At 71.3% G+C, this 115,343-nt stretch carries 95 protein-coding genes, 5 tRNA genes, 2 pseudogenes and 1 riboswitch (2 of these 103 cut by a window edge); of the genes and pseudogenes, 71 read left to right on the top strand and 31 right to left on the bottom strand.

Annotated features, from left to right (window positions below; all coding sequences use genetic code 11):
• From IH50_RS0124955 to gcvT, 4 genes are all read right to left on the bottom strand, one after another.
• Nucleotides 1–856: the 5' portion of an L-serine ammonia-lyase gene (locus IH50_RS0124955; protein WP_030866460.1), read on the bottom strand. 512 nt of this gene lie to the left of the window's left edge; the window shows 856 of its 1,368 coding nt (coding positions 1–856); its start codon is at nt 854–856; its stop codon lies off the left edge, out of view.
• Nucleotides 857–1,016: 160 nt separating this feature from the next.
• Nucleotides 1,017–2,276 (bottom strand): serine hydroxymethyltransferase, encoded by a 1,260-nt coding sequence (gene glyA, locus IH50_RS0124950; protein WP_030866459.1) that lies wholly within the window; start codon nt 2,274–2,276, stop codon nt 1,017–1,019.
• A gap of 14 nt (nt 2,277–2,290) precedes the next feature.
• Nucleotides 2,291–2,668 carry a glycine cleavage system protein GcvH gene (gcvH, locus tag IH50_RS0124945; protein WP_030866455.1) on the bottom strand — a complete coding sequence of 126 codons (378 nt, stop codon included), beginning with the start codon at nt 2,666–2,668 and terminating at the stop codon, nt 2,291–2,293.
• Between the two features lie 115 nt (nt 2,669–2,783).
• The gene (gcvT, locus tag IH50_RS0124940; protein WP_030866452.1) at nt 2,784–3,902 is read right to left on the bottom strand and encodes a glycine cleavage system aminomethyltransferase GcvT; all 1,119 of its coding nucleotides are present in this window, start codon (nt 3,900–3,902) and stop codon (nt 2,784–2,786) included.
• Nucleotides 3,903–4,104: 202 nt separating this feature from the next.
• Nucleotides 4,105–4,205, bottom strand: a riboswitch (glycine riboswitch).
• A gap of 223 nt (nt 4,206–4,428) precedes the next feature.
• On the opposite strand from gcvT, the gene IH50_RS0124935 reads away from it, so the two are divergent.
• The 10 genes from IH50_RS0124935 (at nt 4,429) to IH50_RS0124890 (ending at nt 15,549) form a co-directional block, all read left to right on the top strand.
• A complete protein-coding gene (locus IH50_RS0124935) occupies nt 4,429–5,097 on the top strand; it encodes an AAA family ATPase (RefSeq protein WP_030866448.1) in 669 nt (222 codons plus the stop codon).
• Nucleotides 5,098–5,149: 52 nt separating this feature from the next.
• Nucleotides 5,150–5,929 carry an enhanced serine sensitivity protein SseB gene (locus tag IH50_RS0124930; RefSeq protein WP_030866445.1) on the top strand — a complete coding sequence of 260 codons (780 nt, stop codon included), beginning with the start codon at nt 5,150–5,152 and terminating at the stop codon, nt 5,927–5,929.
• Nucleotides 5,930–6,128: 199 nt separating this feature from the next.
• Entirely contained in the window at nt 6,129–6,923 is a 795-nt protein-coding gene (locus IH50_RS0124925; protein ID WP_030866442.1) for an enhanced serine sensitivity protein SseB C-terminal domain-containing protein, read from the top strand.
• A gap of 356 nt (nt 6,924–7,279) precedes the next feature.
• Nucleotides 7,280–8,278, top strand: coding sequence for an ABC transporter permease (locus tag IH50_RS0124920; RefSeq protein ID WP_030866439.1), 999 nt, complete (start codon nt 7,280–7,282; stop codon nt 8,276–8,278).
• Between the two features lie 37 nt (nt 8,279–8,315).
• A complete protein-coding gene (locus tag IH50_RS0124915) occupies nt 8,316–10,088 on the top strand; it encodes an ABC transporter substrate-binding protein (protein WP_030866435.1) in 1,773 nt (590 codons plus the stop codon).
• Nucleotides 10,089–10,157: 69 nt separating this feature from the next.
• The gene (locus tag IH50_RS0124910; RefSeq protein ID WP_030866432.1) at nt 10,158–11,165 is read left to right on the top strand and encodes an ABC transporter permease; all 1,008 of its coding nucleotides are present in this window, start codon (nt 10,158–10,160) and stop codon (nt 11,163–11,165) included.
• On the top strand, nt 11,162–12,259 hold the full coding sequence (locus IH50_RS0124905; RefSeq protein ID WP_030866430.1) for an ABC transporter ATP-binding protein: 1,098 nt from the start codon (nt 11,162–11,164) through the stop codon (nt 12,257–12,259). Before IH50_RS0124910 ends, IH50_RS0124905 begins: the two co-directional genes overlap by 4 nt.
• Nucleotides 12,256–13,908, top strand: a complete 1,653-nt coding sequence (locus tag IH50_RS42735; RefSeq protein ID WP_030866427.1) for a dipeptide ABC transporter ATP-binding protein — start codon at nt 12,256–12,258, stop codon at nt 13,906–13,908. The genes IH50_RS0124905 and IH50_RS42735 overlap by 4 nt, the downstream gene beginning before the upstream one ends.
• Nucleotides 13,909–13,977: 69 nt before the next feature.
• The gene (locus IH50_RS0124895) at nt 13,978–14,634 is read left to right on the top strand and encodes a trimeric intracellular cation channel family protein (RefSeq protein WP_030866424.1); all 657 of its coding nucleotides are present in this window, start codon (nt 13,978–13,980) and stop codon (nt 14,632–14,634) included.
• A gap of 57 nt (nt 14,635–14,691) precedes the next feature.
• The gene (locus tag IH50_RS0124890) at nt 14,692–15,549 is read left to right on the top strand and encodes a thioesterase family protein (protein WP_030866421.1); all 858 of its coding nucleotides are present in this window, start codon (nt 14,692–14,694) and stop codon (nt 15,547–15,549) included.
• An 81-nt stretch (nt 15,550–15,630) separates the two neighbouring features.
• On the opposite strand, the gene IH50_RS0124885 is transcribed toward IH50_RS0124890, so the two are convergent.
• Complete coding sequence (locus IH50_RS0124885; protein WP_030866417.1) at nt 15,631–16,275, bottom strand: TetR family transcriptional regulator; 645 nt, start codon at nt 16,273–16,275, stop codon at nt 15,631–15,633.
• Nucleotides 16,276–16,388: 113 nt separating this feature from the next.
• Here IH50_RS0124885 and IH50_RS42105 point away from each other — a divergent pair, with 113 nt between their 5' ends.
• From IH50_RS42105 to IH50_RS0124870, 3 genes are all read left to right on the top strand, one after another.
• Entirely contained in the window at nt 16,389–16,556 is a 168-nt protein-coding gene (locus IH50_RS42105) for a hypothetical protein (RefSeq protein WP_030866415.1), read from the top strand.
• Between the two features lie 52 nt (nt 16,557–16,608).
• The gene (locus IH50_RS0124875; RefSeq protein ID WP_030866411.1) at nt 16,609–16,875 is read left to right on the top strand and encodes a hypothetical protein; all 267 of its coding nucleotides are present in this window, start codon (nt 16,609–16,611) and stop codon (nt 16,873–16,875) included.
• Nucleotides 16,876–16,944: 69 nt separating this feature from the next.
• Entirely contained in the window at nt 16,945–18,114 is a 1,170-nt protein-coding gene (locus tag IH50_RS0124870; protein ID WP_030866407.1) for a cysteine desulfurase family protein, read from the top strand.
• Here IH50_RS0124870 and IH50_RS0124865 read toward each other — a convergent pair.
• Entirely contained in the window at nt 18,111–18,809 is a 699-nt protein-coding gene (locus tag IH50_RS0124865; protein WP_030866404.1) for an N-acetylmuramoyl-L-alanine amidase, read from the bottom strand. The two genes, IH50_RS0124870 and IH50_RS0124865, sit on opposite strands and share 4 nt — an antisense overlap.
• Before the next feature lie 60 nt (nt 18,810–18,869).
• Between IH50_RS0124865 and mnmA the strand changes: the two genes are divergently transcribed.
• The 5 genes from mnmA (at nt 18,870) to IH50_RS41720 (ending at nt 26,253) form a co-directional block, all read left to right on the top strand.
• Nucleotides 18,870–20,000: a tRNA 2-thiouridine(34) synthase MnmA gene (gene mnmA / locus IH50_RS0124860; protein ID WP_030866400.1), complete on the top strand. Its 1,131-nt coding sequence runs from the start codon at nt 18,870–18,872 to the stop codon at nt 19,998–20,000.
• Between the two features lie 159 nt (nt 20,001–20,159).
• Nucleotides 20,160–21,440 carry an AAA family ATPase gene (locus IH50_RS0124855; RefSeq protein ID WP_030866397.1) on the top strand — a complete coding sequence of 427 codons (1,281 nt, stop codon included), beginning with the start codon at nt 20,160–20,162 and terminating at the stop codon, nt 21,438–21,440.
• Nucleotides 21,437–22,273, top strand: a complete 837-nt coding sequence (locus IH50_RS38855; RefSeq protein WP_030866395.1) for an RloB family protein — start codon at nt 21,437–21,439, stop codon at nt 22,271–22,273. The genes IH50_RS0124855 and IH50_RS38855 overlap by 4 nt, the downstream gene beginning before the upstream one ends.
• A 106-nt stretch (nt 22,274–22,379) precedes the next feature.
• Nucleotides 22,380–25,010 carry an N-6 DNA methylase gene (locus tag IH50_RS0124845; RefSeq protein ID WP_030866392.1) on the top strand — a complete coding sequence of 877 codons (2,631 nt, stop codon included), beginning with the start codon at nt 22,380–22,382 and terminating at the stop codon, nt 25,008–25,010.
• Complete coding sequence (locus tag IH50_RS41720; RefSeq protein WP_158801297.1) at nt 25,000–26,253, top strand: hypothetical protein; 1,254 nt, start codon at nt 25,000–25,002, stop codon at nt 26,251–26,253. The genes IH50_RS0124845 and IH50_RS41720 overlap by 11 nt, the downstream gene beginning before the upstream one ends.
• On the opposite strand, the gene IH50_RS40040 is transcribed toward IH50_RS41720, so the two are convergent.
• Both IH50_RS40040 and IH50_RS0124835 read right to left on the bottom strand, forming a co-directional pair.
• A complete protein-coding gene (locus IH50_RS40040) occupies nt 26,226–26,417 on the bottom strand; it encodes a DUF397 domain-containing protein (RefSeq protein WP_078914086.1) in 192 nt (63 codons plus the stop codon). The genes IH50_RS41720 and IH50_RS40040 overlap by 28 nt on opposite strands.
• Nucleotides 26,418–26,430: 13 nt before the next feature.
• Nucleotides 26,431–27,285, bottom strand: coding sequence for a helix-turn-helix domain-containing protein (locus tag IH50_RS0124835; protein WP_030866384.1), 855 nt, complete (start codon nt 27,283–27,285; stop codon nt 26,431–26,433).
• A gap of 344 nt (nt 27,286–27,629) precedes the next feature.
• Between IH50_RS0124835 and IH50_RS0124830 the strand changes: the two genes are divergently transcribed.
• From IH50_RS0124830 to IH50_RS0124820, 3 genes are all read left to right on the top strand, one after another.
• Entirely contained in the window at nt 27,630–28,196 is a 567-nt protein-coding gene (locus IH50_RS0124830) for an ATP-binding protein (protein WP_234328234.1), read from the top strand.
• Between the two features lie 222 nt (nt 28,197–28,418).
• Nucleotides 28,419–31,988: a type I restriction endonuclease subunit R gene (locus IH50_RS0124825; RefSeq protein ID WP_030866376.1), complete on the top strand. Its 3,570-nt coding sequence runs from the start codon at nt 28,419–28,421 to the stop codon at nt 31,986–31,988.
• A gap of 53 nt (nt 31,989–32,041) precedes the next feature.
• Nucleotides 32,042–32,785, top strand: coding sequence for a M48 family metallopeptidase (locus tag IH50_RS0124820; RefSeq protein WP_051767433.1), 744 nt, complete (start codon nt 32,042–32,044; stop codon nt 32,783–32,785).
• A gap of 36 nt (nt 32,786–32,821) precedes the next feature.
• Here IH50_RS0124820 and IH50_RS0124815 read toward each other — a convergent pair whose 3' ends face one another.
• Both IH50_RS0124815 and IH50_RS0124810 read right to left on the bottom strand, forming a co-directional pair.
• The gene (locus tag IH50_RS0124815) at nt 32,822–33,601 is read right to left on the bottom strand and encodes an alpha/beta fold hydrolase (RefSeq protein WP_030866370.1); all 780 of its coding nucleotides are present in this window, start codon (nt 33,599–33,601) and stop codon (nt 32,822–32,824) included.
• Between the two features lie 80 nt (nt 33,602–33,681).
• Complete coding sequence (locus IH50_RS0124810) at nt 33,682–34,005, bottom strand: DUF427 domain-containing protein (protein ID WP_030866368.1); 324 nt, start codon at nt 34,003–34,005, stop codon at nt 33,682–33,684.
• A gap of 107 nt (nt 34,006–34,112) precedes the next feature.
• Between IH50_RS0124810 and IH50_RS0124805 the strand changes: the two genes are divergently transcribed.
• The 9 genes from IH50_RS0124805 (at nt 34,113) to gatB (ending at nt 45,404) form a co-directional block, all read left to right on the top strand.
• Nucleotides 34,113–34,652 (top strand): TIGR00730 family Rossman fold protein, encoded by a 540-nt coding sequence (locus IH50_RS0124805; RefSeq protein WP_030866365.1) that lies wholly within the window; start codon nt 34,113–34,115, stop codon nt 34,650–34,652.
• A gap of 27 nt (nt 34,653–34,679) precedes the next feature.
• Nucleotides 34,680–35,369, top strand: coding sequence for an SDR family oxidoreductase (locus tag IH50_RS0124800; RefSeq protein WP_199822128.1), 690 nt, complete (start codon nt 34,680–34,682; stop codon nt 35,367–35,369).
• 156 nt (nt 35,370–35,525) lie between these two features.
• Entirely contained in the window at nt 35,526–36,533 is a 1,008-nt protein-coding gene (locus tag IH50_RS0124795) for a methionine synthase (protein WP_030866361.1), read from the top strand.
• Nucleotides 36,534–36,547: 14 nt separating this feature from the next.
• Nucleotides 36,548–38,743, top strand: a complete 2,196-nt coding sequence (gene ligA / locus IH50_RS0124790; RefSeq protein ID WP_030866359.1) for an NAD-dependent DNA ligase LigA — start codon at nt 36,548–36,550, stop codon at nt 38,741–38,743.
• 260 nt (nt 38,744–39,003) lie between these two features.
• Entirely contained in the window at nt 39,004–41,274 is a 2,271-nt protein-coding gene (locus IH50_RS0124785) for a putative bifunctional diguanylate cyclase/phosphodiesterase (RefSeq protein WP_030866356.1), read from the top strand.
• A 564-nt stretch (nt 41,275–41,838) separates the two neighbouring features.
• Nucleotides 41,839–42,135, top strand: coding sequence for an Asp-tRNA(Asn)/Glu-tRNA(Gln) amidotransferase subunit GatC (gene gatC, locus IH50_RS0124780; protein ID WP_004925108.1), 297 nt, complete (start codon nt 41,839–41,841; stop codon nt 42,133–42,135).
• A gap of 6 nt (nt 42,136–42,141) precedes the next feature.
• Nucleotides 42,142–43,638 carry an Asp-tRNA(Asn)/Glu-tRNA(Gln) amidotransferase subunit GatA gene (gene gatA / locus IH50_RS0124775; RefSeq protein WP_030866353.1) on the top strand — a complete coding sequence of 499 codons (1,497 nt, stop codon included), beginning with the start codon at nt 42,142–42,144 and terminating at the stop codon, nt 43,636–43,638.
• On the top strand, nt 43,635–43,874 hold the full coding sequence (locus IH50_RS0124770; RefSeq protein WP_030866351.1) for a hypothetical protein: 240 nt from the start codon (nt 43,635–43,637) through the stop codon (nt 43,872–43,874). The genes gatA and IH50_RS0124770 overlap by 4 nt, the downstream gene beginning before the upstream one ends.
• 15 nt (nt 43,875–43,889) lie before the next feature.
• Nucleotides 43,890–45,404, top strand: coding sequence for an Asp-tRNA(Asn)/Glu-tRNA(Gln) amidotransferase subunit GatB (gene gatB / locus IH50_RS0124765; protein WP_030866348.1), 1,515 nt, complete (start codon nt 43,890–43,892; stop codon nt 45,402–45,404).
• Nucleotides 45,405–45,478: 74 nt separating this feature from the next.
• On the opposite strand, the gene IH50_RS0124760 is transcribed toward gatB, so the two are convergent.
• A complete protein-coding gene (locus tag IH50_RS0124760; protein WP_030866345.1) occupies nt 45,479–46,282 on the bottom strand; it encodes an SAM-dependent methyltransferase in 804 nt (267 codons plus the stop codon).
• 187 nt (nt 46,283–46,469) lie between these two features.
• Between IH50_RS0124760 and IH50_RS0124755 the strand changes: the two genes are divergently transcribed.
• From IH50_RS0124755 to IH50_RS0124740, 4 genes are all read left to right on the top strand, one after another.
• Nucleotides 46,470–46,793, top strand: a complete 324-nt coding sequence (locus IH50_RS0124755; protein WP_030866343.1) for a hypothetical protein — start codon at nt 46,470–46,472, stop codon at nt 46,791–46,793.
• 184 nt (nt 46,794–46,977) lie between these two features.
• Entirely contained in the window at nt 46,978–49,224 is a 2,247-nt protein-coding gene (locus tag IH50_RS0124750; RefSeq protein ID WP_030866341.1) for an MMPL family transporter, read from the top strand.
• On the top strand, nt 49,202–49,762 hold the full coding sequence (locus tag IH50_RS0124745; RefSeq protein ID WP_030866339.1) for a GNAT family N-acetyltransferase: 561 nt from the start codon (nt 49,202–49,204) through the stop codon (nt 49,760–49,762). The genes IH50_RS0124750 and IH50_RS0124745 overlap by 23 nt, the downstream gene beginning before the upstream one ends.
• A gap of 35 nt (nt 49,763–49,797) precedes the next feature.
• A complete protein-coding gene (locus tag IH50_RS0124740; RefSeq protein ID WP_030866337.1) occupies nt 49,798–50,334 on the top strand; it encodes a hypothetical protein in 537 nt (178 codons plus the stop codon).
• Between the two features lie 51 nt (nt 50,335–50,385).
• Here IH50_RS0124740 and IH50_RS0124735 read toward each other — a convergent pair whose 3' ends face one another.
• Genes IH50_RS0124735 through IH50_RS0124720 form a run of 4 tightly spaced genes read right to left on the bottom strand, consistent with a single transcriptional unit; the run spans nt 50,386 to nt 54,650 of the window.
• Nucleotides 50,386–51,342 (bottom strand): 5-dehydro-4-deoxyglucarate dehydratase, encoded by a 957-nt coding sequence (locus IH50_RS0124735; protein WP_267883277.1) that lies wholly within the window; start codon nt 51,340–51,342, stop codon nt 50,386–50,388.
• Nucleotides 51,339–52,322: a 2-hydroxyacid dehydrogenase gene (locus IH50_RS0124730; RefSeq protein ID WP_030866332.1), complete on the bottom strand. Its 984-nt coding sequence runs from the start codon at nt 52,320–52,322 to the stop codon at nt 51,339–51,341. Before IH50_RS0124730 ends, IH50_RS0124735 begins: the two co-directional genes overlap by 4 nt.
• A gap of 7 nt (nt 52,323–52,329) precedes the next feature.
• Nucleotides 52,330–53,604 (bottom strand): glucarate dehydratase family protein, encoded by a 1,275-nt coding sequence (locus IH50_RS0124725; RefSeq protein ID WP_234328233.1) that lies wholly within the window; start codon nt 53,602–53,604, stop codon nt 52,330–52,332.
• 59 nt (nt 53,605–53,663) lie between these two features.
• Nucleotides 53,664–54,650 carry a 2-hydroxyacid dehydrogenase gene (locus tag IH50_RS0124720; protein WP_051767432.1) on the bottom strand — a complete coding sequence of 329 codons (987 nt, stop codon included), beginning with the start codon at nt 54,648–54,650 and terminating at the stop codon, nt 53,664–53,666.
• Nucleotides 54,651–54,907: 257 nt separating this feature from the next.
• Here IH50_RS0124720 and IH50_RS0124715 point away from each other — a divergent pair, with 257 nt between their 5' ends.
• The 9 genes from IH50_RS0124715 (at nt 54,908) to IH50_RS0124675 (ending at nt 65,104) form a co-directional block, all read left to right on the top strand.
• On the top strand, nt 54,908–56,500 hold the full coding sequence (locus IH50_RS0124715; protein WP_051767431.1) for an ABC transporter substrate-binding protein: 1,593 nt from the start codon (nt 54,908–54,910) through the stop codon (nt 56,498–56,500).
• Nucleotide 56,501: 1 nt separating this feature from the next.
• Nucleotides 56,502–57,431, top strand: coding sequence for an ABC transporter permease (locus IH50_RS0124710; protein ID WP_030866326.1), 930 nt, complete (start codon nt 56,502–56,504; stop codon nt 57,429–57,431).
• 14 nt (nt 57,432–57,445) lie between these two features.
• Nucleotides 57,446–58,405 (top strand): ABC transporter permease, encoded by a 960-nt coding sequence (locus IH50_RS0124705; RefSeq protein WP_030866324.1) that lies wholly within the window; start codon nt 57,446–57,448, stop codon nt 58,403–58,405.
• A complete protein-coding gene (locus IH50_RS0124700; protein ID WP_030866322.1) occupies nt 58,402–59,412 on the top strand; it encodes an ABC transporter ATP-binding protein in 1,011 nt (336 codons plus the stop codon). Before IH50_RS0124705 ends, IH50_RS0124700 begins: the two co-directional genes overlap by 4 nt.
• On the top strand, nt 59,405–60,448 hold the full coding sequence (locus IH50_RS0124695) for an ABC transporter ATP-binding protein (protein WP_051767430.1): 1,044 nt from the start codon (nt 59,405–59,407) through the stop codon (nt 60,446–60,448). Before IH50_RS0124700 ends, IH50_RS0124695 begins: the two co-directional genes overlap by 8 nt.
• Nucleotides 60,439–61,164 carry a sulfite exporter TauE/SafE family protein gene (locus IH50_RS0124690; RefSeq protein WP_107062134.1) on the top strand — a complete coding sequence of 242 codons (726 nt, stop codon included), beginning with the start codon at nt 60,439–60,441 and terminating at the stop codon, nt 61,162–61,164. The genes IH50_RS0124695 and IH50_RS0124690 overlap by 10 nt, the downstream gene beginning before the upstream one ends.
• A 139-nt stretch (nt 61,165–61,303) precedes the next feature.
• Nucleotides 61,304–61,474: a hypothetical protein gene (locus tag IH50_RS42100; protein WP_199822127.1), complete on the top strand. Its 171-nt coding sequence runs from the start codon at nt 61,304–61,306 to the stop codon at nt 61,472–61,474.
• A gap of 329 nt (nt 61,475–61,803) precedes the next feature.
• Nucleotides 61,804–64,881, top strand: coding sequence for a helix-turn-helix transcriptional regulator (locus IH50_RS0124680; RefSeq protein ID WP_030866312.1), 3,078 nt, complete (start codon nt 61,804–61,806; stop codon nt 64,879–64,881).
• 34 nt (nt 64,882–64,915) lie between these two features.
• On the top strand, nt 64,916–65,104 hold the full coding sequence (locus IH50_RS0124675; protein WP_030866308.1) for a DUF6191 domain-containing protein: 189 nt from the start codon (nt 64,916–64,918) through the stop codon (nt 65,102–65,104).
• 7 nt (nt 65,105–65,111) lie between these two features.
• Here the strand turns inward: IH50_RS0124675 and IH50_RS0124670 are convergent, their stop codons facing one another.
• Both IH50_RS0124670 and IH50_RS0124665 read right to left on the bottom strand, forming a co-directional pair.
• Nucleotides 65,112–66,278, bottom strand: a complete 1,167-nt coding sequence (locus IH50_RS0124670; RefSeq protein ID WP_234328232.1) for a PQQ-dependent sugar dehydrogenase — start codon at nt 66,276–66,278, stop codon at nt 65,112–65,114.
• A 107-nt stretch (nt 66,279–66,385) separates the two neighbouring features.
• A complete protein-coding gene (locus IH50_RS0124665) occupies nt 66,386–67,384 on the bottom strand; it encodes an aldo/keto reductase (protein WP_030866304.1) in 999 nt (332 codons plus the stop codon).
• Nucleotides 67,385–67,458: 74 nt separating this feature from the next.
• Between IH50_RS0124665 and IH50_RS0124660 the strand changes: the two genes are divergently transcribed.
• From IH50_RS0124660 to serA, 6 genes are all read left to right on the top strand, one after another.
• Nucleotides 67,459–68,412: a 2-hydroxyacid dehydrogenase gene (locus IH50_RS0124660; RefSeq protein ID WP_030866303.1), complete on the top strand. Its 954-nt coding sequence runs from the start codon at nt 67,459–67,461 to the stop codon at nt 68,410–68,412.
• Between the two features lie 524 nt (nt 68,413–68,936).
• On the top strand, nt 68,937–71,927 hold the full coding sequence (locus tag IH50_RS0124655; RefSeq protein ID WP_030866300.1) for a putative bifunctional diguanylate cyclase/phosphodiesterase: 2,991 nt from the start codon (nt 68,937–68,939) through the stop codon (nt 71,925–71,927).
• A gap of 230 nt (nt 71,928–72,157) precedes the next feature.
• Nucleotides 72,158–74,008 (top strand): acetolactate synthase large subunit, encoded by a 1,851-nt coding sequence (locus tag IH50_RS0124650; RefSeq protein WP_030866297.1) that lies wholly within the window; start codon nt 72,158–72,160, stop codon nt 74,006–74,008.
• A gap of 35 nt (nt 74,009–74,043) precedes the next feature.
• Complete coding sequence (ilvN, locus tag IH50_RS0124645; RefSeq protein WP_030866294.1) at nt 74,044–74,568, top strand: acetolactate synthase small subunit; 525 nt, start codon at nt 74,044–74,046, stop codon at nt 74,566–74,568.
• Between the two features lie 124 nt (nt 74,569–74,692).
• Entirely contained in the window at nt 74,693–75,691 is a 999-nt protein-coding gene (gene ilvC / locus IH50_RS0124640) for a ketol-acid reductoisomerase (protein WP_030866292.1), read from the top strand.
• Nucleotides 75,692–75,956: 265 nt separating this feature from the next.
• Nucleotides 75,957–77,546: a phosphoglycerate dehydrogenase gene (serA, locus tag IH50_RS0124635; RefSeq protein ID WP_030866290.1), complete on the top strand. Its 1,590-nt coding sequence runs from the start codon at nt 75,957–75,959 to the stop codon at nt 77,544–77,546.
• A 47-nt stretch (nt 77,547–77,593) separates the two neighbouring features.
• On the opposite strand, the gene IH50_RS0124630 is transcribed toward serA, so the two are convergent.
• Nucleotides 77,594–79,135: an MFS transporter gene (locus IH50_RS0124630; protein WP_030866288.1), complete on the bottom strand. Its 1,542-nt coding sequence runs from the start codon at nt 79,133–79,135 to the stop codon at nt 77,594–77,596.
• 84 nt (nt 79,136–79,219) lie between these two features.
• On the opposite strand from IH50_RS0124630, the gene IH50_RS0124625 reads away from it, so the two are divergent.
• The gene (locus tag IH50_RS0124625; protein WP_030866285.1) at nt 79,220–79,810 is read left to right on the top strand and encodes a TetR/AcrR family transcriptional regulator; all 591 of its coding nucleotides are present in this window, start codon (nt 79,220–79,222) and stop codon (nt 79,808–79,810) included.
• Here the strand turns inward: IH50_RS0124625 and IH50_RS0124620 are convergent.
• Complete coding sequence (locus IH50_RS0124620) at nt 79,791–81,008, bottom strand: PucR family transcriptional regulator (RefSeq protein WP_199822130.1); 1,218 nt, start codon at nt 81,006–81,008, stop codon at nt 79,791–79,793. The genes IH50_RS0124625 and IH50_RS0124620 overlap by 20 nt on opposite strands.
• 138 nt (nt 81,009–81,146) lie before the next feature.
• Here IH50_RS0124620 and IH50_RS0124615 point away from each other — a divergent pair, with 138 nt between their 5' ends.
• From IH50_RS0124615 to IH50_RS0124585, 7 genes are all read left to right on the top strand, one after another.
• Nucleotides 81,147–82,073, top strand: coding sequence for a proline dehydrogenase family protein (locus IH50_RS0124615; RefSeq protein ID WP_030866281.1), 927 nt, complete (start codon nt 81,147–81,149; stop codon nt 82,071–82,073).
• 173 nt (nt 82,074–82,246) lie between these two features.
• On the top strand, nt 82,247–83,878 hold the full coding sequence (pruA, locus tag IH50_RS0124610) for an L-glutamate gamma-semialdehyde dehydrogenase (protein WP_030866279.1): 1,632 nt from the start codon (nt 82,247–82,249) through the stop codon (nt 83,876–83,878).
• A gap of 303 nt (nt 83,879–84,181) precedes the next feature.
• A complete protein-coding gene (locus IH50_RS43185; protein ID WP_107062132.1) occupies nt 84,182–84,313 on the top strand; it encodes a hypothetical protein in 132 nt (43 codons plus the stop codon).
• Nucleotides 84,314–84,380: 67 nt separating this feature from the next.
• Nucleotides 84,381–85,424, top strand: coding sequence for a 3-isopropylmalate dehydrogenase (locus tag IH50_RS0124600; RefSeq protein WP_030866277.1), 1,044 nt, complete (start codon nt 84,381–84,383; stop codon nt 85,422–85,424).
• A gap of 247 nt (nt 85,425–85,671) precedes the next feature.
• On the top strand, nt 85,672–86,760 hold the full coding sequence (locus IH50_RS0124595) for a branched-chain amino acid aminotransferase (protein ID WP_030866275.1): 1,089 nt from the start codon (nt 85,672–85,674) through the stop codon (nt 86,758–86,760).
• 318 nt (nt 86,761–87,078) lie between these two features.
• The gene (cimA, locus tag IH50_RS0124590) at nt 87,079–88,683 is read left to right on the top strand and encodes a citramalate synthase (protein WP_030866272.1); all 1,605 of its coding nucleotides are present in this window, start codon (nt 87,079–87,081) and stop codon (nt 88,681–88,683) included.
• A gap of 120 nt (nt 88,684–88,803) precedes the next feature.
• Nucleotides 88,804–90,171, top strand: a complete 1,368-nt coding sequence (locus IH50_RS0124585) for a hypothetical protein (protein ID WP_030866269.1) — start codon at nt 88,804–88,806, stop codon at nt 90,169–90,171.
• Nucleotides 90,172–90,655: 484 nt separating this feature from the next.
• On the opposite strand, the gene IH50_RS0124580 is transcribed toward IH50_RS0124585, so the two are convergent.
• Complete coding sequence (locus tag IH50_RS0124580) at nt 90,656–91,261, bottom strand: YceI family protein (RefSeq protein ID WP_030866266.1); 606 nt, start codon at nt 91,259–91,261, stop codon at nt 90,656–90,658.
• Nucleotides 91,262–91,398: 137 nt separating this feature from the next.
• On the opposite strand from IH50_RS0124580, the gene IH50_RS0124575 reads away from it, so the two are divergent.
• Entirely contained in the window at nt 91,399–92,694 is a 1,296-nt protein-coding gene (locus tag IH50_RS0124575; protein WP_030866262.1) for a glycosyltransferase, read from the top strand.
• Nucleotides 92,695–92,858: 164 nt separating this feature from the next.
• On the opposite strand, the gene IH50_RS37945 is transcribed toward IH50_RS0124575, so the two are convergent.
• Both IH50_RS37945 and hpnR read right to left on the bottom strand, forming a co-directional pair.
• On the bottom strand, nt 92,859–93,737 hold the full coding sequence (locus IH50_RS37945) for a DMT family transporter (protein WP_037872819.1): 879 nt from the start codon (nt 93,735–93,737) through the stop codon (nt 92,859–92,861).
• 23 nt (nt 93,738–93,760) lie between these two features.
• Nucleotides 93,761–95,260 carry a hopanoid C-3 methylase HpnR gene (gene hpnR, locus IH50_RS0124565; RefSeq protein WP_030866254.1) on the bottom strand — a complete coding sequence of 500 codons (1,500 nt, stop codon included), beginning with the start codon at nt 95,258–95,260 and terminating at the stop codon, nt 93,761–93,763.
• Between the two features lie 284 nt (nt 95,261–95,544).
• Here hpnR and IH50_RS0124560 point away from each other — a divergent pair, with 284 nt between their 5' ends.
• From IH50_RS0124560 to IH50_RS0124550, 3 genes and pseudogenes are all read left to right on the top strand, one after another.
• Nucleotides 95,545–96,399 (top strand): SDR family NAD(P)-dependent oxidoreductase, encoded by an 855-nt coding sequence (locus IH50_RS0124560; protein WP_030866253.1) that lies wholly within the window; start codon nt 95,545–95,547, stop codon nt 96,397–96,399.
• A gap of 259 nt (nt 96,400–96,658) precedes the next feature.
• A pseudogene (locus IH50_RS37940) lies at nt 96,659–98,001 on the top strand (acyl-CoA carboxylase subunit beta).
• A gap of 35 nt (nt 98,002–98,036) precedes the next feature.
• Nucleotides 98,037–98,225 (top strand): acyl-CoA carboxylase subunit epsilon, encoded by a 189-nt coding sequence (locus tag IH50_RS0124550; protein WP_030866250.1) that lies wholly within the window; start codon nt 98,037–98,039, stop codon nt 98,223–98,225.
• Between the two features lie 295 nt (nt 98,226–98,520).
• On the opposite strand, the gene IH50_RS0124545 is transcribed toward IH50_RS0124550, so the two are convergent.
• The 8 genes and pseudogenes from IH50_RS0124545 to IH50_RS0124510 form a co-directional block, all read right to left on the bottom strand.
• Nucleotides 98,521–98,901: an ATP/GTP-binding protein gene (locus tag IH50_RS0124545; RefSeq protein ID WP_030866247.1), complete on the bottom strand. Its 381-nt coding sequence runs from the start codon at nt 98,899–98,901 to the stop codon at nt 98,521–98,523.
• Entirely contained in the window at nt 98,882–99,454 is a 573-nt protein-coding gene (locus IH50_RS0124540) for a DUF742 domain-containing protein (RefSeq protein ID WP_030866244.1), read from the bottom strand. Before IH50_RS0124540 ends, IH50_RS0124545 begins: the two co-directional genes overlap by 20 nt.
• A gap of 94 nt (nt 99,455–99,548) precedes the next feature.
• Nucleotides 99,549–99,962 (bottom strand): roadblock/LC7 domain-containing protein, encoded by a 414-nt coding sequence (locus tag IH50_RS0124535; RefSeq protein ID WP_004983065.1) that lies wholly within the window; start codon nt 99,960–99,962, stop codon nt 99,549–99,551.
• A gap of 10 nt (nt 99,963–99,972) precedes the next feature.
• Nucleotides 99,973–103,209, bottom strand: a complete 3,237-nt coding sequence (locus IH50_RS0124530; protein WP_030866241.1) for a nitrate- and nitrite sensing domain-containing protein — start codon at nt 103,207–103,209, stop codon at nt 99,973–99,975.
• A gap of 440 nt (nt 103,210–103,649) precedes the next feature.
• Nucleotides 103,650–103,892, bottom strand: a pseudogene (locus IH50_RS0124525) (ATP/GTP-binding protein); the annotation flags it as partial.
• Entirely contained in the window at nt 103,873–104,268 is a 396-nt protein-coding gene (locus tag IH50_RS0124520) for a DUF742 domain-containing protein (RefSeq protein WP_004924977.1), read from the bottom strand. The gene IH50_RS0124520 and the pseudogene IH50_RS0124525, both read right to left, overlap by 20 nt.
• Nucleotides 104,269–104,379: 111 nt before the next feature.
• Nucleotides 104,380–104,793, bottom strand: coding sequence for a roadblock/LC7 domain-containing protein (locus tag IH50_RS0124515; protein WP_003993189.1), 414 nt, complete (start codon nt 104,791–104,793; stop codon nt 104,380–104,382).
• A 9-nt stretch (nt 104,794–104,802) separates the two neighbouring features.
• Nucleotides 104,803–108,753, bottom strand: coding sequence for a nitrate- and nitrite sensing domain-containing protein (locus tag IH50_RS0124510; protein WP_030866236.1), 3,951 nt, complete (start codon nt 108,751–108,753; stop codon nt 104,803–104,805).
• Between the two features lie 604 nt (nt 108,754–109,357).
• Between IH50_RS0124510 and IH50_RS0124505 the strand changes: the two genes are divergently transcribed.
• The 9 genes from IH50_RS0124505 (at nt 109,358) to IH50_RS0124465 (ending at nt 113,506) form a co-directional block, all read left to right on the top strand.
• A complete protein-coding gene (locus IH50_RS0124505; RefSeq protein WP_030866232.1) occupies nt 109,358–109,546 on the top strand; it encodes a hypothetical protein in 189 nt (62 codons plus the stop codon).
• A 152-nt stretch (nt 109,547–109,698) separates the two neighbouring features.
• The gene (locus tag IH50_RS0124500) at nt 109,699–110,484 is read left to right on the top strand and encodes a fumarylacetoacetate hydrolase family protein (RefSeq protein ID WP_030866229.1); all 786 of its coding nucleotides are present in this window, start codon (nt 109,699–109,701) and stop codon (nt 110,482–110,484) included.
• The gene (gltX, locus tag IH50_RS0124495) at nt 110,477–112,000 is read left to right on the top strand and encodes a glutamate--tRNA ligase (protein WP_078914085.1); all 1,524 of its coding nucleotides are present in this window, start codon (nt 110,477–110,479) and stop codon (nt 111,998–112,000) included. The genes IH50_RS0124500 and gltX overlap by 8 nt, the downstream gene beginning before the upstream one ends.
• Nucleotides 112,001–112,172: 172 nt before the next feature.
• Nucleotides 112,173–112,904: an HAD family hydrolase gene (locus IH50_RS0124490; RefSeq protein WP_030866225.1), complete on the top strand. Its 732-nt coding sequence runs from the start codon at nt 112,173–112,175 to the stop codon at nt 112,902–112,904.
• Nucleotides 112,905–112,994: 90 nt separating this feature from the next.
• A tRNA-Gln gene (locus IH50_RS0124485) sits at nt 112,995–113,066 on the top strand.
• Nucleotides 113,067–113,105: 39 nt separating this feature from the next.
• A tRNA-Glu gene (locus IH50_RS0124480) sits at nt 113,106–113,178 on the top strand.
• A gap of 62 nt (nt 113,179–113,240) precedes the next feature.
• A tRNA-Glu gene (locus IH50_RS0124475) sits at nt 113,241–113,313 on the top strand.
• Nucleotides 113,314–113,334: 21 nt separating this feature from the next.
• A tRNA-Gln gene (locus IH50_RS0124470) sits at nt 113,335–113,406 on the top strand.
• A 27-nt stretch (nt 113,407–113,433) separates the two neighbouring features.
• Nucleotides 113,434–113,506, top strand: a tRNA-Glu gene (locus tag IH50_RS0124465).
• Nucleotides 113,507–113,627: 121 nt separating this feature from the next.
• Here the strand turns inward: IH50_RS0124465 and ndgR are convergent.
• Complete coding sequence (gene ndgR / locus IH50_RS0124460; RefSeq protein WP_030866220.1) at nt 113,628–114,341, bottom strand: IclR family transcriptional regulator NdgR; 714 nt, start codon at nt 114,339–114,341, stop codon at nt 113,628–113,630.
• Nucleotides 114,342–114,536: 195 nt separating this feature from the next.
• On the opposite strand from ndgR, the gene leuC reads away from it, so the two are divergent.
• Nucleotides 114,537–115,343, top strand: partial view of a 3-isopropylmalate dehydratase large subunit gene (leuC, locus tag IH50_RS0124455; RefSeq protein WP_030866217.1) — the 5' portion only. Its footprint extends 624 nt past the window's final position; only the first 807 of its 1,431 coding nucleotides appear in the window; its start codon is at nt 114,537–114,539; its stop codon lies beyond the right edge, outside the window.

The following is a 115,343-nucleotide window of genomic DNA, read 5'->3' as shown; positions in this document are numbered from 1 at the left end:
GGGCGGTGACGACCCGGCCGCCGGCCGCGTTCTCCTCGTTCACGGCCATGGCGTACAGGGTGATCCACTCCATGGCGAGGGCCTGCGGGTCCCCCTCGGAGCGCAGCTTGCGCGCGGTGTTCGCGGCGCGGCGGCGCACCTTCAGGCCGCCCGGCAGGATGCCCTCGCGGGACATGCCCCGGTCCACGCACGCCCGCATCACCCGCCAGATCTCCAGCAGGCCCGCGCGGATCTCCTCCTCGCTCCGCCAGGCGCGCTCGTTCTCCAGCATCAGGGCGGAGATGGACAGGCCGGTCTCCCGGGTGAGGCGCAGCAGCTCGTCGCCCGTGCGGAAGGGGTACTTCAGGACCGTGTCGTCCAGCACGATGCGGTCCGCGCCGACCGCGTCCTCGTCCACGACGAAACCGCCGCCGACCGAGTAGTACGTCTTGGTCAGCAGCTCCGTACCGGAGGCGTCGTACGCCCACAGGGTCATGCCGTTGGCGTGGTACGGGAGCGCCTTGCGGCGGTGCAGCACCATGTCGTCGTCGAAGGAGAACGCGATCTCGTGCTCGCCGAGCAGCCGGATCCGGCCACCGTCCTTGATCTTCTCCACCCGCTCGTCGGCCGACTCCACGTCCACCGTGCGCGGCGAGTCGCCCTCCAGGCCCAGCAGCACCGCCTTGGGCGTGCCGTGGCCGTGGCCGGTGGCGCCCAGGGAGCCGTACAGCTCCGCCCGGACCGAGGCGACGGAGTCCAGCAGGTCCTCGTTGCGCAGCCGCCGGGCGAACATCCGGGCCGCCCGCATCGGGCCGACCGTGTGCGAGCTGGACGGGCCGATGCCGATCGAGAAGAGATCGAAGACCGAGATGGCCACGGGAGGACTCCTAAGGGTTCGGCGGACGACGCTGTCCACCGGGAAGGGGTGGTTCAGAAGAGGGGGTCGTCGGTGCGGCGGTACATGGTGCGGGGCACCGCGCCCACCGACCCAGTGTGCGCGATGCCCCTGATGTTCGTACGTGGGAAAGCGTACGAAATTACTGCAGACCGGGGTACAGCGGGTGCTTCGCGGCGAGTGCCGTCACCCGGGCCCGGAGCGCCTCCACGTCGAAGGACGGCTTCAGCGCCTCGGCGATCACGTCCGCGACCTCGGCGAAGTCCTCGGCCGTGAAGCCGCGGGTGGCCAGGGCGGGCGTACCGATGCGCAGGCCCGAGGTGACCATCGGCGGGCGCGGGTCGTTCGGGATCGCGTTGCGGTTGACGGTGATGCCGACCTCGTGGAGGCGGTCCTCGGCCTGCTGGCCGTCCAGCTCGGAGTTCCGCAGGTCGACCAGGACCAGGTGCACGTCCGTGCCGCCGGACAGCACGTCCACGCCCACGGCCTTCACATCGTCCTTGACCAGGCGCTCGGCCAGGATGCGGGCGCCCTCCAGGGTACGGCGCTGGCGCTCCTTGAAGTCCTCGGAGGCGCACACCTTGAAGGCGACCGCCTTGGCGGCGATCACGTGCTCCAGCGGGCCGCCCTGCTGACCGGGGAAGACCGCGGAGTTGATCTTCTTGGCCAGCTCGGCCGTGGAGAGGATCACACCGCCGCGCGGGCCGCCGAGGGTCTTGTGGGTGGTGGTCGTCACGACGTGGGCGTGCGGCACCGGGTTCGGGTGCAGGCCCGCGGCGACCAGGCCGGCGAAGTGCGCCATGTCGACCATGAGGTACGCGCCGACCTCGTCCGCGATCCGGCGGAACGCGGCGAAGTCGAGCTGACGCGGGTACGCCGACCAGCCGGCCACGATCAGCTTCGGCTTCTTCTCCTTGGCGAGGCGCTCGACCTCGGCCATGTCGACCTGGCCGTCGTCGCCGACGTGGTAGGCGACCACGTCGTAGAGCTTGCCGGAGAAATTGATCTTCATGCCGTGGGTCAGGTGCCCGCCGTGCGCGAGGTTCAGGCCCATGATCGTGTCACCGGGCTTGAGCAGCGCGAACATCGCGGCCGCGTTGGCCTGCGCGCCCGAGTGCGGCTGCACGTTGGCGTGCTCGGCGCCGAAGAGCTCCTTGACCCGGTCGATGGCGATCTGCTCGATCACGTCGACGTGCTCGCAGCCGCCGTAGTAGCGGCGGCCGGGGTAGCCCTCGGCGTACTTGTTGGTGAGGACCGAGCCCTGGGCCTCCATGACCGCGACCGGGGCGAAGTTCTCCGAGGCGATCATCTCGAGGGTGGACTGCTGGCGGTGCAGCTCGGCGTCGACCGCGGCGGCCACCGCCGGGTCGAGCTCGTGCAGGGGGGTGTTCAGAAGCGACATGCGGCTACGGCTCCTCAGCCCGCGATGTGGGCGTCGTACTCGGCGGCGGTCAGCAGGTCGGCCGGCTCGTCGGCGACGCGCACCTTGAACAGCCAGCCACCCTCGAAGGGAGCGGAGTTCACCAGCGACGGGTCGTTCACCACGTCCTCGTTGACCTCGGTGATCTCACCGGTGACCGGGGAGTACAGGTCGCTGACCGACTTGGTCGACTCCAGCTCGCCGCAGGTCTCGCCCGCGGTCACGGTGTCACCGACCTCGGGGAGCTGGACGAAGACCACGTCGCCGAGCGCGTTGGCCGCGTGCTCCGTGATACCGACCGTCGACACGCCGTCCTGGGCGGCCGACAGCCACTCGTGCTCCTTGCTGTAACGCAGCTGCTGGGGGTTGCTCATGGCCTGAATTCTCCTGTACGCGGGGGACTGCTGATGACGGAGGGGACTGCGGTGCGGCGCCGGTGAGCAGGCACGGCGTGCTCACCTCACGCGCGGAAAGTCGTCTACGACGGTGTCACTTCCGCCGCTTGTAGAACGGCAGCGCCACGACCTCGTACGGCTCGTGGCTGCCGCGGATGTCCACGCCGACCCCCTCGGTGCCGGGCGCCGCGTGGGAGGCGTCGACGTACGCCATCGCGATCGGCTTGCCCAGCGTGGGGGAGGGGGCGCCGGAGGTGACCTCGCCGATCACCTCGCCGCCGGCCACGACCGCGTACCCGGCGCGCGGGACCCGGCGGCCCTCGGCGACCAGGCCGACCAGGACGCGGGGCGGCTCGGAGGCGGCGCGCCCGGCGGCCTCGGCGAGCGCCGCACGGCCCACGAAGTCGCCCTCCTTCTCGAACTTCACCACCCGGCCCAGACCGGCGTCGAAGGGCGTGAGGGAGGTGCTCAGCTCATGGCCGTACAGCGGCATGCCGGCCTCCAGACGGAGCGTGTCCCGGCAGGACAGCCCGCAGGGGACCAGGCCCGCGCCCTCGCCCGCCTTGGTCAGCGCCTGCCACAGCTCCACCGCGTGCTCGGGCTTCACGAACAGCTCGAAGCCGTCCTCGCCGGTGTAGCCGGTACGGGCGATGAGCGCGGGCACACCGGCGACCGTGCCGGGCAGGCCGGCGTAGTACTTCAGGCCGTCCAGGTCGGCGTCGGTGAGCGAGGCGAGGATGGCGGGGGACTCGGGGCCCTGCACGGCCAGCAGCGCGTAGGCGTCGCGGTCGTCGCGGACCTCGGCGTCGAAGCCGGCCGAGCGCTCGACGAGCGCGTCGAGCACGGTCTGCGCGTTGGAGGCGTTGGCGACCACCATGTACTCGGTGTCGTCCAGCCGGTAGACGATCAGGTCGTCCAGGATGCCGCCGTCCTCACGGCAGATCATGGTGTAGCGGGCGCGGCCCGGCCGCACGCCGCCGATGTCGCCGACCAGCGCGAAGTCCAGCAGCTCGGCGGTCCCCGGTCCGGTGACGGTGATCTCACCCATGTGCGAGAGGTCGAAGAGGCCGGCCCTGGTGCGGACGGCGTTGTGCTCGTCGCGCTCGGAGCCGTAGCGCAGGGGCATGTCCCAGCCGGCGAAGTCGGTCATCGTCGCGCCGAGCGAACGGTGCAGGGCGTCGAGCGCGGTCCGGCGGGGTTCGGTACTGCTCATCGGTCGGTCTCCCAAGGCGATGGGGTCCCCTCGCGCGAGTTCGTTCGAGCGTGGGGAGGGCGAGGACGTTCCTCCCCATCTGTCATCGGAACCTGAGAGGTTCGCCATGACGCCCCCCGCGGGGACGGTCCTGACTTGCACCTTGGGTGGAGCCACCGGAGCACTGCTGCATGCCCTTCGGCGGCCCGCTTTTCAGATGTGCCTCGCCCGCGCGGTAACGGGGCCTGAGAGATTCAAGGGAGGGACTTGCTCCTTCGGCGCCCCGGCGGCAAACGGTGCCGGGGACTCTCCCGCGCGGATTCAAACGGCCGGTATGCAGTTGGCGCGCACATCATTGCACGCATCGCGGGGGCGCGGCAGGGGGACCCTTCCCAGGGGGCGCACCGGGTGTGCGGACACCGTCACGGACAGCTGTGACACGCCTGTTTCAGGAAACGGACGGAAACGACAGACACTCGGCATTACCTTCTCTTTACACTCGGCGGGGATCGGTACTCGTACCCGGCCCCAGGGGAGGACGATCACGGTGAACAGGACCACGGCGTGCGCCACCACCACGGGCGTCGCGCTGCCCCAGCAGCCGGCCGCCCAGGCCCGTCGGGCCCGCGGCGCGCTGCCGGCGCCCGTCGTCCGCGATCTGCGCGCGCGGGCCGGCCGCAGCCCGCGCGCCCTGCTCTTCGGGCCCCGGGACCTCGTCGTGGTCACCGGGCTGCCCGGCAGCGGCAAGTCCACCCTGATGCGGCGCACGGTGCGCGGCACCCGCGTCGACTCCCAGGACACCCGGGACCGCTGGGACCGCCGCATGCCGCGCTTCCTGCCGTACGCGGTCTACCGCCCGCTGGTCCGCCTCGCCCACTACGCCGGACTGCGCCGCGTGCTGCGGACCGGAGAGCCGGTCGTCGTGCACGACTGCGGTACACAGGCCTGGGTGCGCCGCTGGCTGGCCCGCGAGGCCCGCCGCCGGGGCGCGAGCCTGCACCTGCTGCTGCTCGACGTCACCCCGCAGCAGGCCCTGGCCGGCCAGCGCGCACGCGGGCGCGGTGTCTCCCGGTACGCGTTCCTGCGGCACCGCGCGGCGAGTGAGCGGCTGCTGCGCGCGGTGGAGCGGGGCACGCCGACGGCGGGCGCGGGGTCGGCGGTCCTGCTCGACCGGGACGCGGCGGACGCGCTGCGCCGGATCGGCTTCACGGGCTGACCGGTAGCCTTTCCAGCCACAGCAGTGGTTCCAGGCAGCAGGCGGTAGGCAGATGGATTTCCCGGCGGACTTCCCGGCACAGACGCACCCCCATCCGCACGGAGGATGGCCCGGCAACGAGCTGGAGGAGGTGCTCTCCGCCTCCCTCGGCGTCCCCTCGGCGGGCGGCAGGATCGTCGAGGTGCTGGGCCGCAGCTTCGTCTGGATCCCGCTGCCGAACGGCGGCGGCCCGGACAGCGGCCCGCTGGACCTGCCCACCATGGAGATCGACGGCCAGGCCCACGTCCCCGTCTTCAGCTCCGAGGAGCAGTTCCGCCAGGTCGTCGGCTCCCACATGCCGTACACGATCGCGCCCGCCGTCGAGTTCGCCCGCGGCCTGCCACCGCAGGCCGGGATCGCGGTGAACCCCGGCGGCGTGGTCGGCATCCCGCTGCCGCCGCCGGCGGTGGCCGAACTCTGCCGGGCCGGACACACCCCCCTGGACGGCGCGGCGGCCGGCGGCCGGGTCCGGCTGTTCGAACCCGACTGGCAGGACGACCCCCTGGACTTCCTCGCCGCCGCCTCGGCGGAGTTCGACGCCCTCGGCGTGGTGACCACCGCCCGCCGCTGCCTCGCCGCGATCGAGACGGCCGACCCGGTCCTCTTCGTCGGCGTGGAACTCTCCCGGTGGGAGGGCGACGCCCGCACCCTCCCCCTGAACGCCCTGGGCCGGGCCCTCGGCCGCACCCCCACCCCCTGGCCGGTCAACCTCATCGTCCTGGACATCGCCCAGGACCCGGTCGGCGACTGGCTCCGCACCAAGGTCCGCCCCTTCTACCAGCGCCAGCAGTAACCCCCCCAGGGGCGCGGGGCTGTATCGATGTGCGGCTCCGCCGCGCGGGCGCGACCAACCAGGACGCACCCGCACCCGCCGGACAACGCGCAGCCCCGAGCTCTTCCGCGAGCTTGCCGCAACGCAGCCAGGCAGCCCGCTGCACAACGTCGGCTTAAGCTAGGTCCATCCGCTGGCGAGGTACGGAGGGGCGATACAAGTGAGCGCTGGCACCGCGGCGACCGGACAGGTCGAGCACATGCTGCGCCAGGTGACGCCCGGGCGTTACGACGCGTACGAGGCACTGCTGCGCGCCCTCGCGACCCCCGCCTCCGGCCAGGTCTGGATGCTGCTCTGGCACGGCCAGGCCGGCTCCCCGGACGCCCAGTACGGAAACATGGAGGTCGACGGCTTCGGCTACGCGCCCTGCGTCACCTCCGCCCAGGAGCTGTCCGCCAGCGGCTGGAACCGGTCGTACGAGGTGGTCGACGGCCTCGAAGTGGCCCGCGCGCTCTACCCCGACCGCTACGGCCTCTGGCTCAATCCGCACGCCCCCGGCGGCGGCGTCGGCATCCCCTGGCTGGACCTGCGCCGGATCGCCGGCGGCCTGGACCGCCAGCCCGCCGGACCGCTGCGGCTGTCCGAACCGGCCATCGCGATCCCGCAGTTCTACGCCCTCCTCGCGCAGAACGCCCACCGCACCCCGGCCGTCCGCGCCCTGCGCCGCGCCTGGGTGCAGCCCGCGCTGGGCGCCCCGTACCTCGCCATCGGCCTGGACGTGTACGACACCTCCCCGCCCGCCGTGGACGCCGTACGCGCGATGATGCGGCAGTCCCTCGGCGCGGTCCCGGACGGACTGCCCGTGTCGACCGTCGCGATGTCCGACGAGTACGACCCGGTCGCGATGTGGCTGCGCGTCAACTCCCGGCCGTTCTACGACCGCGAGGCCCACGCGGCCCCCGCCCAGGCACCCGCCGCCGGGTACGGCTACCCTCCGGCCCGTGGGGTCCACTGACGGAGTGACGGGCTTCCGCCGGCCGCGCCGACGGCATCCGTGATCTTCACGCCGTGGGCACATTTCTTCGCGCGTAGACAGCGGTGAATCGTCACGAAGATCATCGATTACGCCGTTGTGTCCCAACTGTCAGACGTCCGAAGGGTGTTACCCACTGTTCGGATAACGGAATCCCATGCAGTGCATCACGGTTGTGCATACTTTCCCGGTCAGGCCTGGCGGGTGATCGTGAAGACGCTGAAGACTCCCGACACAGATGCCGGATCGTTCGATCCTGTGATCGAAAGCAAGTTGACAAAGCCGTGATCAACGGCGGGTGTAGGCCGGTCACCACCGGCGAGAGGGGTCAGGTCACTGTGACCGCACCGATCGAGACCACCGGGGCACAAGCCGAGGTACAGCCCGAGGCTGTCCTCGACGGTGCCGACAAGGGGCAGATCGAGGGTCGTTCCCTGGGGCAGATCGCCTGGTCCCGTTTCAAGAAGGACAAGGTCGCCGTGGCCGGCGGGGTCATCGTGGCCCTGCTGATCCTCCTGGCGATCCTCTCCCGCCCGATCCAGGCGATCTTCGGCCTGGACCCCAACGTCCTCAACCAGGATCTGATCGACCCCAACACCTCGCTGCCCAAGGGCGACTTCGGCGGCATGAGCTGGGACCACCCGCTCGGTGTGGAGCCGAAGTTCGGCCGGGACATCGCCACCCGCATCCTGGAGGGCTCCTGGGTCTCGCTGGTCGTCGCCTTCGGCGCCACGCTCCTGTCCAACACGATCGGCGCGATCCTCGGCGTGGTGGCCGGCTACTACGGCGGACGCGTCGACACGATCATCAGCCGTCTGATGGACACCTTCCTGGCGTTCCCCCTCCTGCTGTTCGCGATCGCCATCTCGGCGACCCTGCAGGGCGGCGCCTTCGGTCTGGAGGGTCTGCCGCTGCACATCGGCGTGCTGATCTTCGTCATCGGTTTCTTCAACTGGCCCTATCTGGGCCGCATCGTCCGGGGCCAGACGCTGGCCCTGCGTGAGCGGGAGTTCGTCGACGCCTCCCGGGGGATGGGGGCCAAGGGGCCGTACATCCTCTTCCGGGAGCTGCTGCCGAACCTCGTGGGTCCGATCATCGTCTACTCGACGCTGCTCATCCCGACCAACATCCTTTTCGAGGCGTCCCTGAGCTTCCTCGGTGTCGGCATCCAGCCGCCCCAGGCCTCGTGGGGCGGCATGCTCAACCAGGCGGTCGCCTTCTACCAGGTCGATCCCCAGTTCATGATCGTGCCGGGTCTCGCCATCTTCGTGACCGTCCTGGCGTTCAACCTGCTCGGCGACGGTCTCCGTGACGCTCTCGACCCGCGCAGCCGCTGACCAGCGGCTGCCACGAGAGTCCAAAGTTTTGCCACCAATGGAGGGGAAGCAGACCATCATGCGAAGGTCAGCGCTGGCCGCGGTCGCGGCCATCGGCAGTGCGAGCTTGCTGCTTTCGGCTTGCAGCAAGGCCGATGACAACTCGGACAGCAACGGAAAGAAGTCGGCTGAGGCCAACGCAGCGACCAAGGGTGTCGTCAACGCCTCCACCCAGAAGGGTGGGACGGTCACGTACGAGTACTCGGACGTCCCGGACTCCTTCGACCCCGGCAACACGTACTACGCGTACATGTACAACCTCAGCCGGCTCTACGCCCGCCCGCTGATGACCTTCCAGCCCGGTGCGGGCGAGGAGGGCAACACGCTGGTCCCGGACCTCGCGGCCAGCAAGGGTGTGCCGAGCGACGGCGGCAAGACCTGGACGTACAAGCTGCGTTCGGGCCTGAAGTACCAGGACGGCACTCCGATCACCTCGAAGGACGTCAAGTACGCCGTCGAGCGCTCCAACTTCGCGCGTGACGTGCTCTCCCTCGGCCCGAACTACTTCCAGCAGTTCCTCGAGGGCGGCGACAAGTACAAGGGCCCCTACAAGGACAAGAGCCCCGAGGGCCTGAAGTCCATCGAGACGCCGGACGACACCACGATCGTCTTCCACCTCAACCGCGCCTTCCAGGAGTTCGACTACCTGGTCGCGACGCCGCAGACGGCCCCGGTGCCCCAGGCCAAGGACAAGGGCGTCGACTACGTCAAGAACATCGTGTCCTCCGGCTCGTACAAGTTCGAGAGCTACGAGGAGGGCAAGCAGGTCGTCCTCGTCCGCAACGAGAACTGGGACGCGAAGACGGACCCGCTGCGCAAGCAGTACCCGGACAAGATCGTCGTCAAGCTCAAGGTCAACGCCGAGACGATCGACCAGGACGTCCAGGCCGGCACCGCGATCGACCTCGGCGGCACGGGCGTCCAGGCCGCCACGCAGGCGAAGGTCGTCAACGACGTCGCCCTGAAGGCCAACACCGACAACACCTACGGTGGCCGCCTCGTCTACATGGCGATCAACACCCAGGTCGCCCCGTTCGACAAGGTCGAGTGCCGCAAGGCCGTCCAGTACGCCGTCGACAAGGTCTCCGTGCAGACCGCCCTGGGCGGCCCGATCCGCGGTGACATCGCCACCACCGTCCTGCCGCCGGACATCCCCGGCTACGAGAAGACGGACGCCTACGCCACCGCCGGCAACAAGGGCGACGTGGCCAAGGCCAAGGAGCAGCTGAAGGCCTGCGGCAAGACGACCATCAACACCAACATCTCGGCGCGCAGCGACCGCCCGCAGGAGATCGACGCGGCCACCGCGATCATCGCCTCGCTGAAGAAGGTCGGCATCAACGCCAGCCTGAAGCAGTACCCGTCGGGCAAGTACTTCACCGACCAGGTGGGTGTGCCGTCGTTCAACAAGAAGCAGAACATCGGTCTGCACATGATGCAGTGGGGTGCCGACTGGCCGTCCGGCTACGGCTTCCTCCAGCAGATCCTGAACGGTGACGCGATCGGCACCTCCGGCAACACGAACCTGTCGTACCTCGACGACAAGCAGATCAACGAGACGCTCGGCAAGGCCATCGCCACCGAGGACGCCGCCGAGCGCAACTCGATGTACGCCCAGATCGACAAGCGTGCGATGGACCAGGCCGCCCTCGTCCCGCTGACCTACTTCAAGGTCCTGCTGTACCGCCCCGCGAACTTCACCAACCTGGTGTCGTCGTCGGCCTGGAGCGGTCAGTACGACTACCTCAACATCGGTACGACCAAGAAGTAGCCCCGGAAGGCAGGTGAAGGCTTTGGTGCCCGCGGGCTTCGCGGCCCGCGGGCACCAGCGCCGGTCCCCGTGATCTCGTATATCCTCCGTCGGACGTTCGCGGCAGTGATCCTGCTGCTGGTCGTCACCGCGGTCACCTTCGCGATCTTCTTTTTGCTGCCGCGGCTCGCCGGCCAGACCGCCGACCAGCTCGCGCAGCAGTACATCGGAAAGAGCCCGACGAAGGCGGACATCCTCGCGGTCAAGCAGAACCTCGGTCTGGACCAGCCCCTGTACGTCCAGTACTGGCATTTCATCAAGGGGATCGTCAGCGGCGCCACCTACAACCTGGGCCCCACGACGGCGCAATGCAACGCGCCCTGCTTCGGCTACTCCTTCAAGAACCACGTCGAGGTGTGGCCGCAGCTCACCTCGCGCCTCCCGGTGACCCTCTCGCTGGCCGGCGGTGCCGCCGTGCTGTGGCTGCTCTCCGGTGTCCTGATCGGCGTGATCTCCGCGCTCAAGCCCCGCAGCGTCTTCGACCGCACCTTCATGGGCGTCGCGCTCGCCGGTGTCTCGCTGCCCATGTTCTTCACCGGCAACCTGGCGCTGCTGCTGTTCACCTTCCAGTGGCCGATCTTCGGGCGCACCTACGTACCGCTCACCGAGAACCCGGCCCAGTGGGCCAACACGCTCTTCCCGGCCTGGTGTTCGCTGGCCCTGCTGTACTCCGCCATCTACGCGCGGCTCACCCGCTCGGGCATGCTGGAGACGATGAACGAGGACTTCATCCGCACGGCCCGGGCCAAGGGTCTGCGCGAGCGCAAGGTCGTGACCCGGCACGGTCTGCGGGCCGCGCTGACCCCGATCATCACCGTCTTCGGCATGGACCTCGGCCTGCTGCTCGGCGGCGCCGTGATCACCGAGAAGGTGTTCTCACTGCCCGGCATCGGCCAGTACGCGGTACAGGGCATCACCGACAACGACCTTCCCCCGATCCTCGGCGTGACCCTGCTCGCAGCCTTCTTCGTCGTGATCGCAAATCTCCTGGTGGACCTGCTGTACGCCGCCGCCGACCCTCGCGTGAGGCTCTCGTGACCGAACTCTCCAAGACCGGGGCCGCCGTGGGCGAACCCACGAGCTCGCCCTCGAACGCGCCCGACGCGTTCCTCGCGGTCCGCGACCTCAAGGTGCACTTCCCCACCGACGACGGCCTGGTCAAGTCCGTCGACGGGCTCAGCTTCGAGGTGGAGAAGGGCAAGACCCTCTGCATCGTCGGCGAGTCCGGCTCGGGCAAGTCCGTCACCTCGCTCGCGATCATGGGCCTGCACCGGCTCGGCTCCCGCGGCAAGAACGTGCGGATGTCCGGCGAGATCTGGCTGGGCGGCAAGGAGCTCGTCTCCGCCGACCCGGACGAGGTGCGCCGGCTGCGCGGCCGCGAGATGGCGATGATCTTCCAGGACCCGCTGTCCGCGATGCACCCGTACTACACGATCGGCAACCAGATCGTGGAGGCGTACCGGGTCCACCACGACGTCAGCAAGAAGGTCGCGCGCAAGCGGGCGATCGAGATGCTCGACCGGGTCGGCATCCCCGAGCCCGACAAGCGGGTCGACAACCACCCGCACGAGTTCTCCGGCGGTATGCGCCAGCGCGCGATGATCGCCATGGCGCTGGTCAACAACCCCGAACTGCTCATCGCGGACGAGCCGACGACCGCCCTGGACGTGACCGTCCAGGCGCAGATCCTCGACCTCGTCCGGGACCTGCAGAAGGAGTTCGGCTCCGCGGTCATCCTCATCACCCACGATCTCGGCGTGGTCGCCGAGATCGCCGACGACGTCCTGGTGATGTACGGCGGCCGGTGCGTGGAGCGCGGCTCGGTCGACGACGTCTTCGAGCGGCCGCAGCACCCGTACACCTGGGGTCTGCTCGGCTCGATGCCGCGCGTCGACCGCGAGACCTCCGAGCGGCTCATCCCGGTCAAGGGCTCGCCGCCGAGCCTGATCAACGTCCCCTCGGGCTGCGCCTTCCACCCCCGCTGCCCGTACGCCGACCTCCCCAAGGGGGATGTCACCCGTACCGTGCGCCCGGAGCTCCAGCCGGTCGGCAGCGGGCACTTCTCCGCCTGCCACCTCTCGCCGGAGGACCGCACGCGGATCTGGACCGAAGAGATTGTGCCGAAGCTGTGAGTGAGACCAAGAAGACGGACGCGACGACGGTCCCGGCCCAGGCCGCCGCTCCCGAGGAGCGCGAGGTGCTGCTCAAGGTCGAGGGCCTGCAGAAGCACTTCCCGATCCGCAAGGGTGTCCTGCGGCGCCAGGTCGGTGCGGTCAAGGCCGTCGACGGCATCGACTTCGAGGTGCGCAAGGGCGAGACCCTCGGCGTGGTCGGCGAGTCGGGCTGCGGCAAGTCGACCATGGGCCGGGTCATCACCCGGCTCCAGGACCCGACCGGCGGCTCGATCAGCTTCGAGGGCAAGGACATCACGCGGCTGAACACGGCCGGGATGCGTCCGCTGCGGCGGGACATCCAGATGATCTTCCAGGACCCGTACGGCTCGCTGAACCCGCGGCACACCATCGGCGGCATCGTCTCGGCGCCGTTCCGGCTCCAGGGCGTGGAGCCGGAGGGCGGGGTGAAGAAGGAGGTCCAGCGGCTCCTGGAGCTGGTGGGCCTGAGCCCCGAGCACTACAACCGCTACCCGCACGAATTCTCCGGCGGCCAGCGCCAGCGCATCGGCATCGCCCGCGCGCTGGCCCTGAAGCCGAAGCTGGTCGTCGCGGACGAGCCCGTCTCCGCGCTGGACGTGTCGATCCAGGCGCAGGTCGTCAACCTCATGGACGACCTCCAGGAGGAGCTCGGCCTGACGTACGTGATCATCGCGCACGATCTGTCCGTCGTCCGGCACGTCTCGGACCGGATCGCGGTGATGTACCTGGGCAAGATCGTCGAGCTCGCCGACCGCACCTCGCTGTACGAGACGCCGATGCACCCGTACACCAAGGCCCTGATGTCGGCCGTGCCGGTGCCGGACCCGAAGCGCCGGGGCACCAAGAGCGAGCGCATCCTGCTCCGGGGTGACGTGCCCTCGCCGATCTCCCCGCCGAGCGGCTGCCGCTTCCACACCCGGTGCTGGAAGGCGACGCAGATCTGCACGACCACGGAACCGCCGCTGAAGGAGCTGCGGCCGGGCCAGCGGGTGGCCTGCCACCACCCGGAGAACTTCGCGGACCAGGCTCCGCAGGACGTCGTCCTGCTGACCGCCGCCAAGGAGGCGGCGGCGACGGTCCCGCAGAAGGCGCCGGCGAAGTCCGCGGAGACCTCGAAGTCCGAGGAGACCTCGGCGGGGGCGGCGGCGGACGCGGAGGGCACGAAGCCGAAGGCCTCCGAGCCTGAGGCGGAAGCCGGCTCCGAGGCGAAGCCGGCGGAAGCCGAGTCCGAGGCGAAGCCGGCGGAAGCCGAGACCAAGGCGGGGGCGGCGGAGGCTGAGTCCGAGGCGGGGCAGGCGGAAGCGGAGTCCGAGGTGGAGTCGGCGGAGGCCGAGACCAAGGCGGGGGCGGCGGAGGCTGAGTCCGAGGCGGGGCAGGCGGAAGCGGAGTCCGAGGCGGGGCAGGCGGAAGCGGAGTCCGAGGTGGAGTCGGCGGAGGCCGAGACCAAGACGGAGCCGGCGGAGGCTGAGTCCGAAGCGGGGCAGGCGGAGGCCGAGTCCGAGGCGGGGCAGGCGGAAGCGGAGTCCGAGGCCGTGAAGGCCGAGGCCGCCGCGTCCGGCCCCGCGGAGACGGACGCCCCCGGGACCGACACCGACACCGACGCCGGGCCTCTGACCAAGGAGAAGTAACCCAGCTTGACCGCGAGCCCCCGCCTTCGTTTGTAAGGCGGGGGCTCGTTCACGGGTGAGAATGGCAGGGTGCTCCAGCAACTGTTCAGTCCGTCCGTCCTGCACACGCTCGACCTGATCGGCATCTTCGTCTTCGCGATCTCCGGCGCCCTGCTGGCCGTCCGCAAGAACTTCGACGTCTTCGGCATCGCCGTACTCTCCGAGGTCACCGCGCTCGGCGGCGGCCTCTTCCGCGACCTGGTCATCGGCGCCGTACCGCCCGCCGCCTTCACGGACCTGGGGTACTTCGTCACCCCGCTGCTCGCCACGGTCCTGGTGTTCTTCCTCCACCCGCACGTGGAACGCATCCAGACCGGCGTCAACGTCTTCGACGCGGCAGGCCTCGGCCTCTTCTGCGTCGTCGGCACGACCAAGGCGTACGACTACGGCCTCGGCCTGACCGCCTCCGCCTGCCTGGGCCTGGCCACCGCGGTCGGCGGCGGTGTGCTGCGCGACGTGCTCGCCAACGAGGTGCCGTCGCTGCTGCGCTGGGACCGCGACCTGTACGCCGTCCCGGCCGTCGTCGGTGCCGCCCTGACCGCGCTGTGCATCCGCTACGACGCGCTGAACGCGGGGACCAGCGGTGTCGCCGTGGTCACGGCCTTCGTGCTGCGGCTGCTCGCGATGCGCTACCACTGGCGGGCCCCTCGCGCATGGCACCGCCGCTCGACGGTCCAGGAGGAGTAGTTCCCGGGCACACCGGCAAAGCTACCGCTTAGTATTATCTTCTTGTACTGTTCAGCCATGCCAGAAGCAGCCTCCGCCCAGTCCGTCAGGGCCACCATCGGCGCCAGTGAGTTCGACCGCGACACCGCTCTCACCCCGCGTGCGCCCGGTGTCTACGACATCGACCTCTCCGCCGACTGGACGATCTTCAACGCCGTCAACGGCGGCTATCTGCTGGCGGTCCTGGGCCGCGCGCTCGCGGACACCCTGCCGCACGCCGACCCGTTCACCCTCTCCGCGCACTATCTGACCGCCTCCCGGCCGGGCCCGGCCGTCGTCCGCACCGAGACCGTGCGCACCGGACGGACCCTGTCGACCGGCCAGGCGTCCCTGTTCCAGTTCGACGAGCAGGGCCGCGAGGTGGAGCGCATCCGTGTCCTCGCCTCCTACGGTGATCTGGACTCCCTGCCCGACGACGTCCGTACGACGGCCGAGCCGCCCGCGATACCGCCGATGGAGCAGTGCTTCGGAGCGGAGGACGGCCCCGCCCCGGTCGACGGCGGCTCCGCCATCACCGAGCGCCTGATGCTCAAGCTCGACCCCTCAACCCTGGGATGGGCGCTCGGGCAGCCGTCCGGCAAGGGGGAGATGCGGGCCTGGTTCGGTCTCGCCGACGGCCGGGACCCCGACCCGTTCGCGCTGCTCCTCGCGGTGGACGCCCTGCCGCCGACCGCCTTCGAGCTGGGCCTGACCGGCTGGGTCCCCACGGTGGAGCTGACCGTCCACGTCCGCTGCCGCCCCGCTCCGGGCCCGCTGCGCGTCTCGGTCACCACCCGCAACCTCGCCGGCGGCTTCCTGGAGGAGGACGCCGAGGTCTGGGACAGCGAGGACCGCCTGGTGGCCCAGTCCCGCCAACTGGCCCGGGTCCGCCTCTGAATCCAGCCTCGCCGGGGGTGCCCCCGCTCGAGCGAAGCCGAGAGTGGGGGAGGGCAGGGGCGGCGGGGGCGAAAAACCCCCTCACCCGCCCCCACCCACCCCGCCGTCCAGCCAGTGCGCACGCCCGATCCCGATCAACCGCATCCGACGCTCGGCCATCCGGACCACCCGCTCCCGCCCGGCCTCCCTCGCCGGAGCCTCCAGCAGCGCTGACGCGGTGACCAGCATCTGATCCACGTACAGCTGAGCCAGCATCGCCAGATCCTCCTCCCCCCACCCCGCGGACACCGGATCCTCCGCCAGCGCCTCCGCCACCTCCGCGGCGAACAGCGCGAGCTGATCCCGTATCGCCTCCCGCACCGCCCGCACCCCGCCGTGCCGCTCCCGGGCGATGAACCGCACATGCGCCGGATGCGCGTCGACGTGCCCCGCGATCAGCCCGACGGCCCGCGCGACGCGTTCCTCACCGTCCCCGGTCGTGGACACGATCGTCCGGATCATCGGGTGCAGACCGCCCAGCGCCTCCTCGACCAGCGCCACCCCCAGATCCTCGATGGACCGGAAGTGCCGGTAGAAGGCGGTCGGCGCCACCCTCACCGCACGGGTGACCTCACGCAGCCCCAGACTGCTCAGGCTCTGCTCCTCCAGCAGCTCCAGCGCCGCGTCGAGCAGCGCCCGCCGGGTCTTCCACTTCTGGGCCTGCCGGACGCCGAGGGTGTGACTCATGCCATGCAGTTAACAACTGTTCTCCGTCATGGGAAAGTCATGGGCCGCGCTAGCCTGGGAACTCAGTGAACAACTGTAGCTACAACCGTTCACCGAATCTGGGGGATCCACCCATGCTGTTCCTCGTCGCAGCGCTGCTCCTGCTGGGCGTCGTCCTGGGCGCCGTCGTCCACGCCCCGCTCTCCTTCTCCCTCGTCACCGGTGCCGTCATCGTCGTATGGCTCGGTGTCTTCGCCCTGCGCGAGCGCCACGGCCGCGGACGCCGCGGCCCGGCGCACTGACCCGCACCGGGCCGTCCGAACCCCGTCCCTCCGACCGTGGGAGCCGATCACCATGCATCTGACCGCACCGGCCGCCCGACGCACCGGTTTCCGTGACGCCGACGGCATGGCCGTCGCGTCCTTCGTCCTGGGCCTGCTGGGCCTGCTCGTCCTCAACGTCGTCCTCGGCCCGACCGCCGTCGTGCTGGCGGCCGTGGCGCTGTGGCGGGGCACGGCCCGACGCGGCCGGGCCTTTTTGGGGCTCGGACTCGGCGTGGCCGACCTCCTCGTCCTCGCCGTGTTCGTCCAGGCGGACCACACGATCTCGTGGAGCTTCTGAGCGGGCGGCACATCCCGGCCAACCGTGATCCGTGGCCGCCGCACGGGGCCCCGTAGAATCGGCCCCACCATGGCTTACCTCGACCACGCCGCGACCACCCCGATGCTTCCCGAGGCGGTCGAGGCGCTCACCGCGCACCTGGGCGTCACCGGCAACGCCTCCTCCCTCCACGCGGCCGGCCGCCGCGCCCGGCGCACCGTCGAGGAGGCCCGCGAAACCCTCGCCGAGGCCCTCGGCGCCCGGCCCAGCGAGATCGTGTTCACCTCCGGCGGGACCGAGGCCGACAACCTCGCCGTGAAGGGGCTCTACTGGTCCCGCCGCGCCGCGGACCCGGCCCGCACCCGGGTCCTCGCCGGCCCCGTCGAGCACCACGCCGTCCTCGACGCCGTCCACTGGCTCGGCGAGCACGAGGGCGCCACCGTCGAGTACCTGCCGGTCGACTCCCACGGCCGGGTCCACCCGGACGCCCTGCGCGAGGCCATCGCCCGCAACCCCGACGATGTCGCCCTCGCCACCGTCATGTGGGCCAACAACGAGATCGGGACGATCCTGCCGGTCCGCGAACTCGCCGAGACCGCCGCCGAGTTCGGCGTGCCGCTGCACTCCGACGCGGTCCAGGCCTTCGGCCAGGTCCCGGTGGACTTCGCCGCGTCGGGGCTCGCCGCGATGACCGTGTCCGGCCACAAGATCGGCGGCCCGTACGGCATCGGTGCGCTGCTCCTGGGCCGCGAGCACACCCCCGTGCCCGTCCTCCACGGTGGCGGCCAGGAACGCCACGTCCGCTCCGGCACCCTCGACGTCCCGGCCGTCGCCTCCTTCGCGACCGCCGGGCGGCTCGCCGCCGAGCGGCAGGAGTGGTTCGCCCGCGAGATCGGCAGGCTGCGCGACGACCTGGTCACCGCGGTCCACGAGGCCGTCCCGGACGCCATCCTCGGCGGCGACCCCGCGCCCGGGGGGCGTCTTCCGGCCAACGCGCACTTCACCTTCCCCGGCTGCGAGGGCGACTCCCTGCTGCTCCTCCTGGACGCCCAGGGCATCGAGTGCTCCACCGGATCCGCCTGCACCGCCGGCGTCGCCCAGCCCAGCCACGTCCTCCTGGCCACCGGGGTGGACCCCGACCTCGCCCGCGGAACCCTGCGTTTCTCCCTGGGCCACACCTCCACGGAGGCCGATGTGAAGGCCGTGGCCAAGGCCATCGGCCCGGCGGTGGAACGGGCCCGCGCGGCGGGACTGACCTAGCCCGCCGTGGCCGAAGCCGAAGGGCTGGGACGAGCCTGCATCGTGCGGGCGCGGCGGACCAGCTTCATGTAGCGGTCCCAGTCCCAGTGGGGGCCCGGGTCGGTGTGGTCCGTGCCCGGGACCTCGACGTGGCCGATGATGTGGTCGCGGTCGACCGGTATGCCGTAGCGGGCGCATATGCGGGCCGTGAGGCGGGCCGACGCCTCGTACATCTCGTCCGTGAAGTCCTCGGGGCGGTCCACGAAGCCCGCGTGCTCGATGCCGACACTGCGCTCGTTGTAGTCGCGGTTGCCCGCGTGGTAGGCCACGTCCAGCTCGCGGATCATCTGGGTGACACGGCCGTCCTGGCCCACGATGTAGTGCGAGGCGGCCTGGTGGTCCGGGTCCTGGAACGCCTGCACCGCGCTGTCGAAACTGCCCTGGGTGACATGGACGATCACCATGTCGACGCCGAAGTCGTCCGGCCGGTCCGCGCGGCGCCAGTTGGCGTCCGAGGCCGCCACCCAGCGGGCGCCCGCGTAGTCCACCACACCCTGCTCGCGCGGCTTCTCGACACCCGGCACACGCCACCACAGCCGCGCCAGCTCGTCCCGCGCCAGCGCCGCCGTGCCCGCCGCCGCCACCACCCCGCCCACGATCAGTGCCCGCCGCCCGATGCGCCGGTCCCCGTCCTCGGATGCCTTCTGTGCCCCCATGTGATCTGGAACGGATATCCGGCGGCCGCGGTTCCCACGCCCCCGTACCCTGGAGGGGTTATGACTGAGACCTCGCAGCGCTCCCGCCCCCTCCGCGTCCTGGCCGCCATGTCCGGCGGCGTCGACTCCGCCGTCGCCGCCGCCCGCGCGGCAGAAGCGGGCCACGACGTGACCGGCGTCCACCTCGCGCTCTCCGCGAACCCGCAGTCGTTCCGTACCGGCGCGCGGGGCTGCTGCACCATCGAGGACTCGCGCGACGCCCGCCGCGCCGCCGACGTCATCGGCATCCCGTTCTACGTGTGGGACCTCGCCGACCGCTTCCGCGAGGACGTCGTCGAGGACTTCGTCGCCGAGTACGAGGCCGGCCGCACCCCCAACCCGTGCCTGCGCTGCAACGAGAAGATCAAGTTCGCCGCCCTGCTGGACAAGGCGCTGGCGCTCGGCTTCGACGCGGTCTGCACCGGCCACTACGCCCAGGTGATCCTGCGCGAGGACGGCACCCGCGAACTGCACCGCGCCTCCGACATGGCCAAGGACCAGAGCTACGTCCTCGGCGTGCTCGACGACCGCCAGCTCGCCCACGCGATGTTCCCCCTCGGTGACACGGTCACCACCAAGGAGGAGATCCGCGCGGAGGCCGAGCGCAGGGGGCTGGCCGTCGCCAAGAAGCCCGACTCGCACGACATCTGCTTCATCGCCGACGGCGACACCCAGGGCTTCCTCGCGAACCGCCTCGGCAAGGCGGAGGGCGACATCGTCGACGAGTCCGGCACCAAGGTCGGCAGCCACGAGGGCGCGTACGGCTTCACCATCGGCCAGCGCAAGGGCCTGCGGATCGGCACCCCCGCCCCCGACGGCAAGCCCCGCTACGTCCTCGACATCTCCCCGGTGACCAACACCGTCACCGTCGGCCCCGCGGCCGCCCTCGACGTCACCGCCCTCACCGCGATCAAGCCCCGCTGGTGCGGCGCCGCCCCCACCGGCCCCGGCACCTACACCGCCCAGCTGCGCGCCCACGGCGGCGAGACCGAGGTGACGGCGGAACTCGTCGACGGCTCCCTGGAGGTGTCCTTCGCCGAGCCCGTCCGCGGCGTGGCCCCCGGCCAGGCGATCGTCCTGTACGACGGCACCCGCGTGGTCGGCTCGGCGACGATCGCCTCGACCGTGCGGGCGACGGCCGGAGTGGCCTGAAGGCACTCCTTCGGGCCCGGCGAGGGAAGAATGCGGTCAACGTTCGATGACGAGCTCTGGCGTATCCCGAGGAGTCGTTTTAGGCTCGACCGTGCGGATTACCCGCACGTAGGAGCCTAAGGCGGCGAACCAGGTACCCGCCTCGTCTGGAGGTCGGCCGTGCTGCTCAGTTTTCGGGTGGCCAACCACAGGTCCATCCGGGAGGAGACCGAACTCTCCCTCGTGGCCACGGAACTCAACGAGAGCACCGCCCGGCAGACCGGCGCCCGTTCCGAGGGCAAGCCGGTGTCCGTGCTGCCGACGGTCGGCATCTTCGGGGCCAACGCCTCCGGCAAGAGCAACGTCCTGGACGCCCTGCGGTTCATGCGAAAGGCGGTGCTGGAGTCCTTCGCGGACTGGGGCAAGAGGCCCGGAGTGCCACGGGAGCCGTTCGAGCTGGCCTCGGAGGCGCAGGACGAGACCAGCCTCTTCGAGGTGGACCTCCTCCTCGGCAAGCAGCCCGTCCGCTACACCTACGGCTTCGAACTGTCCGACGACCGGGTGGAGGCCGAGTGGCTGCACGCCTACCCGTCCGGGCGGCGCCAGGTGTGGTTCGACCGAGAGGCGGACCGCCCGGACGACGAGGGCGGTGAGTTCCGCTTCCCCGGCAACGGGTTGAAGGGTCACAAGGACGTGATCGTCGCGTCCACCCGCCCCGACGCCCTGTTCCTGACAGCCGGAGCCACGCTCAATCACCCAGCGCTCTCAGCGGTGCACCGCTGGTTCGTCGACAACCTCTGGCTGGTGACGTCCGGCGCGGATGTTCCCCATCGGACGGAGTGGACCCGTACGCGGCTCACCGACCGCAAGAACGGCGCCGAACTGCGTAAACGCATCGGTGCGATGCTGGCCGCAGCGGATCTGGGGATCACCGGTCTGACCCTGGACCCCGAGAGCGGCGAGGTACAGCTCCTGCACCGCAGCGTTGACGGCACTCCCCGTCCTCTGGACTTCTGGGACCAGGAGTCCTTGGGCACCCACGCCTGGTTCGCCTTCCTGGGGCCCCTCTTCCACGTCCTGGACCAGGGCGGGGTGCTCCTCGCCGACGAACTCGACTCCAGCCTCCACCCGATCCTCGCGGCGGAGGTCATCCGCCTCTTCCAGGACGAGGAGGCCAACCCGCGCACCGCGCAGCTGGTCTTCACCACGCACGACGCGACCCTGCTGGGCCCGTCCGTGGTGGAGCGGCCGCTCGACCGCGACCAGGTGTGGATCGCCCTCAAGAACGCCACCGGCGAATCCCAGCTCTACCCGATCACGGCGGCCCGCAAGGCTCGCCGCGACGACAACCTGGAACGCCGCTACCTGCACGGCCACTACGGCGGCGTCCCCCGATTGACCAGCGGCGAGATCGCACGGCAGATCGCACTCATCGAAGAGGGGCTGCGGGCAACAGCGTGAGCAGGGGACCACAGGACCACCAGAACCGGAACCAGCCGCGAGGCCGCCGACGCCGCCGCGACGCCGACGACGCCAGACCGCTGCGCCGGCCGCCCCAGTCCTACGAGGACGAGTCCCGCCGGGTGGTCTACGTCGCCGCCGAGGGCGAGAAGACCGAACGGGACTACATCGCGCTGCTGAACAAGACCTACGGCGAACCGAAGAAGTTCTTGCTCAAGTTCCACGGGGCCAGGAACGGGCTGCGTCCCACCGAGGTCGTGAAGAAGGTGATCGAGTCCGCCTCCGACCCGGCGGACGAGAAGTGGGCGCTCTTCGACCGTGACGCGCAGGACAGCCGCGACCAGGACATTCCCGACGCGATGCGTGAGGCCGCAGCCCAGGGCGTCCAGGTGGCGCTCTCCCACCCCTCCTTCGAACTGTGGCTGCTCCTGCACTTCCAGCAGTTCACCAGCCAGGAGGGAGGCGTGAACGACACCGTCCTGCGCCGACTGCGCGAGCACCGGGACGCCAAGGGCTTCGCGGAGTACGACAAGGCCTCCGGTGATCGCGGAAAGGGCCTCGACGACCAGCGCGGCCAGTCGCTCCTGGGGCGGGAGAAGGACGCCGTACGCAATGCCCGCAAGCTCGTGAGCCTGTGCTCGCACGGTTCGTGCTCGGCCCGGAACCTCGTGCACGCTCCGATTCCCGGACCGCGTACCGAGAGCTACGAGGAATGGACCCGCCGCAGCGGCCACGCCGAGAACTGCGACCCGCTCAAGCGCGACCCGTCCACCGACGTCTGGCGGCTCCTCGTCCACCTGGGGATCGTCGAGGACGAGACGTGGGCCCGGTGAGGCCGGGAATCGTCCGCGGTCCGACGGGCGATTTCTTACGGGCCGGCCGACCGGACTAGGCTGCCGGGGTTCTCCAGAATCCCGACGGCGCACGAAGGACCGGTCCGTGGCCAGACTGACCCTGCCCCAGCTCGAACGGCATCTGTTCTCGGCCGCCGACATCCTGCGCGGCCGCATGGACGCCTCCGAGTACCGGGACTACATCTTCGGGATGCTCTTCCTGAAGCGTTCCTCGGACGAGTTCCAGCCGGAGTGGGAGCGGATCTACCACGCGGAGCTCGAGAAGCCGGGCAGGGACGAGAAGGACGCCCTCGCCCGCGCCGACGACCCCGAGAGCTACCCCCGCGTCTTCTACGTGCCCCAGAAGGCACGCTGGTGGAAGGGACCCCACAAGTACCACGAGCCCCTGGAGACGGGCGGCCCGGTCCCGGAACCGGAGCCGGGCATCTCCGGCCTCACCGAGCAGGTGGGCGAAGGGCTCGACCAGGCGCTGGCGGCACTCACCGGCTCCAACGAACGGCTGGCGGGCGTCACCTCCCACATCTCCTTCAACGACACGGTCGGCACCAAGTCCCGTTTCACGACGGTCGAACTGCGCGCCTTGATCCGGCACTTCAGCCTCTACCGGCTGCGCAACGAGGACTTCGAGTTCCCGGACATGCTCGGCGCCGCGTACGAGTACCTGCTCGCCCGCTTCGCCGACTCGGCGGGGCAGCGCGGCGGTGAGTTCTACACCCCGCGCGAGGTCGTGCGGATGATGGTCCGCCTCGTGGACCCGAAGGAGCGGGAATCCGTCTACGACCCCTGCGCGGGCTCGGGCGGCATGCTGATCGCCGCGCGGGAACACGTCGAGGAGCACGGCGGGGAGCCGCAGCTGCTGTCCGTCAACGGGCAGGACAAGAACGGCCCTTCCTGGTCCATGGCCAGCATGAACATGGTGCTGCACGGCATCCGCGAGTTCGATCTCCAGCTCGGCGACACCCTCACCGAGCCGCTGCACTGGCGGCCGGACGGCAGCAAGCAGCTGCGGACCTTCACCAAGGTGCTGTCGAACCCGCCCTTCTCCCTCCCCTACGACAAGGACGAGGTCGAGAAGGCCGAGGAGGCGCACGGCACCCGGATGAAGTGGGGTTGGGCGCCGGAGACGGGCAAGAAGGCCGACCTGATGTTCGTCCAGCACATGATCTCCGTGCTGGAGCACGACGGCGTCGCCGCCACCGTCATGCCGCACGGCGTGCTGTTCCGGGGCGGCAAGGAACGCGACATCCGCAGGGAACTGCTGAAGGACGACTGCGTCGAGGCGGTGATCGGCCTCGGCCCGAACCTCTTCTACGGCACCGGCATCCCGGCCTGCATCCTGATCCTGCGCAAGCCGCACCGCAAGCACGGCGACCGGCAGGGCAACGTCCTCTTCATCAACGCCGACCGCGAGTACCGGCCGGGCAAGAACCAGAACGTCCTCGGCCCTGAGCACGTCGAGAAGATCGTCACGGTCTACCGCGACTGGACCCCGATCGACGGCTACGCGCGCGTCGTCAGCAGGGACGACCTGCTGGCCGCCGACTGCAACCTCAACATCCGCCGCTGGGTCGACAACTCGCCGGCCGCGGAGCCGCAGGACGTGCGCGCGCACCTGTACGGGGGTGTGCCGAAGGCGGAGATCGACGCGAAGAGGGAGGCCTTCGAGGCCTACGGCGTGGACCTGCCGTCGCTCTTCGCGGCGCGAGCGGACGACGAGGACTACGTCGACTTCCTGCCGGAGGGGCCTGACGCCACGGCCGAGCGCATTCCGGGCCTCGCGGTGGCGAAGGAGCGCGAGCTGGGTGAGGCGTACGGGAAGTGGTGGGCCGAGCAGGCCGAGCATTTCTCGAACCTGAGTGTGGACCGGCAGCCGATGCGGTTGCGGGAGCGGCTGGTCGCCGGCTTCCGGGCGGCGATCGAGCCGGTCGGCATCCTGGACCGGTACGAGACGGACGGGATCGTCGCCGACTGGTGGGCGTCCGCGCGGTACGACGTGAAGGCGCTGGCTGCGGGTGGCTACGAGCGGGTGCTCGACGGCTGGGTGGAGACCGTGGAGACCATGGTCAACCCCGTCGTCCCCGACGAGGACGAGAGCGAGGGCGGACGGCCCCGCCGCGGCCGGTCCAAGTCCACGGTCACCACGGCGGACAAGCGCCGCGCGCTGGACGAGTCGGTCGTACGGTCCCTCATCCCCGAGTTCCTGGCGGAGGTCGCCCGCGCGGACACGGCGCTGGCGGAGGCGGACGTGGCATACAAGGAAGCGGTGGCCCGGCTGGCGGAGGTGCAGGGGCCTGCGACCTCGGACGCGGACGGCGACGAGGAAGAGGCCTCCGAGGGGGAGGTGCCGGAACCCGAGGCGGCCGACCCTGAGGAGATCGCCGCCCTGGAGAAGGCGGTCACCCAACGCCGCAAGGAGCGCACGGCGGCCTCGAAACACCGGTCGGCCCTGGACACGAAGTTCCTGCCGGAGCTGAAGGCGGCGGCTGAGATGGCCAAGGCCGAGGACAGCGGACAGCGCGTTGTCCTCGAGGTCCTCGGTGAGGGCCTCTCCACCCGCCTGGGCGCGATGTCTGCCGCAGGCCGCCGCGAACTGGTCACGGCCTTCCGCCGCTGGGCCGAGAAGTACGCGGTGTCGCTGGCGGAGCTGGAGGCGGACAGCGAGGGCGCGGCGGAAGAGTTTGGGGCGTGGCTGAAGGAGCTGGGTTATGGGCGGTGAGGTGCGTGCAACGACGTATCCGGAAGTTCCGCTGAAGGACCTAGTGACGCGTATCGAGACCGGCTGGAGTCCGGTCTGCTCCTCGAAACCGCCTGGCCTGGATGAATGGGGCGTGATCAAGCTGAGTGCGATCACGACCGGGAGATTTATTGAGACTGAGGCCAAGGCGTTCCTTTCGGGATCTTTTCCCCGTACGGAGTTTGAAGTGCGCGCTGGCGATGTCCTCATGGCCCGTGCTAATGGAGTAAAAAGCCTTGTCGGAGTTGCGTGTACTGTAAGAAAGGTTCGGCGGCATCTGCTGCTTCCTGACCTGGCTTTCCGGCTTGTTTCAAATCCTAGTAAAGTAGACCCAACCTTCCTCGGGCTTGCTTTGTCGTCTGCTGGGCTGCGCGACCAGATCGAAGCGGCAATGAGGGGAACAAGCGGGCAGTACAAGATTTCCAAGGCTGACGTTCGACATTTGCGTGTTCCTCTGCCTAACTTTCACGAACAGCAGAGGATTGTCGCTGCTCACGCGGTGATGGAGTGGCGAATCGCAGCGCTGGAGCGTGTGCGGGACAAGTTCAGGGCTGCCGAGACTGCATTGGCTGCTGAGGTATTTGCCAACGTGGGATCACCCTGGCCCACCGCCCGCTTGGAGTCGATCGCAACGGTCGCCGCTGGTGTGACATTGGGCTCCGAACCGGTCGGAGAAGGGACCGTGGAACTTCCCTATCTGCGTGTCGCAAACGTATTGGACGGAAGGATCGATACGGCCGACCTGAAGCGGGTGCGCATTCTCCGTTCGCAATACGAGCGTTTCGCACTAAGCAAGGGCGACCTGCTCCTGACGGAAGGCGGAGACCTGGACAAGTTGGGTCGAGGTGCGGTTTGGGATGGACGTATCGACCAGTGCTTGCATCAGAATCACGTCTTCCGGGTGCGGTGCGGAGAGGAGATGTCGCCGGACTTCCTCTCGTTGTACACCTCGTCCGATGTCGGCCGTTCCTATTTTCAGCGGGTCGGCAAGCAAACCACGAACCTTGCGTCCATCAATTCCACTCAGGTGAAAAACATGCCGGTCCCGGTGCCGTCGCTCGCCGAGCAGGAGAAACTACTCGGCCCGATCCGTTCGATTCGGTCTCGTGTTGCTGCGGTGGACCGCAAGTTGTCCAAGCTCCGCGTGATCCAGCAAGGAGTTCTGGAAGACCTTCTGAGTGGCAGGGCCGTTGCTGGTCAACGCGGTGAGGCCTCACGTAGTTGAGTGACAAGGGCGGCGAACGCGGCGCGGCTGGTTCTGATAACCAGCTGCGGGCGGGTGCTGTTTCGTATCGCTACGTCGCCGTCCTCGTCGGCGACGGCGATTTCCACGCAGTTGTTGCCGCCCCCGCCGCAGAATGACGAACGCTTCCAGTCCAGTGCGGTCACCGCTCCAGTCCTCTCACAGTTCGTGTGCGATGGAACGGATGAGCTTCTGGGATGCGTCGGGTGACAGCGCCGTCCGTTCCATCAGGTCCAACAGCGAACGATAGTTCGCCAGTGGCGTCGGGGCATCCACGAAGGTGGCGCCAAGGGCCGTGTCGAGCTGGACGGTGTCCAACTGCGGTACGGAGCCCTCGGCGTAGAGGACGGACTGTCCGGCACCGTGGAAAGCGCCGGCGCTGAACGGGATCACCAGCAGGGTGATGTGAGGACGGTCAGCTGCGTCGGCCAAGCGGTTCAGCTGCTTGCGCGCCACCTCTCGGCCTCCGAACTGCAGCCGGAGAGCGGCCTCGTGGATGATGCCGACGTACGGTGTCGGGCTGTCACCGAAGAGGACGGCCTGTCTGCCCATGCGGTGCGCAACGCGCAGCTCCACGTCGAGGCGGGGAAGTTTCGGCACCGTGAACTCGAAGATCGCCCGCGCGTGCTCCTCGATCTGCAGCAATCCGGGCAGGTGCACGGTCTGAGCAGTGCGGATGCGGGTGGCGTAGTGCTCCACTTCAGAGACGTCGAGGTGGCCCTCGGGCAGCTTCCCTCGGTACTCGTCCCACCAGTGACGGACGCGTCTGGTGTCCGCGATCGAGGCGAGGGCCTCTACGAGTGCTTCGTCCGGACACTGGTAGTGGCAGGCGAGTTGGCGTACACGGTCGCCGCTGACCGTCGTCCGTCCGGCCTCGATGTTGGACACCATCGTGCGGTCCGCGCCGAGCATCGAGGCGGCCTCCTGGATGGAGACGCCTGCCTGCTCGCGCAAGCGACGTAGTTCCGCGGCCAGACGTCGCTGTCGGCCGGTCGGTGAGTTCCGTGGCGCCATGAATCCTCTTTCGTGCGAGCGCGACGCAGTCTGTCAGGTAGGCGTATTGCGGTCTAGTGAGCAGCTAATTGATTCACTCATTCGTGAAATTTGACTCACATGTGAGTCAACTGGCCTTACGGTGTGAGCCGTACCGCTTGCTGCCCACCCGGCGGAAGCGCACCGCCCGCCCTTCTCCGTCCCGGGCCCAACGGGAAGGCGCGCGGCGGCAGGCCACCGCCGGGTGTCGTGGGCCCGGACCCATGCCGTGGGGGCGCCGTACGGGACACCCCACCGACCAACCCCGACGAACCGACACCGTGACCGTCGCACCGCGAACCCGCACACGCACAAGGAGGTGACGCGTGAAGAACGCGGAACCGGAACACGAGCAGACCCCCGAACCGCCCCGCCGGGACGACCACGTCATCCCCAGCCCACCCCTCATCCCGTTCACCGAACCCTGGGAGTACGAGCTGCACTTCCCCCGCGACCCGCGCGGGCCGGCCGTCGCCCGTACGACGCTCAAGGCCGTGCTCGGGGCGCACGGGCTGGGGGAGTTCACCGACCGGGCGGAACTGCTCACCTCCGAGCTGACCACCAACGCAGTCCGCTACTCCCTCGGGCCCGCCACCGTGCGGCTGTGCTGGACGAACCCGGTCCTGCGGGTCAGCGTGATGGACACCTGTCCCGTGTTCCCCCTGCCGCTGGTGCAGGACGGGCCGGACGCCGAGCGCGGGCGGGGGTTGCTGATCCTCGACCTGCTGGCCGACGCGTGGGGCGGATGCAGCCTCGGGGAGTCGCTGTTCGGAGTGGGCGGCAAGACCATCTGGTTCGAGCTGGTGCTCGGCGGAGGTGATCCGCCGCCCGGCGGCGGTACCGGCGACGGCATCACGCCGAGACCGCCCGTACTGCCGGTGCTCGCGGCCTGAACGGCCACCCCGGCCCACCCTCCGAAAACCGTGAACACTTGCCCGGCAAGTGTTCACGGTTTCGTGACGGCCCATCCCATGCCCCACCAACCGGTTGGCCGGATATGCCACCCCACTCACGCTCCTCCTGACGTCAACCGCCTGCGCAGGTAGGGTGATCCGCACCTCTGTTCACGATGGTGTGGGCGGTGCGTACGGCGACGGGCGGGGCAAGGGGAGCCGGTGGCGGAACAGCCGGAGTACGTGAAGGTCGAACGGCCGCTGATCGAGCAGCTGGAGGCCATGGGGTGGGAACACCTGCGGGGCGCGCCCCCGGGACAGCCCGCCACCCGACCCGAGGACTCCGGGCGCAGGTCGTTCACCGACGTCGTCTACGCGGACCGGTTCCGCAACGCCGTGGCCCGGATCAACGTCCGCCCGGAGGACGGTACCTCCTGGCTCACCGCCCAGCAGCTCGACCACGTCCTCGCCCGCGTACGCGGCACCGCTCCCGGTCAGGGCGCGGCCGGGCGGGGCGTCACCGCGAACTTAGAAGTCACCCGGCTGCTGAGGGAGGGCATTCCCGCCCGGACGATCCCCGGCTGGACCAAGGGCGACCCCGAGCACGTCCGACTCGTCGACTGGGACGGGCGGTTCGAGGACGGCAACGACTTCCTGGCCGTCTCCCAGTTCCGGGTGGAACGTCTCGGCGCCCCGGCCGCCACCCCCGACCTGGTGCTGTTCGTGAACGGCCTGCCCTGGGTGGTCGTCGAGTGCAAGGCGCCCGTGACCAGCAGCCGCAAGGACGCGCGCTTCGCCCTCGACCAGGCGGTCATGGAGGTCATCGCCTACGCGGGCACGGACGCCACCGCCCCCGTGGCCGAGTTCACCCGCTTCGCGCAGCTGCTCGTCGGCACCGACTGGACGCACGCCGAACTCGGCACCGTCACCGCCGAGGCCGAGCACTTCGCGCCCTGGCGGACCGTGGTACCCGCCCGGGAGGCGGAGGTCAAGGCCGAGACCGGGGTCCCGGAGGACCGGCAGCTCTCGGCGCAGCAGACGCTGGTCGCCGGCGTCCTGCGGCCGGCCCACCTCCTCACCCTCGTCAGGGACTTCACGACCGAGACCCGGCACGGCTCGCGCACCGTGAAGGCCGTCGGCCGCTTCCAGCAGTTCCGGGCGGTCCACGCGATCGCCGCGACGCTCCGCGAGCGCCGCCGGGCCCTCGACGCGGGGGAGGACGTCCACCAGCGCGGCGGGGTCGTCTGGCACACCCAGGGCTCCGGCAAGAGCCTCACCATGGCCTTCCTCGTCCGTCACCTCAGGAGCACCAAGGACCTGCGCGGACACAAGGTCGTCGTGGTCACCGACCGCATCGACCTGGAGAAGCAGATCCGGCGCAGCCTCGCCGCGGCCGAGGAGAAGATCTACCGCTCGGGCTCGGTCCCACAGGCCCGCCAGTACCTCGCCGTCGACGTCCCCGACCTCACCCTGGTGATGCTCCAGAAGGCGCGCCGGGACGACACCGCCTGGGACGGCCGCGAGGAGAAGCTCGCCGAGACGCCGGACGAGCAGGACGTGGTCCAGAATCACGTCGCCAACCCCGGGCACGACATCGTCGTCCTGGTCGACGAGGCGCACCGGGGACATCACGCCTGGCAGCACGCCCGGCTGCGCGCCATGCTGCCGAACGCCGTCCTGGTCGGCTTCACCGGCACCCCCATCCTCAGCAAGGCGCGCAAGACCACCGAGGACATCTTCGGAAGCTTCACCGACACCTACACCCTGCGTGACGCCGAGACCGACCGGGCCGTCGTCCCCGTGCGCTACGAGGCCCACCACGTGCGCCTGGAGGTCATCGAGAAGGCCGTCCTGGACGCCTCCTTCGACGTGGAGGTCCCCGCCAATCCGGAGCAGCGGGAGCGGGTCCTGCGGAAGTTCGCCCGCAAGAAGGAAGTCCTCGAAACACCGTCGGTGATCGCGGACAAGGCCGAGCACATGCTGCGCCACTGGGCGCGCACCGCGCTGCCCGACCGGTTCGGCGCACAGGTCGTGACGGTGTCCCGTAAGGCGGCCGTCCGCTACCGCGACGCGCTGCTCGCCGCCCGGGCCCGCCTCGTGGCGGAGCTCGACGCGCTCGACCGCGACCTGGCGTACGACCCGAGCGGCTACGACACGGCCTCCCCCGAGGAACGGGAACTGCTGGACCTGCTGCCCCACAAGACCCTGCTCCGCTCCATCGACGCCGCGGTGGTCATCTCCCAGGCGTCCTCGGGGCCGACCCCCGACCCGGAGGACTGGAAGACCTGGACGGCCAAGTCCCGGCAGGACGCGTACATCACGCGCTTCAAGCGCGGACTCGGTGACCCGCGGGCCGCCGCGGACGATCCTTCCTGGGAGGCGACGACGCACGGCAGACCCGTGGATGTCACGTACCCCGGAGGCCCTGGCACGTCGGGCGACCCGTGGCACGCCGACCGGCCCGACGCCCGGGACGACACAGCACGGGCCGAGGACGACGACCCGATGGCCTTCCTGGTCGTCCAGTCCATGCTCCTCACCGGCTTCGACGCCCCCGTCGAGCAGGTTCTCTACCTCGACTGCCCGCTCTCCGGCGTCGGACTGCTCCAGGCGGTGGCCCGCACCAACCGCCTGTACCCGCACAAGGCATGGGGCCAGGTCGTCGACTACATCGGTGTCGGGCCTGAGCTCGCCCGTTCCCTGACCGAGTACGACGAGGCCCACCTGCGCGCCGTGTACGGCTACGAGGACCTGTCCCTCGACCACCTGAGGCCGGACTACGAGGGTGACCAGCCGGTCCGCGACCGGATGTGGCTGGAGACCGAGGCCGCCGCCGACGACCGCCTGGCCGACCTGCGCAAGCAGATCACCGAACTCCTCGCGGACCGGGGCGTCACCTCGCTGGCCGACCAGCGGCAGCGCGACGACCTGCTCGCCGCGCTCGCCGACCCCCTGCTGCTGGGCGAGTTCGACGAACTCGTCCGCGACTTCCTGACCGCGCTCAACGCCGTGCTGCCGAGGCCCGCCGCCCTGAAGTACGAGACCGACGCGCGCCTGCTGGGCGAGACCCAGTACCTGGCCCGGCAGCGCTACCTGGACGGACGCGACGACTTCAGCCCGCGCCGCTACGGCGCCAAGGTGCGCCGGCTCATCTCCCGCCACCTGCGGGTCTCGGGCATCGAGGAACGTATACCGTCGGTCGAGCTGTCGGCGGCGGACTTCATGGAGCGGGTGGACGCCAACCCGGACCCGCGGACCAGAACCGACTACATGAGGAGCAGGATCCGGCTCCACATCGACGCCCGCCTCGGCTCCGACCGCACGCTCCACCAGCGGTTCAGCGCCCGGTTGGAGGAGATCGTCCGCCAGATGGGCGACGACTTCGAACAGGCCGCGGCCGCGCTCGCGGCCCTGCGCACCGATGTCCTCGCGGCCGAGGACGGGGACCACGTGGACGTCGGGGACGACCGGGTGCGCGAACTCGACCGGTGGACGGAACAGCCGGTCTACAGGCTGTTGAAGGAGGCCTTCGAGGAGACCGGGACGCCGGAGGGAGTCGACCTCGTCCAAGGGACCCTCGACCTCACCGCCGAGATCGCGCGGCTCGTCGGCTCCCAGGACTTCGTCGTGCTCGCGGACACTCAGATCAGGGTGCGCCGGGAACTGCGCGTCCACCTGGAGGAGGACCTGCACGTGGACTGGGCGCGGGGCGGTCCGCTCGCCGGGGACCTGGTGGAACTCGCCCGCGACCGGCACGCCGACTTCCTGCGCTACCGGCGCCGGACCGACTGACCGCCACGGACCACCCTCGCCCGAGCCGTTCCGCCCGGTGGTAGGAATGGCGGGTGACCGGCCCCGTCCATCCCGCCCAGCAGGCGATCGCAGCCCTGCCGCTCCCCGACGAGTGGGAGTGGGAGCTCGTCGTCCGTCCCCGGCGCCGGACCCTGGGCATCGACGTCGCCCCGGACGGCGGTGTGCGCTTCGCCGTGCCGCCGGACGCCGATCCCCGCGAGGTGGCCGACGCCGTGCGGTCCCGGCTGCCCCGGCTCGCGGACGAGGTACGGCGCCGGCGCGAGCGTCCCGCCGAGCAGGTCAAGGAACTGGTGGACGGGACGGGCTTCGCCTACCTCGGCCGCCGTCACCGGTTGCGGATCGTCCCGGCGGGCGAGGGGCGGCGGGTGCGCCTGAACCAGGGCTGGCTCGAGCTGCCGCGGCCCACTCACCGGCGGGCCGGCGGGCAGGCCGTCATCGAGTGGTACAGGGCGTGCGGCAGTCGGTGGCTCGCCGTGCGCGCGCCCTCGTACGCCGGAATGATCGGTGTGTCACCGACGGCCCTGGAAGTGCGCGACCTGGGTTCCCGGTGGGGTGCCTGCGCCCCCGACGGCACCATCACCGTCCACTGGGCCGTCCTGCAGTTGCCCGCCGCACTGGTCGACCTCGTTCTCGTCCACGAACTGTGCCACTTGCGGACGCCCGGGCACGGTGCCGCGTTCCGCGCGCTGGTCCGGCGCATCCTGCCGGACGCCGACGAGCGCGAGCGCCGTTTCGCGGAACAGGAACCGGAACTGTGGCGCGGCGCGGTGAAGTAGCACGGCCGCCCCGCCGGCGGACCGCGCCCGCACCGCTCACCGCGTGAAGAACTCCGCCAGGACCGGGGCCAGGACGTCCGGTTCGACCATATGGGTCTGGCCCTCCAGGGTGCGGTACGTGCCCCGGGGGACGGACTCCGCGATCGCCCGCGCGGCCTCGCGCATCCACGCCGGGCTCGCGTCGCCCGCGATCGACAGCACCGGCACGCCGACCGACGCCAGCAGTTCGCGCGGCACGCTCCCGTCGCCCATCACGGCGTCGTCGTACGCGAGACTCGGCGCGAGCGACTCCATCCCGGCCCACATCGGCGACTGCCGCGCGCCCTGGATGACGTCCTCACCGAGGCCGGTCAGCCGCAGGAACAGCTCCACCGCGTCCCCGCGCCGTCCCTCGGCGAGCGCCGCCGTCAGCCGCTCGGTGTACCGTGCCCGCTCCCCGAGATCCTCCTCGGACATCGCGTACGGCGTCTCGTACACGCAGACGCGGCGCACCGGAAGTCCGCTCGCCGCCGCCCTGAGCGCCAGCGCGCCGCCCGAGGAGACGCCGTACAGCGCGGCCTCACCGCCCACCGCACCGATCAGCGCCGCCAGGTCCTCGACCTCGCGCTCCACCGCGTACGGCGCCGTGTCCCCGCTGCCGCCCCGGCCCCGGCGGTCGTACACGACCACCCGGAACCGCTCCGAGAGACGGGCCGCCAGCGGGGCCACCGTGCCGCCCGTCGACATCGCACCGCTGACGAGAACGACCGTGGCACCCCGCCCGGCGCTCTCGTACGCCAAGGGGGTGCCGTCACGCGAAGAGATGTTCTTGTCCATGTCACGCCAGACTGCCGCACGGCACGGCGTTCATCGGTGAGGCGGGCGGCGCGTTCGCCCAGCACAACCCGTTTACGGGATCAGCCGACTTCCACCTCGTAGAAGCAGAGGTGGTCCTTGATCCGCGCGACGTCCGGCTTCGGCTCCGGGTACGCCCAGACCAGGTCCGCCGCGTCCGGCAGCGACCAGTAGGAGGCGGTGCCCTTGAAGGGGCAGTGCGTGTGCGTCTCCGAGGGCGTCAGCAGGTCGAGCCGTACGTCCGCCGGGGGGATGTAGTACCGGTCCGGACAGCCCGTCTCCCTCAGCAGCAGCGCCCCGTCGCTCTCCGCCAGCACCTGCCCGCCGCGCACCACGCGCACGTGCCGGTCACTGTCCTCGATGGTGATGCGATGGCCCGTGGTCACGATCGTTCCTCCTCGGGTGGCCGATTCCGTGAGTACAGCGCACTCCGGAGCGGACTTCTTCCCGGGAGGGATCCGCAGGAGGACGAAAGGACCCGTACGGTGGGTCCGTGAACATCTGTGTCTTTCTCTCCGCCGCCGACCTCGACGAACGCTACACACGCCCCGCGCGGGAATTCGCGCGGCTGCTCGGCAAGGGCGGGCACACGCTGGTGTGGGGCGGCTCCGACGTCGGCCTGATGAAGGTCGTCGCCGACGGTGTGGAGGAGGCGGGCGGCCGGCTCTGCGGCGTCTCCGTGGAGTTCCTCGCGGCGAAGGCGCGCGACGGCGTCGACGAGATGGTGATCGCGCGTGACCTCGCCGAGCGCAAGCGGCTGCTGCTGGAGAAGGCCGACGCGGTGGTCATCATGGTCGGCGGCACCGGCACCCTCGACGAGGCGACCGAGATCCTGGAGCTGAAGAAGCACGGACACACCGAGAAGCCGGTGGTGCTGCTCAACACCGCGGGCTTCTACGACGGCCTCAAGGAGCAGTTCCGCCGCATGGAGGACGAGGGCTTCCTGCCCCGTCCGCTCACCGAGCTGGTGTTCTTCGCCGAGGAGCCGGTGGGCGCACTGGCCTACCTGGAGGAGAGCCTGGGCGCAAAGTGACCGCCCGATGATGCGAGCATGGCGGGCATGGCTACACATGTGATCACCGGAGCGGGCTCCGGCATCGGCGCGGCCGTCGCCCGCCGCCTGCACACGCGCGGCGACGAACTCGTCCTGCACGCGCGCGACGCGGGCCGGGCGAAGGAACTGGCGGCGGAGTTCCCCGGCGCCCGCACCCTCGTCGGCGACCTGGCGGACCCCGACAAGCTCTCCTGGGCCTTCTCCCACCAGTCGCTCCCGGATCGGGTGGACTCCCTCCTGCACATCGCCGGCGTGGTCGACCTCGGCCCGGTCGGCGAGCTGACCCCGAAGACCTGGCGCCACCAGCTCAACGTCAACCTGATCGCCCCCGCCGAGCTGACCCGGCACTTCCTGCCCCAGCTCCGCGCGAGCCGGGGCCACGTGATCTTCGTCAACTCCGGCGCCGGCCTGGCCGCCCACGCCGACTGGTCCGCCTACGCCGCCTCCAAGCACGGCCTGAAGGCCCTCGCGGACTCCCTGCGTCACGAGGAGCACGGCAACGGCGTCCGCGTCACCTCGGTCTACCCCGGCCGCACCGCCAGCCCCATGCAGGCCAAGGTCCACCAGCAGGAGGGCAAGGAGTACGACCCCGCGCGGTGGATCGACCCCGAGTCGGTCGCCACGACCATCCTGACGGCCCTGGACCTCCCGGCCGACGCGGAGATCAACGACCTGACGGTCCGACCGGGGCGGTGACCATTCGGTAGGAACAGCCCCTCCGGCGTTTGATCGGTAGGAACAGCCCCTCCGGCGTTTGAGGAGCGGGGGTCCGGGGGCGGAGCCCCCGGGGACGGGACGGGAAGGGGCGGCGGGGGCGAAAACCTCCGGCCGCCCACTGCGTACGCTTCTCGGGTGAGCGAAAACAGCCAGTTCAGCTTCGCCCCCGCGACAGGGATCGGCTCCATGCCGGGCGGGGACGCCCGAGAGGCCGCCAAAACGGTCACCGGCAGCTTCGAGACCTTCCCCCACCTCCCCGAACTCCCCGCCCGCGGCCCCGGCGCGGACATGATCGGCCGCACCGCGGGCATGCTCGTGGAGCTCTACGCCCGCGTGGAGCCCAGTGGCTGGCGCCTCGGCGACCGCCCGGGCCGCGACACCAAACGCGCCCGCTCCTGGCTCGGCGAGGACCTCGACGCGCTGGAGGAGTTCACCCAGGAGTACCAGGGGCCCCTGAAGGTCCAGGCGGTCGGCCCGTGGACGCTCGCCGCCGCCCTGGAGCTGAAGAACGGCGAGGCCGCCCTCTCCGACCCCGGCGCCTGCCGCGACCTCGCCGCCTCCCTCGCCGAGGGACTGCGCCTCCACCTCGCCGAGGTGCGGCGGCGCGTGCCCGGCGCGCGGCTCGTCCTGCAGCTCGACGAACCCTCCCTCACCGCCGTACTGCGCGGACAGGTGCGGACCGCCAGCGGCTACCGCACCCACCGCGCGGTGGACCGGCAGATCGTCGAGGCCACGCTGCGGGACGTCGTCGGGGTGCACGACGGCGGGCCCGTCGTGGTCCACTCGTGCGCACCGGACGTCCCGTTCGCCCTGCTGCGCCGGGCGGGCGCGGCGGGGATCTCCTTCGACTTCTCCCTCCTCACCGAGCGTGACGACGAGGTGATCGGGGAAGCGGTGGAGAACGGGACCCGGCTGTTCGCCGGTGTCGTCCCGGGCACGGACGGACCGTTGTCGGACCCGGGCGGTAGCGTCATGGGTGTCAGGACGCTCTGGCGCAGGCTGGGGCTGCGGCCGGGACTCCTCCCGGAGGCGGTCACGCTCACCCCGGCGTGCGGACTCGCGGGGGCCTCCCCGGAGTACGCGCGCAGGGCCCTCGCCCAGTGCGTCCGGGCGGCGAGATCCCTCGCGGACAACCCAGAGTGACGGGAGGACATACGGTGGCCGGCGACAAGCAAGCGGAGACGACGAGCGTTCCCGCCGAGGCGCGGGAGAAGCACGCCAGGCTCGCTGAGCAGATCGAGGAGCACCGCTTCCGGTACTACGTGAACGACGCCCCCGTCATCAGCGACGCCGACTTCGACCGGCTGCTGCGGGAGTTGGAGGCGCTGGAGGAGGAGCATCCGGAGCTGCGCACTCCGGATTCGCCGACCCAGAAGGTCGCGGGGGCGTACGAGACGGAGTTCACCTCCGTGCAACACGTCTCGCGGATGCTCTCCCTCGACAACACGTTCAACGACGACGACCTCGCCGCGTGGGTGGACCGCATCCAGCGCGAACTGGGCACACAGAAGTACCACTTCCTGTGCGAGCTGAAGGTCGACGGCCTCGCGGTGAACCTGACGTACGAGAATGGCCGCCTCACCCGGGCGGCCACACGTGGTACGGGCCAGACCGGCGAGGACGTCACGGCCAATGTCATGACGATCGCAGAGATCCCGCACCGTCTGAAGGGCGATCACGTTCCGCGGCTGGTCGAAATCCGCGGCGAGATCTACTTCCCGATGGAGGCTTTCGCGGGACTCAACGCGCGCCGGGTGGCGGCAGGAGAGAAGCCCTATGCCAACCCCCGCAATTCCGCTTCGGGTTCACTGCGACAGAAGGACCCCAAGGTCACGGCGACGTTGCCGCTCCACATGGTCGTCCACGGCATCGGTGCCCTGGAGGGCTTCGACGGCATGACCCGCCTCTCCGAGGCGTACGACCTGCTCAAGAGCTGGGGCCTGCCCACCTCCGAGCACAACAGGGTGGTCGACGACCTCGCCGGCGTACGGGAGTTCATCGCGTACTACGGAGAGAACCGGCACTCCGTGGCGCACGAGATCGACGGGGTCGTCGTCAAGCTCGACGAGATCTCCCTGCAGGGCCGCCTCGGCACCACCTCGCGCGCCCCGCGCTGGGCCATCGCGTACAAGTACGCGCCCGAGGAGGTCAACACCAAACTGCTCGACATCCGCGTGGGGGTGGGCCGTACGGGCAGGGTCACGCCGTACGCGCAGGTCGAGCCGAAGACAGTGGCCGGATCCGAGGTCGAGTTCGCCACCCTGCACAACCAGGACGTGGTCAAGGCCAAGGGCGTCCTCATCGGCGACACGGTGGTGCTGCGCAAGGCCGGTGACGTGATCCCCGAGATCCTCGGTCCGGTCGTCGACAAACGGGACGGCAGCGAGCGCGAGTTCGTGATGCCGGCCGAGTGCCCCGAGTGCGGTACGCCGCTGAAGGCGATGAAGGAGGGCGACGTCGACCTGCGCTGCCCCAACGCCCGTACATGCCCGGCACAGTTGCGGGAGCGGCTGTTCTACCTGGCCGGGCGCAAAGCGCTGGACATCGAGCACTTCGGCTATGTCGCCGCAGCGGCGCTGACCAGGCCGCTGGAGCCCGCGGAGCCGCCGCTGCGGGACGAGGGCGACCTGTTCGACCTCACCATCGAACAACTGCTGCCCATCAAGGCGTACGTCCTCGACCAGGACAGCGGGCTGCCCAAGCGGGACCCGAAGACCGGTGAGGAGAAGGTCGCCACCGTCTTCGCCAACCAGGAGGGCGAGCCGAGGAAGAACGCGGTCGCGATGCTGGCGAACATCGCGGCGGCCAAGGAGCGTCCGCTGGCGCGCGTGCTGACCGGTCTGTCGATCCGTCACGTCGGCCCGGTCGCGGCGGAGGCGCTGGCCCGTGAGTTCCGCTCCGTCGACCGCATCGAGCAGGCCACCAAGGAGGAGCTGGCGGGCACCGAGGGGGTCGGCCCGACCATCGCCGCCTCGCTCAAGCAGTGGTTCGCCGAGGACTGGCACCGGGAGATCATCCGCAAGTGGAAGGCGGCCGGTGTCCGTATGGAGGACGAGGGCTCGGGGGAGGACGAAGGGCCGCGTCCGCTGGAAGGGCTCACGGTCGTGGTGACCGGAACGCTGGAGAACTTCACCCGGGACGGCGCGAAGGAGGCGCTGCAGAGCCAGGGGGCGAAGGTGACCGGATCCGTCTCCAAGAAGACGTCGTTCGTCGTCGTGGGTGACAACCCCGGTACGAAATACGACAAGGCGATGCAGCTCAAGGTGCCGGTTCTGAACGAGGACGGATTCGCCGTCCTCCTCGGACAAGGGCCAAAAGCCGCGGCGGAGGTCGCTCTTTCGGCCGAGGAGTAGCGGTTGAAGGCCGGCCGATCGGCGCATATCAGATGCATACGGGTGGCTGGGGCGCATTCGGGCAACCGTCGGCGACCGGTGCCCGTACAGGCCTTCCGCGGCCTACTGTTGAGATGTGCGCCTGCCGTGCCCAGCCGCGGTCGGAGCAACCCCGTACTCGTGAGGGGTCCGGGGTAAGGGCTTTCCACCGCGGAGCCGCTGAGAGTCGTCGGGCATCGGGCCGCGTGGCGTGGGCACCGCCGGCTGGGAGAGGGACGGGAATGGAACCGACCGAGAGCGCCGCCCCGGGCTCACGGCCGCGCCTGCGCCGCATGGCGGTCGCATGGCTGCGCGGCCGTGAGGACGGGCGGCCCGCGGGGCGGCCGGGCGCGAAGGAGCGCACTGGGGCGCGTACCGCGGACGCGCGCGGGACGGACACGCGCGGCGTCGGGCAGCAGGCCGCCGGGCACGGTCCCGGGCTGGCCGAGTTGTCCGAGGCGGACGCGGAACGGCACCCGTCCTGGCCCGCGTTGCCCACGGCGGTCGTCGCCGCGGCCGGGTTCGTGCTGGGCGCCGGCTTCCTGCGGGCGTTCACCGGAGGGCACGCGCTCTTCCCGTCCGGCACCGTCGGCTGGTCGCTGGCGGTGCTGACCGGAATCATCGTCGGTCATCTGGTGATGCTGGGCCGCTCCCGGTGGTGGGGCGGTACGGGTTCCGGCGCCGCCCTCACCCTCGCGGTGCTGCTGTCGTACGGCTGGGTCCCGGCCGGGATGGTCAGCCTCACCGTCGTCGTGCTGGTCGGCGTGGCCCGGCGGGGCCGCTGGCGGCAGGGCGTGCTGCACGGTGCGGTGGACCTGCTCGGCATCGGCGCCGGGGCGCTGGTGCTGGCCGCGTTCGGCTGGGTGCCGTCCGTCGAGTCGCCGGCCGCCCCGGACACCTGGACGCCGTACACCGCCCCGGGGGTGGTGCTGGTCGCCGCGGTCTATCTCGCGGTCACCCGCGGTCTGCTGTGGTACCTGCACACCCCCCGCGCGGGGCTGCCCACCGTGGCCCGTACCGCACTGGTCCGGCAGGGTCTGGTCGCTGTCGCCCTGCTCGGCATAGCGCCGCTGGTGTGTGTGGTCGCCGACGCCAAACCGGTGCTGCTGCCCCTGTTCTCCATTCCGCTGATCGCCCTCGACTCCACGCTGTGGATAGCCCGCGCGCGGGCCGAGGAGCAGCTGCGCGATCCGCTGACCGGACTGCCGAACCGGCAGTGGCTGCTGGAACGCATCTGGACCGCGCTGGACGACGCGGAGCGGATCGACGCCCGTGCCGCGCTCATGCTGATCGACCTGGACCGGTTCCGGTCGGTCAACGACACCCTCGGGCATCTCGCCGGCGACCGGCTGCTGCTGCAGATAGCCGACCGGCTCAGACTCGCCCTGCCGCGCGGAGCGGAGGCCGCGCGGCTCGGCGGTGACGAGTTCGCCGTCTTACTGCCCGTCGCCGAATCCACGACGGCCGCCACCCGCGTCGCCCGCTCCCTCGTCGCCGCCCTCAGCTCCCCGCTCGACCTCGACGGGCTCACCCTCGTCCTGGAGGCGAGTGCGGGGGTCGCCGTCTTTCCCGACCACGCGGACGACGCGGAGGGGCTGCTGCGGCGGGCGGACGTGGCGATGTACCAGGCCAAGCGGGACCGTACGGGGGTCGAGGCGTACGAGTCCAAGCGGGACTCCAACACCCCTGACCGGCTGGGGCTGCTGGGGGATCTGCGGCGGGCGCTGGACGCCCGGGAGGTCGAGCTCCACTACCAGCCGAAGGTGCGCTTCGACGGGCAGGTCGCGGGGCTCGAGGCGCTGGTGCGGTGGGTGCATCCGGAGCGGGGGAAGGTGCCGCCGGACGAGTTCATAGCGATCGCCGAGTCGTCCGGGCTGATGCCGCACCTCACCGAGTACGTGCTGGAGACCGCGCTGGAGCAGGTCGCGCGGTGGCGGGCCCAGGGGCTGTTCGTGCCGGTCGCCGTGAACGTGTCCCCGCGCGACGTCCATACGGCCGGTTTCGCGGGCTCCGTGGCGGCGCGGCTGGCCCGGCACGGGGTGCCGGCGGGGGCGCTGCAGCTGGAGATCACCGAGCATGTGCTGCTGGAGGACCCGCAGCGTGCGGCCGACACGCTGAACGCGTTGACCGGGCACGGGGTGAAGATGTCACTGGACGACTTCGGCACGGGGTACTCGTCGCTGGTGCATCTGCGGCGGCTGCCGGTGAGCGAGCTGAAGATCGACCGGTCGTTCGTGGCCCGGCTGGCCGTGGACACCGAGGACGCGGAGATCGTGCGGTGCACCATCGATCTGGCGCATTCGCTGGGGCTGCTCGTCGTCGCGGAGGGGGTGGAGGACGACGAGACGTGGGAGCGGTTGCGCGATCTGCGCTGTGACGCGGTGCAGGGCTGGCTGGTGGCGGCGGCGATGCCGCCGGACGAGACCACGGCCTGGCTCCTCGCCCGCGGCTCCCGCGGCTGGCAACGCCCGGCCGCCGCGTTCCCGGCCGCGACGACCACAGCCGACGAATAGCCCGCGCCGGGTGGGTGTCGTGCCTGCGGTGCGGCTGTTCGCCTCGGTGGGGGTGAGGGGCTTGCGCCTGTGGTGCGGCTGTTCGGTCCGGTGGGTGGGATGCCTGCGGCGCAGCGTTCGGTCCGGTGGGGGCGTGTGTAGCGCCCACGGCCGGTGGGTGGGTCGGGGCCGCGTCGGGGGTCTCCGTCCTCGGACCGGCGCGACTGCGCTCACTGGAGGCAGTGCCTTAAGGGCCTGGGAGGTACCCCCAGGGCGGCACGGGTGGGCGATGGGGGTACCTCCCGCTCGAGCGCAGCCGAGAGTGGGGGAGGCACCCCGTAGCGCCGGGCTGCGCGAACACCCCCTGGCCCGCACCGGCACGGGGCATCGCACAAGACGCCGGGCTGCGAAGCCACCCCGCCCGGCGGGCAGCGAGGGCCGCCGCTCCCGCCGCTCCCGCAGCGGGCGGGGAAACGCCGAGCGGCGCCCGGCGGGGCGGGCCCGGGGAAAGGGTTTCACGGGCACAGCTCCCCGCCCCATAGGATTGGCCCCAAACCACACACACTCACCCCAGAGGATCGCTGCATGCCTGGCATTACGCGCGAGGAGGTCGCCCACCTCGCCCGGCTGGCGCGTCTGGAGCTGAAGCCCGAAGAGCTCGACCACTTCGCGGGCCAGCTCGACGACATCATCGGCGCGGTCGCCCGCGTCAGCGAGGTCGCCGACCAAGACGTACCGCCGACCTCCCACCCGCTCCCGCTGACGAACGTCATGCGACCGGACGAGGTCCGTCCCTCGCTCACCCCCGAGCAGGCGCTCTCCGGCGCCCCGGCCCAGGAGCAGCAGCGTTTCAAGGTGCCGCAGATCCTGGGGGAGGAGTAACCCGCCATGAGCGATCACATCATCAGGCTCACCGCCGCCGAGACCGCCGAGAAGATCGCCTCCGGCGAGCTCACGGCCGTGGAGGTCACCGAGGCGCACCTGGCCCGCATCGAGGCCGTCGACGAGAAGGTGCACGCCTTCCTGCACGTCGACCGCGAGGGCGCCCTCGCGCAGGCGCGCGCCGTCGACGAGAAGCGGGCCAAGGGGGAGAAGCTCGGTCCGCTGGCCGGCGTCCCCCTCGCCCTCAAGGACATCTTCACCACCGAGGGCATCCCGACCACCGTCGGTTCCAAGATCCTCGAGGGCTGGATCCCGCCGTACGACGCGACGCTCACCAAGCGGCTGAAGGCCGCCGACGTCGTCATCCTCGGCAAGACCAACATGGACGAGTTCGCCATGGGGTCCAGCACCGAGAACAGCGCCTACGGGCCGACCGGCAACCCGTGGGACCTCACCCGGATCCCGGGCGGGTCCGGCGGCGGTTCGTCCGCCGCGCTCGCCTCCTTCCAGGCGCCGCTGGCCATCGGCACCGACACCGGCGGTTCCATCCGCCAGCCGGCCGCCGTCACCGGCACCGTCGGTGTGAAGCCGACGTACGGCGCCGTCTCCCGGTACGGCATGGTCGCCTTCTCCAGCTCCCTGGACCAGGGCGGTCCCTGCGCCCGTACGGTCCTGGACGCCGCCCTGCTGCACGAGGTGATCGCCGGGCACGACCCGATGGACTCCACCTCCATCGACGCCCCGGTCCCGCCGGTCGTCGAGGCCGCCCGCAACGGCTCGGTCGCCGGCATGCGCGTCGGCGTCGTCAAGCAGTTCCGCGGCGAGGGCTACCAGGCCGGTGTCGTCCAGCGGTTCGACGAGTCCGTCGAGCTGCTGAAGGAGCTGGGCGCCGAGGTCGTCGAACTGGACTGCCCCTCCTTCGACCTGGCGCTCTCCGCGTACTACCTGATCGCGCCCTCCGAGTGCTCCTCCAACCTCGCCCGCTTCGACGGCCTGCGCTACGGCCTGCGGACCGGCGACGACGGCTCGCACTCCGCCGAGGAGGTCACCTCGCTCACCCGTGAGGCCGGCTTCGGCGACGAGGTCAAGCGCCGCATCATGCTCGGTACGTACGCCCTGTCGAGCGGCTACTACGACGCGTACTACGGCAGCGCCCAGAAGGTCCGCACCCTCATCAAGCAGGAGTTCGAGCGGGCCTTCGAGCAGGTCGACGTGATCGTCTCCCCGACGACCCCGACCACCGCCTTCGCGATCGGCGAGCGCGCCGACGACCCGATGGCGATGTACCTCGCCGACCTGTGCACCATCCCCACCAACCTGGCGGGCAACGCGGCCATGTCGCTGCCCTGCGGCCTCGCCCCCGAGGACAACCTGCCGGTGGGTCTGCAGATCATCGCCCCCGCCATGAAGGACGACCGGCTCTACAAGGTCGGCGCCGCCGTCGAGGCCGCCTTCGTGGAAAAGTGGGGCCACCCGCTGATCGAGGAGGCACCGTCGCTGTGAGCGCACTGTCCAAGGCCAAGGGATTCAAGAAGTCCAAGTCCGGCCTGTACGTCTCCATGGCCACCTCGGCGTTCGGCGCCGTCGGTGTGTACAAGCAGATCAAGAAGGCGCGCGGCGAGAAGGACACGCTGCGGCTGCTCGACGCCGTCGTGACCGGCGCCGCCGTCATCACCAACCTCGCCATCCTCTACCGCGAGGTGAAGCGCCTCGGCGACGACGACGTCCTGCTGGGCTGAGAGGGAAGTTTCACCGTGACCACCACGACTGACCTGGTGTCGTACGAGGACGCACTCGCGTCGTACGACCCCGTCATGGGCCTCGAGGTCCATGTCGAACTCGGCACCCGGACCAAGATGTTCTGCGGCTGCTCGACGGCGCTGGGCGCCGACCCGAACACCCAGACCTGCCCCGTCTGCCTCGGCATGCCCGGCGCGCTCCCGGTCGTCAACGCGACCGGCGTCGAGTCGGCGATCAAGATCGGTCTCGCGCTGAACTGCGAGATCGCCGAGTGGTGCCGCTTCGCCCGGAAGAACTACTTCTATCCGGACATGCCGAAGAACTTCCAGACCTCCCAGTACGACGAGCCGATCGCCTTCGACGGCTACCTCGACGTGCAGCTGGAGGACGGGGAGACCTTCCGCGTGCAGATCGAGCGCGCCCACATGGAGGAGGACACCGGCAAGTCCACGCACGTGGGCGGCGCCACCGGCCGTATCCACGGCGCGTCCCACTCCCTGCTGGACTACAACCGCGCCGGCATCCCGCTGATCGAGATCGTCACCAAGCCGATCGAGGGAGCGGGCGAGCGCGCCCCCGAGGTCGCGCGGGCCTACGTCCGTGAGCTGCGCGAGCTCATCCGGGCGCTCGGCGTGTCCGAGGCCCGCATGGAGATGGGCCAGATGCGCTGCGACGTGAACCTGTCGCTGCGCCCCCACGGCACCGAGAAGTTCGGCACCCGCAGCGAGACGAAGAACGTCAACTCGCTGCGGTCCGTGGAGCGCGCCGCCCGGTTCGAGATCCAGCGCCACGCGGCGGTGCTCTCCTCGGGTGGCACGATCATCCAGGAGACCCGGCACTTCCACGAGGACACGGGGTCCACGACCTCGGGCCGTGTGAAGGAGGAGGCCGAGGACTACCGGTACTTCCCGGAGCCCGACCTGGTGCCGGTCGCCCCGTCCCGCGAGTGGGTCGAGAAGATCCGCGCCGCCCTGCCCGAGCTGCCGCTGGTGCGCCGCAACCGGCTCCGCGAGGAGTGGGGGATCTCCGGCACCGACATGCAGGCCATCCTCAACGCCGGTGCGCTGGACCCGATCGTCGCCACGATCGACGCCGGTGCCGACGCGGCCTCCGCCCGCAAGTGGTGGATGGGTGAGCTGGCCCGCGCCGCCAACGAGTCCGGCAAGGGCCTCGACGAGCTGGCGATCACCCCGGAGCAGGTGGCCCGGGTCGCCGAGCTGGTCGTGAAGGGCGATCTGAACGACAAGCTGGCCCGTCAGGTCATCGAGGGCGTCCTCGCCGGTGAGGGCACCCCGGACGAGGTGGTCGACAAGCGCGGTCTGAAGGTCGTCTCCGACGAGGGTGCCCTGGGCACCGCCGTCGACGAGGCCATCGCCGGCAACCCGGGCATCGCGGACAAGATCCGCGGTGGCAAGGTGGCCGCGGCCGGTGCCCTGGTCGGCGCGGTCATGAAGGCCACGCGCGGGCAGGCCGACGCGGCCCGCGTGAAGGAGCTGATCCTGCAGAAGCTGGGCGTCGACGAGGGCTGATCCCCGAAGACGGCGAGAGGGGGCGCATCGGGTTCGATGCGCCCCCTCTCTCATGGGGTCATGCCGTCACGCGGTCAGACGCGGCGGCCCACCACGCGTGCGAAGCCCAGCGTGCGGCCCCGGTCCGAGCGCAGCATGTCCGCGCTCTCCCGGCTCATCCGCACATGGAACTCCTCCGTGCTCTCCTCGGCGACGACGTCGCACCAGAGCAGCCACTCACGCCAGCCGTCCTCCAGCCAGTCGGCCGTCTCCACGTCCACGGCCCCGCTGCGGGTCCAGTGGCGGCGCCACCAGGCGGGACTGTGGAAGCACCAGAACGCGGGGTCCCAGTACGGCTTCATGTGCTCCGGCGGCTCGGTGCCCTCGATCTCCTCGGGCATCGACGGGACGACGACCCCGATCCGCCCGCCGGGCTTCAGCAGCCGGGTCAGCGTCGGCAGGTAGAGATCGTCGGTGCCGAAGTACTGATACGCGTCGACGGAGACGATCGCGTCGAAGCTCTCCTGACCGAAGGGCAGGTCGTGGGCCTCGGCGAGGACCGGGAACACCCGGTCGGCGACGCCCGCCTCCGCGATGCGGCGCGCGTTGTCGTCCGGCTTGATCCACAGGTCGGCCGCGGTGACCTGGACGCCGTACTCCCTGGCCAGGAAGACCGACGTCATGGCGCGTCCGCAGCCCAGGTCGAGCACGCGCGCACCGGGGCGCAGGGTGTCGAGGCCGAGGGCCGGGGCGAGCCACTCCAGCAGCCACAACGCGTGCGGGCCCATCGCGTTCTCGATGGTCCAGCGGGCGTCGTAGGCGCTGCTGCGGGGGTACCGGGGCAGGGTGAGGCGGCTAGCGAGGTCGTCGTGCGGGGTGTTCGATGTGATGTCCGACATCGGTGAACGGGCTCCTTGGGGCCGTGAAGAGGGAAAGGGTCGCGTCGGAGATCGGACGGACAAGCATCAAAGCACCTGCTTCGGTCGGCGGCGGACTGCCGTGGAACGTCGGAGCGGCGGACGATAGCAGCCATTCCCGCACCCCCGCATCCGGGTTTCCGGGCCGCGGGCGTTACGCTCCCGCGCCATGAGTGGACGTACCGATTCCGACGACCCGACCGCGGACGTCCGGGCGGAGGACACCGCACGGGGCGACGAGGCCGCGCGGGAGGTGCGGCGCGCCCGGTGGGCCGCGGCCGGTGCCGGGGCCGTACTCGCCCTCGCGGGCGCGGCCGCCGCTCTGCTCCGTCTCGCGGGTTCCGCGCCGGCCCTCGTCCCCGTCGCGTACGCAGGTGGAGCCGCCGTCTGCGCCCTCGCCGCGGTGCTGGGCTCCCGGGGGCGGACCCGCAGAGCGCTGTGGCTGCTGGTCGCGGGGCTCATGACCATGGCGCTGGGGGACCAGTCCGACTGAGCGGTGCCGCCGCTCGCACCGATGTGAACGGAGATGTGAACAAGGACACGAAAGCGACAAACGATCAGTTGTGCCTGCAAGAGTGGCCGGTGCGTAGCTCATGCGTTCTTTGCGGGATGTTCGGTCCGTGTACGGCTGTTCCCGGTCAAAGATCCACATCTCAGTCACTCCGGGAGCACGTTCCGTGGCAGCCCTCGCATGCTGGTGTGTCCGACGCCGGCTGATCACCGTTCTGCTCTGGCTCCTCGCCCTCGGCGGTGTCTCCGCCGGAGCCTTCGCCGCCGGCTCCGCCTACTCGAACGACTACGAGGTGCCCGGCACCGAGTCGGGGCGGGCCGCCCGGCTGCTGGAGGAGGGCTTCCCCGGCCTCGGCGGCGACAGCGACACCGTGGTCTGGCACACCCCGTCCGGCAGCGTCCGGGACCCCGGCGTCGAGCAGGCCATGACCCGCACCCTGGACCGGATCGGGGACCTGCCCGGCGTGGCCGCCGTGAGCGGTCCCTACGACGGCCAGGGGGCCGGCCGGATCAGCGCGGACGGCCGCACCGCCTACGCCACGGTCACCTTCGACGACCGGTCCGAGGACATCGACGCGGGCGAGGCCGCCGCCGTGGTGGAGACGGCCGAGGCCGCCCGGACCGACGGGCTCCGCATCGAGCTGAGCGGCAGCGCCGTCGCGCTCGGAGAGTCCTCCGGCGGGCACACGGCCGAGATCGCCGGCGTGGCCGTCGCCGCCGTCGTCCTCTTCCTCGCCTTCGGCTCGCTCGCCGCCGCGCTGCTGCCCATCGCCACCGCCCTGGTCGGCGTCGGCACCGCCTACGCCGGGATCGTGCTCCTCGGGCACGTCATGACCGTCGCCGACTTCGCCCCCATGCTCGGCATGCTGGTCGGGCTCGGCGTCGGCATCGACTACGCGCTGTTCATCGTGACCCGGCACCGGCGCGGACTGAAGCGCGGCCTCACCGTCACCGAGGCCGCCGTCCATGCCGTCGCCACCACCGGGCGGGCGGTCGTCTTCGCGGGCGCCACCGTCTGCGTCGCCCTGCTGGGCATGCTGATCCTCCGGCTGAACTTCCTCAACGGCGTCGCCATAGCGGCCTCGCTCACCGTCGTCCTGACCGTCGCCGCCTCCGTCACCCTGCTGCCCGCCCTGCTGAAGTACATCGGCCTACGCGCGCTCAGCCGCCGGGAGCGGCGCCGGCTGGCCGGGCACGGGCCCGAGCCGGAGCTGCCGACCGGGTTCGCCGCCCGCTGGTCGGCGTTCGTGGAGCGCCACCCCAAGCCGCTCGGCGCAGTCGCGGTCGTCGTCATGACCGTCCTCGCACTGCCCACCCTCTCCCTCCACCTGGGCACCTCCGACCAGGGCAACGACCCCGAGACGTCCACCACCCGCCAGGCCTACGACCTCCTCGCCGACGGCTTCGGCCCCGGCGTGAACGGCCCCCTCACCCTCGTCACCCCCGTCGACGGCGCCGGGGACCGGCTCGCCCTGGACAACCTCGGCACCACCCTGCGCGCGACCGAGGGCGTCGCGTCGGTGTCGCCCGCGGCCTACGGCACGGGCGGCGACACCGCGTACCTCACCGTCGTGCCGGAGTCGTCCCCGCAGTCGGAGCGGACCAGTGACCTGGTCGACCGGCTGCGCGACGACGTCCTGCCGCGGGCCGAGTCGGGCACCTCGCTCGATGTGCACGTCGGCGGTGTGACGGCCGGATACGACGACTTCGCCGACGTCATCGTCGGCAAGCTGCCCCTGTTCGTCGGCGTCGTGATCGGCCTGGGCTGTCTGCTGCTCCTGCTCGCCTTCCGGTCCCTGGCCATTCCGCTGAAGGCCGCCGCGATGAACGTGGCCGCCGTCGCCGCCGCCTTCGGCGTCGTCGTCGCGGTCTTCCAGTGGGGCTGGGGCAGCGAACCGCTCGGCCTCGGCAGCGCGGGCCCCATCGAACCCTTCCTGCCCGTGATCATGGTGTCGGTCCTCTTCGGGCTCTCCATGGACTACCAGGTCTTCCTGGTCGGCCGGATGTACGAGGAGTGGCTGGAGACCGGCGACAACCGGCGCGCCGTCCGCGTCGGCCTCGCGGAGACCAGCCGGGTGATCAACTCCGCCGCCGTGATCATGATCTCGGTCTTCCTCGCCTTCGTCCTCACCGGCGACCGGGTGATCGCCATGTTCGGCATCGCGCTCGCCGCGGCCGTCGCCCTCGACGCCTTCGTCCTGCGCACCCTGCTCGTCCCCGCCCTCATGCACCTCCTCGGCGGCGCCAACTGGTGGCTGCCCCGCTCGCTGGACCGGATCCTGCCGCGCATCAGCATCGAGCCGCCCGAGGCCCGGACCGCCCATGAGAGGCTGGCCGCCGCCACGGACGCCGAGGCGGCGGACGTACTGGCCGAGGAGGAGCGGCAGCGGGATGTACGCGATACGACTGGGTGACGACGGAGCCGAACTGCGCCCCCTGGAGCCCTGGCACGCCGAGGAGTTCCTGGCCCATCTGGACCGGGGCCGGGAGTTCGTCAACCGGTACATCCCCTTCGGCTCCCGGGCCACGGACGTGGCCGGCGCCCGCGAGGTGCTCCAGCGGTACGCCGACGGGCGCGCCGCCGACACCGCCTCACTGCACGGGCTGTGGCTGGACGGCACGCTCGTGGGCGGGGTGCTCACCCTGAACTTCGACGCCGGGAACGGCACCTGCGAGGTCGGCTGCTGGCTGGAGCCCGCCGCCACCGGGCGCGGGCTCGTCACCCGCGCGATGCGGGTGCTCATCGACTGGGCCGTCGAGCAGCGCGGCATCCACCGGGTCGAATGGGTCGCGGCGGCCGGCAACGAGCCGAGCATCGGCGTCGCCCGCCGGCTCGGCATGACCCGTGACGGTGTGCGCCGCGAGGCCCACCTCCACCACGGGGTGCGCCACGACCTGGAGGTGTGGTCCGTGCTGGCCCCCGAGTGGCGCGCGGCGCGCGACGATCGTTAAGCGGACTCTCAGAGAGCGTCCGTACGGTGCGGGGCATGGGAACCAGGACAGTGGACGAGACCGGAGCCGGCACCGGGCACGACGGGACGGCGGTGGACGCCACGGAGCCCGACGACGTCGACACCGGCACCGACGTCGTGGAGACCGGACCCGCGGTGGACAAGGAGGAGGGCCCCTCCGGTGTCGGACAGGGCGCCGCCGCGGTCGTCTCCGCGGCGCTCGGCCTCGTCTCGCTCACCGGTGGCTGGCTGGGCACGGTGGCCGCCGCCCGCGAGACCCTCATGGGCCAGCTGGAGACGGCCGCGGACGCGGGCGTCGCCACACAGGTCAAGGAGGTGTACGGCGACGCCTGGCACACCAGCGCGCTATGGGCCGGCCTGTTCGCGCTGACCGCGCTGATCGTGGGCGTGGCGGTGCTGGCGCGGCCCGCGTTCGGGACACCCGGCCGTACGGTGCAGGCGCCCTGGGTCAAGTCGGTCGCCTGGGCGGGTGTGTCGCTCGGTGTCATCGGGCTGCTGCTGGCGGTCCTGAAGTACACCGACGTACTGCTGGGACTGCCGGCCACCGGCTGACGTCCGTCCGTGAGGGGGCCTCCGGGTGCCGGAGGCCCCCTCACGCGTGTCTCAGGAGGCCAGCACCGCGCGTGCCCCGGTGATGATGGCCGCCAGCTCCTCGGTCTCCGGCGCGGTGAGGGGCGTCAGCGGCGGGCGGACCGGTCCGGCCGGGATGCCCTCCAGGGTGACCCCGGCCTTCACCAGCGCCACCGCGTACCCCGGGACCCGCTTGCGCAGCCGGACCAGGGGGTGGAAGAAGACGCGCTGCAGCGCGTCGATCCGCTTCTGGTCGCCCTCCTCCACCGCGCGGTGGAAGGCGAGGGAGACGTCGGGGGCGAAGGCGAAGGCCGCCGACGAGTACAGCTTCACGCCCAGTGCCCGGTAGGCGAGCTGGCTGGCCTCGGCGGTGGGCATGCCGTTGAAGAACTGGAACTCCTTGCCGGTCCCGTCGAGCGCCTCGCTCACGGCGGGGATGATCCGCGCGAGGAGGTCGAGGTCGCCGGTGCCGTCCTTGAAGCCCACGACGGTGGGCAGCTGGGCGACCGCCGCCGCCGAGCGCTCGTCGAAGCGGGCGTTGGCCCGGTTGTAGACGATCAGCGGCAGGGCGGTCTCGCCGGCCACGTCGCGGGTGTAGGCGACGAGCCCGTCGGCGGGGGCCTCGACCAGGTAGGGCGGCATGAGCAGCAGACCGTCCGCACCCGCCTCCGCGGCCGCCCGCGCGAACCGGCGGGCCTGGCCGAGGGCACCGCCGGCCCCCGCGTACACCGGGACGCGTCCGCCCACCGCCTCGACGGCGGTACGGACGACCGCGCCGTACTCCTCGTGGTCCAGGGCGTGGAACTCGCCGGTGCCGCAGGCGACGAAGACTCCGCCCGGGCCGGCGTCCACCCCGCCCGCGATGTGCCGGCGCAGGGCGTCGAGGTCGACGTCACCGGATGCGGTGAACGGGGTGACGGGGAAGAAGAGAACGCCGTCGAGCATGGGTGGTTTCCTACTCTGGGTGAGGGACGGGAGGGGTGGAGTCAGTGGCCGGGAGAGGGGGCGCGCACCACGTTGGTGAGCGCGTCCCCCCGCTCCAGCCGGCCGATGTTCTCGGCGATCTCGGTCGCGCGAGCCGCGAAGGTGTCGGCCGTGTGGCCCGAGTGGTGCGGGGTCATCACCACGTTCGGCAGGTCCCGGAAGGGCAGCCGGCTCGGTGCGTCGGGCGGGCCGGCCCACCACACGTCCAGCGCGGCGCCCGCGATGGTGCCCGAGCTCAGCGCCTCGTACAGCGCCTCCTCCTGGACGACCGGTCCGCGGGCGACGTTGACCAGCAGGGCCGCCGGGCCCATGGCCTTCAGCTCGGCGGGGCCGATCAGTCCGCGGGTGGCGGGGCTCAGCGGGACGGTGACCACCACGATGTCGGAGTCGGCGAGGAGGTCCGGGAGCCGGTCGTCGCCGCCGATCCAGTCGGGCCGCAGGTCCGCGGGGTACGGGGCGGCGGGGTCGCGGCGTACGGCGCGGACGCGGAGGCCGGCCGCCTGGCACAGCCGGGCGACCTCGGTGCCGGTCTCGCCGAAGCCGACGATGCCGACCCGGCGGCCCTCCAGGGTGGTCCCGAAGGACAGTCCGGGGTCGACCGCCACGTTGCGCCACCGGCCGGCGCGCAGGGCGCGGTCGGCGCCCAGGACGTCGCGGGAGAGCATCAGGACCGACATCAGCACGTGCTCGGCGATGGAACGGCCGTGGTGGTGGGTGGTGGCGACCGTCACCCCGGGGCGGAGCGCGTCCAGCGGGATGCCGTCGTAGCCGGCGCCGACGACGTGGACGAGCCGCAGCCGCTCCGCGCGCCGGGCGTCCTCGGGGCTCAGCTTCGAGCCGACGTAGACGTCGATGTCACCGATGGCCTCGGAGAGCCGGGCGGCGTCCCAGTCGAAGGCCTCCAGCCAGTCGTGGTCGCCCCGGGTGGACGCCTTGAGCCGGTCGTGGAAGCGGCCGAGGATGCGGTGGTTCAGCAGGATGCGCATCGGCCGTTCACCACCGGGGGGTCTTGGCCGAGAAGGACGGTTCGAAGCGGCGCATGTAGCCGGTGTCGTCGCGGTCGCGCAGTCCGCAGTCGAGGTACTGCCGGTGCAGCCGGGCCAGGGCGTCCCGGTCCAGCTCCACGCCGAGACCCGGAGCCGTCGGCACGGCGAGCCGGCCCTCGCTGAAGCGCAGCGGCGTGGGGTCGACGACGTCCTCGTCGGGCCGCTTCCAGGGCCAGTGCGTGTCACAGGCGTAGGTCAGCCGCGGGGTCGCGGCGGCCAGGTGGGTCATGGCGGCGAGGCTGATGCCGAGGTGCGAGTTGGAGTGCATCGACAGGCCGAGGCCGAAGGTCTCGCAGATCGCGGCGAGCTGTCCGCAGCGGCGCAGTCCGCCCCAGAAGTGGTGGTCGGACAGGACGATGCCGACGGCTCCCTTCGCCACCGCCGGGGCGAGGTCGTCGAAGGAGACCACGCACATGTTGGTCGCCAGCGGGGTCGAGGTCCCGCGGGCGACGGCGGCCATGCCGTCGATGCCCTCGGTCGGGTCCTCCAGGTACTGCAGGACGCCGTCCAGTTCCCGGGCGACGTGCAGGGACGTTTCCGTGCTCCAGGCCGCGTTGGGGTCGAGCCGCAGGGGGAGCTCCGGGAACTCCTTGCGCAGCGCCCTGATCGCCGCGATCTCCTCGTCGGGCGGGAGGACGCCGCCCTTGAGCTTGATGGAGGTGAAGCCGTAGGTGCCGATCATGCGGCGGGCCTGTTCGACCAGTCCCGCCGGGTCGAGGGCGGGGCCCCAGTCGTCGTCCTCCTGGCCGGGGTGGGCGCCCCACTTGTAGAAGAGGTACGCGCTGTAGGGCACCGAGTCGCGGACCGCCCCGCCCAGCAGGTCGCTGACCGGGCGGCCCACCAGCTTGCCCTGGATGTCCAGGCAGGCGACGTCGAACGGGGACATGACCCGGTCCACGGTGCTGCTGCCCGTGACCATGCCGGACATGCCGTCGCCGCCGGTGGTGTCGCCGCCCAGGGCGCGGGCGGTGCGGGCGATCAGCTCGTTGAGGCTCCACACGTCCATGCCGGTCAGGGCGTCGGCGGTGCGCCGCAGCCGCTCCAGGTGCACCGTGCCGCCGTACGTCTCACCGACGCCGCTGACACCCGACTCGGTGGTGATCTCCACGATGGTGCGCAGGGCGTAGGGCTCGTGCACCCCGACCGTGTTCAGCAAGGGATAGTCCCGGAAGGCCACGGGGGTCACGGTGACGCCGGCGATCCGCTCTGAGGTCCGAACCATGCATGCCATCCTCATATGTAGTCGGCGTTCTCATTTGTAGACAGCCGGATGCGGCGGTGTCAATGGGCGGGCCCCGGCACCGGGGTGAGCAGGACCCCCTCGGTCATGAACCGCTCGACGTTGCGCAGCACCAGGTCACCCATGGCCGCGCGGGTCTCCCGGGTGGCGCTGGCGATGTGGGGGAGCAGGACCACCCGGTCCGACTCCAGGAGCGCCCGCGGCACGTTCGGCTCGTCGGCGAAGACGTCGAGCGCCGCTCCCGCGATCCGCCCCGCCTCCACCGCCGCGACCAGGGCGGACTCGTCGACGACGCTGCCACGCGCGACGTTCACCAGGTGGCCGTCGGGGCCGAGCGCGTCCAGGACCGCCGCGTCGACCAGGCCCTCCGTGCCCGCGCCTCCCGCGACGGTGACGACGAGCGCGTCGCACGCCCCGGCCAGCTCCCGCGCGGTGGGCAGGCGGCGGTACGCGACCCCGGGCACCGGCGTGCGCGAGCAGTACGACACCTCCACGCCGAACCCCTCGAGCCGGCGCGCCACCGCCCGGCCGATCCGGCCCAGTCCGAGGATGCCGACCCGCTTCCCGCTCACCCGCGTGGCCAGCGGGAACGGGGCCGCGCTCCACCCACCGGCGCGTACGTACCGGTCGGCCGCCGACAGCCGGCGCATGACGTCGATCAGCGCGCCGACGGCGAGGTCCGCCACGCAGTCGGTGAGCACGTCCGGGGTGTTGCTGACGTCGATGCCGCGCGCCCGGGCGCGGACCACGTCCGTGGTCTCGTAGCCGACGCCGAAGTGCACGATCGCGCCCAGCCGCGGCAGCGCGTCCATCAGGGCGTTCCCGACCCCGAACCGCGCGCTGGTGACGGCGGCGGCCACGTCCGCGCCCCGCTCGCGCAGGAAGCGCTCCGGATCGGGCAGTTCGTGCAGGCGCACCGTGTGGTGCCGCTCGGCCAGGGACCGTTCCAGGCCGGGGAGCAGCGGGGACACCTGCAGCACGGTGGCCGGTCCGGTGGGTGAGTCGGGGGTGGTGCGGGGGCTGGGCATGGTGTTCTCCTGTTCTCCGGCGAGTTCCGGAATGTGGCACTCCGCTCGGCGCCGCGAGAGGGCCCGGGCCCGGACGGGATGGCTGCGGGAGGAGAGCGGTACGGAGATCCGTTCCCGCGCATGTCTTGACGCTGCCACGGTGCCGGTTTAGCTTCGGCGTTCACAGATGCGGACCGAGTACGCAAGTGTAGACAGCCTCTCGCGGTCGCCGTACGTGGAACGCGACACACCAGCACTCACCGGAGACAGGGCCGACAATGAAGTTCTCCGTTTCCTCCCCTCCGCCCACCGGGCGAAGGCGCCTGCGCGCACCGACGGCGGCACTCCTGGCGGGCACGGTGCTGCTGTCCAGCGGCTGCGCCGTGGCGGGCAGCACCGCCGGTGACGCCGGCCGCGCCGACGGCCGCACCCTGCGGGTGGTGCTCACCCAGGAACCACCGACCCTGGAACCCTGCGAGGCCTCGCTGACCGGCACCGGCGTCGTCGTCCGGTCCAACATCACCGAGCCCCTTGTCGAACGCGACCCCGACTCCGGCGAACTCCACCCCCTGCTCGCCACCGGCTGGAGACAGACCGGTGACCGCACCTGGACCTTCGACACGCGCGAAGGGGTGACCTTCCAGAACGGCGAGCCGTTCACCGCGCGGGATGCCGCCTTCTCCATCGACCGGGCCGTCAACTCCGACCTCGCCTGCAACGTCGAGGGCTACGTCTTCGGCGACGACGACCTGAAGGTGAAGGCGGAGAGCGACACCCGGCTGACCGTCACCACCGAGCGGCCCGACCCGATCCTGCCGCTGCGTCTGAGCTTCGTGGAGATCGTGCCGCGCACGACGGACGCCGAGGCCAAGGTCCGCATCCCCGTCGGCACCGGCCCCTACGCCGTCAGCTCCTGGCAGCCCGGAGCGGCGATCAACCTCAGCCGCTACGACGACTACTGGGGCGACGCCCCGCACTTCCCCCGCGCCCGCTACGTCTGGCGCAGCGACGCCAGCGTCCGCGCCGCCATGATCGACAAGGGGGAGGCGGAGATCGCCGTGGCCCTCGACCCCGTCGAGGCCGGGAAGGACACCACGGTCGCCTACCCCAACAACGAGACCACCGCACTGCGGCTCGACGGCCGCGAGGCACCGCTCGACGACATCCGCGTACGCCGCGCCGTCGACCTGGCCGTGGACCGGGACGGCATCATCGACGCCCTGCTCGGCGGACTCGCCGAACCGGCCGGCCAGCTCGTCCCGCCCGGAGTGGTCGGACACGACGAGAAGATCGAACCGACCCGGCAGAACGTGGCCGAGGCCAAGGCCCTGATCGAGGAGGCCGAGGCCGACGGCGTACCCGTCGGCCGGCAGATCACCCTGGTCGCCCGCAACGGCATGTTCTCCGGAGTGTCGGAGACGGCCGAGGCACTCCAGTACCAGATGCGGCGGATCGGACTGAACGTCAAGGTCCGGATGGCGGACACCGCCACCCAGCTCCAGTACCAGCTCCGGCCGCTGCCGAAGAACGTCGGACCCATCGCCCTGCTGATCATGCACGGCAACCAGGCCGGTGACGCGGCCTTCACCACGAGCCAGTACCTGCTGAGCGACGGACCCCAGTCCACCTTCGGCACCGAGGAGCTCGACCGGCGCATCGCCGACGCGGGCGCGCTCTCCGGCGAACAGCGGCAGCAGGCCTTCGCCGGTCTGCTCGCGGACCAGAACAGGTCGGTCGTCCAGTACGCCCACCTGGCCCACATGAGCGGACTGCTCGGCCTGTCACCGTCCATCCGGTACGAGCCGAACTCCGCCACCGGCGACGAGATGCGGCTGGCCGAGGTCGGCCCGGCGAAGGCGGGACAGCACTGACATGATCACCTTTCTGCGCAAACGCGTCCTCTCCAGCGCCGTCCCCCTGGTGTGCGTGGTGCTGGGCGTGTTCTTCCTGGCCCGGATGACCGGCAACCCGGTCGACCTCTACCTCCCGCTGAGCGCCACCGCCGAACAGCGCGCGGAGTTCTCCGCCGCGCAGGGCTTCGACCTCTCCGTCCCGGCCCAGCTCTGGAACTACCTCGTCGACGCCGCCCACCTGGACTTCGGCACCTCGCTGCGGACCGGGCAGTCCGCCACCGAGATGGTCTTCGACGCCTTCCCCGTCACCCTCCAGCTCGCCGGCGTCACCATGCTCCTCGCGATCACCGGAGCGGTGCTGATCGGCAGCCTGGCCGCCTACCGGCCCAACTCCCTGATGGACCGGATCGCCAGCCTGCTGTCGATGACGGCCGCCAGCATCCCCGACTTCTGGTTCGCCGTCATGGGCGTCCTTGTCTTCGGCGTCAGCCTCGACCTGCTGCCGACCTCCGGCACCCTCGGCGGACCCGAGATCTGGGTGCTGCCCGTCGCGACCCTGCTGATCCGCCCGTTCGGCGTCCTCGTCCAGGTGGTGCGCGGCAGCATGGTCGCCGCGCTCTCCGCGCCCTACGTCAAGATCGCCCGCAGCAAGGGCGCCACCCCCCGGCGGGTGATCTTCGGTCACGCCCTGCGCAACGCCGTGACGCCGGTGCTGACCGTCGCCGGCGACCTGACGGTGGGCCTGGTCAACGGCGCCGTCATCGTGGAGACGATCTTCGGCTGGCCCGGCATCGGCAAACTCATGATCGACTCCATCCTCCAGCGCGACTTCGCCGTCCTCCAGGCCGCCGTCCTGATGACCGCCGTGACGATCTTCGCGCTGAACATCCTCGTCGACGTCTGCCACGCGCTGACCGACCCCCGAGTACGTCAGGCGGTGCCGGCGTGAGCGAAGGAAGCATCATGACCACAGCGGAGACCGCCACCGCGGCCGGTACCACCCCCGTCCGGAAGAACCCGCCCCGCTGGTGGCGGCTGCTCGGCCGGGACCGCGCCGCCGCCGTCGCCGCCGTCGTCCTCGCCGTGGTCCTCCTGGTCGCCCTCTTCGGCCGGCTGTTCATCGGCGACCGAGCACAACGCCAGGACCTGGACGCCTCCCTGCGGGCACCCTCCCTGAGCGACGGCTTCTACGGACTGCTCGGCACCGACGTCCTCGGGCGCAGCGTGCTGGCCCGGCTGATCGACGCGGCCGCCACCACCTTGTCCGTGGCCGTCCCCGCGGTGCTCTGCTCCCTGGTGATCGGATCCGCGATCGGCCTGTGGGCCGGCTACCACGGGGGCCGCCGGGAGAGCGTGGCGATGCGTGTCGCCGACGTCATCCTCAGCTTCCCCTCGCTGCTCATCGCGGTCGTCGTGCTGTACGTCTTCTCGCCCTCCGCGATGAACATCGTGCTGATCCTCGCCGTGGCCCGCATCCCCGTGTACCTGCGCACCTCCCGCGCGGAGGCGGCCGAGCTGCGCAGCCGTCTCTTCGTCGACGCGGCCCGCACCTTCGGCACCCCCGGCCGGCACATCATCCACCGGCACATCCTGCCCATCGCCCTGCCGACGCTGCTGACCGTCGCCACCCTCGACTTCTGCTTCGTGATGCTCACCGAGTCCTCGCTGAGCTTCCTCGGCATCGGCATCCAGCCCCCGGACGTCAGCTGGGGCCTGATGGTCGCCCAGGGCCGGCAGTACCTCCAGACCGCCTGGTGGATCACGGTCCTGCCCGGACTGGCCATCGTGCTCACCACCGTGTCCGCCACGGTGCTCGCCGCCTGGGCCCGCATCGCCACCGACCCCGCCCAGCGCTGGCGTCTGACGCTGCCCCGCAAGCGCCGCGGAGCCTCCGCCGCCGTACCCCCGGAGATGATCCCGTGACGACCACATCCGCACCCGCCCCGTCCGCCACCGGCCCGGCCCTCGACGTCGAAGGGCTGTGCGTGGACCTGAGCACCGCCTCCGGGACGGTACGCGCCGTCGACGGCGTCAGCTTCAGCGTCCACCGCGGCCGCACCCTGGCCCTGCTCGGCGAGTCCGGCTGCGGCAAGTCGATGACCGCGCTGTCGGTCGTGGGCCTGCTCGACCCCGCCGCCGAGGTGACCGGGGGCGCCGTACGGGTCAGGGGCGAGGACACCCTGCGGATGAGCGCGGCCGAGCGCCGCAAGCTCGCCGGACCCGTCCTGTCGATCGTCTTCCAGGACGCCCTGACCGCCCTCAACCCGGTGCAGCCGGTGGGCCGGCAGATCGGCGAACCGTTCCGCATCCACCGCGGGCTCTCCCGGCGCGAGGCGCAGGAGAAGGCGATCGAGCTGATGACCCGCGTCGGCATCCCCGAGCCGCGGCAGCGGGCCAAGTCCTACCCGCACCAGTTCTCCGGCGGCATGCGCCAGCGGCTGCTGATCGCGATGGCCGTCGCCCTCGACCCCGACGTGCTCATCGCCGACGAGCCGACCACCGCCCTCGACGTCACCGTCCAGGCCCAGATCATGCGGCTGCTGCGGGACCTCCAGGACGAACGGGACATGGCCGTCGTCCTGATCACCCACGACCTCGCCGTGGTCGCCCAGCGCGCCGACGACGTCGTCGTGATGTACGCCGGAACGGTCGTGGAGCAGGGCACGGTGCGCGACGTCTTCTCCGCGCCCCGCCACCCCTACACCCGCGGACTGCTCGACTCCGTCCCCGAGGACGCCGAGCGCGGACAGCCGTTGCCCGCCGTCCCCGGCAGCCCGCCCGAACTGAGCGCGGTGCCGTCCGGCTGCGTCTTCCAGGCCCGCTGCCCGCTGGTGCGGGAACGCTGCGTGTCGGAACGGCCCGCCCTGCGCGCCACCGGCGACGGACGGTCGGCCGCCTGCCACTTCTCCGAGGAGCTCGACCGTGACTGAGTCCCGCACCACCACCGAGACCACCGGACCCGGGACCGCGGAACACCCGCCGCTGCTGGAGGTCCGCGGCGTCACCAAGTCCTTCGGCAGCGGACGCCGCCGGCTGACCGCCCTCGACGGAGTGGACCTGCGGCTCGGCCGGGGGGAGACCCTCGGGCTCGTCGGCGAGTCCGGCTGCGGCAAGTCCACCCTCGCGCGGGTACTGCTCGGACTGGAACGGCCCGACGCGGGCACGGTCCGCTACGGCGGCGTCGACCCGTTCGCCCTGCGCGGCAAGGAACTGCTGAACTGGCGCCGCCGCGTCCAGATGGTCTTCCAGGACCCCTTCGCCTCGCTCAACGCCCGCATGTCGGCCGCCGACCTGATCGGTGAGCCCTGGCGCACCCACAAGGACGTCGTCCCGGACGCCAAGGCCCGCGAGAAGCGGATCCGCGAACTGCTCTCCCTGGTCGGACTGCGGGAGAGCGACGCCCACCGCCACCCCAACGAGTTCTCCGGCGGACAGCGCCAGCGCATCGGCATCGCCCGCGCGCTCGCCCTCGACCCCGACCTCATCGTCTGCGACGAACCGGTCTCCGCCCTCGACCTGTCGGTACAGGCCCAGGTCCTCAACGTGCTCTCCGAACTCCAGTCCCGGCTCGGCGTCGCCTACGTGTTCATCTCCCACGACCTGTCCGTGGTGCGGTACATCTCCGACCGGGTGACGGTGATGTACCTGGGCAAGGTCATCGAACAGGGGGAGACCGAGGACGTCTTCGACCGCCCCCAACACCCCTACACCGCCGCGCTGATGTCGGCCGCACCGGTCCTGGACGCCACCCGCGCCGCCCACGACCGGGAGATCCGGCTCAAGGGCGAGATCCCCTCGCCCTTCGACATCCCCTCCGGCTGCCGCTTCCGCACCCGCTGCCCACGCGCCGAGGACACGTGCGCCACCGAGGCGCCCCCGCTCGTCGTCCGCGAGTCCGAGGGAGACGGCGACGACCACACCGCCCTGTGCCACTTCCCCCTGGAGGCGCGGCCCGCGTGGGCGTGACCGGCGCGGAGTTCGCCCTGCTCTCCCTCACGGTGGGCGTCGGCGCGGTGCTCCAGGTGTCCGTCGGCTTCGGCCTGGGCATGATCGCCGCGCCGGTGTTCGCCGTGGTCGACCCGACCCTGGCGCCCCCGGTGGTGCTGCTGCTCGCCGCCGGGGTGACGGCGGCGGTGCTGGTGCGGGAACGGGGCTCGGCGGACCTGCGCGGCTGCGGCTGGGCCCTCGTCGGACGGGTACCGGGCACGGCCGCGGGCGCGCTGCTCGTGGCGGTGCTGCCGGCGAAGTACCTCGCACTGCTCATCGCCGGAGTGGTGCTCACCGGCGTCGCGGTGAGCGCGGCGGGATACGTACCCCGGGCGCGGCGCTCCTCGGTGTTCCTGGCCGGGATGGCGTCGGGGCTGATGGGCACGGCGACCTCCATCGGGGGCCCGCCGATGGCGATGGTGTGGCAGCGGCTGAGCGGGCCCCGGCTGCGGGCCACGATGAGCGCGTTCTTCCTGGCCGGCTCACTGATGAGCCTGGTCGCGCTGGGCGCGGCGGGGGCGGTGGGTGCGCACACGTTCCAGCGCACGGTGCTGCTCGCGCCGGCGGCGGTCGCCGGCGTACTGCTCGCCGGCCCGCTGACCCGGCGGCTGAACGCGTGGCACACCCGTACGGCGGCCATGGCACTCGCGGTCGCCGGCGCGGCGGGGCTGGTGGTGGAGCAACTGAGGCCTTAGACGGCCTGAGTACCTCCTAAGGCCCCGCCCCGGCCGGAAGATACGGAACCCTCCCGATGTGGCGGACCCGCCTGGGAGACGAAGGTGGAGGCATCGCAGAGAGCGATGACCGACACCGAATCCTCCGGGGGAACACACCATGTTCGAGTACGCCCTTTACCGACTCCGCCACGACGATTTCGTCCGCCAGGGGGAGGAGCACCGCCTGGCCCGGGAAGCCGCCCGACTCCGCCGCACCGCCCGCCGCACCACCAGGAACACCGAGGCGGAAAGCCATCCCCGCCGCCACTGGTTCGCCCGAGCCGCATGACCACGGCCCGGCAACGGCACGACAGCCGGCCGCCCCCGCTCTCGCGGCCGGTCGCACCGCCTGCCGCCGCAGCCGCGGGCAGTCGTGCCGCTGGGGCGGCACGGGTGGGCGCGACGGCGCCCCGTAAGCGCCGGGCTGCGCGACAAACCCCCGCCCAGCGCCAACGCGGGGCACCAGCACAAGCCCCGGCCCGCGGGAGCGCACCGGGCACCCACAAGCCCCGGCCCGCAGGACCACCCCATCCCACACCGGGCACCCACAAGCCCCGGCCCGCAGGACCGCCCCCGCCCACAACAAAAACCGGTCACCCCTTGCCGGAAGGCCATGCGATGCTCAGGACCGTGGAGACCAAGTCCATCAGTCCCGTGTTCGTGGGCCGCAGCACCGAGCTCGGCACACTGAACACCGCCCTCACCCGAGCCGCCACCGAGCCCCAGGCCCTGCTCATCGCGGGCGAGGCCGGTGTGGGAAAGACCCGCCTCGTGGAGGAGTTCGCCGCCGTGGCCCGCCGCCGCGGCGCGATCGTCGCCCTCGGCGGCTGCGTGGAGATCGGCGCCGACGGCCTCCCCTTCGCCCCCTTCTCCACCGCCCTGCGCCAGCTCCGCCGCGAACTGCCCGACCAGCTCGCCGCCGCCGCCTCCGGCCAGGAGGAGGAACTCGCCCGCCTGCTCCCCGAGATCGGCCCCGCCGCCCGCGAGATCCGCCGCGACGAACAGGGCATGGCCCGTCTCTTCGAGCTCACCGCCCGTCTGCTGGAGCGCGTCACCGCCGACCACACCGTCGTCCTCGCCCTGGAGGACCTGCACTGGGCCGACGCCTCCACCCGCTACCTGCTCGCCTACCTGTTCCGCACCCTGCGCACCGGCCGCCTCGTCGTCCTCGCCACCTACCGCTCCGACGACATCCACCGCCGCCACCCCCTGCGCCCCCTCCTCGCCGAACTCGACCGGCTCCGCACGGTCCAGCGCGTCGAACTCGGCCGCCTCAACCGCGAGGAGGTCGGCCGGCAGATCGCCGGCATCATCGCCCGCGAACCCGACCCCGACCGCGTCGACGACATCTTCGAACGCTCCGACGGCAACGCCTTCTTCGTCGAGGAGCTCGCCGTCGCCTCCGACGAGGGCTGCTGCGCCGGCCTCACCGACTCCCTGCGCGACCTCCTCCTCGTCAGGGTCGAGAGCCTGCCGGAGAGCGCCCAGCGGGTCGCCCGGATCGTCGCCGAGGGCGGCTCCACCGTCGAGGACCGGCTGCTGGCCGCCGTCGCCCGGCTCACCGAGGACGACCTCATCGAGGCCCTGCGGGCCGGCGTCAACGCCGGCATCCTCACCCCCGCACCCGACCGCGACGGCTACCGCTTCCGCCACTCCCTGGTCCGCGAGGCCGTCAGCGACGACCTGCTGCCCGGTGAACGCTCCCGTCTCAACCGCCGCTACGCCGAGGCCCTGGAGGCGGACCCCACCCTGGTCCCCGCCGACGAGCGGGTGACCCGCCTGGCCAGCTACTGGTACCACGCCCACGACGCGGCCAAGGCCCTGCCCGCCGTCCTCGACGCCTCCGTCGAAGCCCGCCGACGCCACGCCTATTCCGAGCAACTGGGCCTGCTGGAAAGGGCGATGGAGCTGTGGGACGCCGTCCCCGACACCGTACGGGCCACCCTGCGCCCCCTCGACCACGCCGAGGTCTACCCTCCCCCACCGCCCGAAGGGCGTGGGGGGACCCCCAGTGGCTGCGACCCCGGAACGACACCGCTGCGCTACCTCGACCTGATGGCCGAGGCCGCCGTCGCCGGACGCCTCTGCGGGGAACGCGAACGCTCGATGAAGATCACCAAGCGGGCGCTGCGCCTCCTCGACGAGGACCCGGACCCCCTGCGCGCCGCCTGGTTCTGGGTGCAGCGCTCCCGGCTCACCCAGGGCCTCGCCCGCGGCGACGGCTGGAACGAACTCGGCACCGCACAGGACCTGGTGCGCGGACTGCCGCCGTCCGAGGTGCACGCCGAGGTGCTCGCCTCCGCCGCCGGCTGGTCCATGCTGCACGACCCCGGCCCGGACGCCATGGCCGCCGCCGAACGCGCCGTCGAGTACGCCCGCATGGTCGGCGCCCACGACATCGAGCTCAACGCCCGGCTCACCCTCGGCGGCCTCATGGTCGACGCCGGTGACATCGACACCGGACTCGCCGAGATGTACGAGGTCAAGGACCGGGCGACCGAACTGGGCATGGACATGGTGGTGGCCCGCGCCTATGTGAACCTCCCGTCCGTCCTCGAAGGCGTAGGCCGCTCCGAGGAGGCCGCCGGGCTCCTCCACGAAGGCGTCCACGTCACCCGCAGGCTCGGACTGCTGGACTCCGAGGGCTGGGTGTGGGGCAACCTCGCCGAGTCCCTCCACACCCTCGGCCGCTGGGACGAGGCGGCCCGCGCCGCGGCCAACGCCCAGCGCCTCGAACAGAGCGCCAAGCCCCGCGCCGGGGGCTCGATGCGCCTGGCGTACCTCGCGTACGACCGCGGGGACATGGCCGAGGCGGCCCGCCGGCTCGCCGACGCCCGCACCTTCTTCGGCACGCACGACCCGATGCCGCAGTACGCCCTCCCCATGAAGTGGGTCGCCCTCGGCATCGCCGCCGCCGAGGGCCGCCTGGCCGACGCCCGCGCCGAGCTGCTGGACGCCCTCGACACCGGCCTTCCGCCCGGCACCCAGCGCTACGGCTGGCCCCTGCTGCTCGCCGCCACCACCGCGGAGGCCGACGCCCACGGCGTCCCGGCGACCGAGCCCGGCCGCCCGGAGATCCTGGACCGGATCCGCGCGGCGGCCAGGACCCTGACGACCGGCGTGCCCGTATGGCAGGCGTACGACCTGTGGCTGCGCGCCGAGCTGCTGCGCGCCGAGGGCAGGACCGCGCCGGACGCGTGGTCCGCGGCCGTCACGGCGGTCGAGCCACTGGAGCGGCCCTACGACCTCGCACGCGTCCGGTTCCGGCTCGCCGAGGCGCTGCTCGCCACCGGCGCGGGCGACGACGAGCGCGCCCGCGCCACGGAACTGCTGCGGCTGGTGACCGCCGTCGCCGGCCACCTCGGTGCCGCCCCACTGGCCCGGTCCGCCACACTGCTGGCGCAGCGCGCCCGCCTCGCACTGTCCCCCGCCACCCGCGAGCCGGCCCCCGCCGCCCCGGCCGACGCGCTCGGCCTCACCAGTCGCGAGCGCGACGTCCTGCGCCTGGTGGCCGCCGGCCACACCAACCGCCGTATCGCCGAGACACTCTTCATCTCCCCGAAGACGGCCAGCGTCCACGTCTCCAACATCCTCGCCAAGCTGGGCGTCTCCGGGCGGGGAGAGGCGGCGGCGGTGGCACACCGGCTCGGTCTGTTCGCGGCGGAGACGGGTGAACGACTGGCGGCGGGACAATAGGTGTGCGACCCACTCGTCCCTGGAAAGGGGAGCGATGTTCAACGCTTTCGAGGAACTGTTCGCCCCCGGCCGTAAACACACCCGCGATGAGCAGAACCGCCTGGAGCTGACCCGGGAGGACGTCGGCGACGCCGACCCCGGACGCGGGCCGATAGACCTCGCGTCCGGAAAGGTCACCGTGCGCCCGCCGGCCGTCCCGGAGGAGGAACCCGACGGGACGTGAGCGCCGCTCAGCTCACCTCCAGCTCCAGGATCCGGTCATCGTCCTTCTCCGGATCACCCCGCCCGTCCGTGTTGCTGGTGACCAGCCAGAGCTTGTCGCCGCCCGCCGGGACCACCGTGCGCAGGCGGCCGTACTCGTCCTCCAGGAAGGCCTCCGGTTCCGCCGAGGCCTCCGTGCCCTTCAGGGGGATGCGCCACAACCGCTCGCCGCCCAGGCCGGCCATCCAGATCGAGCCCTCGGCATAGGCGATGCCGCTGGGGGAGGCCTCGTCCGTGGTCCACTGGTCGACCGGATTGTGGAAGCCGCTGTCGTCCGACTCGCCCTCCGCCTCCGGCCAGCCGTAGTTGTCGCCCGGCTTGATCGCGTTCAGCTCGTCCCAGGTGTTCTGGCCGAACTCCGAGGCGAACAGCCGCTGCCGGGTGTCCCAGGCCAGTCCCTGCACATTGCGGTGGCCGTACGAGTACACCGGGGAGTCGGGGAACGGGTTGCCCGGGGCCGGCTCACCGTCCGGGGTCAGCCGTAGGATCTTGCCGCCCAGGGACTCCTTGTCCTGGGACAGACCCGTGTCACCGCTCTCGCCCGTGCCCGCGTACAGCATCCTGTCCGGGCCGAAGGCGATCCGGCCGCCGTTGTGGATCTCGCCCTTGGGGACGCCCCGGAAGACCGTGTCCGGTGCGCCGAGCTGCTCACCGGCCGGTTTCTCCTCGTCGTAGATCATGCGGACGATGCGGTTGTCGGAGGCCGAGGTGAAGTACGCGTAGATCATGCGGTCCGAGGCGTACTCGGGGGAGAGGGCGATGCCGAGCAGGCCGCCCTCGTCGGACGGCGACACCCCGGGCACCTCGCCCACCTCGGTCTTCTCACCGGTCTTCCCGTCGACCCGGGTGATCGTCGCCTCGTCCCGGGAGGAGACCAGCAGGTCGCCGTCGGCCAGCGGGGCCAGACCCCAGGGGGTGCTCAGGCCCGTGGTCACCGTGCGGACCACCTTCACCGAGCCCTTCGCGGGCGGCGTCTCCTCCGCGCTCCCCTCCGGCGACGACGACCTCGTCGCCGTATCGCCCGGGGTGGCGCCGGCGTCCGAGCCGCCCGGCGGTCCCCCGTCGTCGGAGGAGCAGCCGGCGCTCAGCAGGAGCGCGGCGGCGGCCAGTACGGCCGTCACGGCTCGTCGTTGCACGATCTCGTCCCTTCGACGCGGCGGGTCCTACCTGTCATACACCGCTCGCGCCTTTGAAGTTCCCGATCGCGCAACCCCGAACCGCGAGACCGCCGCCGGTCCGCCGGTCAGTCCCACGAACCCTGCGCCGCGGGCAGCTCCGCGATCTCCGCGAGGTCGCGCTCCGTCAGGCGCAGGTCCGCCGCGGCCGCGTTCTCCACGACCCACCGCTCCCGCTTGCTGCCGGGGACCGGGATCACCTGGCGGCCCCGGCCCAGCACCCAGGCCAGCGCCACCTGCGCCGGGGTGACGTGCCCGCCGTGCCGGCGGGCGACGCGGCGCAGACCGGCCACGATGGGCTGGTTCGCGGCCATCATCTCGGCCGTGAAGCGGGGGTGCCGGGCGCGCAGGTCGTCCGCCTCGAAGCCCACGCCGGGCGTCAGCGTCCCGGTCAGGAAGCCGTTGCCCAGCGGCATCGCCGCCAGGAAGCCGATCCCCCGCGACGCGCACCACGGCAGCAGCGCCCGCAGCGCCTCCGGCGACCACACCGACAGCTCCGCCTCCACCGCGCTCACCGGAAAGACCTGCTGCACCCGCTCCAGCTGCCGGATCGTCACGTCGTACAGCCGCGCCCCCGGCCGCCGCGCCGAACGCGCCCCCACCGCGCACAGCCCCAACGCCCGCACCTTTCCCGCCCGCACGAGCTCCGCCATCGCACCCCAGGTCTCCTCGACCGGGACCTCCGGGTCGGCGCGGTGCAGCTGGTAGAGGTCGATGACATCGGTCTGGAGCCGGCGCAGCGACGCGTCGCAGGCCCTTCTCACGTAGCCGGGGCGGCCGTTGGCCACGATGTGCTGATCGCCCACCAGCAGTCCGACCTTCGTGGACACGAAGGCGTCGGAGCGCCGCTCCCTCAACACCCGCCCGAGCAGCAGCTCGTTGGTGAAGGGACCGTACATGTCGGCGGTGTCGAGGAGCGTCGAGCCCGCGTCCAGCGCCCGGTGCACCGCCCTGAGCGACTCCTCGCCGCGCTGCCGGGACGTGCTGTAGCCCCAGCTCATCGGCATGCACCCGAGTCCGACGGCCCCCACCGCGAGCGCCCCCGCGCCGATCGTCCTGCGCTCCACCTGGTCGTGACCCTCCCTCTCCGGCCCCCAACCTAACCTCTGCCCTTCCGCACTCCTGAACTAGCCTCCGGACCATGAACGCTGCTGACGTATGGCTTCCCATTCCGCCGGACGAGATCGAGGGCCTTCCCGAGGGGCCGCACTACCGTTTCTGGGACGGCGGTGAGGAGTTCCCCGCCGACCCGGCCGACTGCGTCTTCTACGTCGTGCCGTACATGAGGCCCGCCGAGGTCGGTGTGCGGCCGATGCCCCTGATGCGCTCCGTCCGCGTCGTACAGACCCTGTCGGCCGGCACCGACCACGTGGAGCCCGGTCTGAGGCACCTGCCCGCCGGCGTACGGCTGTGCAACGCGCGCGGTGTGCACGAGGCCAGCACCGCCGAGCTCACGCTCACGCTGATCCTGGCCTCCCTGCGGGGCATCCCCGATTTCGTGCGGGCACAGGACAAGGGGGAGTGGCGCGGCGGGTTCCGGCCCGCGCTCGCCGACAAGAACGTGCTCATTGTGGGATACGGCTCGATCGGTGCGGCCATCGAGGACCGGCTCGTTCCGTTCGAGCTCGCGCGGGTGGCGCGCGTCGCGCGCTCCGCACGCACCACGGAGCGCGGACCGGTGCACCCGCTCGCCGAACTGCCCGCCCTGCTCCCGGAGGCGGACGTCGTCGTCCTCTCCACGCCGCTGACCGAGACCACCCGGCATCTCGTGGACGCCGGATTCCTGGCCCGGATGAAGGACGGCGCCCTGCTGGTGAACGTGGCCCGCGGCGGCGTCGTCGACACCAAGGCCCTGCTCACCGAGCTGGAGAGCGGCCGCATCACCGCGGCCCTCGACGTCACCGACCCCGAACCGCTGCCCTCGGAACATCCCCTGTGGCGGGCGCCGGGCGTCCTCATCAGCCCGCACGTCGGCGGACCCACCTCCGCCTTCCGGCCGCGTGCCGAGCGGTTGCTGGTCGATCAGTTGCGCCGTCACCTGAACCAGGAGGAGCCCGGCAACGTGGTTCTGGTGACGGGATCGGGGGACCTGTAGTCCACTTCGAGTACCGTCCGCGTTTTTCCGGACGCGGTGGGTACTCATATATCGATTGATCGTTACGGAGCGTAGAGAACCTATGTCCCTGAGTGACGATACTGGTGTATCGTCCCGACAGGGGCCGCGCCGCTGACCATCGGCGCGGGGGCAGGGCACTGCGGACAGTGAGGGGGGCGACGGGCGATGCACGGCCTGGGGACGAGCGATCCGACGCGGCGGAGCCATCGGCGACGACCGTGGCGCACGGCCGCGCGCTGCCGCGGCCACCACATCCGGTGCGGCGACCCTCACGACGGTTCCGACCGCCGGAACGGTTCCGACCACCACCCTCACCGGCACGGCAGCCGCGGAAGGCGCGCCCACCCGGTGCACCGGCGGCGAAGGGAGTGCTGTCCGGATCATGCCGGGGACACGGGACCCGGCACTCACCCCTTCACCGCCCGAAGGGGCGTGGGCGTCCCCGGCATGATCCGGACGACACCCCCCGAGGGCCCGGGAGCGGAGCGGACCGGGAGGTACCGGTGAGTGCGCCCACCCCCACCTCCACGCTCGACGGAGCGCTGCGGCAACAGTCCGCGCCGACGGCGCCGGCGGCCGGCGCACCGGCCGCCGGCCGCCGGCCCGGTCCGGCCGCCCAACTCGTTCTCGCCCTGGTCTGCGCGGCCTACGCCGTCGGCGCTGCGTTCGGCTGGGGGTCGGAACAACTCGCTTTGATCATGGGCGATTTCGGACTGAGCGTGGCGGCCGGTGCCGCCGCCGTGTCCTGTTTCGTCTACGCCCGCAGCCCCCACACCCGGTTCCGGCCCGCCTGGCTGATGTTCGGCCTCTCCTCGGCCATGGCCTCCCTGGGCAACCTGGTCTGGGGGTGGTACGAGGTCGTCCTCGGGCTTCCCGTGCCCAGCCCCAGCTACGCCGACCTGTTCTTCCTGTGCTTCGCGCCGCCCGCCATCGTGGGACTGCTGGTGCTCGCCAAACGGCCCGCGAACAAGGCCGGCTGGGTCTGTCTCGCCCTGGACGCCTGGCTGATCGGCGGTTCCCTGCTCACCCTCGCGTGGAGCCTCGCGCTCGCCCAGGCCGCGCGGGCCGAGGGGCCGGACGTCGCGCACACCGCGCTGTCACTGGCGTACCCGCTGCTCGACATCGTCCTGGTCAGCATGGTGCTCGCGCTGCACTTCCGGCGCTCGGCGGTCAACCGGTCCGCGGTCAACACCGCGATCGGCGCGCTCGCGCTGACCGTCATGTGCGACGCCCTGTTCACCTCTCCGCTGCTGCACGCCGACTACCGCTCCGGACAACTCCTCGACGCGGGCTGGTTCGCCGGCTCGCTGCTCCTGGCGTACGCCCCCTGGACCGCGCCCCGCGGCGGACGGCCCGAGCGGGAGGGGCACACGCGCGTGGTCCGCGAGCACCTGCCCGGACGGTACGCCACTCCGGACCACCATCACGGCCCGCCGCCCGGCGAGCACGCCCGGTACCCGCTCTCCCGGCCCATCACCGGCTCCCTCGCCGCGCTCACGCCGTACCTCGCCGCGGCCGTATGCACCCTGGGGATCCTCTACAACGTCCTCAACGGCCGCAGCGTCGACCGCGTCGTGCTGCTCACCGGGGGCACGGTGGTGCTCGCGCTCGTCGTGCGCCAGGGCATCATGCTGCTCGACAACATCACCCTCACCCAGGAACTGGCGCAGAAGGAGAACCACTTCCGCTCCCTGGTGCAGGGCTCCAGCGACGTCATCATGATCGCCGCCCCCAGCGGCATCCTCCGCTACGTCTCCCCGGCCGCCGCCGGGGTGTACGGCAGGCCCGCGGAGGAGCTGGAGGGGACCGAACTGGCCGGTCTCATCCACCCGGAGGACCTGGGCTGCGTCGTGCACGAGGTGCGCCGCTTCCTCGCCGCCAGCCCGGTCGAGGAACCCACCACCCGCATCGAGTGCCGCTTCCGCTCCGGCGACGGCGGCTGGCTGAACGTCGAGTCGACCGTCAACCGGCATCACGGCGGCCTGATCTTCAACAGCCGTGACGTGACCGAACGGGTGCGGCTCCAGGCGCAGCTCCAGCACAACGCGGAGCACGATCCGCTCACCGACCTGCCCAACCGCGCCCTGTTCACCCGGCGTGTCCAGCAGGCGCTGTCCGGCCGCCGCGCCTCGGACCGCGGCGCCGCCCTCCGAGGCACGGCGGTGCTCTTCATCGACCTCGACGGCTTCAAGGGTGTCAACGACACCATCGGGCACCAGGCCGGGGACGAGCTCCTCGTCCAGGCCGCCCGCAGACTCCAGGACGCGGTCCGCAAGGGCGACACCGCCTCCCGGCTGGGCGGCGACGAGTTCGCGGCCCTGATCGTCGGCGACGGCGTCCGCGACCGGGACGCCCGCGAGCGGCACATCGTCGAGCTCGCCGACCGGCTGAGAGCGACCCTCTCCCAGCCCTACGTCATCGACGGCAACGATGTCCGGGTCAACGCCTCCATCGGCGTGGCCTTCGCCGAACCCGGCCTCGGCGCGGGCGAACTGCTGCGCAACGCCGACCTCGCCATGTACCGGGCCAAGGCCGCCGGCAAGGGCCGGGTGGAGCTGTACAAGCCGCAGATGCAGCAGGACGTGGTGCGCAGGGCGGAGCTGGCCACCCGGCTGCGCGCGGCGCTGCACCACGGCGAGTTCGCCCTGCTGCACCAGCCGGTGGTGTGCCTGGAGGACGGCCGGATCACCTCGGTCTGCGCCCAGGCGCGCTGGCGCTCCTCCCAGGGGGTGCTGTTCACCCCCGCGGAGTTCCTGCGTGTGGCCGAGGACAGCGAGAAGACCGCCGAGCTGGGCCGCTGGGTGCTGGAGGAGGCCGTCGAGCAGGCCGCCGAACGGCACCTGACCGGTCTGCCCGTCCCGGTGGCCGTCCGGCTGAGCGCGCACCGGCTCCTCGACCGGTCGCTGCCCCTGGGCTCGATCGAGGCCCTGCTGACCCGGTACGGGCTGCCGTCCGGCTCCCTGATCGTCGAGCTGGCCGACACCGATCCCAGGGTGTCGCTCGACGAGCTGGAGCGCCGGCTGACCGTGCTCAAGCGGCTCGGCGTCCGGATCGCGCTCGACGGCTTCGGCGGCGGCTCCGCGGCGATCACGGCCCTCAGGCGGCTCCCCGTCGACGTGCTCAAGCTCGACCGGGGCCTGGTCGACGGCGTGGTGGAGTCCGCACGGCTGCACAAGATCACCAGCGGGCTGCTGCGGATCGCCTCCGACCTCGGTCTGCAGTCCGTGGCCGTCGGCGTGGACCTGCCCGAGCAGGTCGCGGCCCTGCGCGCGATGGGCTGTACGCACGGGCAGGGCAAGGCCTTCTCCGGGCCGCTGGACGAGTACCGGCTGCGCAGGGCGCTGACCGCCGGGCACTACCCGGTGCCGCCCGGACCGGCCGAACCCGTGTTCGTCGGCGGGGGCTCCGGGGTGTACTCCACCGGAGCGACCGCCGTACTCCAGGGCGGTACGGCACTGCGCTCACATCGTGAGACTCCCGTCCCACCCACTTGACAGTGGGTGTGCGCCGGGGGGAGGGTCAGTGCCATGCGCACCCGAATTCTCGTACTTGGAAAGCGCGTCGGCTGACGCTGAGCCTCGACCGCTCAGCGACCACCACCCGGCGCGCTCCCCTCGCTTGCCTTACGGCACGAGGGGTTTTTTGTTGCACAGGCACCCGCCGAGCAGCACGCGTGACCCGCACAAACTTCGCAAAGACCCTCAGCATCGAGAAGAGAATGCCGATGACCGAGCAGGCCACCGGGGCCCATCACCCGCAGCCCCGGCCCCGATCCGGAGGACAGTCCGCCCCCGTCGAGCACGTCACGGGCGCACAGTCCCTCATCCGCTCTCTCGAGGAGGTCGGCGCCGACACGGTATTCGGCATTCCCGGGGGCACCATCCTGCCGGCGTACGACCCCCTGATGGACTCCACGCGGGTGCGCCACGTGCTGGTCCGCCACGAGCAGGGCGCCGGTCACGCGGCCACCGGTTACGCCCAGGCCACCGGCAAGGTCGGGGTCTGCATGGCGACGTCCGGTCCGGGCGCCACCAACCTGGTCACCCCGATCGCGGACGCGCACATGGACTCCGTGCCGCTGGTCGCGATCACCGGGCAGGTGGTGTCCAAGGCGATCGGCACGGACGCCTTCCAGGAGGCGGACATCGTCGGCATCACCATGCCGATCACCAAGCACAGCTTCCTGGTCACCAAGGCGGAGGACATCCCCCGGGCGATCGCGCAGGCGTTCCACATCGCCTCCACCGGCCGCCCGGGACCGGTCCTGGTCGACATCCCCAAGGACATCCTCCAGGCGAAGACCACCTTCTCCTGGCCGCCCGCCATGGACCTGCCCGGCTACCGGCCCGTCACCAAGCCGCACGCCAAGCAGATCCGCGAGGCCGCCAAGCTGATCACCGCCGCGAAGCGGCCGGTCCTCTACGTCGGCGGCGGCGTCCTCAAGGCCCGCGCCACCGCCGAGCTGAAGGTCCTCGCCGAACTCACCGGAGCTCCCGTCACCACCACCCTGATGGGACTCGGCGCGTTCCCCGACAGCCACGAGCTGCACGTGGGAATGCCGGGCATGCACGGTTCGGTCACCGCCGTCACCGCGCTGCAGAAGGCCGACCTGATCGTCGCCCTCGGAGCCCGCTTCGACGACCGCGTCACCGGCAAGCTGGACAGCTTCGCCCCGTACGCCAAGATCGTCCACGCCGACATCGACCCGGCGGAGATCGGCAAGAACCGCGCCGCCGACGTGCCGATCGTCGGTGACGCCCGCGAGGTCCTCGCCGACCTCGTCCAGGCCGTCCAGAAGGAGCACGCCGAGGGCAACCGCGGCGACTACACCGCCTGGTGGAACGACCTGAACCGCTGGCGCGAGACCTACCCGCTCGGCTACGACCTGCCCGAGGACGGCTCGCTCTCCCCGCAGGCGGTCATCGAGCGCATCGGACAACTGGCGCCCGAGGGCACGATCTTCACGGCCGGCGTCGGCCAGCACCAGATGTGGGCCGCGCACTTCATCCGGTACGACAAGCCCGCCACCTGGCTGAACTCCGGCGGCGCCGGGACCATGGGCTACTCGGTCCCGGCCGCCATGGGAGCCAAGGCCGGCATGCCCGACCGCACCGTCTGGGCGATCGACGGCGACGGCTGCTTCCAGATGACCAACCAGGAGCTCACCACCTGCGCCCTGAACAACATCCCGATCAAGGTCGCCATCATCAACAACGGCGCCCTCGGGATGGTCCGCCAGTGGCAGACCCTCTTCTACAACCAGCGGTACTCCAACACGGTGCTGCACTCCGGCCCCGGGGCCGGCACCGTCGAGAAGAGCGCCGGCACCCGCGTCCCCGACTTCGTGAAGCTGGCGGAGGCCATGGGCTGCTACGCGATCCGCTGCGAGGACCCGGCCGACCTCGACAAGGTGATCGAGGAGGCGAACTCGGTCAACGACCGCCCGGTCGTCGTGGACTTCATCGTCCACGAGGACGCGATGGTGTGGCCGATGGTCGCCGCCGGCACCTCCAACGACACGATCATGGCCGCCCGGGACGTCCGCCCCGACTTCGGCGACAACGAAGACGACTGAGAGCCGTCAGGACTTTCAAGCAGAGGAAGCAGATCATGTCCAAGCACACGCTCTCCGTCCTGGTGGAGAACACCCCGGGCATCCTGGCCCGGATCGCCGCCCTGTTCTCCCGCCGCGGCTTCAACATCGACTCGCTCGCCGTCGGCGTCACCGAGCACGCCGACATCTCCCGCATCACCATCGTGGTGAGCGTCGAGGAGTTCCCGCTGGAGCAGGTCACCAAGCAGCTCAACAAGCTCGTCAACGTGCTGAAGATCGTCGAGCTCGAACCCGGGCAGGCCGTCCAGCGTGAACTCGTTCTGGTGAAGGTGCGCGCCGACAACGAGACGCGCTCCCAGATCGTCGAGATCGTCCAGCTGTTCCGCGCCAAGACCGTGGACGTCTCCCCGGAGGCCGTGACCATCGAGGCCACCGGCAGCAGCGACAAGCTGTCCGCCATGCTCAAGATGCTGGAGCCGTTCGGCATCAAGGAGCTCGTCCAGTCCGGCACGATCGCGATCGGACGCGGTGGCCGTTCCATCACGGACCGGTCGCTGCGCGCCCTGGACCGGTCGGCGTAAGACGTAAGACCCGGAACGGGCGGCCGGCCGCGAAACGGCCGCCCGTATTCCGAGACTCCGAGACTTCCCTTCCCCTCACCGGCATACGGTGGGACGCAACACCTGCACTCAAGGAGAGAACCCAGTGGCCGAGCTGTTCTACGACGCCGACGCCGACCTGTCCATCATCCAGGGCCGCAAGGTCGCGGTCATCGGTTACGGCAGTCAGGGCCACGCCCACGCCCTGTCGCTGCGTGACTCGGGTGTCGACGTGCGCGTCGGTCTGCACGAGGGCTCCAAGTCCAAGGCGAAGGCCGAGGAGCAGGGCCTGCGCGTGGTGAGCCCGGCCGAGGCCGCCGCCGAGGCCGACGTCATCATGATCCTGGTCCCGGACCCGATCCAGGCCCAGGTCTACGAGGAGCACATCAAGGACAACCTGAAGGACGGCGACGCGCTGTTCTTCGGGCACGGCCTGAACATCCGCTACGGCTTCATCAAGCCCCCGGCCGGCGTGGACGTCTGCATGGTCGCCCCCAAGGGCCCGGGTCACCTGGTGCGCCGTCAGTACGAGGAGGGCCGCGGCGTTCCCTGCATCGCCGCCGTCGAGCAGGACGCCACCGGCAACGGCTTCGCGCTGGCCCTGTCGTACGCGAAGGGCATCGGCGGCACCCGCGCCGGCGTCATCAAGACGACCTTCACCGAGGAGACCGAGACCGACCTGTTCGGCGAGCAGGCCGTGCTCTGCGGTGGCACCGCGGCGCTGGTCAAGGCGGGCTTCGAGACGCTGACCGAGGCCGGTTACCAGCCGGAGATCGCGTACTTCGAGTGCCTGCACGAGCTGAAGCTGATCGTGGACCTCATGTACGAGGGCGGCCTGGAGAAGATGCGCTGGTCGATCTCCGAGACCGCCGAGTGGGGCGACTACGTCACCGGCCCGCGGATCATCACCGACGCCACCAAGGCCGAGATGAAGAAGGTCCTCGCCGAGATCCAGGACGGCACGTTCGCCAAGAACTGGATGGACGAGTACCACGGCGGTCTGAAGAAGTACAACGAGTACAAGCAGCAGGACTCCGAGCACCTGCTCGAGACCACCGGCAAGGAGCTGCGCAAGCTCATGAGCTGGGTCGACGAAGAGGCGTGAGCCTCACGCCCGGAGGGCCGGAGCGGGATGCTCCGGCCCTCCGGGCGAACCCGGGGTAACGTCGGTGGTACGGCGTTGTCCAACCCGTCCCCCACGGACGGGTGATCCTTCCGAAGCGGCGTAAGACGACGCCCTCGGCGCCACTAGACTGCTGTACAACAAACGCGTCAGGCCCACAGCGTCGTGCGTCTTCCACGCGGCTAGCACTTCTTCACCGCCTGCGGCCGTCGGGACGGCCGTCCGCATTGGACTTGTGAGGACTCACGTGAGCTCGAAACCCGTCGTACTCATCGCTGAAGAGCTGTCGCCCGCCACCGTCGACGCACTCGGTCCGGACTTCGAGATCCGCCACTGCAACGGCGCGGACCGTACCGAGCTGCTCCCGGCCATCGCCGAGGTGGACGCGATCCTGATCCGCTCGGCCACCAAGGTCGACGCCGAGGCGATCGCCGCCGCGAACAGGCTCAAGGTCGTCGCCCGCGCCGGCGTCGGCCTGGACAACGTCGACGTCTCCGCCGCCACCAAGGCCGGCGTGATGGTCGTCAACGCCCCCACGTCGAACATCGTGACCGCCGCCGAGCTCGCCTGCGGTCTGATCGTCGCCACCGCCCGCCACATCCCGCAGGCCAACGCCGCGCTGAAGAACGGCGAGTGGAAGCGCAGCAAGTACACGGGCGTCGAGCTCGCCGAGAAGACCCTCGGTGTCGTCGGCCTGGGCCGCATCGGCGCGCTGGTCGCCCAGCGCATGTCCGGCTTCGGCATGAAGGTCGTCGCCTACGACCCCTACATCCAGCCCGCGCGGGCCGCGCAGATGGGCGTCAAGGTCCTGTCGCTGGACGAGCTGCTCGAGGTCTCCGACTTCATCACCGTCCACCTGCCCAAGACCCCCGAGACCGTCGGCCTCATCGGCGACGAGGCGCTGCGCAAGGTCAAGCCGGGCGTGCGCGTCATCAACGCCGCGCGTGGCGGCATCGTCGACGAGGAGGCGCTGTACTCGGCGCTCAAGGAGGGCCGCGTCGCCGGCGCCGGCCTCGACGTGTACGCCAAGGAGCCCTGCACCGACTCGCCGCTGTTCGAGTTCGACCAGGTCGTCTGCACCCCGCACCTCGGCGCCTCCACCGACGAGGCGCAGGAGAAGGCCGGTATCGCCGTCGCCCGCTCGGTGCGCCTCGCCCTCGCCGGCGAGCTGGTCCCGGACGCGGTGAACGTACAGGGCGGGGTCATCGCCGAGGACGTCAAGCCGGGTCTGCCGCTCGCCGAGCGCCTCGGCCGCATCTTCACCGCGCTCGCCGGTGAGGTCGCGGTCCGCCTCGACGTCGAGGTCTACGGCGAGATCACCCAGCACGACGTGAAGGTCCTCGAACTCTCCGCGCTCAAGGGCGTCTTCGAGGACGTCGTCGACGAGACGGTGTCCTACGTCAACGCCCCGCTGTTCGCCCAGGAGCGCGGTGTCGAGGTCCGGCTGACCACCAGCTCCGAGTCGGCCGACCACCGCAACGTCGTCACCGTGCGCGGCACCCTCTCCGACGGCGAGGAGATCTCGGTCTCCGGCACGCTGGCCGGTCCCAAGCACGTCCAGAAGATCGTCGCGGTCGGCGAGTACGACGTCGACCTGGCGCTCGCCGACCACATGCTCGTGCTGCGCTACGAGGACCGTCCGGGTGTCGTCGGCACCGTGGGCCGTGTCCTCGGTGAGGCGGGCATCAACATCGCCGGCATGCAGGTCGCCCGTGCGACGGTCGGCGGCGAGGCGCTCGCCGTGCTGACCGTCGACGACACGGTGGCCGCCGGGGTGCTCGGTGAGCTGGCCGCGGAGATCGGGGCGACGTCCGCCCGGTCGGTCAACCTGGTCTGAGGTACCCGGGGGCAGCGCCCCCGGGTACCTCGCTTCGGGTCTGGTTCTCACACGCCGGACGGGCTGAGCCGCTCAGCCTGTCCGGCGTTGTCCATGTCCGCGCGGACCCGGATCCGTCGCAGCCCGGCCGCCGCCAGTCCCGCCGCCCCCAGGAGCAGCACCGCGCCCGCGATCGCCGCCGCCTGCATCCCGCCGGTGAACGCCTCGTGGGCCGCCGTCGCCAGGGCGTCCCCCGCGCGCCCCGGCAGTCCGGCGGCGACGGCCAGCGCGCCGCCCAGGGTCTCCTGGGCCATCGCGGGGGCCGCGTCCGGCATCTCGTGGCGGTAGACGGCCGTACCGATGGAGCCGAGGGCGGCCATCCCCAGCGCACCGCCGAACTCCGTGCCCGTCTCCAGCAGGGAGGACGCGGCCCCCGCCTTCTCGACCGGCGCCGAGCTCAGGGCCAGGTCGGTGAGGAGCGACATCACGACGACGATGCCCGAGGCCATCACCCCGCACGCGGCCAGCACCAGCCACAGCGAGTCCGGCCCGGCCAGGGCCAGCAGCCCGTAACCGCCTGCCGAGATCACGAAGCCGGCCGTCACGACGTACGCGCGCTCCACGCCCCGCTGGACGAGCCGGGCGGCGACCGGTGCGGCGGCGCCGATCAGCAGCGACGGCAGCAGGCTCCACAGCGCGGCCTCCAGCGCGCTCTTGCCGAGGACCGACTGCAGGTACTGGGTGGTGAAGTACGCCGAGCCCATCATCCCGAAGGCCGACAGGGTGTTGAGGGTGAGCGCGGGGGTGAAGCCGTGCCCGCGGAAGAGGGCCGGCGAGATCATCGGTGAGGCCGTGGTGCGCTGCCGGTGCACGAACAGCACCGCGAACAGCAGGCCGACGGTGATCGAGACGACGTAGCGGACGTTCCAGCCCTCGGAGGGCAGTTCCTTCAGGCCGTAGACCACGGGCAGGACCGCCGCCATCGACAGCGGGACGCTCAGCAGGTCGAAGCGGCCGGGGGAGGGGTTCTTCGACTCGGGGAGCAGCACCGGGCCGAGGACCAGCAGCAGGGCCATGGCGGGCAGGTTGACCAGGAAGACCGAGCCCCACCAGAAGTGCTCGACGAGGACGCCGCTCATCACCGAGCCGAGCGCGATCCCGGCCGTCATCACCCCGGACCACAGTCCGATCGCCTTCGCCCGCTGGGCGGGGTCGGTGAACATCGTGCGCACCAGCGCCATCGTCGACGGCATCAGGGTGGCGCCGCCGATGCCGAGGACCGCGCGGGCCGCGATCAGCGTCTCGGCGGTGTGCGCGTAGGCCGCGAGGAGCGAGGCGGCGCCGAAGGCCGCGGCCCCGAGGAGGAGCAGCCTGCGGCGGCCGACGCGGTCGCCGAGGGCGCCCATCGTCATCAGCAGGCCGGCCAGGACGAAGCCGTAGATGTCGAAGATCCACAGCTGCTGGGTGCCGCTCGGTTCCAGGTCGGCGCTGATCTCGGGGATCGCGAAGTAGAGGACGGAGACGTCCATCGAGACCAGCAGCAGCGGGAGCATCAGCACGGTGAGCGCGGTCCACTCGCGGCGGCCGGCGCGGGGCGGATTCGTTGTCATGGCGGTGACTGTACGCACGTCTTATACGCTTGTCTAGGACGGCCGTTTAATACGTGCGTATGGAGGGGTGGGTAAGGTGACGCCATGGGACACCGTGAGGATCTGCTGGAGGGCGCCAGGCGCTGCCTGCTCGCCAAGGGCTTCGTGCGCACGACGGCGCGGGACATCGTCAAGGAGTCGGGGACCAACCTGGCGTCCATCGGCTACCACTACGGGTCGAAGGACGCGCTGCTCGCGCAGGCCTATGTGTCCCTGGTCGAGGGGATGGGCGGCGCCTTCGAGGGTGACGGGACCGTGGACGAGACCGTGCCCGGCTCCCTGGAGCGGTTCGAGCGGGTGTGGTCGAACATCATCGGCACCATGAAGGAGCCCGGCTCGGTGTGGCGGCTCAGCATGGAGGTCCTCGCCCTCGGCGACCGGCTCCCCGAGGTCCGCGACCATCTGGCGGCGGCGCAGCGCGAGGCCGGGCGCGGTCTGGTCCCGCTGCTGATGGGCGGCCGGGAGGAGGACGTGTCCGACGAGACCGCGGACACGGTCGGCGCGTTCTACGTGACCCTGATGACGGGCCTCATCGCCCAGTGGACCTTCGACCCGAAGTCCGCGCCCGACGGCGGGCGGCTGACCGCCGGCCTGCGCCGGGTGATCGGGGCCGCCACTACAGGCGGGCGGCCTTGAGCGCCATGTGCAGCAGCAGCCGGTCCTCGCCGTCGTCCAGGTCCAGGCCGGTGAGCTGCTCGATCCGCGACAGCCGGTAGTACAGGGTCTGGCGGTGGATGCCCAGCTCGGCGGCCGTGCGGCCGGCCTGGCCCGCGCGGTCGAGGTAGACCTCGGCGGTGCGGGCGAGTTCGGCGTGCGCGGGGGAGAGCAGAGGGCTGACGGCGGGGTCGCGGGCGGCGCCCGGGGGCAGCGCGGTCAGCAGCCGGAACGGGCCGATCGACGCCCACCGGGCGACCGGTCCGAGCCGGGGTTCGGCCAGCGCCGCACGGGCCGACGCCGACGCCTCCTCCCAGGCCGCGCCCAGGTCGGCGAGACCCGCTCGGGGCGCGGCGATCCCGGCGGCGACCGGGGGACCGCCCGACCCCGCCCGCTCCAGCAGCCGTGAGGCCGCCGTCGTCGCCGGGGCCAGTACGTCCGTCGAGCGCAGCCGCAGCAGCAGGGCCAGCGACAGGGCGGTGGCACCCCACGGCAGGGTGCACAGCGCCGTCGCCCCCGGCACCGTACGCACCGAGGGGGCGTCGTCCGGATCGGTGGCGGGCCAGGGAGCGACACAGACCACCGTGTACGGACCGTCGGCGCGGCCGCCCAGGGCGGTGCGCAGCTCGGCGACGGCCATCTCCCGCTGCCAGTCCCGCTCCGCCGTCAGCACCGCGCGCAGCTCCCGCGTGAGGTCGGCGCCGTGCTGGGCCTCGTCCGCGAGCAGCGCGCCGATCCGCGCCGTCACCCGCATGGCCGCGTCCAGCTGCCGCTCCGAGGGGCCGGGGTCGTAGTCGAGCAGCCAGACGTAGCCGAGGACGACTCCCCGATGGCGTACCGGCAGGCAGATCCGTCCCCGGTGCACGCCCGCCTCCGGGGTGCGCGGGATGCGGACCGGGCCGGTCGCGCGGGTGATGCCGAAGCCCTCGAACCAGGCGCGGACGGCGGCCGTCGAGCGGCGGGTCAGGATCGAGCGGGTGCGCACCGGGTCCAGCGCGGACGGATCGAGGTCGCCCTCGCTGTCGTACGCCCCGAAGGCGATCAGCTCGAAGTCCCGGTTCTCCAGGGTCGCCGGAGCGCCCAGCAGCTCCGAGATCTCGTCCACCAGCTCCTGGTAGTCGTCCCTGTGTTCCGATGCCACCCGGGCATTCTGCCGCAAAATTCCAACGCCTTCATACATCTGTCTGAGATCTGCGGCACGGATGCGTGACAGCTGTCGATGGTCCACGATCGGGGGCATCCGTAGGTTTCACGGTGGTTCTCCGTGCCGTACCCGAAGCGTCGGGTGACGGCCTCATGCAGCTTGTGGAGGTGCCCCGTGCTGGGTCCCGTGATTCTCGCCGCGTCGCGCAGCGACCGGATGCGACGCCTGATCTCGGCGGCCCCGGTGACCAAGCAGGTCGTCGACCGCTTCATCCCCGGGGAGACCGTCGACGAGGTCCTGCCGATCATCCGGGAACTCACCGGCAACGGCCTGGAACTCACCATGGACGTCGTCGGCGAGGACATCACCACCCCCGAGCAGGCCGCCGCCGCCCGCGACGCGTACCTGGAGCTGATCGGCCGGCTGAAGCCGCTGGAGCTCGGCCCGCGCGCGGAGATGTCCGTCAAGCTGTCGATGTTCGGCCAGGCGCTGGACGGCGGCCACGAGCTGGCCCTCGCCAACGTCCGCCCGGTCGTCGAGGCCGCCGCCGGGATCGGCACCACGGTCACGCTGGACGCCGAGGACCACACCACCCTCGACTCGATGTTCGCCATCCACGAGGAGCTGCGGAAGGACTTCCCGCAGACCGGCTGTGTCATCCAGGCCTACCTCTTCCGCACCGAGGAGGACGCGCGCCGCCTCGCCGCGGCCGGCAGTCGCGTACGGTTGGTGAAGGGCGCCTACAAGGAGCCCGCCGAGGTCGCCTACCAGCAGAAGCACGAGATCGACAAGGCGTACGTGCGCATCCTGCGGACGCTGATGGAGGGCGAGGGCTACCCGATGATCGGGTCCCACGACCCGCGCCTGATCTCCATCGCCCAGGAGCTGGCCCGCACCGCCGGACGAAAGCTCGACGAGTACGAGTTCCAGATGCTCTACGGCATCCGCGGCGACGAGCACCTGCGACTGGCCGCCGAGGGCCACCGCATGCGCGTCTACACGGCCTACGGCACCGACTGGTACGGCTACTTCATGCGCCGCCTGGCGGAGAAGCCGGCGAACCTGCGCTTCTTCCTGCGGAGCATGGTCAGCCGTGGCTGAGACAACTCGGCTGTGCCGCCGCCCGGCTCCGGCCGGGGGTCCGGGGGTTGCCCCCCGGGAAGGCACAGTATGCGCCGCTTGGCGGAGAAGCCGGCGAACCTGCGCTTCTTCGTCCGCAGCATGATCACCAAGGGCTGACACCACACCGCTCACGACAAGGAGTTACGCCACCCATGGACGCTGTGACCCAGGTCCCCACCCCCGTCAACGAGCCGGTGCACGGCTACGCACCCGGGTCGCCCGAGCGCGCCCGGCTGGAGGCCAAGCTCAAGGAGCTGGCCGACAACCCGATCGACCTGCCCTGCACCATCGGCGGTGTCAAGCGGATGGGCGGCGGCGAGCGTTTCGACGTCGTGCAGCCGCACAACCACAAGGCCCGCCTGGGCACCTACGCCAACGCCACGCAGGCGGACGCCCGGGACGCCATCGACGCGGCCCTCGCCGCCGCGCCCGCCTGGCGCGCGATGGCCTTCGACGACCGTGCGGCGATCATCCTGCGCGCCGCCGAGCTGCTGGCCGGCCCCTGGCGCGAGACCATCGCCGCCTCCACCATGCTGGGCCAGTCCAAGACCGCCCAGCAGGCCGAGATCGACAGCCCCTGCGAGCTGGTCGACTTCTGGCGCTTCAACGTCCACTACGCGCGCGGCATCCTCGCCGAGCAGCCCCCGGCCAACTCCCCGGGCGTGTGGAACCGCCTTGACCACCGCCCGCTGGAGGGCTTCGTCTACGCGATCACGCCGTTCAACTTCAGCGCGATCGCCGCCAACCTGCCCACCGCGCCGGCCCTCATGGGCAACGTGGTGGTCTGGAAGCCGTCCCCGACGCAGACCCACGCCGCCGTGCTGCTGATGCAGTTGCTGGAGGAGGCGGGTCTGCCCAAGGGCGTCATCAACCTGGTCACCGGTGACGGCCTGGAGGTCTCCGAGGTCGCCCTGAACCACCGGGACCTGGCCGGCATCCACTTCACCGGCTCGACCAAGACCTTCCAGCACCTGTGGAAGACGGTCGGCCAGAACATCGAGAAGTACCGCACCTACCCGCGCCTGGTCGGCGAGACCGGCGGCAAGGACTTCGTCGTCGCCCACCCGAGCGCCGACCGCGCGGTGCTGAAGACCGCCCTGACCCGCGGTGCCTTCGAGTACCAGGGCCAGAAGTGCAGCGCCACCTCGCGCGCGTACATCCCGGCGTCGATCTGGAACTCCGGCTTCAAGGAGGAGTTCGCGGCCGAGGTCGACGGCATCAAGATGGGTGACGTCACCGACCTGTCCAACTTCATCGGCGCCGTCATCGACGCGCGGTCCTTCGCCAAGAACAAGGCCGCCATCGACCGCGCCAAGGAGGACGCGGCCTGCACGATCGTCGCGGGCGGCTCCTACGACGACTCCGAGGGCTGGTTCGTCCGCCCGACCGTCATCGAGTGCGCCGACCCGGAGAACGAGGTGTTCCGCACCGAGTACTTCGGCCCGATCCTCGCCGTGCACGTCTACGAGGACGACAAGTACGACGAGATGCTGACCCAGATGGAGTCGGTGTCGGACTACGCCCTCACCGGCTCGGTCATCGCGAACGACCGCGCGGCGGCGGCGTACACGATGGAGAAGCTGCGCTACGCGGCCGGCAACTTCTACATCAACGACAAGTCGACCGGCGCCGTCGTCGGCCAGCAGCCCTTCGGCGGCGGCCGTGCCTCCGGCACCAACGACAAGGCCGGCGCCCCGCAGAACCTGATGCGCTGGACGCTGACCCGCGCCATCAAGGAGACGCTGGTTCCGCCGACCGACTACGGCTACCCGCACATGGGCTGACGCCCACCCCGACCCCGGACGGGCCAGGTCACCCCCCGACCTGGCCCGTCCGGTGTTTTCGCAGGTGGGAGCGGTGTGACCGGGTTCGCCGTCTCAGATAGTAGGAAGCCCGAGTAATTGTGCAGACAGATGCGGTCCGCTCCTCTAGCTTTGTAGGAGCCGAACGAATCGCTCGATCAAGCGAACGGCGGTCGTGAGCCGGACCCCGCGCAGGCAACCCCTGCGGTCCGCCGCTCCCCGCCCCACTCGGCGTCTCGCAACCCCCTTTCCGTACTCCACGTATGCCGAAGGAGTCGATGACCCATGGCCGAGACGACCGTCCGCCGCCGCGTCCGTCACACCTCCCGCACCAGCGAATCCGACCGCAGGAACGCCGCCGCCGCGCTCCAGCGCGCCCTCGACCGCAGGGACAACGGCGGTTCGACCGGCCACTGACACGCCGGTGGCGTCCGTATGCCGGACACCGCATGTCATCCCGTGGGACGAGGAGTAGGGTGCCCGCATGTCTCGCAGCATCAATCTCGCAGTGATCCCCGGTGACGGCATCGGCCAGGAGGTCGTGGCCGAAGGTCTCAAGGTCCTCTCCGCCGTCCTTCCGCAGGATGTGAAGCTGGAGACCAAGGAGTACGACTTCGGCGCCAAGCGGTACCACGCCACCGGTGAGACCCTCACCGACGCCGACCTCGACGAGCTGAAGCGGCACGACGCCATCCTGCTCGGCGCCATCGGCGACCCGTCGGTCCCCTCCGGCGTCCTGGAGCGCGGCTTCCTGCTCAAGCTCCGCTTCGCCTTCGACCACCACGTCAACCTGCGTCCGTCGAAGCTCCTTCCGGGTGTCGCCACGCCGCTCGCCGGCCAGCCCGAGATCGACTTCGTGGTCGTCCGCGAAGGCACCGAGGGCCCCTACACGGGCAACGGCGGCACCATCCGCAAGGGCACGCCGCACGAGGTCGCCACCGAGGTGTCCGTCAACACGGCCTTCGGAGTCGAGCGCGTGGTCCGCGACGCCTTCGCCCGCGCCCAGGCCCGCCCCCGCAAGAAGCTCACGCTGGTCCACAAGAACAACGTGCTGACCTTCGCCGGCCACCTGTGGACGAACGTCTTCAACAAGGTGGCCGAGGAGTACCCCGAGGTCACCACCGACTACATCCACGTCGACGCCGCGACGATCTACCTCGTCACCGACCCGGCCCGCTTCGACGTCATCGTCACCGACAACCTCTTCGGCGACATCATCACCGACCTCGCCGCGGCCGTCTCCGGCGGCATCGGCGTCGCGGCCTCCGGCAACATCAACCCGGACCGCGTGTACCCGTCCATGTTCGAGCCCGTCCACGGCTCGGCCCCGGACATCGCCGGCCAGGGCAAGGCCGACCCCAGCGCCACGGTCCTGTCCGTCGCCCTCCTGCTGCGCCACCTCGGTCACGACGCCGAGGCGGCCCGCATCGAGGACGCCGTCTCCGCCGACCTCGCGGAGCGCGGCGGCCTGCCCGCCCGCTCCACCTCGCAGATCGGCGACGCGCTCGCCGCACGAGTAGCCGGCTGACCCGGCGCCCCTCGACACCACTCGAAGCCGCCGGGTCGCATCCGCACCCGGCGGCTTTCCCTGTCCCCGCCGGGTGCCACCATCGACCACCGGGCCGCATCCACCCTGTTCCGTCCGCCGTCGCCTCCGGGCGATAATCGGACGCGGAGCCGCGGAATGAGGGAATGCTCGGACGTCCTAGTACTGGCCACCGGCCGTACGGGAGTGTGCGCGGCCCGTCACTACAACCGGTGAAGGACAACCACTCATGACGACGCCCACGATCGAGCTCAAGCCCTCGGCGCACCCGCTCTCGGACGCAGAGCGCGAGGCGATCCTGGCCAGCCCCGGGTTCGGCCGCCACTTCACCGATCACATGGTGACGATCAAGTGGACCGAGGGCCGCGGCTGGCACGACGGCCAGCTCGTCCCGTACGCGCCGATCCCCCTCGATCCCGCGACCACCGTCCTGCACTACGCGCAGGAGATCTTCGAGGGCCTCAAGGCCTACCGGCAGCCCGACGGTTCCGTCGCCACCTTCCGTCCCGAGAAGAACGCCGAGCGCTTCCAGCGCTCCGCCAAGCGCCTCGCGATGCCCGAGCTGCCGGTCGAGACCTTCATCGAGGCGTGCGACGTCCTCGTCGCCCAGGACCAGGCGTGGGTGCCGGCGCACGGCGGCGAGGAGTCCCTCTACCTGCGCCCGTTCATGATCGCGACCGAGGTCGGGCTGGGTGTGAAGCCCGCCAACGAGTACCTGTTCCTGGTCATCGCCTCCCCGGCCGGCGCCTACTTCCCGGGCGGTGTGAAGCCCGTCTCCATCTGGGTCTCCGAGGACCGTGTCCGCGCCGTCCCCGGCGGCATGGGCGACGCCAAGACCGGCGGCAACTACGCCGCCTCCCTGCTCGCCCAGGCCGAGGCCGCCACCAAGGGCTGCGACCAGGTCTGCTACCTCGACGCGGTCGAGCACCGGTGGGTCGAGGAACTCGGCGGCATGAACCTGTACTTCGTGTACGGCGACAGGATCGTCACCCCCACCCTCAGCGGCTCCATCCTGGAGGGCGTCACCCGTGACTCCCTGCTGGGCGTTGCCCGCGACCTCGGCTACGAGGCCGTCGAGGAGCGCGTCTCCGTCGAGCAGTGGCAGCGCGACTCGGAGAACGGCACCCTCACCGAGGTCTTCGCCTGCGGTACGGCGGCCGTCATCACCCCGGTCGGCACGGTCAAGCGGGCCGGCGCCGAGTGGCGGCAGAGCGGCGGCGAGCCCGGCGAGGTCACCACCCGGCTGCGCCAGGCCCTTCTCGACATCCAGCGCGGCACCGTCGAGGACAAGCACGGCTGGATGCACCGGCTGGGCTGAATCCCCCGCGGGTGAACACACACCGCCCGCATCCTGAGACGGATCGTGAGCACGGGGGCAGCTTGTGCCAGACTGCCCCCGTGCTCTCGTTCGCCACGATTATTGGCAGCAGGCGCGCCGGTCCGCAGTGACCGCACGTACGACACGGTACGGGCGGACACCGTCGTCCTCGACCCGCGCGCAGACCTCTCGCACCCGCGAGGGGTTTTTCTGTTTCCCGGCCCCACCCGCGGCCGGGAACGGGGCGCGAGGGACCATGGGGGAACGGTGGAACCGGTCATTCCGGTAGACCGAGATCAACTCAGGAGCCTTCAGACCATGACCGCAACCAGCGAGCCCGACGACTCGTTCCACGTCTTCGACACCACCCTGCGCGACGGCGCCCAGCGCGAGGGCATCAACCTCACGGTCGCCGACAAGCTCGCCATCGCACGGCACCTGGACGAGTTCGGCGTGGGCTTCATCGAGGGCGGCTGGCCCGGCGCGAACCCGCGGGACACCGAGTTCTTCGCCCGCGCCCGGCAGGAGATCGAGTTCCGGCACGCGACGCTGGTCGCCTTCGGCGCCACCCGCCGCGCCGGCACCAGCGCCGCGCAGGACCCCCAGGTCAGGGCGCTCCTCGACTCCGGCGCACCGGTGATCACGCTGGTCGCGAAGTCCCACGACCGCCATGTCGAGCTCGCCCTGCGTACCACCCTCGACGAGAACCTGGAGATGGTCCGCGACACGGTCTCCTTCCTCACGGGGGAGGGCCGCCGCGTCTTCGTCGACTGCGAGCACTTCTTCGACGGCTACCGCGCCAACCCCGAGTACGCGAAGGCGGTGGTCCGCGCCGCCTCCGAGGCCGGCGCCGACGTGGTCGTCCTGTGCGACACCAACGGCGGCATGCTCCCGGCGCAGATCCAGGCCGTGGTCGCCACCGTGCTCGCCGACACCGGCGCCCGGCTCGGCATCCACGCCCAGGACGACACCGGCTGCGCGGTCGCCAACACCCTCGCCGCCGTCGACGCGGGCGCCACCCACGTCCAGTGCACCGCCAACGGCTACGGCGAGCGCGTCGGCAACGCCAACCTCTTCCCGGTGGTGGCCGCGCTGGAGCTGAAGTACGGCAAGAAGGTCCTCCCGGACGGCCGGCTGTGCGAGATGACCCGCATCTCGCACGCCATCGCCGAGGTCGTCAACCTCACCCCCTCCACGCACCAGCCGTACGTCGGTGTCTCCGCCTTCGCGCACAAGGCCGGACTGCACGCCTCCGCGATCAAGGTCGACCCGGACCTCTACCAGCACATCGACCCCGAGCAGGTCGGCAACACCATGCGGATGCTCGTCTCCGACATGGCCGGGCGCGCCTCCATCGAGCTCAAGGGCAAGGAGCTCGGCATCGACCTCGGCGGCGACCGCGAACTGGTCGGCCGGGTCGTCGAGCGGGTCAAGGAGCGCGAACTCAAGGGCTACACGTACGAGGCGGCCGACGCCTCCTTCGAGCTGCTGCTGCGCGCGGAGACCGAGGGCGGGCCGCTGAAGTACTTCGACGTCGAGTCCTGGCGCGCGATCGTCGAGGACCGCCCCGACGGCACCCACGCCAACGAGGCCACGGTCAAGCTGTGGGCCAAGAGCGAGCGCATCGTCGCCACCGCGGAGGGCAACGGCCCGGTCAACGCCCTGGACCGCGCCCTGCGGGTCGCCCTGGAGAAGATCTACCCGCAGCTCGCCAAGCTGGAGCTGGTCGACTACAAGGTCCGCATCCTGGAGGGCAAGTACGGCACCCAGTCCACCACCCGCGTCCTGATCTCCACGTCCGACGGGGCGGGGGAGTGGTCGACGGTGGGCGTCGCCGACAACGTCATCGCCGCGTCCTGGCAGGCCCTGGAGGACGCCTACACGTACGGGCTGCTGCGGGCCGGGGTGGAACCGGCCGCGTAGGGAGCACCGAGGACGACGGGCCCGGCGGGTCCGGTGGGCCTGCCGGGTCCGGCGGGACGGCACAGGAATTCCCGCCGGGCCCGATGTCTGTTTACCACCCATTTGGGTACGTGCGAACGTATGGAGGCCGCACCGACGCGTATCCACATACGTCTGATACGCCTGCTGATCATGCCGGTGGCCGCCGCACTGGCGGTCCTGATGGCCGGTGCGCCCGGGGCGCAGGCGGCCACGGACCTTTCCGAGATCGCCCGCGCACTGCGCGAGAGTCCCGTCTACGTCGACCCCGGGGCCCGGGACATCCTGGCGGAGTCCGACGCCGAGGCCCTCGCCGACAGGATCGAGGACGCGGACGAACCCGTCTTCGTGGCGGTCCTCCCGGCGGACTACCCGACGCGGAACCTCTTCCAGAACCTGCGCACCGAGACCGGCGTCACCGGTCTGTACGGCATCCGCCTCGGCGACGAGTTCGACGCGCGCGCCGACAGCAGTGTGCTCAGCAACCAGGGTGTGCGGAACCTGGTGACGTCCGTACAGGGCGCCGGCGACGCCAAGGCCCAGCTCAACGACTTCGTCGACAACGCGCTGCGCAGCACCGGCGGCTCCGCGCCGGACTCCTGGAGCGACGGGTCCGGCGGTGGTGTCCCGGTCGGCGGGCTGATCACCGTCGGAGCGCTGGTCGCGGCCGGCGGCGCGGGCATCTACGCGGTGTCCCGCCGCAACCGGCGGCGCCACGAGGAGGAGCGGCGGGCCGCGCTGGAGAAGCTGCGGGTGATGGTGGACGAGGACATCACCGCGTTCGGCGAGGAACTCGACCGCCTCGACTTCCACCCGGCCGAGCCCGGCGCGGACGACGCGATGCGCGCGGACTACGAGCGCGCGCTGGACGCCTACGACAAGTCCAAGTCGTTCATGGCCGCTGCCCGCGAACCGGAGGACGTCCGAGCCGTCACCCAGGCCGTGGAGGACGGCCGCTTCGCCCTCGCCTCCCTCGCCGCGCGCCGGGAGGGGCGCCCGCTGCCGGAGCGCCGCCCGCCCTGCTTCTTCGACCCGCGCCACGGCCCCTCGGTCGCCGACGCCGTCTGGACGCCGCCGGGCGGTGCCGAGCGCGAGGTCCCGGTGTGCGCGGCCGACCGGGCCCGGCTGGCCGACGGCCTCGACCCCGCCGTCCGCGAGGTCGACACCGAGTACGGGCGCCGCCCCTACTGGGACGCCGGTCCCGCGTACGGCCCCTGGGCCGGCGGCTACTTCGGCGGCGGACTGCTGCCCGGCCTGCTCGTCGGCACCATGCTCGGCGGCATGATGGCCGGTCCCGCCTACGCGGCCGACTACGGCGCCGGCTATGGCGACTTCGGCGGTTACGAGGGCGGCGACGTCTCGGGCGCGGACTTCGACGGCGGGGACTTCGGTGGCGACTTCGGCGGGGGCGGAGGCTTCGGCGGAGGCGACTTCGGAGGCGGCGGCGGGGACTTCGGGGGCGGCTTCTGACCGCCCGGCGGATCCCGCCTCGGCCATCCGCGTTCCACCGCGTACCGCTCCCCGGCGGCATGCCACCACCCGGGCGGCGACGCGCCGCCCGGGGCGGCGAGACCGGCCCGCCCGGGATCCAGCCCGAGCCGCCGCAACGCCTCCACGTCGACGGACACGGTGATCCACCCCCGCCACCGCCCGTCACGGTCCGGCCCGCACGCGTGATCCAGCCGCAGCTCCTCCGCGGTGAACGGCATCCAGTCGATCCCCCGCTCACGCAGTCAACCGCACACGGCCGCCCAGGGGCGAAGGCGACCCGGCAGGTTCTCGTACTCGGCGACGACGACCCACCCGGGCCGTGAGAACGCTCCACTGACCGTCATACCGGCCATGATGCGCCTTTCCTGTGACCCCGGTGCGCCGAGCGCCCGCCTTCCCCTGCGGGGACGGGAGGCGGGCGCGCTCAGAAGGCGGCACCGGGCGGGGCGCCGCGCCGGCGGGATCAGGCGTTGCGGATCGCCGAGATGTCGAAGTTCAGCTTGATCTTGTCGGAGACCAGGACGCCGCCCGTCTCCAGTGCCGCGTTCCAGGTCAGGCCCCACTCGGAGCGCAGGATCTCCGCCTTGCCCTCGAAGCCGACGCGCTCGTTGCCGAAGGGGTCCTTCGCGGCGCCGTTGAACTCCAGGTCGATGGTGAGCGGCCGGGTGGTGCCCAGGATGGTCAGGTCGCCGGTGATGCGGTAGTCGTCGCCGCCGAGGGCCTCCGCCCCGGTGGTGCGGAAGGTCATCGTCGGGAACTCGTCCGTCTTGAAGAAGTCGGCGCTCTTCAGGTGGCCGTCACGGTCGGCGTTGCCCGTCTCGATGCTGTCCATCACCACGTCGAGGGTGGCGGTGGACTTGGCCGGGTCGGCGCCGTCCAGGTGCAGCGTGCCGGTGAAGTCCTGGAAGCTGCCCTTGACGTTGGTGACCATGGCGTGCCGGGCGACGAAGCCGAGCGTGGAGTGCGCGGGGTCGATCGTGTACTCGCCGGTCAGCGCGGCCAGGTCCGGGTTGACCGCGGTGGTGGTCGCGGTGGCGGTCTCGTCGTCCTTGCGGCCGAAGATGCCCATGGTGTCCTCCTGCGGGAGTGAGGTTTAATGTTCAACTAACCTGATGAAGTCCACCGTAGACCCATTCTCTTTAACTTTCAACATGTTTGGCGAAGGTGGCGGGATTGGGCCGCCGCGACGGGTGGTACCCACCGGTCGTGTCCTCGGTCGCGGTCCTGGTGGAACTGGTGCGGCGCGATACGTCGGGCGGCCAGGTGAAGTGCTGGGAGCACTTCGCGCGGAGCGCCGCCCGCCTCACGGAGCGCCTGCCCGACGGCTCCGGCGGCACACCCCTCGACCTGACCGTCTACTTCCTCGGCGAACGCGAACGGGTCGAGCGGCTCTCCCCGCACGTCCGGCTCGTCATGCTCCGGCCGGTGCTCAGCTCGGCGGCGACGCGCTCGGCCGACCGCGCGGAGGACGTCTGCGACCTCGCGCCGTACCACCCGCGGCTCGCCGCCCTGCTGCCCCGCCACGACGTCTGGCACCTCACCCACGGCTTCGCCTTCGCCGCCACCGCCGTACGGCTCCACCGCCGCGCGGCCCGGCGGCCCGCCCCACGGCCCCGGCTCATCGGCTCCGTGCACACCGACGTACCGCTGCTGGCCTCCGTCTACGCCCGCTACCTGGCCGGGCGGTGGCTGCCCGGGAGCCATCCGAGGGTGGAGGAGCTGCTCGCGGACCGGGCCGAGAACGCGCTGCGCCGGCGCCGGGACCGGCTGCTGGAGCCCTGCGAACGCGTCCTCGTCCCGACCCCGGAGGGCCGCGCGGAACTCGCCCGCGTCCTCGGGCCGCACCGGGTCGCCCTGTTGCGCCGGGGCGTCGACCACGAACTCTTCCGGCCCGACCCCACCGCGCGGGACTGGCTCGTCCGCGCGTACGGCGTCCCGGCAGACCGCCCGCTGGTGCTGTTCGCCGGCCGGCTGGACGCCAGCAAAGGCGTGCCGCTGCTGACCGAGAGCGTCCGGTTGCTGCGCGCCCGGGGCGACGTCCCGCACCTGGTCATGGCGGGTTCCGGCGCCGAGGAGGACGCCGTGCGCCGCGCGCTCGGCCCGGACGTCACCCTGCTCGGGCCGCTCCCGCAGGACCGGCTGGCACGGGTGTACGCCGGCTGCGACGTCTTCGCCTTCCCTTCCCGTACGGAGACCAGCGGCAACGTCGTCGCCGAGGCGATGGCGTGCGGCCTGGCGGTGGTCCTGCCCGAGGGCGCGCGCACCACCCGCTGGCTGGCCGCGCCGGGCCTCGACGGCATCGTCGTCCCGGCCGACTCCCCGGCGGCCTGGGCGGACGCCCTGCACCCGCTGGTCGGGCGGCCCGCCGCGCGGGAAGCGGTACGGCGCCGGGCCGTGGAGACGTCCAGGACCGCCCACCCCACCTGGGACCGCGTACTCGAGGAGGACCTCCTCCCGGTCTGGACCCGGCCGCCCCGCCGGCCCGGCTCCCGCACCACCTGAGCCGCCCGGCCCGAGGCACCCGGACACACGCCGTGGGCGATCGCGCAGTTCCCCGCGCCCCTCAGGGGCGCGGGGAACTGCGCGAAGGGGGTCTGGGGGCGGAGCCCTCAGGGACGGGAAGGGAAGGGGCGGCGGGGGCGAAAAACCCTGCCGCCGGGGCCCGGTCACCCGTCGGCGGCCCGGTGCCGGCCGTGCGACGCCGCGACGACCGGCGACGTGTCCAGGGCCGCGATGCCCGCGGCCACCAGGGCCAGACCCGTCAGCGTCACCGCCGAGACCGGCAGGCCCGTACGGATCGTCTCGTCGAAGAGGAACATGCCCATGGCCACCGCGACCACCGGCTCCGTCACGTCCAGGACCGTCATGGTCGCGGCCAGCGGGCCCTGCTGGAAAGCGCTCTGGATGAGCAGCAGGCCGCCCACACTGGCCGCGACGAGGGCGTAGGTCTGCCAGGCGGCCAGGGCCGCGGGCAGCCCGTGCCGGAGCCGGTCCACCGTCGCGGCCAGCAGGACGGACTGGGTGCCCATCACCGCCCCCGCGGCGAGCGCCGTCGCCGAGGCCCGCCACGGACCGGACAGCACCCGCGCGGCCGCGAGCGCACCGCACACCACGGCCGCGACCGCGCCGACGGCCGGCAGCCAGGACAGCGGGCCGGCCGCCCGGGGGTCACCGCCGTGCGGGCGGGCGGAGAGCAGCGCCAGCGCCAGCCCCGCCGCCACCGCGAGCGTGCCGGACCACTCCCGCCGGCCCAGCCGCAGCCGGTACAGCCGCGCCGACAGCGGGACCGCGAAGACCAGCTCGGCCACGATCAGCGGCTGCACCAGACTCAGCGGCCCGAACGCCAGCGCCAGCGACTGGAACCCGTACGCCACCACGGCCAGCCCGATCCCGCACAGCCACAACGGATCCCGCGCCAGCCGGCCCAGCAGCCGCGCGGTGAGCGCCTCCGCGTCCGGCCGCGCGGCCGCCGCCCACTGCTGCAGGACCCCCGCGACGGCGAAACACACACCGGCGGCGAGCGAGGCGAGGACGGCGACCGCCATGACGGAAGAGCCCCGGGAGCGGACTAGTCGGGTGTCCGGCCGGTCGGCGCGCCCCGCGTCGCCCCCCGCGTGTGGACGTAGAGCGTGCGCCGGTCGCCGACGTCGAGGCGCTGGGGGAGCGGCAGCTCGTGGCGCACCGGCCGCGCGTGGTCGGCGAGTTGCCGGCGCGGGTTGTAGACCTGGTTGAACTTCCACAGCATGCGGGCGAAGTTGGTCTGCCCGTGCAGCAGGTTGCGGCCGAGCACGCGCGCCGCGCCGAACGCCGTGCGCACCCCCAGGTGCTTGCGGTTGATGACCGCCTGGGTGCGCACCAGCTCCTCGTAGAAACGCTCCAGCGGCAGCGTCGTCGGCACCACCGCGTGCTGGATGTCGAAGAGGCGGTAGTCGCGGGTGGTGAGCCGGCGCGACTCGGTGTGCCAGATCTCCGTACCCGGATACGGCGTCATCACCGTGAAGTGCACGATCTCCGGCACGGCCAGCGCGAACTCCCGCACCACGCGGAAGCGTTCCTCGTCCCAGGCCGGATCCACGATCAGGTTGATCGCGACCTTGATGCCGAGCCGGCGGGCCGTCTCCAGGGCCTTCAGGTTCTCGTCCGGGCTGACCCGCTTGCGGTACAGGTCGAGCCCTTCGGCGTCGATCGCCTCCATGCCGAGGAACATGTAGCGCAGCCCCAGCCGCGCCCACCGCTCGAACACCTCGGGATGGCGCAGCAGGACGTCGGCGCGCGTCTCCAGGTAGTACTTCTTGCGGATGCCGCGCCGCTCCACCTCGGCGGCGATGGCGTTCCCGTGCTCGGGCCGGATGAACGCGACGTCGTCCACGATGAACACGTTCGGCTCGCGGATCCTCGCCAGGTCGTCCGCCGCCGCCTCGGGCGAGGCCTTGCGGTAGCTGCGGCCGTAGAACGTCCACGCCGAGCAGAACGAGCAGTCCCAGGGGCAGCCGCGGGTGAACTCGATGGACGCGCACGGGTCGAGCTCGCCGATGAAGTAGCGGCGCCGGCCGCGCATCAGGTCGCGGGCCGGGAGCGGTCCGTCGATGCCGTGCAGCATCAGCGGCGCCGGCCCTCGCCCGGCCGCCGTGACGACGCCCGGCACACCCTCCACCCCGCCGTCGCGCACCGCCTCGAGGAGCGGCGCGACCGCCGGTTCCCCCTCGCCGCGGACCACCGCGTCGACCGCGCCCTCCGCCTGTTCGATGACCTTCTCGGCGACGAACGAGACACTGTGCCCGCCGAAGAACACGAAACAGTCCGGCACCTCCCGCTTCACCCGCGCGGCCAGCGCGATCGCCTCGGGAATGTTCGCCAGGTAGTTGAGCGAGACGCCGAGCGCCTCCGGACGGAAGGACCGCACCTCGTCGCGCAGCCGGTTCACGCCCAGCACCTGGAGGTCGACGACCCGGACCTCGTGACCGGCCTCGCGGGCGGCGCCCGCCACCCGCTCCAGGCCCAGCGGTTCGAGCCGGAGGAAGATCTCGGAGTACATCAGGGCACTGGGGTGGACGAGCAGCAGACGCATGGGGACCTCGCCACGGGGTCGGACGGACCGGGTACGGAAGGGCGTCCCCTTCGTATCCCGGCACACGCGGCGGCGTCCCCGCCATACGCCCGCCTGGACGTACCCCGCGGCCCGCAGGAGTGGTCCTGCGGCGCGGCGCGCCGGCCCCCGTGAGCACGGACGCCGCCCTCCGGCAGAGGCGGAAGCGGGGCGGGCGGACGGGCTCCAGCGCTGGCAGGGTGCACCGGAGTGGGGGTGTCCTGGAAGCCGAGGATCCGCAGCGACAGCGCATGGGAGACCGACTCGTGACCACCACCGGTTCCGGTTCCACCTACGACCCCCCGGCGGACCCCGCACCCGGTGCCGTGGCCTCCGCCGCGGCGGCGGCACGCGGCCACGGGCCGCCGCCGCGCACCGGCCGGCGCGTCGCCCTCGTCACCGGCGCCTCCTCGGGCATCGGCGCGGCCACCGCGCGGCGCTTCGCCGCCGGGGGCTGGCAGCTGCTGCTCAGCGGCCGGGACCGGGGGCGCCTCGAGGAGACGGCGTCCGGCACCTCGGCGGTCCTGCTGCCCGCCGACCTCGCCGCGCCGGACGGGGCCAAGATGCTGGCACAGGCCGCGCTGCGGGAGACCGGACGCGTCGACGTGCTGGTCGCCGGGGCGGGCATCGGCTGGGCCGGGCCCTTCCTGACCATGCCGCACACCGACATCGACCGGGTGCTGTTCCTGGACCTCAACGCGACGCTGCACCTCGTACGGGAGGTGCTGCCCGCCATGGTGGCGGCCGGCGGCGGCCGGGTGGTGCTCGTCGGCTCGGTGGCCGGCTCGGTCGGCGTACGGGAGGAGGCGGTGTACTCCGCGGCCAAGGCCGGGCTCGCCGCGTTCGCCGAGGCGCTCCGCCAGGAACTGCGCGGTACGGGGGTGGGGGTGACGCTCGTCGTGCCCGGCCCCGTGGAGACGGGCTTCTTCGCCCGCCGCGGCACGCCGTACCGCCGCTCCCACCCGCGCCCCACCTCGGCCGGCCGGGTCGCGGCCGCCGTCTGGAACGCCGTCTCCCAGGGCCGCGACGACACCTACATCCCCGCCTGGCTCGCCCTCCCCTCCCGGGTGCGCGCCCTGACCCCCGGCCTCTACCGCAGGCTCCTCGACCGCTTCGGCTGAGACCCCGGCGGGGAGCGGACCACCGCCCCCGCTACGCTCCGGATGAGCGGACCGACCCGAACGGGTGCATGCGCCTCACATGAATGTGAGGTGGCTCTCAGGTGCCGTCTTTGTGCGACCCCCACAAGGGGGATGCCCTCTGAGCAGTCGGAACGGCTGCATACCGCCGGGGTTCTGTTCAGGGGTACCAGGAAAACACCCCGGAGACTGTGAGGAGTCGACGGCTCGCATTTCCAGGTCGGCTTCGTAAGGTCACTACATGACCGTTTTGGATGAGGCGCCGGGTGAGCCGACCGACGCGCGCGGACGCGTGGCCGAACTGCACGAGATCCGTGCGCAGGCACTGGCCGGCCCGAGCGAGAAGGCGACCGAGGCGCAGCACGCCAAGGGCAAGCTGACCGCGCGGGAGCGCATCGAACTGCTGCTGGACCCGGGGTCCTTCCGCGAGGTCGAGCAGTTGCGCCGGCACCGGGCCACCGGCTTCGGTCTGGAGGAGAAGAAGCCGTACACGGACGGTGTGATCACCGGCTGGGGCACGGTGGAGGGCCGCACGGTGTTCGTCTACGCCCACGACTTCCGGATCTTCGGCGGCGCGCTGGGCGAGGCCCACGCCACCAAGATCCACAAGATCATGGACATGGCCATCGCGGCCGGGGCACCGCTGGTCTCCCTCAACGACGGCGCCGGCGCCCGCATCCAGGAGGGCGTCTCCGCCCTCGCCGGGTACGGCGGCATCTTCCAGCGCAACACCAAGGCGTCCGGCGTCATCCCGCAGATCAGCGTGATGCTCGGCCCCTGCGCGGGCGGCGCGGCCTACAGCCCCGCCCTCACCGACTTCGTGTTCATGGTCCGCGACACCTCGCAGATGTTCATCACCGGACCGGACGTCGTCAAGGCGGTCACCGGCGAGGAGATCACCCAGAACGGCCTCGGCGGCGCGGACGTGCACGCCGAGACCAGCGGCGTCTGCCACTTCGCCTACGACGACGAGGAGACGTGCATCCACGAGGTGCGCTACCTCCTCTCCCTGCTCCCGCAGAACAACCGGGAGAACCCGCCGCGCGTGGAGTGCGCCGACGCCGCGGACCGCCGCGGCGACGTCCTGCTCGACCTGGTCCCCGCCGACGGCAACCGGCCGTACGACATGGCCAAGGTCATCGAGGAGATCGTCGACGACGGCGAGTACCTGGAGGTCCACGAGCGCTGGGCGCGCAACATCATCTGCGCCCTGGCCCGGCTGGACGGCCAGGTCGTCGGCATCGTCGCCAACCAGCCGCAGTCGCTGGCCGGCGTGCCATCGGCGCCGACCTCACCTACGCCTGGCCGACGAACGAGATCGCCGTGATGGGCGCGGAGGGCGCGGCCAACGTCATCTTCCGGCGTCAGATCGCCGAGGCCGAGGACCCCGAGGCCATGCGGGCGCGCATGGTCAAGGAGTACAAGTCCGAGCTGATGCACCCGTACTACGCCGCCGAGCGCGGACTGGTCGACGACGTCATCGACCCGGCCGAGACCCGCGAGGTGCTGATCCGTTCGCTGGCGATGCTGCAGACCAAGCACGCCGATCTGCCGTCCCGCAAGCACGGCAACCCGCCGCAGTGACCCGGCGGACATCTCTCCCAGGGAGACCGATAGCCATGAGCACACCTGACATCCGTGTCGAGAAGGGCGACGCCGGGCCGGAGGAGGTCGCCGCGATCACGGCGATCCTGCTGGCCAGGGCCGCCGCCCGGCCGGCGGCTCCGGCCCACCACGGCCGTGCGCGGGCCGGCTGGCGCCGCCTGGAACGCGAAGGCGGCTTCCGAGCCCCCCACAGCTGGCGCTGACCCCAAGAAGGGCCCCTCCACAAAAGGAGGGGCCCTTCTTCACACCCCGGCAGGGGCACCGCCCCAGGGGCGCGGGGCTGTGACGATATGCGGCTCCGCTGCGCGGGCGCGACCAGCCACGAACTGCCCGCACCTGGCATGCGCGAGCGGCCACCCTCCAGGGGCGCGGGGAACTGCGCGACAAACCACAGACTGCCCGCACCCGGCATGCAACAGCCCCCGGCAACCCAGTGGCCGCAGGGGGCGTTGCGCCGCTCGGCGCCGGCGAGGCGCCGCCCGCAGGCGGCGGCATCCGTCAGCGCAGGCGCGCCATCAGCGCGTGCTCCACGAGAGTGATCAGCGCCGACTTCGCGTCGGCGCGATGCCGCGCGTCGGTGGTGATGATCGGAGTGTCGGGCCCGATCTGCAGCGCCTCGCGCACCTCGTCCGGCTGGTACGGCTGCAGGGTGATACGGCCGAAGTCCATGGCCACCGTGGTGGTGGTCTTGTCCCCGGTGTGGGTGAGGTCGTCGATGCCCGCCGAGGCGGACGTCATGACGGCTTCCGTGCGCAGCGGGTTGATCTCCGAAACGGCCCCGACGAACGTGGTCTTGCCCACGCCGAAGCCACCCGCCACCACGATCTTCGCCGAGGTGGTGGAGCGGGAAGGACCGCCGCTAGAGCTTGCGAAGTCCACTGAGCACCCTTTCGAGCAGTGTCACGTCTGGCTGGCCGCCGGCGTTCTCGTCGCCGCCGGGCTGATGGATGGCGACCAGTCCCGCCTCCGCCAAGTCGGCGACGAGGATCCTGGCCACACCGAGAGGGATCGTCAGCAGGGCCGAGATCTCGGCCACCGACTTGATCTCCCGGCAGAGGGTGCAGATCCGCTGATGCTCGGGCAGCTGGCCCTGCATCTGGTGCGGCTGCGCGGTGGTGTGCACCAGCGCCTCGATGGCGAGCTGGTACCGCGGCCTGGTGCGGCCGCCCGTCATCGCGTACGGGCGCACCAGGGGATTGTTCGACGCCCCGGCGGGCGTCGGCTCGGGTGCCCGGCGTTGCGGCTGCACCGGCTGGATGCGCGGGGCGTGCGGCTGGTCGTACGGCGAAGGGCCGGGGCCCTGCGGCGCGTACGGCTGACCGTGGTGGGGCGCGGAGGGGTATCCGTACCGGTTCTGGGAACCGTCGTGCTGGCCCTGGGCGGGGCCGTACGACCAGTTGCCCGCGGATGAACCGTCTGGGGGTGTTGCCACTTTCTCCTCCTCCGACTGTGCCTGGCACCCATCGCTGTGGAGCCGCGTCCCGAAACCTTACGGCCCCGGAACGCCAAAACGCACCGTCTGTCCTCTAGTTGAGAAGGCTCCCTTGGAGCTCTGCTCGAAGATCCGGGGTCAGGACCGTACCGGCCCGGTCGACCAGAAGGGCCATCTCGTACCCAATGAGGCCGATGTCCGCCTCGGGATGTGCGAGAACCGCGAGCGACGAGCCATCAGAAATGGACATGATGAACAGGAATCCCCGCTCCATCTCCACAACCGTCTGGTTCACGCTGCCGCCCTCGAAGATCCGGGAGGCGCCTGCCGTCAGAGACGTCAGGCCGGAGGCGACGGCAGCGAGCTGGTCGGCGCGGTCGCGCGGAAAGCCTTCGGACATCGCCAGAAGGAGTCCGTCGGCGGAGACCACCACCGTGTGGGACACCCCCGGGGTGTTGTCCACGAAGTTGGTGATCAACCAGTTCAGGTTCTGTGCCGCCTGGCTCATCGGGCTCACACTAACGCTCCTGGTTGTAGGTGCTGTCAGAACCGAAGCCCTGACCGTTCGTTTCACTGCCCGCGCTGCGGCCCTTTTGGACACCGCGACGCAGGTTGCTCAGCCTGCCCCGGACGTCTTCCGGGGCGCGGGAGACCTGGGGGCCTCCCTGGGGGGTGGCCTCGGCGGCTCCCTGGACCAGATTGGCCTTGGGGACGCGCCGCGGCAGACCGGAAGAGGTCACTCCGCCGGCCTTGGGCTTCCGGAGCGACGATGCCTGCTGCCAGTGCTCGTCGTTCGCCGAACGCCAGCCGCTGTCGCCGTTGCCCTCCGGAGTGGAAGCCGGCGGCTCCTGGTCCATACGCCGCGCGCCGCTCGAGCCGTTCGCGCCGCCCGCGGTGGATCCGCGGCGGGGAAGCCCGGCGTCGGTCAGCGGGTGGACGTCGGAGACAGCCGGTCCCGGACGGTCGAAGCCTACGCTGTCCTGCTCACGTGCGTCAGCGGCCTGCGTATTTTCCGATTCCGGGGCCTGAGCAGGGTACTGGTCCGGGTAGCCGTTGTGGTAACCGCCCTGCTGCGGCCAATCGTCCTGGGCCGGCTCCGCGTAGGAGGCGTCCGGGTAGCCGCCGTTGGACGGGAAGGCGTCGTTGGACGGGAAGGCGTCGTTCCGCGCCGCCCCGCCGTCCGGCGCGTAGAACCCCTCGCCGTACGTCTGCTGCTGCTGCGGTTCCTCGTACGCCGTGTGCTGCCCGTTGTCGTACGCCTGCTGGTCGTACCCGGCGGTCTGCTGCTCCTGGTAGCCGGCGTCGAAGCCCTGGCCGTCGCCCTGGTAGCCCTGGCCGTCGTCGTAGCCCTGCTGGGCGGCGAACCCGTCCGGGTAGGCGGGCGCCTCGGGGGTCTCCTGGGCGTTCGCGGCGGCCGGCTCGGGCTGCGCCTGGGACTCCAGGGCCGCCCGGCGCTCCTCGCGCATCAGGGAACGGCCGACCGGGTCCAGGTCGCGGATGTCGTCCGGGACCTCGTAGCGGCTGTCGTCGAAGCCCAGCTCCGCGGCGGTGCGCAGCGGCTGGCGGCCGAAGTCCTCACCCTGGAAGTTCTGCTCCGGGATGATCTGCGAGACCGTGAACTCGTCGCGGTCCGGCTGCTGCTCGCCGCCGCCACCGTGGGTGATCGCGTCCGGCAGCATGACCAGCGAGGTGGTGCCGGCCTGCTCGCCCGAGGGGCGCAGCTGGACCCGGATGCCGTGCCGGTCGGACAGCCGGCCGACCACGAACAGGCCCATGCGCTGCGAGATCGCGGCGTCCACGGTCGGCGGGTTGGCCAGCTTGTGGTTGATGTCGGCGAAGTCCTCGGCGGTCAGGCCGATGCCCTTGTCGTGGATCTCGACCATCACGCGGCCGTCGGGCAGACGGGTCGCGGTGACGCGGACCTTGGTCTGCGGGGAGGAGAACGTGGTGGCGTTCTCCAGGAGCTCGGCGAGCAGGTGCACGAGGTCGGTCACCGCGCGGCCGTGGATCTCGGCCTCGGGGACACCGGACAGCTCGATGCGCTCGTACTGTTCCACCTCGGAGGAGGCGGCGCGCAGCACGTCGACCAGCGGCACCGGCTGGTCCCAGCGGCGGCCGGGCTCCTCGCCGGCGAGGACCAGGAGGTTCTCGCCGTTGCGGCGCATACGGGTCGCGAGGTGGTCCAGGCGGAAGAGGCTCTCCAGCTGGTCCGGATCGGCCTCGTTGTTCTCCAGGTCGGTGATCAGGCTCAGCTGGCCCTCGATCAGCGACTGGTTGCGGCGCGACAGGTTGGTGAAGATCGCGTTGATGTTGCCCCGCAGCAGGGCCTGCTCGGCGGCGAGCCGGACGGCCTCGCGGTGGACCTGGTCGAAGGCGCGGGCGACCTCGCCGATCTCGTCGGTGGTGGAGATCGGGATCGGCGCGACCTTGGTGTCGACCCGGCCGGGGTCGGTACGGGAGAGCTGGTCGACCAGCATCGGCAGGCGCTGCTCGGCGATGCCGAAGGCGGCGTTGCGCAGCTGGCGCATGGAGCGGCTCATCTGGCGGGCCACCATGCCGGCCAGGATGAACGCGGCGAGCAGGGCGATGACGACGGCGGCACCGGTGATGAGGGCGTCGCGCTGGGCGTCGTCGGCGATCTGCGCGGCCTCGCTCACCGCGCTGTCGGTGAGGTCGGCCTCGATCTCGCGGTAACCGTCGAACTTGAGGGTGTTCACGGCCCACCAGTTGGCGGGGGTGATGCCCTGGGCGGCGAGTTCGGCACGGGCGGACGCCTCCGTGGAGGGGAGCCGGCCCAGCTCGGAGATCATCGTCTCCGTCTTCGCGGGCGGCGCCACGTAGTCCGGGTCCCGCTGCTTGGCGTCCCGGGCCATCGCCGTGCCCTCGGCCTCGATCCGCTGCGCCGTCTGCTCCAGCTTCTCCGCGTCGGCCTCGGTGCCACCGCCCCGGTACTCCTCGACGGCGATGCGCTCGAGGTAGGCGTACGAGGAGAGGGCCACGCGCTGGCTGGCGAGCTGGCTGTCGGTCGGACCGGGCTTCACCAGCAGGTGCATGCCGATGGAACGCTCCAGCGACAGGGCCGACTTGGTCAGCGAGATCGCGTAGACCGTGCGTCCGTAGCTGGTGATGTTGCCGGTGCCCAGACCGAGGTCGTTGGCGAACTCCATCAGGGGGTGGGCGACGGCGACGTAGCCCTCCTCGGTCGCGACACCCTTGAGCTTGGAGGTGTACGCGGCGGCGCGCAGCGTGGCCAGCTGGGGCTCGACCTTGCGGAACAGGTCCATCCGGCGCTTCAGGCCGGGCTTGTCCGGCATGCTCTGCGCGGCCTCGTCGAAGGCGTCGGCGGCCTTGTCGGTCGCGGCGCGGGCCTTGGTGACGTCCGGGTCGCTCGTGCCCTTGCCCTGCAGCAGCGGAACCGCGGTGACGTCCCGCTCGTTGTAGAGGGCGTCGGCGTAGGCGAGGGAGGCCTGCACCAGACGCGCGGTGTTCTCCGCGTCCTCGGCCTCGTTCCAGGTGTCGATCGAGCCCTTCACCTGGAAGCCGCCCATGACCAGGCCGACCAGCACGGGTATGAGCAGGATCGCGTTCAGCCTGGTCGTCACGCGCCAGTTGCGCGGGGAAAGGCGGCCTCCGCTCTTGGCGGGTGCGGCCGTCGGTTCGGGACCGGGCACGGGGGCGGGCGCCGCTGTGCGCGGCGGCGGCGTGAAGTTGCCCCGGGCCGACGACGGCTCGGGACTGTTCTTGCTTCGCCTCACTCGACCAACAACCTCTCGGCGGTCGGCACCATCGTTGTGCCGCTGTGTCTCAGAGCCCGGTGTGCCATCGACTGTGGAGTACGTCTTTGACTATTGGGCAGTTCAGGCATTCCAGCATGCCGACCAGAGCTCTTCCAAACATGGGAGGGCGGGGAATCCGAGTGATGTAAGTCCTAGATAAAACGGTCATACAGAGCGAGCACCGGCAAAAGGCGGTTCGTTCGTGCGCACAGCGGTACCGCGCGACCGCGTCGCGTGTCGGTCTCCTCCGATTCCTCTGCCGAAACGTTATGAACACCGGGGCCGGCGGTGTCAAAGGACACAGCCGGCTCCGGGACGTCTACGACAACTGCTGTATGTCGCCTCTTTTTCCGGCTTTACCTGAGACGCGCCATGAGAGCGTGCTCGACCAATGTGATCAACGCACTCTTCGCATCCGCCAGGGTGATACGGCCGAAGTCCATGGCCACCGTGGTGGTGGTCTTGTCCCCGGTGTGGGTGAGGTCGTCGATGCCCGCCGAGGCGGACGTCATGACGGCCTCCGTGCGCAGCGGGTTGATCTCCGAAACGGCCCCGACGAACGTGGTCTTGCCCACGCCGAAGCCGCCCGCCACCACGATCTTCGCGGACGTGGTGGCACGGTTCTCGGAGACCGTCCCGCCGTTAGAGCTTGCGAAGTCCACTGAGCACCCTTTCGAGCAGTGTCACATCGGGGGCGCCGGTCGTCTCGTCGCCGCCCGGCTGGTGCACGGCGACGAGTCCCGCCTCCGCCAAGTCGGCCACCAGGATCCGGGCAACACCCAGTGGCATGTTGAGCAGCGCCGAGACCTCGGCGACCGACTTCACCTCACGGCACAGATGGCAGATGCGCTGGTGCTCCGGAAGGAGTCCCATGAGCGCTGCCGGATCGGCCGTCGTACTGATCAGTGCCTCGATGGCCAGCTGATAACGCGGCCTGGTCCGGCCGCCGGTCATCGCATACGGACGCACCAGCGGCTGGTCGCCCTCGTCCTCGTACGGTTCCGCGTACGGATCATGAGAGGCGGTGGGCGGGGTCATGGGTCCTCCGGGCGGGACAGCAAGTCGGTCGGTCAAGCCGTCTGACGGGGCCGGTGGGGGGATTGTGGCGGCCGGACGGTGATTTGGTGAGACGGGTGGTGCCGGGGCCGATCAGTGGAGCAGACTTCCTTGTAGTTCGGCGCGGAGGTCCGGGGTGAGGACCGCTCCCGCGCGGTCGACCAGGAGCGCCATCTCGTAGCCGACGAGGCCGATGTCGCACTCGGGGTGCGCGAGAACGGCCAGGGACGAGCCGTCGGAGACGGACATGAGGAAGAGAAATCCTCTCTCCATCTCGACGACCGTCTGGGCCACGCTGCCGCCTTCGAAGATCCGGGAGGCGCCGGCCGTCAGGGAGGTCAGTCCCGAGGCGACGGCCGCGAGCTGGTCCGCGCGGTCGCGCGGGAACCCCTCGGACATGGCCAGCAGAAGACCGTCGGCGGACACGACGACGGTGTGGGACACCCCGGGGGTGTTGTCCACGAAGTTGGTGATCAACCAGTTGAGGTTCTGTGCCGCCTGGCTCATCGGGCTCAACTAACGCTCCTGCTGGTGAGTGGGGTTCGGGAAGCTGCCGGTCTGGGTGGTGCCGGCCTGACGACCCTGTGCGATACCCCGACGGAGATTGGTCAGCCGGCCGCGCACGTCATCGGGGGCGCGCGAGACCTGAGGACCGCTCTGGTGCTGTTGCTGCTGAGCCGTGCCCGGGACGAGGTTCGCCTTGGGCACCCGGCGCGGCAGGCCGGAGGTGGTGACGCCGCCCGCGGCCGGCTGCCGGACGCGTTCGGCCTGCCGGACCAGCTCGTCGTTGGGCGAGCTGCGCCAGGCGGTGGCAGCGGACCGCTGCGGGCCGGTGGGGCCCTGCGGCTGCTGCGGCTGCTGCGGCTGCTGGGGCTGGTGCTGCTGCTGGGGTGCCGGAGCCGAGGCGTTGCCCTGCTCCTGCCCGCCACCGTGGAACCAGTTGGTCTCCAGCGTGTCGTACAGCGGCGTACGGCCGTCGCCCGGACCGGACGCGGGCGGCAGCGCCCACGCGTCGGACACCGCGCGCCCGTCGGGCCGCTGCGCGGCACCGCCGGGGCCCTGCTGCGGGGCCGGCGGACGCGGGGCGGCCGGGCCGGCTCCGTGCGTGCCGTTCGGCTGCGGACGCTCGTACTGGCCGGTGACGGCCGGGTCCGCGGCGTTCGGACGCTCCGGGAGGGAGTGACGGCCCGTGGCACCGTTGTCCTGGCCCGGCATCTGGAACTGGCCGGTGGAGCCGTTGTCGTAGCCCTGCGGGGCGGGGAACCGGCCCGTCGCGGCCGGGTTCTGCCCGCCCGGACCACCCTGCGGGGCGCCGAAGATGTCACCGCGGAGGAACGGATCCGTGTTCTGGGAACCGTTCGCGCCGGGCCGGGCGTACGAGCCGGTGTCCTGGGCGCCGTTCGCGCCGGGCTGGGCGTACTGGCCCGTGTCCTGGGCACCGTTCGCGCCGGGTTGGGCGTACTGGCCGGTGTCCTGGGCACCGTTCGCGCCGGGCTGGGCGTACTGGCCGGTGTCCTGGGCACCGTTCGCACCCGGCTGGGCGTACTGGCCCGTGTCCTGGGCACCGTTCGCGCCGGGCCGGGCGTACTGGCCCGTGTTCTGCGGGGCGCCGTAGGCGGGCGCACCGGGGTTCTGACGGTCGTCGAACCGGGGCATCTCCGCCGTGGCACCGGGGCCCTGCCGGTCGTCGAACCGGGGCATGGCCGAGGTCCGGGCGGTGTCCGGCTCCTCGTGACCGCGCGGGGCGTCCAGCGAGGCGCGCGGCACCGGCGGCTGGGCGTTCTCGTCGCTCCAGCTCGGCATGCGCGGCTGCTGCTGGTCACCGCCGGGCAGCTCCGGGCGCGCACCGCCGCGCGGCGGAAGCTGCGGACGGCGGGAGCGCTCGGGCTTTCCGCCGCCGCGCTGCGGCGGCACCTGGCCGCGGCCGCCACCGAAGGCGTCCTGGTCCTGCTGTCCGTTCGGACCCGCGGCCTGCATGCCCTGCTGCGGGGCACCGGGCGCCTGGCCGCCGAAGCCGGCCGGAGCCGGACGGCCCTGCGGAGCCGCACCGGGAGCACCCCGGTCGAACAGCGACGGCGTGGAGTTGGCCGGCTGGCCCTGCGGCCCCCGCGCTCCGTCGGGCCGGCCCACGCCGTCCCGTCCGGGCAGCGCGGCCCGCGGACCCTGACCGGCACCGAGCCGGCCGCCACCGGGCGCGCCGGCGCCGAGGGCACCGCCCGCGGACTGGCCGGCCCCGGCGGCACGCCGTGCGGCCGCGGCGCCCGCGGCGGCCTGCGCGGCGGCGGGACCACCGCCGCCCGCACCCGGCTGACCCGGCTTGCCCTGCGGCTTCTTGCCGCCCTGGGCGACGTCCACGGGCAGCATGACCAGCGCGGTCGTACCACCGGAGTCGGACGGGCGGAGCTGGATGCGGATGCCGTGACGCTGCGACAGCCGGCCGACCACGAACAGACCCATGCGGCGGGAGACGGAGACGTCCACGGTGGGCGGCGCGGCGAGCCGCTCGTTGATCGCCGCCAGGTCCTCCGGCGACAGACCGATACCGGTGTCGTGGATCTCGATCAGCACCCGGCCGTCGGGCAGCGCGTGACCGGTGACCTTGACCTTGGTCTGCGGCGAGGAGAACGATGTCGCGTTCTCCAGCAGCTCGGCGAGCAGGTGCACGAGGTCGTTGACCACGCGGCCGGCCACTTCGGTGCTCGGCACCGAGGCCAGCTCGATGCGCTCGTACTGCTCCACCTCGGACGCGGCGGCACGGAGCACGTCGACCAGCGGGACCGGACGGGTCCACCGGCGGCCGGGCTCCTCACCCGCGAGGACGAGGAGGTTCTCACCGTTACGGCGCATACGCGTGGCGAGGTGGTCGAGCTTGAACAGCGAGGAGAGCTGGTCCGGGTCGGCCTCGCGGGACTCCAGTTCGGAGATGAGCGAGAGCTGACGCTGGATGAGGCCCTGGGAGCGGCGCGAGAGGTTGGTGAACATCGCGTTGACGTTGCCCCGCAGCAGGGCCTGCTCGGCGGCGAGGCGGACCGCCTCGCGGTGCACGTCGTCGAAGGCCGCGGCCACCTTGCCGATCTCGTCCCGGGAGTGCACGCCGACCGACTCCACGGACGTGTCGACGTCCTGCGGGTCGGACTCGGAGAGCTGCTTGACCAGCTCGGGCAGGCGTTCCTGGGCGACCTTGGTGGCGGTGTCCTCCAGCCGGCGCAGCGAGCGGATCATGGAGCGGGCCACGACGAAGGCGCCGACCAGCGACACGCCGAGCACGAGCAGGATCAGCACACCGGAGATGATCGCGTCGCGCTCGGTGGCGCTGCGCAGCTCACGGGCCTGCTGTTCCATGTCCTCGAGCAGATAGAGCTCGATGTTCTTCATCTGCTGGAGCTTGATGGAGCTGTCGTCCAGCCAGTCGCGGTAGGACCGCGCGCCCACCGAGGTCAGGCCGAACTCCGAGGCCAGGGCACGCCCGGCGTACTCGTCGGTGGCCTTGATCGTGCTGTTGCCCTCCTCGATCGGCAGCAGCAGCTCGGTGGCGGCGACATCGCCGTAGATGCTCTTGAAGCTGCGGATCTCGGACTTCTGGCTCGCCAGCGCGGACTCGGCGTAGAGCCGGTCGTTGTCGGAGAGCTTGCCCTTGGTGGTGTTGCTGGTGGGCAGCGCCGCGGCGAGGACCGCGCGCTGGATCGACGCGTACTCCTTGGCGGAGGAGAAGGACGCCAGGGCACGGGTGCGCTGGATCATCTCGGGGTTGCTGGTGGCCTCCGCCATGTCCTGCGAGAGCTCGACCAGCTTCTCGATCAGGCGGTGGTAGCCCTCGACGGTCTGGGTGGAGTTCTCCTCCGACTGGAACGCCGTGTTGCGGATCTTCTCCAGCTCGCCCAGTTCACCGGCGAGCTGCACCAGGTTGTCGCGGACGCCCTTGAGGTTGCCGTCCTTGCTGGCGTCGTCGATCTCCTCGGAGCTGTCGATGAAGAGGTTGCGCGCCCGGTCGGTCTTCTCGCGGTAGCCCTTGACCGAGAAGTCCGTGGCCTTGCCGCCGTGCGCCAGCGGGCCGGCCGACTGGTCGCGCTCCTCCTGGAGCGCGTGGGCCAGTTCGGTGGCCTGCTTGGTCATGTCCGTCAGCAGCTTCATGTTGTCGAGCTGCTGGATGTCGTCCAGCGACTGGTTGATACGCAGCGCGCCCAGCGAGGTGGCCGCGACCACCGGGAGGGCGAGCAGCGACACCAGACGGGTCGAGATCCGCCAGTTCCGCAGGGCTATTCGCGGCCCCGGGCCGGCCGGACCCTTCGGGGCGGCCGGCGCCGGACCCGACGCGGCGGCGCCGGTGCCCTCACCGCCCTTCCCGGCCGCGTCCGGGCCCTGGTTCTGGGCGTGCTGGGGCGAGGAGCCGACGGCCTTGGGACCGGTCCCGCCCTGCGGCTCCGGCTCTGCCGAAGCGCTGCCATCCCTCTTGAAACGTCCCTGCACTAGCGTCGCAACCTCTGAACCAGGCACCCCTCCGCGTGAACGGCGAGGCACGGTGTCGGCGTCATGGGGGCGCCCTGAATACGCCCCGTGGTGGTCGTGAGTGACCGGCGCTGGTTCCCCCTTCTCGCCCGCCACTCGGCGCGTCTGTGCGCCCCCTGTGCGCCGGCTCGATCCTGCGGCGGTTCCGTGGAATTCCAGCACAGTGCAGGATCTCCAACAAGGCCCACGGGCTTACCCGTGAGATACGTGACACCGCGTGAGTGATGAGTCACCGCGGGTAGAAAGGGATCCCCTCCATAAGGGACGTATGTCCGCGAGTCGGCGGGCCCGTCCGGGTGTCCCAGTCGCCATGATCAGGAGCGGAATGGTGGCTTCAGGTGGTGAATGTCCGATTCCGTCTCCTCGGGGATCGAGTCGGAATGGGTGATTTGTCCAGCAATCCGTGAGCAAACTCACACCCTGATCGGGGGCTCGGCCGAAGTCGGCGGGGAATCCCATGTTTAGCCTGACGCTTTACAGGGATGGCAAAACCGACAAGCCGCGCCCTCACCGGGGTCACATACCCCCTCCGGGCGCCCGTGAACAGGACAGGGTCAAGTAAACAGTGAAGACGACGATGATGTTCCACAAGATCGCCAACCCGCGGCGCACCACGCTGGCCCACCTCGACGGCGCCGATGAACTGCGGACACCGGTCCAGCAGGAGCACACCGTCGACCTCCCGGCCCAGACTGCCAACCCCAAGCGCACCATCCTCATGGAGATCCCGGCCGCGGCCGCCGCCGCGGAGTGACACCGGTCCATACGCGCACCGGCCGCGAAATACTCAAGGGGCGTCCCCACGGCGACGGGGACGCCCCTCGTCATTGCGCGGGGCGCGGACCCCTGCCGCGTTAGCCTGGGGCGTCAGACGTCAGCCGATTCGGTCAAGGGGACAAGCATCCCGTGCGCATCGCCAGATTCTCCATCGACGGGAACGTCGCCTTCGGCGCGGTCGAGGGCGAGAAGCAGGACGAACTCGTCCTGGACATCATCAAGGGCATCCCGTTCGCGGACTTCGAGCTCTCCGGCACCAAGGTCCCGGTGAGCAAGGTCAGGCTGCTGCCCCCGGTGCTCCCCAACAAGGTGGTGGCCTTCGGCCGCAACTACGCCGAACACGCCAGGGAACTCGGCAACGAGGTGCCCGACGCCCCGTTCGCCTTCTTCAAGCCCTCCACCTCCGTCATCGGCCCCGGCGACGAGATCCAGTACCCCTCCTTCTCCCAGGACGTGCACCACGAGGCCGAGCTGGCCGTGGTCATCGGCCGGATGTGCCGCGAGGTCCCGCGCGAGCGCGTCAAGGACGTGATCTTCGGCTACACCTGCGCCAACGACATCACCGCGCGCGACGTCCAGAAACGCGAGAAGCAGTGGGCCCGGGCCAAGGGCTTCGACACCTCCTGCCCGCTCGGCCCCTGGGTGGAGACGGACATCGACATCGCCGCCGCCGGCGACCTGACCATCCAGCTCACGGTCAACGGCGCCCAGCGCCAGCTCGGCCGCACCAGCGAGATGATCCACTCCATCGAGGACCTGATCGTCAACATCTCCGAGGCCATGACGCTGCTCCCGGGCGACGTCGTCCTCACGGGCACCCCGGCCGGGGTCGGCCCCCTCAACGTCGGCGACGAGGTCGCCGTCACCATCGAAGGCATCGGCACTCTCACCAACAAGGTTGTCAAGCGTGGCTAGCGCATCCGGCACTCCCTCCCCCAAGTCCTCGACTCCGCTCGGACAGGGGGTACCCCCACGCGTCCGTTTCTGCCCGTCGCCCACCGGTAACCCCCATGTGGGCCTGGTCCGCACCGCCCTGTTCAACTGGGCGTTCGCCAAGCACCACGGCGGCACCCTGGTCTTCCGCATCGAGGACACCGACGCGGCCCGCGACTCCGAGGAGTCGTACAACCAGCTGCTCGACTCGATGCGCTGGCTCGGCTTCGACTGGGACGAGGGCCCCGAGGTCGGCGGCCCGCACGCGCCGTACCGCCAGTCGCAGCGCATGGACCTCTACAAGGACGTCGCGGCGAAGCTCCTCGACGCCGGCCACGCCTACCGCTGCTACTGCTCCCAGGAGGAGCTGGACAGCCGCCGCGAGGCCGCCCGCGCCGCCGGAAAGCCCTCCGGCTACGACGGCCACTGCCGTGAGCTCACCGACGCCCAGGTCGAGGAGTACAAGGCCCAGGGCCGCGAGCCGATCGTCCGCTTCCGGATGCCCGACGAGACGATCACCTTCACCGACCTGGTCCGCGGCGAACTGACCTTCACCCCGGAGAACGTCCCCGACTACGGCATCGTCCGCGCCAACGGCGCCCCGCTGTACACGCTGGTCAACCCGGTCGACGACGCCCTGATGGAGATCACCCACGTCCTGCGCGGCGAGGACCTGCTCTCCTCCACCCCCCGCCAGATCGCCCTCTACAAGGCACTCACCGAGCTGGGCATCGCCAAGCGGACCCCCGCCTTCGGCCACCTGCCGTACGTGATGGGCGAGGGCAACAAGAAGCTCTCCAAGCGCGACCCGCAGTCCTCCCTCAACCTCTACCGCGAGCGCGGCTTCCTCCCCGAGGGCCTCCTCAACTACCTCTCCCTGCTCGGCTGGTCGCTCTCCGCCGACCGGGACGTCTTCTCCATCGACGAGATGGTCGCCGCCTTCGACGTCGCCGACGTGCAGCCGAACCCGGCCCGCTTCGACCTGAAGAAGTGCGAGGCGATCAACGGCGACCACATCCGCATGCTGGATGTGAAGGACTTCACCGAGCGCTGCGCCCCCTGGCTCAAGGCCCCCTTCGCGCCCTGGGCCCCGGAGGCCTTCGACGAGGCCAAGTGGGCGGCCATCGCCCCGCACGCGCAGACCCGCCTCAAGGTCCTCTCCGAGATCACGGACAACGTCGACTTCCTGTTCCTGCCGGAGCCGGTCTTCGACGAGGCGTCCTGGAACAAGGCCATGAAGGAGGGCTCCGACGCCCTGCTCCGCACGGCCAGGGAGAAGCTGGAGTCCGCCGACTGGACGTCCCCGGACTCCCTCAAGGAGGCCGTCCTGGCCGCCGGCGAGGCCCACGGCCTCAAGCTCGGCAAGGCCCAGGCCCCGGTCCGCGTCGCCGTCACCGGCCGCACGGTCGGCCTGCCGCTCTTCGAGTCCCTGGAGGTCCTGGGCAAGGAGCAGACGCTGGCGCGGATCGACGCGGCCCTGGCGAGGCTCGCCGCGTAACCCGCAGGCCGTGAAGGGGCGGCGCCCGGAACCATCCGGGCGCCGCCCCTTCCCGTTCCCGGACGCCGCCCCGGCCCCATGGCGTCCCGCGCGGTCGCCAGGGACGTGAACGCCGCGCCCGTCGGGGGATGACCCCCGGGGCCCCGGCCGGTCCGGCTGTACCGTCGGTGGCATGCCGATCAAAGCCGTCGTCTGGGACGTCGACGACACCCTCTTCGACTACACCACCGCCGACCGCGAGGGCGCGCGTGCCCATCTGCTGGCCGAAGGGCTGCTGGACGGGTACGCCTCCGTGGAGGAGGCGCTGGAGCGGTGGCGGGAGGTGACGCGGGAGCAGTGGGCGCGGTTCGCCGCGCGGGAGGTGGACTACGAGACACAGCGGCGCGACCGCACCCGGGTCTTCCTCGGGCGGGAGATGACCGACGCCGAGGCCGACGACTGGGACCGGCGGTACGTCACGCACTACGAGTCCGCCTGGAGCCTCTTCCCGGACGTGCTGCCCGTCCTCGACGCCCTCGCCGCCAGCCACCGGCACGCCGTGCTCTCCAACTCCAGCCTCCACGTCCAGGACCGCAAGCTGCGCGTCCTCGGCGTCCACGACCGCTTCGAGGCCATCCTGTGCGCCGCCGAGCTGGGCGTCTCCAAGCCCGAGGCCGGCGCGTTCCTCGCCGCCTGCGACGCGCTGGCGCTGCCCCCGGATCAGGTGGCGTACGTCGGTGACCACCCGGAGATCGACGGCCGGGGCGCCGCGGAGGCCGGGCTGCTGTCGGTGTGGATCGACCGCGGGAAGGAGTGGGTGGCCGTCGAACCGCCGGTGGGACCGCGCCGTATCGCCTCCCTCGCGGAACTCCCGGCGGTACTCGCCGCCGATACCCGTTTTGGAGCCCCGTCCACCTTCGGGTAATGTTCTTCCTGCGCCGAGGGGAGCGGGCCGGAAGGCCGGAGCCCCTAGCGCGAAACTAGAACAAGAACCCCTCAGGGGCTTGCGTTCCAGTGGCCTATGGTGTAATTGGCAGCACGACTGATTCTGGTTCAGTTAGTCTTGGTTCGAGTCCAGGTAGGCCAGCTCGCAGAGCTCATCTGCACCGCGGATCTCATCCGCAAAGCCCCCGTTGTGTAGCGGCCTAGCACGCTGCCCTCTCAAGGCAGTAGCGCCGGTTCGAATCCGGTCGGGGGTACAGATCCTTCCCGCGAGGACGGTCAGGGTAGCTCCCGCCGTATTCGACGCAGGATCGCTAGGGCCCCCGTTGTGTAGCGGCCTAGCACGCCGCCCTCTCAAGGCGGTAGCGCCGGTTCGAATCCGGTCGGGGGTACTGACTGGTCTAAACCATCATTGGTCTATGGTGTAATTGGCAGCACGACTGATTCTGGTTCAGTTAGTCTTGGTTCGAGTCCAGGTAGACCAGCAGGATCCGCGGCAACGCGTGATCCACGCCCCCGTTGTGTAGCGGCCTAGCACGCCGCCCTCTCAAGGCGGTAGCGCCGGTTCGAATCCGGTCGGGGGTACACAAGCGAAAGCCCTCCACCTCGGTGGGGGGCTTTCGGCGTTCCAGGATGTGCGCCCGGGAACCGGAGAACGGACCCGCCGCGGCGTTGAGGCGGGCCCGTACCCACGGGACGAGGGGGGTCAGGAGCGGCGCAGCGCCTCGGAGAGGCGGCCGGCGGCGTCGATGACGGCCTGGGCGTGCATCCGGCCCGGGTGACGGGACAGGCGCTCGATGGGGCCGGAGACCGAGACGGCGGCCACCACCCGGTTCGACGGCCCGCGCACCGGCGCGGAGACCGACGCCACGCCCGGCTCGCGCTCACCGATCGACTGGGCCCAGCCCCGGCGTCGCACGCCCGAGAGGGCCGTCGCCGTGAACCGGGCACCCTGCAGGCCCCGGTGCAACCGCTCCGGCTCCTCCCAGGCCATCAGGATCTGCGCCGAGGAACCGGCCTTCATCGTGAGCGTGGAACCCACCGGCACCGTGTCCCTGAGGCCCGACAGGCGCTCCGCCGCGGCGACGCAGATGCGCATGTCCCCCTGGCGGCGGTAGAGCTGGGCGCTCTCGCCGGTCACGTCGCGCAGGTGCGTGAGCACCGGGCCCGCCGTGGCGAGCAGCCGGTCCTCGCCCGCCGCCGCGGCCAGTTCGGCCAGGCGCGGGCCGAGGATGAAACGGCCCTGCATGTCGCGCGCCACCATGCGGTGGTGCTCCAGCGCCACAGCCAGGCGGTGGGCCGTGGGTCGTGCCAGTCCGGTGGCCCCGACCAGTCCCGCGAGGGTGGCCGGACCGGACTCCAGAGCGCTCAGGACGAGGGCCGCCTTGTCCAGAACGCCGACGCCGCTACTGTTGTCCATGCAACGATACTTGCGTCTCACTCTGTGAAACGCAAGTTCAATTTTCCGTGGAACCCGCCACTCTGGAGGCACGGAAGCAACGAGGCCCGTGGACCACCGGGCCTGGCGGCGGACGCCCGGAAGCAGGGGGTGCGGGCGCCGTCTCCTCACAGATCTAGTTGGACCGGCGCACCACGGCCGGCCGGAGGGACAGCGATGGGTAGGACACTCGCGGAGAAGGTCTGGGACGACCATGTCGTCCGGCGCGCCGAGGGCGAGCCCGACCTCCTCTTCATCGATCTGCACCTGCTGCACGAGGTGACCAGCCCGCAGGCCTTCGACGGCCTGCGCAAGAACGGCCGCCCGGTGCGCCGTCTCGACCTCACCATCGCCACCGAGGACCACAACACCCCCACCCTGGACATCGACAAGCCGATCGCCGACCCGGTCTCCCGGGTCCAGCTCGAGACGCTGCGCAAGAACTGCGCCGAGTTCGGCGTCCGGCTGCACCCGCTGGGCGACGTCGAGCAGGGCGTCGTGCACGTCGTCGGCCCGCAGCTCGGCCTGACCCAGCCCGGCATGACCGTCGTCTGCGGCGACTCGCACACCTCCACGCACGGCGCCTTCGGCGGCCTCGCGTTCGGCATCGGCACCTCCCAGGTCGAGCACGTGCTGGCCACCCAGACGCTGCCGATGGCCCGCCCGAAGACCATGGCGATCACCGTCAACGGCGAACTGCCCGAGGGCGTCACGGCCAAGGACCTGATCCTGGCGATCATCGCGAGGATCGGTACCGGCGGCGGCCAGGGCTACGTCCTGGAGTACCGCGGCGAGGCCATCGAGAAGCTCTCGATGGAGGCCCGGATGACCATCTGCAACATGTCGATCGAGGCCGGCGCCCGCGCGGGCATGATCGCCCCCGACGAGACCACGTTCGCCTACCTGGAGGGCCGTCCGCACGCCCCGAAGGGCGAGGACTGGGACGCGGCCGTCGCCTACTGGAAGACGCTGAGGTCCGACGAC

This window comes from Streptomyces sp. NRRL S-37 (assembly GCF_000721605.1).
GTDB lineage: Bacteria > Actinomycetota > Actinomycetes > Streptomycetales > Streptomycetaceae > Streptomyces.
This window is presented reverse-complemented; position numbering and strand designations above follow the sequence as displayed.

What these genes read in the sequence shown, in the direction of transcription:
- IH50_RS0124620 (WP_199822130.1), bottom strand. Translation starts at nt 81,008, where the DNA reads ATGTATGAAGGCGTTGGAATTTTGCGGCAGAATGCCCGGGTGGCATCG.
- IH50_RS0124725 (WP_234328233.1), bottom strand. Translation starts at nt 53,604, where the DNA reads ATGGTTCGGACCTCAGAGCGGATCGCCGGCGTCACCGTGACCCCCGTG.
- IH50_RS0124745 (WP_030866339.1), top strand. Translation starts at nt 49,202, where the DNA reads ATGTACGCGATACGACTGGGTGACGACGGAGCCGAACTGCGCCCCCTG.
- gatC (WP_004925108.1), top strand. Translation starts at nt 41,839, where the DNA reads ATGCCTGGCATTACGCGCGAGGAGGTCGCCCACCTCGCCCGGCTGGCG.
- IH50_RS0124680 (WP_030866312.1), top strand. Translation starts at nt 61,804, where the DNA reads ATGCTCAGGACCGTGGAGACCAAGTCCATCAGTCCCGTGTTCGTGGGC.
- IH50_RS42105 (WP_030866415.1), top strand. Translation starts at nt 16,389, where the DNA reads ATGCTGTTCCTCGTCGCAGCGCTGCTCCTGCTGGGCGTCGTCCTGGGC.
- IH50_RS0124835 (WP_030866384.1), bottom strand. Translation starts at nt 27,285, where the DNA reads ATGGCGCCACGGAACTCACCGACCGGCCGACAGCGACGTCTGGCCGCG.
- glyA (WP_030866459.1), bottom strand. Translation starts at nt 2,276, where the DNA reads ATGTCGCTTCTGAACACCCCCCTGCACGAGCTCGACCCGGCGGTGGCC.
- IH50_RS0124490 (WP_030866225.1), top strand. Translation starts at nt 112,173, where the DNA reads ATGCCGATCAAAGCCGTCGTCTGGGACGTCGACGACACCCTCTTCGAC.
- IH50_RS0124755 (WP_030866343.1), top strand. Translation starts at nt 46,470, where the DNA reads ATGAGTGGACGTACCGATTCCGACGACCCGACCGCGGACGTCCGGGCG.
- IH50_RS0124885 (WP_030866417.1), bottom strand. Translation starts at nt 16,275, where the DNA reads ATGAGTCACACCCTCGGCGTCCGGCAGGCCCAGAAGTGGAAGACCCGG.
- IH50_RS0124730 (WP_030866332.1), bottom strand. Translation starts at nt 52,322, where the DNA reads ATGCGCATCCTGCTGAACCACCGCATCCTCGGCCGCTTCCACGACCGG.
- IH50_RS0124675 (WP_030866308.1), top strand. Translation starts at nt 64,916, where the DNA reads ATGTTCAACGCTTTCGAGGAACTGTTCGCCCCCGGCCGTAAACACACC.
- pruA (WP_030866279.1), top strand. Translation starts at nt 82,247, where the DNA reads ATGGACGCTGTGACCCAGGTCCCCACCCCCGTCAACGAGCCGGTGCAC.
- IH50_RS0124585 (WP_030866269.1), top strand. Translation starts at nt 88,804, where the DNA reads ATGGAGGCCGCACCGACGCGTATCCACATACGTCTGATACGCCTGCTG.
- IH50_RS0124660 (WP_030866303.1), top strand. Translation starts at nt 67,459, where the DNA reads ATGAACGCTGCTGACGTATGGCTTCCCATTCCGCCGGACGAGATCGAG.
- IH50_RS0124550 (WP_030866250.1), top strand. Translation starts at nt 98,037, where the DNA reads ATGAGCACACCTGACATCCGTGTCGAGAAGGGCGACGCCGGGCCGGAG.
- IH50_RS41720 (WP_158801297.1), top strand. Translation starts at nt 25,000, where the DNA reads ATGGGCGGTGAGGTGCGTGCAACGACGTATCCGGAAGTTCCGCTGAAG.
- IH50_RS42100 (WP_199822127.1), top strand. Translation starts at nt 61,304, where the DNA reads ATGTTCGAGTACGCCCTTTACCGACTCCGCCACGACGATTTCGTCCGC.
- IH50_RS0124710 (WP_030866326.1), top strand. Translation starts at nt 56,502, where the DNA reads ATGATCACCTTTCTGCGCAAACGCGTCCTCTCCAGCGCCGTCCCCCTG.
- IH50_RS0124930 (WP_030866445.1), top strand. Translation starts at nt 5,150, where the DNA reads ATGGATTTCCCGGCGGACTTCCCGGCACAGACGCACCCCCATCCGCAC.
- IH50_RS0124650 (WP_030866297.1), top strand. Translation starts at nt 72,158, where the DNA reads ATGACCGAGCAGGCCACCGGGGCCCATCACCCGCAGCCCCGGCCCCGA.
- IH50_RS0124630 (WP_030866288.1), bottom strand. Translation starts at nt 79,135, where the DNA reads ATGACAACGAATCCGCCCCGCGCCGGCCGCCGCGAGTGGACCGCGCTC.
- cimA (WP_030866272.1), top strand. Translation starts at nt 87,079, where the DNA reads ATGACCGCAACCAGCGAGCCCGACGACTCGTTCCACGTCTTCGACACC.
- IH50_RS0124535 (WP_004983065.1), bottom strand. Translation starts at nt 99,962, where the DNA reads ATGAGCCAGGCGGCACAGAACCTGAACTGGTTGATCACCAACTTCGTG.
- ndgR (WP_030866220.1), bottom strand. Translation starts at nt 114,341, where the DNA reads ATGGACAACAGTAGCGGCGTCGGCGTTCTGGACAAGGCGGCCCTCGTC.
- IH50_RS0124815 (WP_030866370.1), bottom strand. Translation starts at nt 33,601, where the DNA reads ATGGACAAGAACATCTCTTCGCGTGACGGCACCCCCTTGGCGTACGAG.
- gcvT (WP_030866452.1), bottom strand. Translation starts at nt 3,902, where the DNA reads ATGAGCAGTACCGAACCCCGCCGGACCGCGCTCGACGCCCTGCACCGT.
- IH50_RS0124625 (WP_030866285.1), top strand. Translation starts at nt 79,220, where the DNA reads ATGGGACACCGTGAGGATCTGCTGGAGGGCGCCAGGCGCTGCCTGCTC.
- gcvH (WP_030866455.1), bottom strand. Translation starts at nt 2,668, where the DNA reads ATGAGCAACCCCCAGCAGCTGCGTTACAGCAAGGAGCACGAGTGGCTG.
- IH50_RS43185 (WP_107062132.1), top strand. Translation starts at nt 84,182, where the DNA reads ATGGCCGAGACGACCGTCCGCCGCCGCGTCCGTCACACCTCCCGCACC.
- IH50_RS0124705 (WP_030866324.1), top strand. Translation starts at nt 57,446, where the DNA reads ATGACCACAGCGGAGACCGCCACCGCGGCCGGTACCACCCCCGTCCGG.
- IH50_RS0124875 (WP_030866411.1), top strand. Translation starts at nt 16,609, where the DNA reads ATGCATCTGACCGCACCGGCCGCCCGACGCACCGGTTTCCGTGACGCC.
- IH50_RS0124890 (WP_030866421.1), top strand. Translation starts at nt 14,692, where the DNA reads ATGCCAGAAGCAGCCTCCGCCCAGTCCGTCAGGGCCACCATCGGCGCC.
- IH50_RS0124715 (WP_051767431.1), top strand. Translation starts at nt 54,908, where the DNA reads ATGAAGTTCTCCGTTTCCTCCCCTCCGCCCACCGGGCGAAGGCGCCTG.
- IH50_RS0124515 (WP_003993189.1), bottom strand. Translation starts at nt 104,793, where the DNA reads ATGAGCCAGGCGGCACAGAACCTCAACTGGTTGATCACCAACTTCGTG.
- hpnR (WP_030866254.1), bottom strand. Translation starts at nt 95,260, where the DNA reads ATGCGTCTGCTGCTCGTCCACCCCAGTGCCCTGATGTACTCCGAGATC.
- IH50_RS0124865 (WP_030866404.1), bottom strand. Translation starts at nt 18,809, where the DNA reads ATGGGGGCACAGAAGGCATCCGAGGACGGGGACCGGCGCATCGGGCGG.
- IH50_RS0124740 (WP_030866337.1), top strand. Translation starts at nt 49,798, where the DNA reads ATGGGAACCAGGACAGTGGACGAGACCGGAGCCGGCACCGGGCACGAC.
- IH50_RS0124785 (WP_030866356.1), top strand. Translation starts at nt 39,004, where the DNA reads ATGGAACCGACCGAGAGCGCCGCCCCGGGCTCACGGCCGCGCCTGCGC.
- IH50_RS0124520 (WP_004924977.1), bottom strand. Translation starts at nt 104,268, where the DNA reads ATGACCCCGCCCACCGCCTCTCATGATCCGTACGCGGAACCGTACGAG.
- IH50_RS0124915 (WP_030866435.1), top strand. Translation starts at nt 8,316, where the DNA reads ATGGAGGGGAAGCAGACCATCATGCGAAGGTCAGCGCTGGCCGCGGTC.
- IH50_RS0124720 (WP_051767432.1), bottom strand. Translation starts at nt 54,650, where the DNA reads ATGCCCAGCCCCCGCACCACCCCCGACTCACCCACCGGACCGGCCACC.
- ilvN (WP_030866294.1), top strand. Translation starts at nt 74,044, where the DNA reads ATGTCCAAGCACACGCTCTCCGTCCTGGTGGAGAACACCCCGGGCATC.
- IH50_RS0124600 (WP_030866277.1), top strand. Translation starts at nt 84,381, where the DNA reads ATGTCTCGCAGCATCAATCTCGCAGTGATCCCCGGTGACGGCATCGGC.
- IH50_RS0124580 (WP_030866266.1), bottom strand. Translation starts at nt 91,261, where the DNA reads ATGGGCATCTTCGGCCGCAAGGACGACGAGACCGCCACCGCGACCACC.
- IH50_RS0124595 (WP_030866275.1), top strand. Translation starts at nt 85,672, where the DNA reads ATGACGACGCCCACGATCGAGCTCAAGCCCTCGGCGCACCCGCTCTCG.
- gatA (WP_030866353.1), top strand. Translation starts at nt 42,142, where the DNA reads ATGAGCGATCACATCATCAGGCTCACCGCCGCCGAGACCGCCGAGAAG.
- IH50_RS0124800 (WP_199822128.1), top strand. Translation starts at nt 34,680, where the DNA reads ATGGCTACACATGTGATCACCGGAGCGGGCTCCGGCATCGGCGCGGCC.
- IH50_RS37945 (WP_037872819.1), bottom strand. Translation starts at nt 93,737, where the DNA reads ATGGCGGTCGCCGTCCTCGCCTCGCTCGCCGCCGGTGTGTGTTTCGCC.
- mnmA (WP_030866400.1), top strand. Translation starts at nt 18,870, where the DNA reads ATGACTGAGACCTCGCAGCGCTCCCGCCCCCTCCGCGTCCTGGCCGCC.
- IH50_RS0124760 (WP_030866345.1), bottom strand. Translation starts at nt 46,282, where the DNA reads ATGTCGGACATCACATCGAACACCCCGCACGACGACCTCGCTAGCCGC.
- IH50_RS0124870 (WP_030866407.1), top strand. Translation starts at nt 16,945, where the DNA reads ATGGCTTACCTCGACCACGCCGCGACCACCCCGATGCTTCCCGAGGCG.